A 115,343-nucleotide genomic window follows, 5' to 3' on the forward strand; every position below is an offset into this window, starting at 1 on the left:
GCAACCCGGCGGGCCCAAGCAGGCGGGCCCAAGCAGGCGGGCCGGTCGGGGCCCGCCCAGACGGCTCGGCGGGCCCGCGCGGAGCGGGCCGGGAGGACACCCGCGAACCTGGACCCGACAGAACCGGGACATGACAGAGCCGGCGGACCGTCCACGGTCCGCCGGCAATGGCAGGGTCGGTGCCCGGGGGCTACCGGGTCAGGCGCGGGTGACCTTGCCGGCCTTGATGCAGGAGGTGCAGACCTTGAGCTTCTTGGTCGTGCCGCCACCGGCCGGGGTGCGCACCGACTGGATGTTCGGGTTCCAGCGGCGGTTGGTCCGCCGGTGCGAGTGGGACACGTTGTGGCCGAAGCCCGGTCCCTTGCCACAGACGTCGCACACGCTAGCCACGGGATACTCCTGAGATTGATACGTTCATGAGGTCGTGCTTGATGCTGGTCGTGCCGGATCCAGGTCGTCCCGGATCCAGATCGTGCCGGATCCAGGCCGTACCTGAGGCGGTTCGCCGGCAGGCGTCGCCCGGACAACCTGGCCAGGTTACCCGATCTGCGCCCCGGCCGGCCAACCACCCCTGCCAGCGCGGACACGCCCGGGGCGAATCGGCCGACCCCGGCGGCTGTCGGGGTACCCCAGTAGGCTTCTCGCCGTGCTGGAGACCCTCGACGCCGCCGCGGTGCGACGCTGGTGTGCGGGCGGGTTGGCCGCGCTCCGCCGCCACCAGGGCGAGATCGACGAGCTGAACGTCTACCCGGTCCCGGACGGCGACACCGGCACCAACCTGGTCCTCACCCTCACCTCGGCCCAGCAGGCCCTGGCGATGGACCTGGAGACCCTGCCCGCCGACGCGTCGACCCCGCACGGGCACGCGCTGCGGCTGATGGCGCGGGGCGCGTTGCTCGGGGCCCGGGGCAACTCCGGGGTGATCCTCTCGCAGCTGCTGCGCGGTCTCGCCGACGCGGTCGCCACCGTGCCCGTGGTGCGCGGCCGGGAACTGGCCACGGCGTTGCGTGACGCCAGCGCCGCGGCCCACGCCGCGGTGACCCGCCCGGTGGAGGGCACCCTGCTCAGCGTGGCGGCCGCGGCGGCCGGCGCGGCGCAGGCGGCCGACAGCGACGACCTGCCCACGGTCTGCCGGGCGGCGGCCGGCGCGGCGGTGCGGGCGCTGGCGCGTACCCCGCAGCAGTTGCCGGCCCTGGCCCGCGCCGGCGTGGTCGACGCCGGCGGCCGGGGCCTGTGCCTGCTGCTGGACGCCCTGGTCGAGGTGGTCACCGGGGAACGGCCGGACCGGCCGGCGTCCGCGCCCGGACCGGTCCGCCCGCCGGCCGAACCCGACCGGCCGACCGACTCGACGGAGTACGCCTACGAGGTGCAGTTCCTGCTCGACGCCGAGCCGGCGGCGGTCGCCGGGATGCGGGACACCCTGGCCGCCCTGGGTGACTCCCTCGTGGTGGTCGGCGGTGACCCGACCTGGCACGTCCACGTGCACGTCGACGACGTCGGCGCGGCGGTCGAGGCGGGGGTGGCCGCCGGCCGACCGTACCAGATCTCGGTGACCCGCTTCGCCGACCAGCCGGCGACCGCGGTCGGTCCCGTCGCCGAGCACCGGGCCGCGGTGGTGGTGGCCGCCGGCGCGGGGCTGGCCGAGCTGTTCGCCGCCGAGGGTGTGACGGTGCTGGCGGGCGACCCGTCCACCGGCGAGGTGCTGGCGGCGATCCACCGCACCGGGGCGGCCCGGGTGGTGGTCCTGCCCAACGACCCGGCTGCCCGGGCGGTGGCGGGCGTGGCGGCCCGCGCGGCGCACCGGGCCGGCGTCGAGGTGAGCGTGGTGCCCACCCGGTCCCCGGTGCAGGCGCTGGCCGCGCTGGCCGTGCGTGACCCGGGGCGGCGCTTCGCCGACGACGTGATCGCGATGGCCGAGGCGGCCGGGGCCTGCCGGTACGCCGAAGTCCGCCGGGCCGACCGGGAGGCGTTGACGGTGGCCGGGCCGTGCCGCCCGGGTGACGTCCTGGCGCTGGTCGAGGGGGAGGTGCACCTGATCGGCACCGACCTGGTCGACACCTGCGCGGCCCTGGTCGACCGGATGTTGGGCGGTGGTGGCGAGCTGGTCACCCTGCTCTGGGGCGCGGACGCCCCGACCGGTCTCGCCGACGCGGTGAGCGCGCACGTCGCGCAGCGGTGGCCGTTTGTCGAGGTGCAGGCGTATCCGGGCGGGCAACCGCACTGTCCGCTCATGGTGGGGGTCGAATGACGTCGGAGGCGGCCACGGTGGACACGCCGCTGTCGAAGCTGGTCGGGGCGAAGACCGCGAAGGCCCTCGCCGGCCACCTCGACCTGCACACCGCCGGTGACCTGGTCTACCACTTCCCCCGTCGGTACGACGAGCGGGGCGAGCACACCGACATCCGGGCCCTGGACGTCGGTGAGCAGGTCACCGTGCTGGCCCAGGTGCAGCGCACCGCGGTCCGGCCGATGCGCCAGCGCCGGGGCAACCTGCTGGAGGTGACCGTCGGCGACTCGACCGGCGGCACCCTGACGCTCACCTTCTTCGGCAACCAGGCCTGGCGGGAGCGGGAGCTGCGTCCCGGCCGGTGGGGTCTGTTCGCCGGCAAGGTCACCGAGTTCCGCGGCCGACGCCAGCTCAACGGCCCGGAGTACGTGCTGCTCGGCGAGGCGACCGACGGCGAGGCGGCGGCCAACGAGGAGATCGAGGAGTTCGCCGGGGCGCTGATCCCGGTCTACCCGGCTGCGGCGGCGGTGCCGACCTGGGTGATCGCCCGCTGTGTCCGGGTGGTGCTGGACACCTTCACCCCGCCGGACGACCCGCTGCCGGCGACCGTACGGGCCAGCCGCAGCCTGGTGGGTATCGGCCCCGCGCTGCGCGAGATCCACCGTCCGTCCAGCAAGGAGGAGCTGTACCGGGCCCGCCGCAGGCTCAAGTGGGACGAGGCGTTCGCCGTACAGCTGACCCTGGTGCAGCGCAAGCACCGGGCCGCCGCCTGGCCGGCGCGGGCCCGGCCGCCGCGCGCCGGTGGCCTGCTGGACGCCTTCGACGCCCGGTTGCCGTACGAGCTGACCAGCGGGCAGCGCGACGTCGGCCGGGAGATCGGCGCGGACCTGGCCACCGCCCACCCGATGCACCGGCTGTTGCAGGGTGAGGTGGGTTCCGGCAAGACGGTGGTGGCGTTGCGGGCGATGCTGCAGGTGGTAGACGCCGGCGGTCAGGCCGCCCTGCTCGCCCCCACCGAGGTGCTCGCCGCCCAGCACCACCGGGGCATGCGCGACCTGCTCGGCCCGCTCGGTCGCGCCGGTGAGCTGGACGCCGCCGAGCAGGCCACCCGGGTCGAGCTGGTCACCGGCTCGTTGCCGGCGGCGGCCCGGCGCGCGGCGCTGGCCGAGGTGGCCAGCGGCCGGGCCGGCCTGGTGCTGGGCACCCACGCCCTGCTCTACGAGGGGGTCGACTTCGCCGACCTGGGGCTGGTGGTCGTCGACGAGCAGCACCGGTTCGGGGTGGAGCAGCGCGACGCGTTGCGGGCCAAGGCCGACCAGCCGCCGCACGTGCTGGTGATGACCGCGACGCCGATCCCGCGCACGGTCGCCATGACCGTCTACGGCGACCTGGAGACCTCCACCCTCTCCCAGTTGCCGCGCGGTCGGTCGCCGATCGCCTCGCACGTGGTGCCGGCCGCCGAGAAGCCGGCCTTCCTGGACCGGGCCTGGCGCCGGGTCCGCGAGGAGGTCGCCGCCGGCCACCAGGCGTACGTGGTCTGCCCCCGGATCGGGGACACCCCCGCCGGGTCGTCGACGGGCCCGGCGGCCGAGGAACCGCCGGCCGAGGACGACACCGGGCGCCGGGCCCCGCTGGCGGTGACCGAGGTGGCTCCGCTGCTCGCCGAGGGGCCGCTGCACGGGCTGCGGATCGGGGTGCTGCACGGCCGGCTGCCGGCCGACGAGAAGGACGCGGTGATGCGGTCCTTCGCCGCCGGTGACCTGGACGTGCTGGTGGCCACCACGGTCATCGAGGTCGGCGTGGACGTGCCCAACGCCACCGTGATGATCGTGCTGGACGCCGACCGCTTCGGGGTGTCCCAACTGCACCAGCTCCGGGGCCGGGTCGGACGGGGTTCGGCGGCCGGGCTCTGCCTGCTGGTGACCGAGGCGGCCGAGGGTTCGTCGGCCCGCGAGCGGCTGGACGCGGTCGCGTCCACCACGGACGGTTTCAAGCTCGCCGAGCTGGATCTGGAACAGCGTCGGGAGGGCGACGTGCTGGGCGCGACCCAGTCCGGCCACCGTTCCCACCTGCGCCTGCTCTCGCTGCGCCGGGACGCCGAGCTGATCCGGGACGCCCGGGCCGAGGCCATCGTGCTGGTCGAGGAGGACCCGGAACTGGCCCGGCACCCGGCGTTGGCCGCCTCGGTGGCCGCTCTGGTCGACGCCGAACGCGCCGAGTACCTGGAAAAGGGCTGACCGCGGACGGTCCGGCCGCGTCGGGTCCCCGGTGGAGCCGACGCGGCGAGGGCGCGCCGGGTTAGTGGTGGCGGGCCGACCGCACGCGGCGAGGGCGCGCCGACCGGGTGGTCGACGCGCCCTCGGTGCGTGTCAGCGCCGGTCAGCCGGCGGGTGGCACGCGGGTGTCCGCAGTGGTTCAGGCGGTGAAGCGGAGCTTGCGACGACGGGCCATCACGAACAGGCCCGCACCGGCGCCGAGCAGCAGGACGGCGCCCGTGGCGATGCCACCGGCGGCGGCACCGGTCAGCGGCAGGCCACCACCGGAGCCACCCTCCTCCTCGCAGTCCTTCGGCTGCTCCCAGACCACGACCTCGTCCTTGACGTCGCCGATGCTCGGGGTGACCTTCAGGCCCTCGTAGGCGTCGAACGACACCGAGGTCTTCTTGCCGGGCACCGCGTCGAGCGTCTTGACCTCACCCTTCTCGCTGGTGAGCGTGACGGTGAACTCGACGCCGTCGGCCGGGTTGTCGATGCCGAAGGTGAGCTGGTCGCAGGTCTGCTCCAGCTCGAACGTCGGCTCACCCGGCTCGGGCAGGACCGGCGGCTGGCTGGGGGTGGGGCTGGCCGGCGGGGTGCTCTCGCTCGGCTCGTCGGTAGGCGTGGTCTCCGACGGCGTCGGGGTCGGCTCCTCGGTGGGGGTGGTCTCCGAGGGCGTCGGCGTCGGGGTCGTCGGCTCCTCGGTAGGCGTGGTCTCCGACGGCGTGGGGGTCGGCTCCTCGGTGGGGGTCGAGGTGGGGGTCGGCTCCGGCGTCTGGCACTTGCCGGTCACCCGGACCACGCCCGTGCGGGTGCTGTAGACCTTGGACCGGCCCTTGTCCCACTCCAGCCGGACGCTGAGCTCCAGCTTCTTGTTGCGGGGGACGGTCTGCTGGCCGACCAGTTCGCCCTGACCGGACTTCGGCACGACGGCGCCGGGGACGATGCCGGTCAGCTCGGTGGCCGCCGGGCTCCACGCGCCCACCACCGTGGCGTCCCACTGTCGCTCGCTGTTGCGGACGGTCCAGGTCACCTGGACGCTGCCGTCCTTCAGCTTGCAGCCGGTGCCGTCGATGATCGGGTGGTGGGCACTGGCCGGGGCGGCGGCGATGGCGGCGGCCCCGGCGACACCGAGCAGCGCGCCGGCGGTGACCGCCACGACGCGCCGCAGCGGGGACTTGAGACGGATCAACGTCTGCTCCTGACGAGGGGTGTGATCGAGGTGCGACGGGATGGACGGGAGCCGGCACGACCGGTACGGCATGGGCTCACCTGGCGTCCCCCGACGCCGATGCGTCCGGTGAGGTCGGACGCAGGACGTGACTGTACCGATCGACGGAGAACGCGCCAGATCTTCAGGGTCCGCTAAGGATCATGTGATCAAGTCGAGATCATCCGTCAGCCGAAGGTCACGCCATGATCACCATAAGCCGATCGTGGCCCGTCTGGCCGGTGGTGGGAGGAAGTTCATCGGCGCTGGTCAACGGGTGTGGTCGGGGTCTAATCCTGACTGGACGGTCAGCGCAGTCAGCTCGGTTGGTCGGCGCGGCACGGTTCGGTCGGCTGGTGGTGCGGGGTGGCCCGCGACGCCGAAGGGCGCGTCGACCGGTTGGTCGACGCGCCCTTCGGGTCAGCTGCCGGGCTCGGCAGCCGTCAGGCCGTTCGGTTCCGCCTGGTCGGTGCCGACCCGGGTGGGCCGGCACCGATCAGGCGTTCATTGCCGGATCAGGCGGTGAAGTGCACCCGACGACGCCGCGCGACGACGAAGAGCACCGCGCCCAGGGCGAGCAGGGCCGCCGCGCCGGCGGCGATGCCACCGGCCGCCGCACCGGTCACCGGGAGGCCCTCCTCCTCGGTGTCGCCGCCGCCGGAGCCACCCTCGTCGTCCTTGTCCTTGCACTCCTTCGGCTCGGTCCACTTCAGCGGACCGCCGGAGTCCAGGTCGCCGGTGACGGTGACGGTGAAGCCCTTGCTGGCCGGGAAGGTGACCTTCTCGGTCTTGCCCGGCTCGACCGCGACGGTCTTCGCCTTGCCCTTGCTCGGGGTGAAGGTCGAGTTGACGGTGATCCCGTTCTCCGGGTTCTTGATCTCGAAGATCATCTCGTCGCAGGTGGAGGTGTAGGTGCCGTCCGGGACGCCGACCTCGGGCTGCTTGCAGTCCTCGGGCTTCTCGTAGCCGCCCTTCCAGGTCTCCATGCCCTTGGCCGAGACCTCGATCTCCTTGGCCTGCTCGGCGGTGAGCTCGTGGCTCTTGCGCTCGCCGGCCGCCACGGTGACCTGCTCGGTGTACTCGCCGCTGCCGGTGACCTGGAAGGTCGCCTTGATGTTGCCCCGGTTGACCAGGGTCAGCGTGACCTTGCCGTCGCAGTCGCTGGTGGCCTCCACGGCCGGGGCGGCGACGCAGGTGTCCTTGCCGCCGTTGTACCAGCCCTGCGGGCCCTTGGAGCGCGAACCGATGCCGGAGGGGCTACCGATCTTGCGGTCGCCGTACCGGGCGCTCTTCTCGTCCAGCGGGTCGATGATCTCGCTGCCGAAGACGAAGTCGGTCTGCGTGAAGCAGGCCGGGACCTCGACCTTGAAGTCCAGCTTGGCCTGCTGGAGCTCACCCTCGGCGGCACCGGTGAACTTCTTCACCGACTTGTCGAAGACGTACTGCGGGGTGGCGAAGCGCGCCGACGGCGCGAGGTACGACACCAGGGCCACGTCCTGCTCCTGGCCGGCGCAGAGCGGGCCGTTGACCAGGGTGATCGAAGCCTCACCCTTGGGGCCGTCGAACGTGTGGGTGTACCGGGCGTCCTCGGCGCTGACGCAGACCGGGGCGGGGGGCTGGGCCGGCTCGGTCGACGCGCTGGCCGAAGGCGTCGGCGACGGGGCGGAGGCGCTCGCCGGCGACGAGACCGCGAACGCCGTGAGGCCGAGCAACGAGGCGGCAGCCAGGGCGAGCGGTCGCCGCAGCGACAGCGGGGGACGGATCACACGTACTCCCGGGGTGAAGAGCGTTCAGGGGTACGGCACGGGGCGGCGGTGAGCGGTCGCTGCCGTCGGCTCGGGCGCGTCCCGCAGGGCCAGTGCCTCCCCGACACCGTGGGTCGGCGAACCACCGCCGACACCCGGCAGACCCTAGCGACAACGCCGGATGCGGCACAGCCCTCAGCGGACCCTAATAGTCATGTTATGAATTTGAGATCATTGATATACCTACGGTGACGCCGTCCACTACTGATCGACACCTACCGTGTCCGCGACGGCGCCAGCGTGGTCGCGTAGCGTCGGGGTGGTGAAGACGTCGGACGCGGTGCCCAGGAGGCGTCGGTGACCCGGATCGTGGCCGGCACGCTCGGCGGGCGGCGGATCGCCGCCCCACCCGGCGCCGGGACCCGTCCCACCTCGGACCGGGTCCGCGAGGCGCTGTTCAGTGCGGTGGAGGCCGCGCTCGACCTGACCGGCGCCCGTGTCGCCGACCTGTACGCCGGTTCCGGCGCGGTCGGGCTGGAGGCGCTCTCCCGGGGTGCCGGACACGTCCTGCTTGTCGAGTCCGACCCCCGGGCCGCCCGGGTGATCCGGGAGAACATCGCCGCGCTGCGCGCCGGCCCCGCCGTCCGCCTGGTCACCGCCCGCGTAGCCACCGCGCTGGCCGCCGGCTGCGACGGCGAGCCCTACGACGTGGTCTTCGCCGATCCGCCGTACGCGGTGCCGGCCGAGGAGGTGACCGCGATGCTCACCGCGTTGGTCGAGGGTGGCTGGCTGGCCGACGACGCCCTGGTCGTGATCGAGCGGGCCAGTCGCAGGGGCGAGTTCACCTGGGTGGAAGGCGTCACGTGTCACCGCAGTCGGCGGTACGGCGAGACCACCCTTTGGTACGGTCGCCGATCATGAGACGTGCGGTCTGCCCCGGCTCGTTCGATCCGGTCACCAACGGACACCTCGACATCGTCGGTCGGGCCAGTCGGCTCTTCGACGAGGTGATCGTGGTGGTGCTGATCAACCAGTCGAAGACGTCGCTGTTCACCGTCGAGGAACGCATCGACATGCTCCAGAAGGTGACCAGTTCGTACCCGAACATCCGGGTCGAGTCGTTCCGTGGGCTCCTTGTCGACTTCTGCCGGGCCCAGCAGGCGACGGTCCTGGTCAAGGGCCTGCGGGCGGTCAGCGACTTCGACTACGAGTTGCAGATGGCCCACATGAACATCGGCCTGGCCGGGGTGGAGACGCTCTTCATGCCCACCAACCCGCTCTACTCGTTCCTCTCCTCCAGCCTGGTCAAGGATGTGGCCAAGTGGGGCGGCGACGTCTCCCCGCACGTGCCCGACCTGGTGCGCGAGGCTCTGGCCGCCCGCCTGGACCCCTCCCTCCGCGACTGAGGTGCAAGGAAGGGCCCCTTGTTAACGCCTCCGGTAGAGAAGGGCACCCTTCTCACCGCGACCGCGACCGCGACCGCGACCGCAACCGCAACCGACACCGCGACCGCGACCGCGACCGCAACCGCGACCGCAACCGACACCGCGACCGCAACCGACACCGCGACCGCAACCGACACCGCCGGCGCGACCGCCAGCGCCAGCGCGGGGCCGGCGACCGTCAGCGCGGGGCCGGGGCCGGGGTCCGGGCGTCGGAGTGGGGTCGGCGCGACGCGCCGGGACGGGGTGGCCGGGTGCGGGTGGCCGGTGCGCGACATCATGTGGGGCGGGAACCCGGCCGCAGCCCGCATCATGGAGGTCGGCCGACGAACGACAGGAGTGAGGTACCGGTGGACCCGCTCGATCGCATCGACGAACTGATCGCCATGGTGGAGACGGCACGATCCGTGCCGATGTCCCGCAACAACTGCATGCTCGACCGGGGTGAGGTGATCGCCGCCCTGGACGAGTTGCGCGCCGAACTCCCCGCCGACCTGCGTCGTGCCGCGGCGCTCCTGGAGGAGCGGGACAAGATCATGGATGCCGGTAGGCGGGAGGCCGACCGGATCATCAGCGAGGGTGAGGCGGAACACGCCCGCCTGGTCTCGGTGAACGAGATCACGGTCTCGGCCGAGCACGAGGGGGCCCGGATCGTCGCCGAGTCGCGGGCCGAGGCCCAGCGGCTGCGGGCGGAGGTGGACGACTACGTCGACACGGCGCTTGCCAACTTCGAGCAGTTCCTCACCCGGGCGCTCGCCTCGATCGAACGTGGCCGGGACAAGATGCACGCGCTACGCGAGATCGGCACCTTCGCGGGTGACGAGACCGAGCGCCCGTTAACCTTCTGAGCGGTATCGCCGAACCTTCCGAGCGGTATCGCCGCAGCCGACGACGCTGCTGGGCGTCGCCCCCGGTTCGACGGGGGGTCGCTGTCCCAGGTAACCTCGTGTGTCGGCCTCTCACCGGCCGGAGTCTGACTATGCCCAAACACTCGCCATCGCCACTCAACCCCAGGTCGCCGCTGGTCCTCGACGCGAGGGAACTGCCGCGCCGACCTGGCGCGTTGCGTACGGTCAAGCGGGTCGTGCCGGCACCGGCGGACCTCGGCGTGGAGATGGTCGGCGTGCCGGAGGGCGCGGACCTCGACCTCGATCTGAGGTTGGAGTCGGTGTCCGAGGGGGTGCTCGTCTCCGGGACCGTCAGCGGTCCCGTCCGGGGCGAGTGCGGTCGCTGCCTGCGCGAGATCCACGACTCGGTGGCCGTGACGGTCCAGGAGCTGTACGCGTACGAGAACAGCACCACGGACGCCACGACCGAAGACGACGAGGTGGGTCGGATGCAGGGAGACCTGATCGACCTGGAGCCGGCGGTGCGGGACGCGGTGGTGCTCACCCTGCCGACCAATCCGCTCTGCCGCCAGGACTGCCCAGGGCTGTGCCCCGAGTGTGGGGTGCACTGGGACGAACTGCCGGCCGACCACAGCCACCAGCAGGTCGACCCGCGTTGGGCGGGCCTGTCGCAACTGACCCGTACAGAGGAGTAAGAACCGTGGCCGTCCCCAAGCGCAAGATGTCGCGCAGCAACACCCGGTCCCGCCGGGCGAACTGGAAGGCCGCGGCGGTCGCGACCGTGGCCTGCCCGCAGTGCAAGTCGGCCAAGCTGCCGCACGCTGCCTGCTCCGTCTGCGGCACGTACAACGGCCGCCAGGTTCTCGAGGTCTGACCTGGACGCCGCGTGACGCCCCCGACCCCGGGTCGGGTGGCACGTCCCACCTGGCGATCGCCCGGTGACCCGGACTCCGCCGACGCCGACCGGCCCGCTCCGGCCGGCGTAGCGGTGGAGCCGGGCACCGCGCGGATCGCCGTTGACCTCCTCGGCGGGGACGACGCTCCCGCCGTCGTGGTTGACGGCGCTCTGCGGGCCGTCCGTGCCGACCCCGACCTGCACCTGCTTCTCGTCGGCCCGGCGGAGACCGCCGCCGAGGTGGTCGACGCTCTCGACCTTGCCCAACGGGCCCGGATCGCCGTTCGGCCGGTGCGCGACGTCGTCGCCATGTCCGAGCAGTACCCCACCCGGGCCGCCCGCAGCCACAGCACCGTCCGGGCGGCGGTCGCCGCCGTCCGGACCGGCGCGGCCGACGCCCTGGTCTCCGCCGGTTCCACCGGCGCGACGGTGACCGCCGCCGTGCTCGGCCTCGGCCGTTGGCCCGGGGTACGCCAACCGGCGCTGGTCGCCACCCTGCCGGCGATCGACGGACCGGTCGTCCTGCTCGACGTCGGCGGCTCCCTGGAGGCGCACCCGGCCACCCTCTCCCGGCACGCCGTGCTCGGTGCTGCCTACGCCGCGGTGGCGCACGCCGTCGCCGCGCCCCGGGTCGGCCTGCTCTCGGTGGGTACCGAGGCCGGCAAGGGCGACCGGGCCCGCCGGGCCGCCGATCCGTTGCTCGCCGTCGGGCCGCTGCCCTGCGACGGCCGTTACATCGGCCTGGTCGAGGGGTACGACGTGGCCCTCGGTGCCCGTGCCGACGTCGTCGTCACCGACGGTTTCACCGGTAACGTGCTGCTCAAGGCGATCGAGGGCGCGTACGCGATGGCCGGTGGCGCGCCGGCCAGTGGAGGCGCCCCCCGGGCGGCCGCCCTGCTCGGCGTCTCCGGCACCGTGGTGGTCTGCCACGGCTCCGCGCGGGCCGACGACATCGCCTCCGGCATCACCCTCGCCGCCCGGTTGTGGCGTCGGGCCGCCACCGCCACGGTCGCCGCGCTGATCGCCGGCGAGCCAGTCGACCGAACCGACCGCACCACCGACACCGAGGTAACCGCATAATGACCAACGACAAGCGGCGGCGTGCTCCCGTCGGCCATCTGGAGGCCGCGTTCGGCGTCACGCTCGATCCGGAGCTGCTGGAACGCGCGCTGACCCACCGCTCGTACGCCTACGAGAACGGTGGCCTGCCCACCAACGAGCGGTTGGAGTTCCTGGGCGACTCGGTGCTCGGCGTGGTGATCACCACCGCGCTCTTCCACAACCACCCGGACCTGCCCGAGGGGCAGTTGGCCAAGCTGCGGGCCAGCGTGGTCAACATGCGTGCGTTGGCCGAGGTGGCCCGGGGCCTGGGCCCGGACGGGCTCGGCGCCTACCTGCTGCTCGGCAAGGGGGAGGAGAGCACCGGCGGCCGGGACAAGGCGAGCATCCTCGCCGACACCCTGGAGGCCCTACTCGGGGCGATCTACCTGCAGTACGGGCTGGACACCGCGGCGATCGTGATCCACCGGCTCTTCGACCCGCTGATGGCCGAGTCGGCCGGCCGGGGCGCGGCGCTGGACTGGAAGACCAGCCTGCAGGAATTGACCGCGGCGCTCGGGCTGGGCGTGCCGGAGTACCGGATCGAGGGCACCGGCCCGGACCACCTGAAGACCTTCACCGCCTGGGTGGTGGTGGCCGGCAACCGCTACGGCGGGGCCGAGGGGCGCAGCAAGAAGGAGGCCGAGCAGCGGGCCGCCGAGTCCGCCTGGCGGATCCTGGAGGAGCAGGCCCAGGCGGCCCGGCAGGCCGAGGCGGCGGCCGCTGCCGTGACGGCCGGTCCCGCCGGTGACGGGCACCACGGCGACGGCGGGCACCACGATGTGGGTGGGCACCACGATGTGGGTGGGCACCACGATGTCGGCGGGCACGACGCCGGCCGGCGCGTCGACGCTGGGCCTGCCGACGCTGGGCCTGCCGACGTCGGCAGGCCGCCCGGTGGCCCCGACGCCGACCGGGCCGGGGTGGACGTCGGCGTGGCCGGCGAGCGCCGTGCCTGAGCTACCCGAGGTCGAGACGGTCCGGCAGGGACTGGCCCGCTGGGTCGTCGGCCGCCGGATCTCCACGGTCGAGGTACGCCACCCCCGTGCCGTCCGCCGCCACCTGCCCGGTGACCGGCACTTCGCGGACGTGCTGGCCGGTCGGACGGTGCTGGACGTACGGCGTCGGGGCAAGTACCTCTGGCTGCCCCTGGACAGCACCGACGCGATCGTCGGGCATCTCGGCATGTCCGGTCAGCTGCTGCTGCAACCCCGGGGCGCCGCCGACGAGCTGCACCTGCGGGTCCGGTTCGGCTTCGCCGACGACGGTCCCGAGCTGCGTTTCGTCGACCAACGGACGTTCGGCGGGCTGGCCGTCTCGGCCGGTGGGGCGCAGCTGCCGGCGGAGATCGCGCACATCGCCCGGGACCCGCTGGACCCGGACTTCTCCGCCACCGACTTCGTCGCGGCGCTGCGCCGACGGCGGACCGAGGTGAAGCGGGCACTGCTCGACCAGACCCTGGTCTCCGGCGTGGGCAACATCTACGCCGACGAGGCGCTCTGGCGGGCGAAGCTGCACGGCAGCCGACCGACGGACGTGCTGACCCGCCCGGCCGGGACACGGCTGCTCGACCAGGTCCGGGACGTGCTCACCGAGGCCATCAGGGCCGGCGGCACCAGCTTCGACGCCCTCTACGTCAACGTCAACGGCGAGAGCGGGTACTTCGACCGGTCGCTGAACGTCTACGGCCGCGAGGGTCAGCCCTGTCCACGCTGCGCGGCGCCGATCCGTCGGGAGGCGTTCATGAACCGCTCCTCGTACAGCTGCCCTCGCTGCCAGCCCCGGCCACGTCGCTGACCGCGGGCGACCCCGCCTGGCAAGCGGCGCCGCCTGCAAGCGACCCCGCCTGGCAAGCGGCGCCGCCTGGCCGCCTACCGCGGGGCGGCGAAGTTCTGCGTCCAGTACGGTCCGTTGCTCGTCGCGATCCCCACGCCGATCTCGGTGAAGGCGCAGTTGAGGATGTTGGCCCGGTGCCCGGGGCTGTTCATCCAGGCGTCCATGACGGCAGCCGGCGACTGCTGGTTCCAGGCGACGTTCTCGCCGTAGGTCCGCCACGTGTAGCCGACCCGGTCCAGCCGGGTGCCGACGTCGCTGCCGTCGCTGCCGGTGTGCGACATGTTGCGGGTGTCGGCCTGGTCCTGGCTGTGTCGCTGGGCCGCGGTCATCAACTTGTCGTCGATCTGGACCGCCCCGCAGCCGGCCTTGCTCCGCTCGGCGTTGACCAGGTCGACGACCTGCTGTGCCTGGCCGCTGACGGCACCACTGTCGGCGGCGGCGGTGGTGGCCCTGGTGGTGGCGCCGCTGCCGGTGCCGCCACGCTCGACGTTGCGGCGCGACGGCGCGCTGGTGGTCCGGTCCGGCGTCGGCGCGGCCTTGCTGGTCCTGGCCGGTGACGGCGTCGGGCTGGCGGTCGAGGGCGAGGGGCTGGCCGACGCGCTCGGCGTCGGCGAAGCGGTGACCGGAGGGCTGGTCGGCGTGCCGGCCAGGGTGTCGGGCTGGGCCGGCAGTGCCGGGGCGCTCTGCTCGGCCAGGCCGGTGAAGTCGGGCAGTTCCTCGTCGCCCGGCAGCAGCAGGGCACCCACTCCCAGGCTCACCACGAGGGTGGCCGCGGCGGCGGCACCACCGATCACGACCGGCCGCGTGAACCGGCGGGGCGGGCGGTGCCGTCCCTGGCTCCGGACGGGCGCGCCGGCGTCGGGCTCGGCGGTCTCGTTGCTCGCGACGACGGTCACCGGCAGTAACGCGGTGACCGGCTCCCGGACCGCCTCCGGGCCGGCGTACCGGGCCGGCGGGGCGGGCCGGTCCGTCGGGACGCCGCGCGGGTCCGTCGGGTCACCTGGCCGGTCTGCCGCGACGCCTGGCCGGTCTGCCGCGACGCCGCGCGGGTCCGTCGGGGCACCGGACGGCTCGGGTGACTGGTCGGGTTCGTCCCCGAACAGGTAGCTCGACCGGGGCTCGGGACGGTCGGTCAACCAGGCCGGCTCGTCGGGGTGCGACTCGGTGCGCCGCTGGGTGCGGTCCTGCTCCGTCGGGTCGGTCCAGCCGTACACGCCGTCTGCCTCCAGGGTCCGGTGATGGGCTGTGGTGACGCTACGTGGGGGGTCGAACAGCAGCAACGTGGCTAAGAAAGAGTTAAGACGAAGCCCGCTCGGGCCATGGCCCGAACCTGCGATCCGGGCGTAGAGTGAGGGCGTCCGGACAGAGTGTGTCCGCGCCTGAGGGTGGCCCCGGCAAGTTGACAGGTCGACGTGGAGATGATCTACGGCCTGCGAGAACTTGACGAACGAGGGTGTCTCGGCTCAATATGTAGGTGTCGCCAGTCGCGCCCGGTCGTGCCCGCATATCGCGGGTGATGGCAGTCGCGTACATATTGGGCGCGCGTTGGCCGGCCTTTCCGGCAGCGCATATCAAGGAGTCAGCATGGCGAAGGCCCTCTACGGCCACGTAGGTGCAGCGCCCGACCGGCGTCTGCTCGACGAGGTCACCCGTTTGCGTGCCAGGGTTCAGGCAATGGAGTTCGAGATCACGCGCCTGCGTGCCGAGAACGATCGGCTCGCGGCGGCTGTGTCGGAGGCGGACGACCTCCTCCGGCTGGCCGAGCCGGCGCTGACCTGATCTTCATGGGTTCGCACAACTGAATCGCACCACGCAAAACGCGCGCCGGACACATTCGTGCCGGCGCGCAGCCATGTCCGGGGACCCCCGGTCGACCTTCCGGGGCGGGTCGCGTACCCGAGGGCCCGCAGGGCCGGGTTAGTCTGCGGGTCAACCAGGTCCGCGCAGCCCGCGACGCCTGCGGCGGCCACCGGACGAGGATCGAGAAGGTGCATCTCAAGAGCCTGACGGTGAAGGGGTTCAAGTCCTTCGCCTCCGCCACGACGTTCAAGCTGGAGCCGGGGATCACCTGCGTGGTGGGCCCGAACGGCTCCGGCAAGTCCAACGTCGTCGACGCCATCGCCTGGGTCCTCGGTGAACAGGGCGCCAAGGCCCTGCGGGGCGGCAAGATGGAGGACGTCATCTTCGCCGGCACCGCCGGCCGGGCACCGCTGGGCCGCGCCGAGGTCACCCTCACCATCGACAACACCGACGGCGCGTTGCCGATCGAGTACACCGAGGTCTCCATCACCCGCCGGATGTTCCGCTCCGGTGAGAGCGAGTACGAGATCAACGGCGACTCCTGCCGGTTGCTGGACATCCAGGAGCTGCTCAGTGACTCCGGCATCGGTCGGGAGATGCACATCATCGTCGGCCAGGGGCGGCTCGACGGCATGCTGCACGCCAAGCCGGAGGACCGGCGTTCCTTCATCGAGGAGGCGGCCGGGGTCCTCAAGCACCGCAAGCGCAAGGAGAAGGCGCTGCGCAAGCTCGACGCGATGCAGGTCAACCTCAACCGGTTGACCGACCTCACCGCCGAGTTGCGCCGCCAGCTCAAGCCGCTGGGCCGCCAGGCCGAGGTGGCCCGTCGGGCCGCCGCCATCCAGGCCAACCTGCGCGACGCCCGGCTGCGGCTGCTCGCCGACGACCTGGCCACGCTGCGGGCCACCCTGGACAAGGAGATCGCCGACGAGACCGCGCTGCGGCACCGGCGCGAGCAGGTCGAGGCGGAGCACACCGAGGTGCAGGCCCGCCTCGGTGAGCTGGAGGAGGCGCTCGCCGCCGACGCGCCGCTGCTCGCCGCCGCCCAGGACACCTGGTACAAGCTCTCCGCTCTCGCCGAGCGGTTCCGCTCCATCGAGCAGCTCGCCCGGGAGCGGCTGCGGCACCTCAGCGCCACCGGCGACGACGAACGGCCGGGCCGCGACCCCGACCAGTTGGAGGCCGAGGCCGAGCGGGTCCAGGAGCAGGAGGAGGAGCTGCGTGCGGCGCTCACCGACGACCAGATCCGGCTGGCCGAGGCCGTCGAGTACCGGCAGGAGCTGGAACGGCAGCTCGCCGCGGCCGAACGGGAGCTGGTCGCGGCGGCCAAGGCCATCGCCGACCGGCGGGAGGGGCTGGCCAGACTGACCGGTCAGGTCAACTCGGCCCGGGCCCGGACCACCAGCGCCGGGGAGGAGATCGAGCGGCTCGCCGCCGCCCACGCCGACGCGCTGGCCCGGGCCGAGCAGGCCCAGGCCGAGGTGGACGCGGTCGCCGAGCAGAGCACCGAGGCCGACCGGGACAACGCCGACCTCGACACCCGGCACGCCGAGGCGGTCGCCGCGCAGGAACGGGCCCAGGTGACCGTCCGGTCGTTGACCGACGCCGAACGCGCCGCCGAGAAGGACGCGGCGACCTGGAAGGCCCGCGAGGAGGCCCTCGCCCTCGGCCTGCGACGCAAGGACGGCGCGGGCGCCCTGCTGGCCCGCGCCGACGAGGTTCCCGGTCTGCTCGGCAGCCTCGCCGAGCTGCTCACCGTCGCCCCCGGGCACTCCGCGGCCCTGGCCGCCGCGCTGGGTGGCCTGGCCGACGCGGTCGCGGTCAGCGGCGTGGACGAGGCCGTCGAGGCGATGCGGCTGCTCAAGATCGCCGACGCCGGGCGGGCCGGTCTGCTGGTCGGCAGCCCCGCCGGGCCGGGCATGACCGGCTCCGCCGACGCGCTGCGCCCCCGGCTGCCCGAGCACGCCCGGTGGGCGCCGGACCTCGTCGAGTGCACCGCCGAACTGCGCCCCGCGGTGCACCGGGCGCTGCGCGACGTGGTGCTGGTCGACGACCTGACCGCCGCGTCCGAGCTGGTCGCCGACAATCCGGAGCTGCGGGCGGTCACCGCCGACGGCGACGTCGTCGGGGCGTACGCGGCGGCCGGTGGGTCGGCCAAGGCGCCCAGCTTCATCGAGGTCACCGCCGCCGTCGAGGAGGCCCGGGCCAACCGGCTCGCCGCCGAGCACGGCGCCGCCGAACTCCGGGACCAGCTCGTCGAGGCCCGCGCCGAGCTGGCCGGGGCCAAGGAGGCGGTGCAGCACGCCGCCGCCGCCAAGCGGGAGGCCGAGAGCCACCGCAACGCCGCTGCCCGCCGGCTCGCCGAGCTGGGCGCGGCGGCCCGGTCGGCCAGGGCCGAGACGGACCGGCTGGGCGAGTCCCGGTCCCGCGCCGAGGCGGCCCGGGAACGCGACCTGATCACCCTGGCCGAGCTGGCCGAACGGCTCCGGTTGGCCGAGGAGACCCCGGCCGACGCCGAGCCGTCGACCGAGGACCGTGACCAGCTCGCCGCTACCGTGCCGCAGGCGCGGCAGAACGAGCTGGAGGTCCGGCTCGCGGTGCGTACCGCCGAGGAGCGGGTCTCCTCGATCGCCGGCCGCGCCGACTCGCTGCGCCGGCAGGCCACCGCGGAACGGGCCGCCCGGGAACGCGCGGCGGCCCGGCGGGCGGCGCGTACCCGGGGGGCGGGGATCGCCCGCGCCGTGGCCGGCGGCGCGCGGACGGCGCTGGCCCACCTGACCACCTCGATCGCGCGGGCCGAGGAGCATCGCGACGCCGTGGCGCGCGAACGGGCCACCCGCGAGGCGGAGCTCTCCGAGGTACGCGGTGCGGCGAAACGGCTCGGCGCGGAACTGGAGCGGCTGACCGGTCAGGTGCACCGCGACGAGGTGGCCCGGGCCGAGCAGCGGCTGCGCATCGAGCAGCTGGAGGCCAAGGCGGCCGAGGACTTCGGCCTGGACGTGGCCACCCTGATCGGCGAGTACGGCCCGAGCCAGCCGGTGCCACCGACCCAGGTCGACGTGGCGACCGCCGAGCGGGACGGGCTGCCGGTGCCCGAGCCGGTCGACTACGAGCGTCCGGTGCAGGAGAAGCGGGCCGCCAAGGCCGAACGTGAGCTGGCCCTGCTCGGCAAGGTCAACCCGTTGGCGCTGGAGGAGTTCGCCGCGTTGGAGGAACGCTACAAGTTCCTCTCCGAGCAGTTGGAGGACCTCAAGGCCACCCGCCGCGACCTGCTCACCGTGGTCTCCGACGTGGACGCCCGGATCCTGGAGGTCTTCGCCAGCGCCTTCGCCGACACCGCCCGCGAGTTCGAGCAGGTCTTCACCGTGCTCTTCCCCGGCGGCGAGGGGCGGCTGATGCTCACCGAACCCGACGACCTGCTGACCACCGGGGTCGAGGTGGAGGCCCGGCCGCCGGGCAAGAAGATCAAGCGGCTCTCGCTGCTCTCCGGCGGGGAGCGGTCGCTGACCGCGGTGGCGATGCTGGTGGCGATCTTCCGGGCCCGGCCCAGCCCGTTCTACATCATGGACGAGGTGGAGGCGGCGCTCGACGACGTCAACCTTGGTCGGTTGATCACGTTGCTGGCACAGTTGCGGGAGAAGAGCCAGTTGATCGTGATCACCCACCAGAAGCGGACGATGGAGGTCGCCGACGCGCTCTACGGGGTCACCATGCGCAGCGGGGTGACCCAGGTGATCAGTCAACGGATCAACCGGACCGAGGGGGAGGACTAATCTAGTGGCTCGGGAACGCGCGACAGCGCTCCTGGTGGACCTCGACGGGGTGCTGCGTCGGTTCGACCCGGCCGTGGCGGCCGGGGTGGAGCGGGAGTACGGGCTCTCCGACGGGGTGCTGGGTGAGATCGCCACCCAGTGGGGGCGGCTGCAGCCGGTGCTCACCGGCCGGGTCAGCCACGCCGAGTGGATGAGCAGCGTCGCCGACGCGCTCGCCGACTCGGTGGGTGACCCCGAGCGGGCCCGGACGGCGGTCGCCCAGTGGCAGCGCTACCGGGGCGAGGCGGACCCGGAGGTGCTCGCCTTCCTCCGCGAGGTGCGGGCCACCGGGATCCGGGTCGGGCTGGGCACCAACGCCACCGACGTGCTCGACGCCGACCTGACCGCGCTGGGGCTGGCCGACGAGTTCGACGTGGTGGTCAACTCCTCGGTGGTCGGGTTCAACAAGCCGGCGAAGGAGTACTTCCAGGCAGCCTGCGCCGCGTTGGCGACCGCACCGGCCCGGGTGCTCTTCGTCGACGACGAGGACTGGGCGATCCGGGGCGCGCGGGTGGCCGGGCTGTCGGCGTACCGGTGGAGTGGTCCGGCGGGCCTGCGTTACCTGCGGGCCGCGCTGACGCCGGCCGGCTGAGCCACCGGCTGGCGGTTCGGGCCCGGCAGTGGCCTGTCGGCGCCGACCAGGATCGGGCTGCCGGCGGCCGGTGCCGACGGCTGCCGCGCGACCTCGTCGGCGGGCGGGTCGTCGTGGTGCCGGCGCAGCGGCACCTCCCTGATCAGGCTCACCGCGACCAGGGCGATCAACCCGAACGGGGCGGCGGCCAGGAAGATGTCCCCGGCGCCGTCGCCGTACGCGCTCTCCACCACCGCGCGTACCGGCGCGGGCAGCGCGTTGACGTCGGGCAGGGTGCCGCCGGCGTCGATGGCCGGCACACCGAGCCGGGCCAGGCCGTCGCTGAGGTAGCCGGTGACCCGGGTCGACAGCAACGCGCCGAGGGCCGAGACGCCGACCGCGCCACCGAGGGTACGGAAGAAGGCGACAAGTGAGCTGGCCGCGCCGAGCTCGTGCGGGCCCACGCTGTTCTGCACCACCAGCACCAGGTTCTGCATGGTCAGGCCCAGTCCCACGCCGACCAGGACCAGGTATCCGCTGAGCAGCACCAGGTTGGTGTCGGCGCGCAGCGTGCCCAGCAGCGTGAAGCCGACGGTGAGCAGCGCGGAGCCGGCGACCAGGTACCGCTTCCACCGGCCGGTGCGGCTGATCACCTGGCCGACCACGGTGGAGGCGACCAGCAGGCCGAGGATCATCGGCAGCGTCATCAGACCTGCCACGGTCGGGCTCTGCCCCCGGCTGACCTGGAAGTACTGGCCGAGGAAGACCGAGACGCCGAACATGCCGACGCCGACCGCGACGCTGGCGACGGTGGCCAGGGTGATGGTCCGCGAGCGGAACAGGTGCGGGGGGATGACCGGTTCGGCGGCCCGGGTCTCCACCAGCACCGCGAGCGCGCCGAGGAGTACCGCGCCGGACACCATGGCCAGACTCGGCCAGGAACCCCAGGCGAACCGGTCACCGGCGAGGGTGACCCAGATCAGCAGCGTCGAGACGGCGGCGGTGATCAGCGTGGCACCCGTCCAGTCGATCTTCGCCTTCCGGCGGACCACCGGCAGGTGCAGGGTCCGCTGCAACACCACCAGGGCGGCCAGGGCGAACGGCACCCCGACGTAGAAGCACCAGCGCCAGCCGAGCCACGGGGTGTCGACGATGACGCCACCGATCAGCGGGCCGCCGATGGTCGCCACCGCCATCACCGCCCCGAGGTAGCCGCTGTAGCGGCCCCGCTCCCGGGGCGTGATCATCGTCGCCATGATCACCTGGGCCAGCGCGGTGAGGCCGCCCGCGCCGATGCCCTGCAACACCCGGCAGGCGATCAACTGGCCGGTGCTCTGGGAGAGCCCGGCCAGCACCGACCCGATCAGGTAGATCACCAGGGAGAGCTGGACCAGTGTCTTCTTGTTGGTCAGGTCGGCGAGTTTGCCCCAGATCGGGGTGGTCGCGGTGGTTGCCAGCAGGGCCGAGGTGATCACCCAGGTGTACGCCGACTGGCCGCCGTGCAGTTCGGTGATGATCCGTGGCAGCCCGTTCGTGACGACCGTGGAGGAGAGGATCGCGACGAACATCCCCAGCAACAGCCCGGAGAGTGCCTCCAGGATCTGCCGGTGGCTCATCTGGACCGGGGTCGTACGGATGGTTGCCGCCTGGGTCATCGTGCCGTGCCTCCGCCGGGTGTCGAACTGGGTGCCTGAGGCAACCGTATGACTTTGTTGCCTCAAGCAACAACTTGGGACGTCGCGGATCTGTTCCCGCCACCGGTGGTGTCGGCCCTCGTGGTGACCGCTGTCGGGGGCCTCAGCCCTGGCTGTGGCTGCCCCAGGCGTCGTTGAAGCGGCTCAACAGCCGGGCGAAGTCCGCCACGTCCTGTTCCGGCCAGCCGTGCACGGTGCGCCAGATCTGGCCCAGCCGGGAGTCGCGGGCGGCGTCGAACCGGTGCTGCCCCTGCTCGGTGAGGCTGAGCTGGGCGGCCCGTCGGTCGGTGGGATCCGGATCCCGCCGGACCAGCCCGAGCGCCTCCAGCCCCTGGATCTGCCGGCTCAGCGTGCCCTTGCCGATGCCCAACCGCTCGGCCAGCTCGGTCAGCCGGATCGAGCCGCACCGGCGCAGCCAGAGCAGCAGCCCGTACGCGTTGGGTTCGAGGTTGGGGTGCACCTCCCGGGCGATCTCCCAGGAGATGGCCCGACCCCGGCGCAGCAGGGCGGTCAGCTCGTGCTCCACCGCCCGCAGCGGCTCCGGCAGGTCCTCGTCCACACCGAGAAAGAGTACGGTGGCGGCCCGCCCGGCGGTTCCCCGTCCACTCCCCGTCCGCCGGCGGCAGATGTTTGCAAGGGGCCCCTGCACCACCGAAAGCGATAGGAAGGGGCCCTTCCTTACACCTCAGGTGAGGTGGTGGTGGGCTACCGGGCGTAGCTCGCCGTCGCCGGTGGTGCCCTCGATGGTCACCGCCGCCGACCGGCCCTCGTGCCGCAGGGTGCTCACCGCGTTGCCGAAGTACGGCCCGGCCAGCTTGCGCCACCGCACGGTCGGGCGACGGACCCCGGCGGCGCGGGCCAGGGCGCGGGCGGCCGACGCCGGCCCGGCCGCCCAGCCCAGCTTCATCACCGGGCGCATCCCGGCCGGCACCTGGTTGTGGATCGGCGAGCAGGTGAGCTGGTGCACCGGGGTGCGCATCTCCGGCTCGGCGAACTGCGCCCGGGCCACGTACGAGTGGTGGACGTCGCCGCCGAGCACGCTGATCGACGCCGGTGGGGCGTATGCCGGACCGGCGCCTACCCGGTCGCCGGAGGTGCCCGGCTGCCCGCTGCCGATCCGCACGAAGAGCGCGCCCAGCGCGTCGAAGGAGCGACGGAACGCCGCCCAGTGTTCCAGGTCCAGCGCGCGGCGCAGGCTCTCTCCGAACTTGGCCACCCAGGCCCGGTCGGACTCGGCCAGCCGCTCGTTCCACGACTCCACGTGGTGGATGCCCGGCGGCAGCAGCCAGGGCAGCGAGGAGCCCACCACCAGGTGGTCGTAGACGCCGTGGGCCCGGTCGACGAACCAGGACCACTCGCCGGCGGGCAGCATCGCCCGGTGACCGGGCTCCAGCACCCGGCTGCACCGGTTGTCCAGCATCACCAGCCGGGTGCGGCCCAGGTCCAGCGAGTAGCTCCACTGGTACTGCACGGCCCGCCAGCGGTCGTTGTCGTGGGCCACGTCCGACTCGGTGTCCACCCGGGCGCCGAACTCGCGCAGCACCTCGGTGGCGTCCTCGGCGGCGGTGATCTTGGCGTACAGCGGGTCGGCGGCGATCTCGTCCGGCGACAGGTTGCCCAGGTGCTGGTACACCCAGTACGAGGCCAGTCCGCTGGCGATCCGCTCGGCCCACCACGGCTGCTCCCGCATGTCCGCGCGCCAGGCCGCGGAGGTGTTCCAGTCGTCGATGACCTCGTGGTCGTCGAAGATCATCACGCTCGGCACGGTGGAGAGCAGCCAGCGGATCTCCGGGTCCCGCCACGACTCCAGGTACAGCTTGGTGTACTCGTCGAAGCTGACCACCTGGTCTGCCGGGGCGTCCTTGGGCCGCCGCCGGCGGCGCTTGAGCAGCCGCTGCATCGTCGGTGAGGTCTCGTCTGCGTACACCTGGTCGCCGAGGAGCACCAGCAGGTCGGGCCGGCCGGCCTCACCGGCCGCGGTCATCATCCGCCGGGCGTACGCGTCGAGGGCGTCCGGGGGCAGCTTGCGGGTGGTGGCGTGCTGGGTGGTCTCCCGGCACGAGCCGAAGATCATCCGTACCGGCTGGTCGCGGTCGTCGGCGGCCCGGGTGCGGATGACGCTCGGCGGGAACTCGCTCTCCGGCAGCGGCCAGGCCACCTCGTCGCCGATCGACACCTGGTAGGTCGTGGCGCTGTCCGGGGTGAGCCCCTCCACCACCACCAACGCGTAGTGGTGGTCGTACGCGGAGAAGGTGGGGGCGCTGCCGGTGGCGCCGTCGGCGGTGCGGACGGTGACCACGGCGGGCCCGCTCGTCTCCACCCAGATCGTCGCCCTGGTGTCGACGACCCGTCGCAGCAACGGGCCGATCAGCAGGCGGGACTCAGGCATGCGGGAACTCCTCGGGGTGAGACGATCTCTTATTTGTACCCGCTCGGCCGGCCCGCCACCCCCTGCCAGCGGCAGCGTACCCGCTGGTCGAGCGGTTGCCGGGTGCGGTGCCTGGGACGCCGTCGCCGCCATCTGACAGGATTTCGGCATGGATTACCTCCTCATCGTCCTCGCGCTGCTCGGTGTGCTGATCCTGGGCGGCATCGGACTGGTGGTGCCGCGGCTGCGCCGCCGGCAGGAGCCACCGCCGGCACCGGTCGAGCCGGAGCGGACGGCGCCGGAGGTCCAGGCGCCGGAGGCCGACCTCTCCACCGGGGTCGTGGTGGAGGCTCCACCGGTGGTCGAGGCGCCCGCGCCGACCCTGGAGGTCCCCGAGCCGACCGCCGGCCGGCTGATCCGGCTGCGGTCGCGGCTCTCCCGCTCGCAGAACGCCTTCGGCAAGGGGCTGCTCGGCCTGCTCAGCCGGGACCACCTGGACGAGGACGCCTGGGAGGAGATCGAGGACAGCCTGATCACCGCGGACGTCGGCATCGACGCCACCCGGGAGATCGTCGACCGGCTGCGTGAGCGTACCCGGGTCCTCGGCACCCGCTCGGCCGTCGAACTGCGGGCGCTGCTCGCCGCCGAGCTGGTGAACGCCCTCGACCCGGAGCTGGACCGGTCGCTGAACACCACAGGTAAGCCGGACGCCCCGGCGGTGCTGCTGGTGGTCGGGGTCAACGGGGCCGGCAAGACCACCACCTGCGGCAAGATCGCCCGGGTGCTGGTCGCCGACGGCCGTACCGTGCTGCTCGGCGCCGCCGACACGTTCCGGGCCGCCGCCGCCGACCAGTTGCAGACCTGGGGTGGCCGGGTGGGTGCCGAGACGGTACGCGGGCCGGAGGGTGCCGACCCGGCAAGCGTCGCCTTCGACGCGGTCCGGCGGGGCATCGACACCGGCGTGGACACCGTGCTGATCGACACCGCCGGGCGGCTGCAGAACAAGATCGGCCTGATGGACGAGCTGGGCAAGGTCAAGCGGGTGGTGACCAAGCACGGCCCGATCGACGAGACGCTGCTCATCCTGGACGCCACCACCGGGCAGAACGGTCTGGAGCAGGCCCGGGTCTTCACCGAGGTGGTCAACGTCACCGGGGTGGTGCTGACCAAGCTCGACGGCACCGCCAAGGGCGGCATCGTGATCGCCGTGCAACGCAAGCTCGGCATCCCGGTGAAGCTGGTCGGCCTGGGTGAGGGGCCGGACGATCTGGCGCCCTTCGAGCCGACCCAGTTCGTCGACGCGCTGCTCGGCACCGAGCCGCTCGCCCGGGACGCGTAACCTCGGGTGACCATCGACGATCGCACCTTCACCGGGTGGCGTGATCCGCGCCAGTCGGGGCCGCGCCTCGGGAGACCGTACGTGACTTCGCAGGAGATCCCGCTGCACGGCGGGAACGTCAGCACCGTGGTCCGGGTGGGCGACACCGTCCGGCGTAACGCCGGCCCGTGGACACCGGCCGTGCACGCCCTGTTGCGCCACCTGGAGTACGTCGGCTTCAGCGGTGCGCCCCGCGCGCTGGGCATGGACGAGCGCAACCGGGAGGTGCTGTCGTACCTGGAGGGGGAGTGCGGGGAGTACCCGCTCGCCGGGCACTGGGTGACCGACGAGGCGCTGGTGACGGTCGCCACCATGCTGCGGATGTTCCACGACGCCCAGTACGGTTTCGTGCCCCCGCCCGGGGCGGTCTGGCGCTCGTTCGGCCCGCCGCCGCCGGACACCGAGGTGATCTGCCATCACGACGCCGCCCCGCACAACGTGATCTGGCGACCGGACGGCACCCTCGGGCTGATCGACTTCGACCTCGCCTCGCCCGGCGCGCGGATCTACGACGTCGCCTACGCCGCCTGGACCTGGGTGCCGATCTTCTCCGACCGGGACTCGATAACCCTGGGCTGGAAGCGCCCGGACCGGCCGCGCCGGCTGCGGCTCTTCGCCGACGCGTACGGGCTGATCCCCCGGGACCGGCACCGGCTGATCCGGACCATCCGCAAGCGGATCGTCGACCACGTCGAGGGGATCCGGCGGATGGCCGCCGCCGGCGAGCCGGCTTTCGTCCGGATCGTGCACAAGGGTCACCTTCGTCGCCCCATGCGTGACCTGCGCCTGCTCGACTACGAGCGGCACGCCCTGGAGCACGCGCTGCGCTGACCGGGTCGGGGAGACCCCCTCCACCGACCGGTCCGCCGACCTCGGCCGTTGTGCCGATGGTGCGGTTTTCTTCACACGTTGGAAACAAGCCGTCACGCCTTGGAAATCGACGGGGCACGTTCCGTGAAACAGCCGCCGGAGAGAGTTCCGCGCAACCGGCGTACGGGCGACGCTGCCCCGGAAGCCGCGAAGGAGGGAACCCCACTTTTAGGAGGCCAGCGTGCCTGAAGCACCGACGATCGATACCGGCAACACCGCGTGGTTGCTGATATCGAGCGCGATCGTGTTGCTCATGACGCCGGGTCTGGCGCTGTTCTACGGCGGCCTGAACCGGTCCAAGGGCGTGCTCAACATGATGATGATGAGTTTCTCCGCGATGGGGCTCATCAGTATTCTCTGGCTCTTTTACGGCTTCAGCATCGCCTTCGGCGATGACCAGGGCGGAGTGATCGGCAACGTCGGTCAGTACCTCGGCACCAAGACCTTCATGGCCGAGACCGACCTCTGGGGCGAGACCGGCATCCCGCTCTACGTCTTCATGGCCTTCCAGATGATGTTCGCCGTCATCACCGTCGCGCTGATCAGCGGCGCGATCGCCGACCGGGCCAAGTTCTCCGGCTGGCTGCTCTTCGCCTTCGGCTGGGCCACCCTGGTCTACTTCCCGGTGGCGCACTGGGTGTGGGGCGGTGGCTTCATCGGCGCCGGCCTCGGCGCCCTGGACTTCGCCGGTGGCACCGCGGTGCACATCAACTCCGGTGCCGCGGCCCTGGCCCTGGCGCTGGTGCTCGGCAAGCGGCTCGGCTGGCCCCGCGAGGCCATGAAGCCGCACAACGTGCCGATGGTCGCCCTCGGCGCCGGTCTGCTCTGGTTCGGCTGGTTCGGCTTCAACGCCGGCTCCGAGCTGACCGCCGATTCGACCACCGCGATCGCCTTCCTGAACACCCAGATCTGCGCCGGCGCCGCCGTGCTCGGCTGGCTGATCGTGGAGAAGGTGCGTGACGGCAAGCCGACCCTGGTCGGTGCCTCCTCCGGCGCCGTCGCCGGTCTGGTCGCGATCACCCCGGCCTGTGCCTTCGTCGCCCCCTGGGCGGCGGTCCTGCTCGGCCTGGTCGCCGGTGCGGTCTGCGCCCTGGCGGTCAGCCTGAAGTACAAGCTCGGCTACGACGACGCCCTCGACGTGGTGGGCGTGCACTTCGTCGGTGGCTGGATCGGCTGCCTCTGGATCGGCCTCTTCGGCACCAGCTCGGTCAGTTCGCTGGTGGAGAACGAGGGCCTGTTCTACGGCGGCGGGGTCAGCCTGCTCGGCGTCCAGGCGCTGAGCGCCCTGATCGTCACGGCGTACTCCTTCGTGGTGGCCTTCGCGCTCGGCTTCGTCATCAACAAGACCATCGGGTTCCGGGTCTCCGCCGAGGACGAGGTCAACGGCATCGACCTCAGCGAGCACGCGGAGAGCGGCTACGACCTGAGCCCGGCCGGTGGCAGCTCGGGTGGGGCGTTCGCGATGGCCGGCATCGGCACCCCCGCTGCCGCGTCGAGCACCACGCCGGAGGCGGAGCCCGCCGTTCCGGCCAACGAGAAGGTCGCCGGTTAACGTTCCTGCTATGGAGGGGTTGGACATGAAGCTGGTGACCGCGGTCATCAAGCCGTACCAGCTGGACGCGGTGAAGGAGGCGCTGCACGCCCTCGGCGTGGCCGGCCTGACCGTCAGCGAGGTCCAGGGGTACGGCCGGCAGAAGGGGCACACCGAGGTCTACCGGGGTGCCGAGTACACGGTCGAGTTCCTGCCCAAGATCCGGGTGGAGGTGCTCACTGACGAGATCGACGTCGAGAAGATCGTCGACGCGATCGTGGGCGCCGCCCGGACCGGCAAGATCGGTGACGGCAAGGTGTGGGTGACCGGAGTCGAGGAGGTCGTCCGGGTCCGTACCGGTGAACGCGGCCTCGACGCACTCTGAGTCGGAGCTGCCACCATGGCCTCGTCGATCAGGAAGAACGTGTCTGCATCCGCCCCGGGCGGTGACGCGCGACGCCTGGTCGACGAGGCCGTCGGCGTGCCCGGCGGGGTGGGGGCGTCGGCCCGGGCGGCCCGGGCCGACGCGTACGACCGTTGGTTGGGTTCGCTGCTGCCGGCCCGGCCCGGGGTGGCCCTGGTCGCCGTCGGCGGGCTCGGCCGGCGCCAGTGCGCCCCCTACGGCGATCTCGACCTGGTGCTGTTGCACGCCGGCGTGCCCGGCGTCGACGAGCTGGCCGCGTCGCTGTGGTACCCGATCTGGGACGCCGGGGTCCGGCTGGACCACTCGGTGCGCACCGTCGCCGAGGCGCTGTCGGTGGCCCAGGACGACGTCAAGGTCGCCCTCGGCCTGCTCGACGCCCGGTACGTCGCCGGCGACCGCGAGCTGGCCGACTCGCTGATCCGCACCGCCGCCGACCACTGGCGGCGCACCGCCGTCCGTCAGCTCCCCGGGCTGCGGGAGATCACCCTGGCCCGCTGGCAGGCCCACGGTGAGCTGGCCTTCCTGCTCGAAGGTGACCTCAAGGAGGCCGCCGGAGGGCTGCGCGACGTGGGCATCCTGCGGGCGATCGCCACCGCCGGGGTCACCGACGCGCTCCGCCCGGCGGTGCACGCCGCGCACCGCCGGCTGCTGGACACCCGCGACGCCCTGCACCAGCAGGTCGGCCGCCGGGTGGACCGACTGCTCGCCCAGGAACGCGACGGCGTCGCCGCCCTGCTCGGCCTGCGCGCCCCCGACGTCGCCCCCGATCCGGGCCCCGGCCGGGCCGGCCCCGGTGGGCCGGACGTGGCGGTGCCCGGCGGCGGTGGCCCGGACGCCGGCCTGACCGGCGGCGGTGGGCTGGACGCCGGCCTGACCGGCGGCGGTGGGCTGGACGCCGGCCTGACCGGCGGCGGTGCGCTGACCGGCGACGGTGGTCCGGGTCTGGTCCGCGACGGTGACCTGGTGCTGCGGCGGGTCGCCGGGGACGCCCGGACGGTCGGGCACGCCCTGGACGACGCCTGGCGGGCCGCCGACCGGATGCGCTCCGGGCGACGCCGCGGGATCCCCGGGCCGCCGGTGCGTCGACCCGTGGCCCGGGACGTGGTCGAGCACGACGGCGAGCTGGTGCTGGCCCGTACCGCCATCGGCGCCCGCCCCGACCCCAGCCTGTCGCTGCGGGTGGCCGCGGCGGCGGCCACCACCCGGCTGCCCATCGCCCGGGCCACCTGCGAGTGGCTGGCGGCGTACTGCCCGGCGCTGCCCGCCCCCTGGCCGCCGGAGGCCCGCGCCGCGCTGCTCACCCTGCTCGGCGCGGGGGCCGGCCTGGTGCCGGCCTGGGAGGCCTGCGACCGGTACGGCCTGGTCGACCGCTGGCTGCCGGAGTGGACCCGGCTGCGCAGCCTGCCCCAGCACAACCCGGTGCACCGGTTCACCCTCGACCGGCACCTGGTGCAGACCGCGTACGAGGCGAGCCGGCACACCCGTGACGTCGACCGTCCCGACCTGCTGCTGCTCGGCGCGTTCCTGCACGACATCGGCAAGGGCCTCGGCGGCGACCACAGCCTGGTCGGCGCACCGATCGCCGAGGCGATGGCCGCCCGGACGGGACTGCCGGCGACGGAGGCGGCGCTGATCGGCACCCTGGTCCGGCTGCACCTGCTCCTGCCGGACGTGGCCACCCGCCGGGACCTCTCCGACCCCAAGACCATCGCCGGGGTGGCCGAACGGGTAGGCGACACCACCACCCTGGACCTGCTGCACGCGCTGGTACGCGCCGACGCCGCCGCCACCGGCCCGGCCGCCTGGTCGGACTGGAAGGGACGGCTGGTCGCCGAACTCGTCTCCCGGGTGCGTACCGCCCTGGACACCGGGGTGGTGCCGGCGCCACCGGACCCGGATCCGGCGCTGGTGGCCGGGCCACTGCCGGTCGTACACCTGGCTGCCGACCGGGTGTCGGTGGCCGCGGCGGACCGACGCGGCCTGCTCGCGACGGTGGCCGGTTGCCTGGCCCTGCACCGGCTGGAGGTGCTCGCCGCGGATGCCGCCACGGTCGACGGCCGGGCCCTGGTCCAGTTCCGGGTGCAGCCCCGGTACGGGCTCGCACCCGACCCGATCGCGCTCACCGCCGACCTGCGCCGGGCCGTCAACGGCGACGTCTCGGTCACCCAACGGCTGCGCGGCCGGGCGCTGGCCGCCCGGGGCGAGGGAGCCGCCCCGCGGGTGGTCTGGCACCGGGAGGCGGCCACCGACGCGGTCCTGCTGGAACTGCGCGCGGCCGACGCCGCCGGCCTGCTCTACCGGGTCGCCTGCGCGCTGGACGAGGCCGGCGCCCAGGTCCGGGCGGCCCGGATCGCCACCCTCGGCGCCGACGTGGTGGACACCTTCTACCTGGTCGGCGGCGCCCCCACCGACCCCGAACGGGCCCGCCTGGAGGCCGCCGTCCTCACCGCGGTGTAAGGAAGGGCCCCCTGTTAACGCATTCGGTAGAGAAGGGTTCCCCTCTCACCGTCCACGCCCGGCGGGCCGGCCGACCGTGGGCCGGCGCTCAGCGGGGGATACGCGTGGCGGGATACCCTAACGGTGACCGGACCTGCCCGGTCGCGTTGTGCCCGCCGGAACGACTGACAAACGGGATGTTCGCGTGTTTGACACCTTGAGTGACCGCCTGTCCGGGATCTTCACGAAGCTTCGCGGCAAGGGCCGGCTCACCGACGCCGACATCGACGCCACCGCGCGCGAGATCCGGATGGCGTTGCTGGAGGCCGACGTCGCGCTGCCGGTGGTCAAGGGCTTCATCGCGAACGTCAAGGAGCGGGCCCGCAGCGCGGAGGTCTCCCAGGCGCTCAACCCGGCCCAGCAGATCATCAAGATCGTCAACGAGGAGCTGGTGAACGTCCTCGGCGGCGAGGGCCGGCGGTTGCAGTTCGCCAAGCAGCCACCGACGGTGATCATGCTCGCCGGCCTGCAGGGCTCCGGTAAGACCACCCTCGCCGGCAAGCTGGCCCGCTGGCTCAAGGGCCAGGGCCACCAGCCGCTGCTGGTCGCCGCCGACCTGCAGCGCCCCAACGCCGTCGGGCAGCTCCAGGTGCTCGGTGGCCGGGCCGGGGTCGAGGTGTACGCCCCGGAGCCCGGCAACGGCACCGGTGACCCGGTGCAGGTGGCGCGGGCCTCGATCGAGCACGCCCGGCGGGCCGCCCGGGACATCGTCATCGTCGACACCGCCGGCCGGCTCGGTATCGACGCCGACATGATGCGGCAGGCCGCCGACATCCGGGACGCGGTACAGCCGGACGAGGTCATCTTCGTCATCGACGCGATGGTCGGTCAGGACGCCGTGCGTACCGCCGAGGCGTTCCGCGACGGTGTCGGCATCACCGGTGTGGTGCTCTCCAAGCTCGACGGCGACGCCCGGGGTGGCGCGGCCCTGTCGGTGCGGGAGGTCACCGGGCAGCCGATCCTCTTCGCCTCCACCGGCGAGAAGCTGGAGGACTTCGACGTCTTCCACCCCGACCGGATGGCCAGCCGGATCCTCGGCATGGGCGACGTCCTCACTCTGATCGAGCAGGCCGAGCAGGCCTTCGACACCGATCAGAAGGAGAAGATGACCGCCAAGCTGATGGGCGGTGAGCAGTTCACCCTGGAGGACTTCCTCGACCAGCTGATCGCGGTCCGGCGGATGGGCCCGATCGCCAACGTGCTGGCCATGATGCCCGGCATGGGGCAGATGAAGGACCAGCTCGGTGAGCTGGACGACAAGCACTTCGACCGGGTCACCGCGATCATCCGGTCGATGACCCCGGCCGAGCGGAGCACCCCGAAGATCATCAACGGCTCCCGGCGGGCCCGGATCGCCGCCGGCTCCGGGGTCACCGTGATGGACGTCAACCAGCTGCTCAACCGCTTCGCCGACGCGCAGAAGATGATGAAGCAGATGGGCGGCATGATGGGCCTGCCCGGCGGCGGTCGACGCAAGGCGACCAAGTCGCCGAAGAACAAGCGCAAGGGCACCAAGGGCGGCAACCGGCCGCGCGCCGGGGCGCAGGGTGGGCTGCCTCCGGGCTTCCCGGGCGGCATGCCGCAGCTGCCACCGGGGATGAACCCGGACGACCTGGCCGGCCAGGGGCTGCCGCCGGGCTTCAAGCTTCCGAAGATCGACTTCAACAAGCTCGGCAAGGGGGACAAGGGCCCCCGCTGACGCGTGTCGGTGACGGCGGGCGATCTCGTGGACGCTTAGGGTGAGGTCGCCCCTGGAAGGAGGAGTCATGACCGTGGCACCCATCCTGCCCGAACGCTCGGAGTGGACGGTCGACGACCTCGGCGACCTGCCGAAGGACCTTCCGTACGAACTGATCAACGGAAGGTTGATCGTGCCGTCCCCCACCGCGCTCCATCAGGACCTCTGCGTCCGCCTGCTGCTGGCGCTCGAAGTCAACTGCCCGCCCGACCTCATGGTCAGCATCGACCTGTCCATGCAGGTCGACCGGCGCAACGAACCCCGTCCGGACGTGGTCGCCATCCGGCGGGAGCACGCCGACCGCAGCCCGGTGCCGATCGCCGACGCGCTGCTGGTGGTCGAGGTGATCTCCCCGTCCTCGGTCTTCCGGGACATGTACGACAAGGCCCGGGTCTACGCCCGCGCCGGGGTGCGGACCTACTGGGTGGTCGACCCGTTGCGCGAGCGGATGACGCTCACCGAGTTCGTGCTCGGCCCGAGGGGCGAGTACGAGGCGGCCACCCACACCGAGGACCTCTTCGTCACCGAGCGGCCCTGGAAGGTCTCGGTCGACCTGCCGGCGTTGACCGCCCGCCGGGCCGGTCTGCTGACCCGCGACGGGCAGTGATCCGGTAGGACTGTGCACATGGCTCTGCATGTGCGCGGTGTGCTCCTGCCCGACGACGAGGTCCGGGACATCTGGCTGGTCGGTGACCGGGTCACCTTCGAACCACAGCCCGGCGCGGAGACGATCGTCGACCGGGGGTTCATCCTGCCCGGTCTGGTCGACGCGCACTGCCACCTCGGCATCGCCCGGGGCGGCACCCCGATCACCTCGCTCGACCAGGCCCGCGCGCTGGCCCGGACCGACCGGGACGCCGGGGTGCTGGCGATCCGGGACGCCGGTTCGCCGTACCCGTACCCGGAACTCGACGACGACCCGGAGCTGCCGCGCCTGGTCCGCGCGGGCCGGCACATCGCCCCGCCCCGGCGCTACCTGCGCGACATCGGCATCGAGGTGGACGCGGCGCAGGTCGCCGCGACCGTGGCCGAGCAGGCCCGGGCCGGCAACGGCTGGGTCAAGCTGGTCGGCGACTGGATCGACCGGGGCGTCGGTGACCTCGCTCCGGCCTGGGACGCCGCCACGATGACCGCGGCCGTGGCGGCCGCGCACGCCGCCGGGGTACGCGCCGCGGTGCACACCTTCTCCGAGTCGGCCGTCGAGATCATGGTGCGGGCCGGGGTCGACTCGGTCGAGCACGGCACCGGGCTGAGCCTGGACGTGATCGACGAGATGGCCCGCCGGGGTACCGCGCTGATCCCCACCATGATCAACATCCGGACCTTCGGCGGGATCGCCGACACCGCCCGCCCCAAGTTCCCCGGGTACGCCGACCACATGATCGCCCTGCGGGACCGCTTCCCCGAGGTCGTCCGGGCCGCCCACGAGGCCGGGGTGCCGATCTACGTCGGCACCGACGCCGGCGGTGGCATCGACCACGGGCTGGCCGCCGAGGAGATGCTCCTGCTGCACGAGCAGGCCGGGATGCCGGTACCCGAGGTGTTGGCCGCCGCCTCCTGGCGGGCCCGGCAGTGGCTCGGCCTGCCCGGCCTGGTCGAGGGTGGCCTGGCCGACCTGGTCGTCTACCCGGACGACCCCCGACGGGACCTGCGGGTCGTCCGCGCCCCCTCCCACCTCGTCCTGCGGGGTCGCCCCCGGCGGCCCTGACCGGTCGCCGCGCCGGGTCGCCGCTGACCGGTCGCCCCTGACCGGTCGCCCCTGGCCGGTCGTGGCGGCGGTTTCCCGGAGGTGGCGGGGTCGTGGCGACGGAAGGCCACGACAGCCAGGAAACCGTCGCATCGGGCTCCCGGGCGCGGGTCCGGGGTGGGTCCCGCATAGGATGTGCGGTCATGGCTCGCGTGCTCACTCCCCGTGCGGAGGACTTTCCCCGCTGGTACCAGGATCTGATCGCCAAGGCGAAGCTGGCCGACAACGGCCCGGTGCGCGGAACGATGGTGATCCGACCGGCCGGCTACGCCATCTGGGAGCGGATGCAGGCCGAGATGGACGCCCGGATCAAGGCGGCCGGCGCGGAGAACGCGTACTTCCCGCTGTTCATTCCGGAGAGCTACCTCAAGCGGGAGGCCCAGCACGTCGAGGGCTTCTCGCCGGAGCTGGCCGTGGTCACCCACGGTGGCGGCAAGCAGCTGGCTGAGCCGGTCGTGGTCCGCCCCACCAGCGAGACGGTGATCGGCGAGTTCATGGCCAAGTGGGTCGACTCGTACCGGGATCTGCCGTTGCTGCTCAACCAGTGGGCGAACGTGGTCCGCTGGGAGCTGCGGCCCCGGATCTTCCTGCGTACCAGCGAGTTCCTCTGGCAGGAGGGGCACACCGCGCACGCCACCGAGGCCGACGCCCGCGCCTACGCGCGCAAGATCCTGCATGAGGCGTACGAGGACCTGATGGCGACCGTGCTGGGCATCCCGGTGCTGGTCGGCCTCAAGACCGCCCGGGAGCGGTTCGCCGGTGCCACCGCCACGTACACCTGCGAAGGCATGATGGGCGACGGCAAGGCGTTGCAGCTCGGCACCAGCCACGAGCTGGGGCAGAACTTCGCCAAGGCCTTCGACATCAGCTACTCCTCGGCCGAGGGCGGCCGGGAGCACGCCTGGACCACCTCCTGGGGCACCTCGACCCGGATGCTCGGCGGTCTGATCATGTGCCACGGCGACGACAACGGGCTCCGGGTGCCGCCGAGGCTGGCCCCGATCCAGGCGTACGTGATGGTGGTCAAGGACGGCGAGGGGGTCGGCGAGGCCGCGACCGGGCTGCGCGACGCGCTACGTGACGCGGGGGTCCGGGTCGCGCTCGACGACCGGACCGACACCGCCTTCGGCCGCCGGGCCGTCGACGCCGAACTGCGCGGCTACCCGGTACGCGTCGAGGTCGGCCCCCGCGACCTGGCCGCCGGCAACGCGGTCGTGGTGCGCCGTACCGACGGGTCGAAGTCCCCGACCGCGGTGGCCGACGTGGTCGGCGCGGTGCGCGCGGCGCTGGAAGCCGACCAGCAGGCGCTCTACGACCAGGCGCTGGCCCACCGGGAGTCGCGCACCGTCGAGGTGGCCACCCTCGCCGAGGCGATCGAGGCGGCGGCCACCGGGTGGGCCCGGGTGCCCTGGTCGGCGGTGGGCGTGGCGGGGGAGACCGAGGCCAACGCCCAGGGCGTCACGGTCCGCTGCCTGCTGCGCGCCGACGGCTCCGTCCCCGACTCCGAGGACGAGCCGGACCTGCAGGCCATCCTCGCCCGCGCCTACTAGAGGTGTAAGGAAGGGCCCCCTGTTAACGCTTTCTGTATAGGAAGGGCCCCCTCCTAACGCTCCAGCGCCGGTCCGGCGTGGCCGGCGTGACGACGGGGAGATCCACGCGACACCGGGAGGACCAACGTGCGCTTCGAGCCGGGGCGGCTGATCGTGCACCGGAACGTACGGCAGGGCCGGATCGGCTGGGTGCGGACGGCCCGGGTGGTCAGCGACGACGACCGGGGGCTGCTGATCTTCGTACCCCGGAACGCCCCGGTGGCCAGCGAGGTGACCGCCGACGGACGGGGCATGCGGACGATGCCCTTCGCCGAGTGGATCACGTCGTCCTACCGGCTCAAGCGGGGTCGCTGGCAGGGGCCACCCCTGCTGAAGTTCCTGCCGGTCGGGGCGGCCCACTCGGTGTGGTGGTTCCAGGACGACCAGGGCCAGTTCGCCAACTGGTACGTGAACCTGGAGGAATCGGGCGTCCGGTGGGACGACGGGACCCTGGCCGGCGTGGACATCGTCGACCAGGACCTGGACGTGGTGGTGCATCCCGACCGCAGCTGGCAGTGGAAGGACGAGGAGGAGTTCGCCGAGCGGCTCGCCCTCGCCGAGCACTACTGGGTCCCCGACGAGCAGGCGGTACGCGCCGAGGGGCGACGGGTGGCCGCGATGGCGGAGGCGGGCGAGTTCCCGTTCGACGGCACCTGGTGCGACCTCACCCCACCGACCGACCGGAGTATGCCGGACGAGCTGCCGCCCGGTTGGGACCGCCCTCCGGCACGCTGAGCGTGTTCCTCGTCACCGCCGTCGCCCGGCGAGGGTGGGTCGGGGTGGGTCCGGTGCGCGGGATCGGCGTCGGGTCTGGCAGAATGGGACGCTGGTATCCGACGGGTGTTCGGCGCCCTCTACCCCGGGCACCTGGTCAGTCCACCGAGCAGTCTCCGGCCCAACCCCACTGTGCCGGTCGGCTCTCACCCGTGCACCGCCCGTTCGGGCCGGTGAGAATCGCAACAGGAGCGAAACAACTGTGGCCGTAAAGATCCGGCTCCTGCGGATGGGCAAGATCCGCAACCCGCAGTACCGCATCGTGATCGCCGACTCGCGCACCAAGCGCGACGGCCGGGCGATCGAGTTCGTCGGGATCTACCAGCCGAAGGAAGACCCTTCGGTGATCGAGGTCAAGTCGGACCGGGTCCAGTACTGGCTCTCCGTCGGCGCGCAGCCGAGCGAGGCCGTCCAGCGTCTGCTGGAGCTGACCGGTGACTGGCAGCAGTTCAAGGGCCTGCCGGCTCCGCCGCCGCTGAAGGTCGCCGCCGAGCGCGCCGACCGCAAGGCGGCCTACGAGGCCGAGGCGAAGGCCGCGGCCGGGATCGCCGACACCCCGACCAAGCCGGCGAAGAAGGCCAAGGCCGAGACGCCCAAGGCCGAGACCCCGAAGGCCGAGACCCCGGCCGAGGCGCCGAAGGCCGAGGAGCAGTCCGGTACGACCTCCGGCGAGCAGGGCTGACGTGGCTCTGCGTCCGGCGCTTGAGCACCTGGTCAAGGGCATCGTCGACCATCCCGACGACGTACGGGTCCGGATGGTCGACTCCCGTCGGGGTAAGCGGCTCGAAGTCCGCGTACACCCGGAGGACCTGGGCACGGTGATCGGCCGCTCCGGCCGTACCGCCAAGGCGCTGCGCCAGGTGATCGGTTCCATCGGCGGGCGCGGGGTACGCGTCGACATCGTCGACTCGTACTGATGCAGCTCATCGTCGGCAGGATCGGCAAGCCGCACGGCATTCGCGGTGAGGTCACCGTGGAGGTGCGCACCGACGAACCCGAGGCACGCTTCGCTCCCGGATCGGTGCTGGTCACCGAGCCGGGAGCGGCGCCGCGGTCGGATTCCGCCGCCACGCCGTCGGGTTCCGCCGGGGCGGAGGTCGACTCGGTGCCGCCGGCCGGGCCCGAGCCGTACCGGGTACCCGAGCGGTTGACCGTCACCGCGGCCCGCTGGCACCAGAGCCGACTGCTGGTCTGCTTCGCCGACGTGGCCGACCGCAACGTCGCCGAGGCGCTGCGCGGCACGCTGCTCGCCGTGGACAGCGCCGAGGTCGCCGCGCCGGCGGACCCGGAGGAGTTCCACGACCACCAACTCGTCGGGCTCGCCGTGGTCAGTACGACCGGTGAAAGCATCGGCGAGGTGACCCGGATCGACCACGCGCCCGCCTCCGACCTGCTGGTGGTGCGGCGACCCGAGGGGCGTACCGCGTTGGTCCCCTTCGTCCGCGCGATCGTGCCGGAGGTCGACCTCGCCGGTGGACGCGTCGTGGTCGACCCGCCGGCCGGCCTGCTCGACCTCTGACGGAGCGGGAGCCACCCCCCATGCGTGTCGACATCGTGTCGATCTTTCCGGAGTACTTCACCCCGCTGGACCTCTCGCTGATCGGCAAGGCCCAGGCCAACGGCACGCTACGGCTGGCCGTACACGACCTGCGGACCTGGACCCACGACGTGCACCGCACGGTCGACGACACACCGTACGGCGGCGGCCCCGGCATGGTGATGCGACCGGAGCCGTGGGGTGCGGCGTTCGACTCGCTGGCCCCGGACGAGCTGACGCCGGACGGGGTCACGTTGCCCCGGCTGCTGGTTCCCGCGCCGACGGGTGTCCCGTTCGACCAGGCGCTGGCCCAGGAGCTGGCCGGTGAGTCGCACCTGCTCTTCGCCTGCGGCCGGTACGAGGGCATCGACCAGCGGGTGCTCGACCACGCGGCCACCCGGATGCGGGTCACCGAGGTCTCCCTCGGCGACTACGTGCTCTTCGGCGGCGAGGTGGCGGTGCTGGTGATCCTGGAGGCGGTCACCCGGCTGCTGCCCGGGGTGCTCGGCAACGCCGGTTCCCTGGACGAGGAGTCGCACGCCCACGGCCTGCTGGAGGGCCCGGTCTACACCAAGCCGCCGAGCTGGCGGGGCCTCGACGTGCCGGAGGTGCTCCGCTCGGGCGACCACGGCCGGATCGCCCGCTGGCGGCGGGACGAGGCGCTGCTGCGTACCGCCGGCCGTCGCCCCGACCTGCTGGCCGCCCTGGCGCCGGAGAGCCTGGACCGCCTCGACCGCGCGGCCCTGCGCCGGGGTGGGTTCCCGTCGCCGGACGCGGATGTGGCAGAGTAGAAGGGTTGCCGCAGTCGACCGCGCCGCGGACGGCTGCGAGGATCACCGACCGGGGTCAGCTCCACCGGCCGCGACCCGGGGATCAGAATCACCCATTCGCGCATCGATTGACGATGCGCCGTGAGCCTCACGAGGTTGTGCGATGAACATCCTGGACGCCCTTGACGCCCAGTCGAAGCGGACCGACCTGCCCGAGTTCCGTGCCGGTGACACCGTGAAGGTGCACGCGCGGGTGGTCGAGGGCAACCGGTCCCGGGTCCAGATCTTCCAGGGCGTGGTCATCCGTCGTCAGGGTGACGGCCTGCGCGAGACCTTCTCGGTCCGCAAGGTCAGCTTCGGCGTCGGCGTCGAGCGGACCTACCCGATCAACAGCCCGGCGATCGACCGGATCGAGATCGTCACCCGGGGCGCGGTCCGCCGGGCCAAGCTCTACTACCTGCGCGAGCTGCGCGGCAAGAAGGCCAAGATCAAGGAGCGTCGCGAGAAGCTGCCGAGCTGACCACTACCGGCCGCCACGCCGCCTGAGCTGCGCGTGTGTCGCATCGACCGGAGCGCACTACCCTGGTCGGTACGGGCGCAGGCGGGCAGCGACGTCGCGACGAACGATGTCCACCACCGCCCGTGGGGCCTTGTGAGAGGCTCCCGGGCGGTGGTGACGTTTATGCGGACCGGGGAGTGGCGTGGTGCGGACGCTTGACGAGGGCGACACAGTCGATCCGTGGCGGCGCAGGTCCCGGCGTACCCGGCGGCAGATGCCGCTCTGGCAGGAGCTGCCGCTGCTGCTGATCGTGGCCTTCTGCCTGGCCGTGCTGATCCGGACGTTCCTGCTGCAGGCGTTCTTCATCCCCTCCGGGTCGATGGAGGACACCCTGCTCGTCAACGACCGGGTGCTGGTCAACAAGGTCGTCTACGACACCCGCGACCCGCAGCGCGGCGAGGTGGTGGTGTTCCGGGGCACCGACCGGTGGGTTCCGCAGGTGGAGTCGGGGCCCGCGCCGGGGCTGGCCGAAAGGTTCGGCCGTACCGTCGGCGACCTGATCGGGTACGGCCGCCCCGGTGAGAAGGACTTCATCAAGCGGGTCATCGGCCTTCCCGGTGACCGGGTGCAGTGCTGCGACGAACAGGGTCGGGTCACCGTCAACGGGGTGCCGCTGGACGAGTCGTACGTGCTGCGCGACTCCCCGCTGGACCTCCCGCCGAACCCGCAGGAGTGCCGCTCCCGCCGCTTCGACGAGGTGGTGGTCCCACCGGGGCAGATCTTCGTGCTCGGTGACCACCGGCTGGTCTCGCAGGACGCCCGCTGCCAGGGGCCGGTGCCGATCGACAACGTGGTGGGGCGGGCTTTCATGGTTGTCTGGCCGTCCGACCGGTGGGCCTCGTTGTCGATCCCGGACACCTTCGTCGGGATCTCCAGCCCGGCGGCGGTCTCCGGTGACGTGCCCGCCCCGATCCGAACCACTACCGGTGGAGGTGTCGTGCTGCTCGTCCCGATCGCGACCGTGGCATCCGTTCTTGCGCGTTCCAGAAGGTCGTTGCACGCCCGGCGACGTAGGCTCCTCCCGTGATTGACGAGCAGACCGACAAGCCCCGTAGTTCGTTCTGGAAGGAACTGCCCATCCTGCTGGGGGTGGCGGTTCTGGTCGCGGTGCTGGTACGCGCCTTCGTGCTGCAGACCTTCTTCATCCCCTCTCCGTCGATGGAGAACACTCTCAAGATCGACGACCGGGTGTTGGTGAACAAGCTGGTCTACCACTTCCGCTCGCCGCACCGGGGTGAGGTGATCGTGTTCAAGGCACCCACCGAGTGGAGCGGCAATCCCGACGGCGAGGACTTCATCAAGCGGGTGATCGCCGTCGGCGGTGACCGGTTGGTCTGCTGCGATCCGCAGGAGCGTCTGATCATCAACGGCATGGCGATCGACGAGCCGTACATCTACTCCGCCGACGGCCGGCGGGACCGCCCGGCCGACCAGGAGTTCGACATCACCGTGCCGGCCGGCCGGCTCTGGGTGATGGGTGACCACCGGGAGGCCTCCGGTGACTCGTTGGAGCACTGGCAGCAGTCGGGCCAGGACATCAACGCCGCCACGATCAGCGAGAGCGAGGTGGTGGGTCGGGCGTTCACCGTCTTCTGGCCGGTGGACCGGGCCACCCTGCTGACCGTGCCGGAGCCGTTCGAGGGCGTCCCCAACCCGTGATCCCCCTCGGCTGACCGCCGGGCGGCATGGGCCTCGTCGGTCCCGTCTGGCAGTCTGGGACGGTGACCGTCTTCCCGCTTGTCGACGAGGGCTCACCGGCGCCGGGCGGTGCCCGGTGCTGACCCCGCCCCGCACGGTGGTGCGCCGCGAGGGTGGCCTCTACGCGCTGGAATGGGCCCTGCAACGGCGCGGCTTCCGGCACGTCGCCGGTGCCGACGAGGCCGGTCGCGGTGCCTGCGCCGGTCCGCTGGTCGCCGCCGCCGCGATCCTGCCCGAGGGGCGGCGGGGCGAGATCGACGGGCTGGCCGACTCCAAGCTGCTCACCCCGGCCAGCCGGGAACGCGTCTACCGGCAGGTGGTGGACCGGGCCCTGGCGTACGCGGTGGTGGTGATCCCGGCCGAGGAGGTCGACGCGTTGGGGCTGCACGTGTGCAACCTGGCCGCCATGCGCCGGGCGCTCGCCTCGCTGACCGTCCGCCCCGAGTACGTGCTGAGCGACGGCTTCGGCGTCGACGGACTGGACGTACCCGGGTTGGCGGTCTGGAAGGGTGACCGGGTGGCCGCCTGCGTGGCCGCGGCCAGCGTGCTCGCCAAGGTCACCCGGGACCGGATCATGGTGGAGCTCGATGCCACGTTCCCCGGTTACGGCTTCGCCGAGCACAAGGGCTACAGCACGGCCGAGCACACGGCGGCGCTGCGGGAGCTGGGCCCCTGCCGGGAGCACCGGTTCTCGTACGTCAATGTCGCCGCCGTCTCCGGTCGGGCCACCCGGCCGCCGCGAGCCAGGCGACCGGCAGGGAAAAGCCCGCACGAGCCGATGGAGCGTCCGGAGGCCTCAGGGGGTACCGTCGGCGTGGCGTTGGGCGAGCAGCCTCGACCTCCCGCGCCGGTGGGGGAAGATGTCGTCATGGAAGGCGGAGTGCGATGAGCGCGGAAGATCTCGAGAAGTACGAGACCGAGATGGAGCTGCAGCTCTACCGGGAGTACCGCGACATTGTCCGCCAGTTCTCCTACGTGGTGGAGACCGAACGCCGGTTCTACCTGGCCAACCAGGTCGACCTGCACGTGCGCAACTCCGACGGCGAGGTCTACTTCGAGGTCGAGATGCACGACGCCTGGGTCTGGGACATGTACCGTCCCGCCCGGTTCGTCAAGAACGTACGGGTGATGACGTTCAAGGACGTCAACGTCGAGGAGCTGGAGAAGCCCGACATCTCGCTGCCCGCCGACTCCGGCTTCGGCAGCTGACCCCACGCTGACCACGCCGGCTGATCCTCCGCCCGCCGGCTGGTCCTGCGCCGCCGGCTGATTCGGCGTGCCACCGGCTGGTCCTCCGTCCGCCGGTTGATTCGGCGTGTCGACGTCGGCGGCTGATCCCCGCCCCGCCGAACGGATCGACCGCCGGCAGCGGCCGCGCCCCTGAACCAGGTCGTTGGCAGAGCCACCCTGGTCCACGCTGTCGCGTGGGGTCCTGACCGTCGGTGCGCCACCCCGACCGCCATAGCAGATCGACGGGGATCGCGGGCGGTTGTCCACAGCAGCGGCGTTGTCCACAACCGACGGCCGGCGGGGCTGCGTCGGAGCCGCGAAACCGGCAGGCTGCCCGACATGTCGGCACTCCGTACTGCCGTGTTCGGCCTGGTCGTCCTGCTCACCACGCCGGTACCGGTCCGCCCGTCCGCCGTCGAGCCGGCGGCCCACGACCGGTTCCCGGTGATCCGCTACCGCCACGACGTCGCCCTGCGATCCGATCCGGTCCACGCCGTCGGGACGCCGTCCGGTCCGGCCTCTGCTGTCGGGACGCCGTCCGGTCCGGCCCCCGCTGTCCCTTCGTCGTCGGGTGCGGCGCCGGAGGGCGGCACCGCGGCCGTGTTCCGGTGGCCGCTTCCCGGTCCGCCCCGGCCGGGGCGCGGATTCGAGCCCCCGCCGCGGCGTTGGCTGCCCGGTCACCGCGGTGTCGACCTGGCCGCCGAGCCGGGCACGATCGTGCGGTCAGCCGGTGCCGGTGTGGTGCACTTCGCCGGCACGGTCGCCGGCCGGCCACTGGTAAGCGTCGCGCATCCCGACGGGTTGCGCACCACCTACGAGCCGGTCCGGCCCAGCGTCCGGGCCGGCGACCGGGTCGAGGTCGGCGGCGGGCTCGGTGACCTGCTGGCCGGTCACCCCGGATGTCCGGTCGCCGCCTGCCTGCACTGGGGACTGCGGCGGGACCGGGAGTACCTCGACCCGCTGTCGCTGCTCGGCCTCGGCCCGCTGCGGCTGCTCCCGGTCGCCGGCACGACCCGGCGTCGTACCGCGCGGCTCAGCGCTGGTCGAGCAGCGCCGGCAGGCTGACCGCGAGCCGCTGGTACTCCTCGGCGTGGTTGTAGACCTGACCGCACAACCGCAGCCAGCCCCGGCCGTTCCAGGCCGTCACCGCCACCTCGGTGGCGAGCCGTTCGGCGATCCGCAGGCGCAACGCCCGAGCCGCGTCGAAGGTGCCGGCGACACCGGTGGGTAGCGGCACCACCCGCATGGCCACCGCCGGCCCGCGGTGGTCCGGCAGCGCGGTCGGTGGCACCCCGAGCGCCTCCCCGACCACCCGCTGTCCGTACGCGGCGAGCGCCGCGTTGTGCGCGCGTACCCGGTCGACGCCGAGGCTGCGCAGCGTGAACAGGCCGGCCGGAGCAGCCAGCCAGGGGGTGTAGTCCAGCGTGGCCTGCCACTCCACCCGGGCGGGAAACCCGGACTCCTGCTCCCAGGAGACCACCAGTGGCTCGATCCGTTCCCGCCACCGCTCGGCCACCACCAGCACGGCCGTCCCGCGCGGGGCGTACCCCCACTTGTGCAGGTTGCCCACCCAGAAGTCCGCGCCGACGTCGGCGACCGCGACCGGCAGCATGCCCGGTACGTGGGCCCCGTCCACCAGCACCGGCACACCCTGCCGGTGGGCCGCCTCGACGATGGCCGCAACCGGAAACAGCCGGGCGGTGGCCGACGTGAGGTGGTCGACGACCAGCAGCCGGGTCCGACCAGGACGCAGGCCCGCCCGGACGGTCTCGACGACCTCGGTGTCGGTGGCGGCCAACGGCACCGGAAGCACCCGGGAGTCCGCACCGGTACGGCGGCACTGCCGGGCGATGGACATGGCCACCGCGCCGTACCCGTGGTCGGTGCTGACCACCTCGTCACCGGGGCGCAGCCCCAGCGACGCAAGGACCACCGCCACGCCGGTGGTCGTGTTGCCGACCAGGGCGGTGCCGTCCGGATCGGCACCGAGGAACGTCGCCAGATGCCGGCGGGCGTGCGCGACGCGTTCGGTCAGCCCCTGGCTGAGGAAGCGCAGCGGGTTGGCCTCCATCTCGTCGCGTAGCCGCTGCTGGACCCGCTGCACCCCGATCGGCACCGCGCCGAACGAACCATGGTTGAGGTGACTGACCGCCGGGTCCAGGGAGAAGAGCAACCGGGCACCGGGAATCGGGTCGGGAGGCACGACGGCGGTCACCCGACGAGCGTAACCGCCCGGTCGAGTCCCGCCGCCTGGATCACCGCCACCGGCGGCCCCGGCCGGTCAGGCCCGGGGATGGGCCTGCCGGTACGCCGAGCGCAGTCGTTCCACCGAGACGTGCGTGTAGATCTGGGTGCTGGCCAGCGAGGAGTGCCCGAGCAGTTCCTGGACCGCGCGCAGGTCGGCACCGCCCTCCAACAGGTGGGTGGCGGCCGAGTGCCGCAGCCCGTGCGGGGTGGTCCGGGGCAGACCAGCGGCGTCGGCCCGCCCGCCCACGATCCGCCGGGCCATCGTCGGATGCAGGCGACCACCCCGGCTGCCGAGCAGCAGGGCGTCCCCCGAGCCCGACCGGGCCAGCGTGGGCCGGCCGAGGCGCAGCCACCGGTCGAGGGCCCGCTGCGCCGGCAGTCCATAGGGCACCGACCGTTCCCGGGCACCCTTGCCGAACACCCGGACCACCCGTCGTGCCTGGTCGACGTCGGCGACGTCGAGCCCACACACCTCGCTGATCCGCGCCCCGGTGGCGTAGAGCAGTTCGAGCAGTAACCGGTCGCGCAGCGGCACCGGCCCGTCCGCCGGAGCGGCTCCGTCACCGGTGGGCGGATCCGGCTCGTCGGGCCGGTGCCCTGCCGCGCCGTCGCGTACCCCGTCGAGCAGTGCGGCCGCCTGCTCGGCGCGGAGCACCGTGGGCAGTTCGCGGTGGGCCTTGGGGCTGGCCAGCGCCGCGGCCACGTCGGTGGGGAGCAGGCCCGACCGGTGGGCCCACACGCTGAAGGTGCGCGCTGCCGCGGCCCGCCGGGCCAACGACGTACGGGCCAGGCCCATCGTGCGTTGCTTGGCCAGCCAGCTGCGCAACACGGCCAGGTCGAGCTCGGCGGGGGACCGGCAACCCAGCCGGGTCGCGTGGTCGAGCAGCGCCACCAGATCGGCGACGTAGCCCCGGACGGTGTGCTCGGAGCGGCTGCGCACCTGGGCCAGGTGCACCGCGAACTCGTCCACCGCGTCCCGCATGGCCGCCGGCAACGCCTGGTGCCGGACCCGGGTGCTGCTGCTGTCCCGGCTCATCGCCGACGCGGATCCGTCGGGTGGTGCCGCCCCGGCTGAGCCCGGCCCGGCTGAGCCCGGCCCGGCTGAGCCCGCCGCGGCGTCTGGCAGACCCACTGCGGCTGGTGACTGGCCCTTCCGACGTCCACACCCGGCACGGACCCAGCTTACGGCCGAGGCGCACGACCGGCCCGTCCCGACCGGCTCGGCCGCCCCTGCCGGGTGGCTCATGTGGTGGGTGCGGGGGGCTGACGCTGCGGGGTGAGGGCGTAGCCGCCGTCGCGGTGGACCACCAGGCCGAGCTGCTCCAACAGGGCCAGTTTGCGAAGTGCGGTGCGGACCGCGACGCCGGCCCGGGCCGCGATCGAGTCGAGCCCGGTGACACCGCGCCGGGGCAGTGCCTCCAGCACCATCGTGGCGTCGTCGTCGAGGTGGTCGGTGGGACGCACCGGACCACGGGCCGGCGGTGCCAGGTCACTGCCGATCCGCCCCACCTCCTCCAGTACGTGGGCCAGCCCGGTCACCAGTCGGGCATCCGGGTACTCCCGGAGCAGCTCGTGCGCGCCGACCGACATCGCGGAGGTCACCGGACCGGGTACCACCATCGCCGGCCGTTTGATGGCCAGCGCCCGGCGCATGGTCTGGGTGGCGCCGCTGCGTGCCGACGCCTCCACCAGAACGCTTCCCCGAGTGGCCGCGGCGATGACCCGGTTGCGGATCAGGAAGCGGGGGCGGAAGGGTTCCGAGCCGGGAATCCACTCGCTCACCAGCAGACCCGTCTCGGCGATCCGGTCGAACAGCGCGGTGTTGCCGACCGGGTAGGGCCGGTCGACACCGCAGGCCAGCACGGCGACGGTCACCGCGCCGGCGGTCAACGCACCCCGGTGCGCGGCGGCGTCGATGCCGAACGCCCCGCCCGAGACCACGGTCCAGCCCCGCTCGCCGAGGCCGTACCCCAGCTCGGTGGCCACGTGCAGCCCGTACCCGGTGGCGGCGCGGGCACCGACCACCGCGACCGAGCGGTCCAGAACCTCCGCCAGCGGCCAGCTGCCCCGAACCCACAGGCAGAGCGGCGGAGCGGTGTCCCGGTCCACCTTGCGGTCGGCTCCGTCCAGACTCAGCTGTCGCAGGTGAGCCACCTTGCCCGGCCACTCCGCGTCGTGCGGGGTGACGAGCCGCGCGCCGAGCCGGTCGGCCCGTTCCACCGCCTCGGCGGCAACCGCCCGGGGATCGCCGGCGTTGAGCCGTGCCGCCACGGCGCGGCGCAGCGCGTCACTCGGCGCGCCCCCGTCCAGCAGCGCCGCCAGCGTGACGACCGGGCCGACCCGGTCGACCATCCGGTGCACCGTCCAGGTGCCCGGCTCGGTCAGCCAGGTCAACGCGATCCGGGCCAGCCGGTCCTCCGTGAGGTTCACGAGTCTTCTCCGGTACGTAGTCCGATGGCCTCCAGGACGTCGTCCCGCCCTGGTCGGGCCCGACCGTCCAGATCGGCGATGGTCCAGGCGAGCCGGATCACCCGGTCGAAGCCCCGCGCGGACAGCGATCCGCTGTCCAGCCGGCCACGTAGCTGCGTGGTGTCCGCCGGTGGGAGCCGCCAGGGCGGCTGGCGCAGCAGGTGGCCGGGCATCTCGGCGTTGAGGCGTCGCCCCAGCCCGGCCCACCGTTCGGCGGCTGCGGCCCGGGCCGCGGCGACCCGGGCGGCCACCACGGCTGACGACTCGTTGCCCTCGCCGGTCGCCAGCAACTGTGCCGCCCGGACCGGCAACACCGTGACCTGGACGTCGATCCGGTCCAGCAGCGGACCGGAGAGCCGTCCGAGGTAGCGTCGCCGGGCCAGCGGACTGCACTCGCAGTAGGCGTCCCCGGCGGCGCGCGCGCAGGGACACGGGTTGGCCGCCAGCACCAGCTGCACCTGGGCGGGATACTCCGTGCCGCCCCGGGCCCGCACCAGCCGGACCCGACCGCTCTCCAGCGGCTGCCGTAGCGCCTCCAGGGCACCCCTGCCGAACTCGGCGGCCTCGTCCAGGAAGAGCACGCCCCGGTGGGCCAGGGAGAGCGCACCCGGCCGGGCCAGCCCCGTTCCGCCGCCGACCAGGGCGGCGACCGTGGCGGTGTGGTGCGGGGCCTGGAACGGTGGTCGACGCAGCAGTCGACCGTCCGGTGGCAGCAGCCCGGCTACCGAGTGCAGGGCGGTGACCTCCAGGGCCGCCTCGTCGGTGAGCTCCGGCAGGACCGAGGGGAGTCGTTCGGCGAGCATGGTCTTGCCGGCCCCCGGTGGCCCGAACAGCGCCAGGTGGTGGCCGCCGGCCGCGGCGACCTCCAGGCCCCGTCGGCCCAGCCCCTGACCTGCCACGTCGGCCAGGTCCGGGCCGTCGGGCCCCGGCGGCGGCCCGGCCACCGGAGGATCGAGTAGCGGTGTGCCGTCCCGGACGAAGCTGACCAGCCGGTACAGCGTGTCGACGGCCCGCACCCGGACGCCGGGGATCATCGCCGCCTCGGCGGCGTTCTCGGTCGGGACGATGACGCGGTCCAGGCCGGCGCGGGCGGCGGCGGTGACCATCGGCAGCACCCCGCGCACCGGCCGGACCGTCCCGTCGAGCCCCAGCTCGCCGAGGAGCACCACCCGCTCCAGCGCCGTCAGGGGCAGCTCACCGGCACCGCCGAGCAGCGCCGCCGCGATCGCCAGGTCGAACGCCGAGCCGTACTTGGGCAGGTCGGCGGGGAGCAGGTTGATGGTGATCCGCCGGTTGGGCCAGCGTTGGCCGGAGTTGACCACGGCGGCGCGTACCCGGTCACGGGCCTCGTGCAGGGCGGTGTCGGGCAGCCCGGAGACCACCACCGCGGGCAACCCCGGTGCGAGATCCGCCTCCACCTGCACCACGTGCCCCGTCACCCCGACCAACCCGACGCAGTGCACCCGGGCGTAGCTCATCGGTGCGTACCCATCTCAGAACGCGCCCTTGAGGTGCTCGACCCGGGCGGGGCCGGCGGTGGCCAAATGGACCGAGAGCACGTCGAAGCGCAGCTCGTCCGCGGTGGTGCCGGTGGTGGTCAGCCAGCGCACGGCCAGACCCCGCAGGCGGCGGGCCTTGGCCGGCACGATCGCCTCGGCCGGAGTGCCGAAGTCCGTGCCGCTGCGGGTCTTCACCTCACAGAAGGCGAGCACCTCACCGTCCCAGGCCACGATGTCGATCTCACCGGCGGCGCACCGCCAGTTCCGGTCGATCGGGCGCAGCCCGGTCAGGAGAAGGTGCCGCAGGGCGCAGCGTTCGCCGTACGCGCCGACGGCCCGGTTCCGCTTCGTCATGCCCTGCACGGTGCCGGAATCCGCCGTCGGAGTCGGCGGCCCTGTGGACGACGGGGGCACCTGTGGACAACCGGACGATCATGCCCTCGGTGTGGTACGGCACGGCAGTTCCGTCCGTACGGGGGAGGGGTGTGCCCACCGACCGGCGTCGTCGCTCGGTGGGCCGGTCCGTCGACGCCAGCCGCTCGGTCCGATCACCGGTAGCTACCCAGCGTGAACGACAGGCCGTTACGTCCACCGAATGGCGCGCCGCACCTGGCGTCACATACGGTGCCGGACGTGGACGGACGACGGAGCTTTCCCGAAGATCAGGAGCCGCACTGGTATCCCGCGGAGCGCGGATACGGTGAGCCGGAGTGGCAGGCGACGGAGGAGAGCCGCTACCAGACGGACGGCTTCGTCCTGCCGGACCAGCGGACCGAGCCGGGGCAGCGGCGCTATGACGAGCGGGACGAGCCGACCGTCCGGCGCCCCGGTGACACCGGGCGGTACGGCGCCGACGACCCCCTCGGCGGGGAGGGCGCGGACACGGACAGCTACCTGCCCACCCGGAGCCGGCGGGGCGAGCCGTCGGGCGAGGTGACCGCCGGTGGCCGGGCTGCCGATTCCCAGCGGCGTCGGGCGGCCCACACGTCGATGGAGATCGCCCTGCCGGTGCCCCGCCGACCGGTCGCCGTGCCGGTCTCGACGGACCCGTACGCCCCGCCGGCTTCGGCGGACCCTTACGCCGTGCCGGTCTCGGCGGACCCCTACGCCCCGCCGGTCTCGGCGGACCCCTACGCCCCGCCGGTCTCGGCGGACCCGTACGCCGCCGAGCGGCAGCCGGTCGATCCGGTGCGGTCGTCGCCGCTGGCCGGGTACCCGATCGTCGGGCCGAGCCGGGGAGCGGAACCGGGCCGGACGAATCCGCCCACCGATCCGGCCCGCGGCACGGACCCGGTCGAGCCGCTTGCCGGCCCGGAGCCGGAGCACGCCACCGACCTGGGGCGGGCCATCGACCCGAGCCGGGGTGCTGACCTGGACCGGGGTGCCGATCCGGGGCGGAACACCGGGCCGGCCCGCTTCGTCGACACCGGCGCAGGGGGGCTGAACCGCCCGGCCGACCTGGGCCGGGACGCAGCCCAGGGCGTGGCGACCGACCAGGGTACCGAGTCCGGTCGGAGCACGGAGCACGGTCGGGGCGTGGAGCACGGCCCGGGCGCCGTCCCGGGCCAGGGCGCGCAGGCGGCGTTGGGCACCGGGGGCGGACGGCCGGCCGAGCCGCCGCATCCGCTGGAGCTGCCGACCGGGCCGATGCCGCCGATCGCGCCGCGTCCGGACCTGGCCGGGCCGGGTGCCGACCCCGGCGCGTACGGGCCCGACGGGGGGCGGCTGCCCGGTGCCCCGGTGGGGGACGGGGTGTACCGCACCCGCCGTCCCGCGCTCGCCGTACTGCTCGCGCTTTTGGTCGTCTTCTTCGAGGTGCCGGCGCTGCGGGTGTTCTACAACGGCCTGGTCGGTGACCCGTTGTCGACCGCCAACGTGGTGGTCGGCACCTTCCTGGTCGCCGGGTTGCCGATCTTCGCGATCGGGCTCTACGGGCTGCGTACCGGGGGATTGGCGATCTCCGACGGTCGGGGCTGGCTCCGGCCGCCGACGGCCTACCTGACGGTCGGTCTGGTCCTCTTCCTCGCCGCCGCGCTGGCCGCCGGCTCGTAGCGCGCCGCGCTGGCCGCCGGCTCGTAGGGCGCCGCGCGCCGCCGGCTCGTAGGGCGCCGCGCTGGCCGCCGGCTCGTAGGGCGCCGCGCGCCGCCGGCCCGTTCGGCAGGGCGGACGGCTGCCGCCGGAGTGGGGGCGTACACTGGGCGACTGGCGACCGCCTTGCGCGGTCGACCTCGCGCGCCTTCTCCACATCTCGTCGTGGGGCGGCGGCCTCCCTGGTCCCGATCTTGATCGGGCCCACCATGGCCGACGACCGGGCGCCAGGCGTCCGGCCGCCGGCCGGACGGGACAACCAGGGACAATAGGAGTACCCCACCATGGCCGTCGTGACCATGCGTCAGCTGCTGGAAAGCGGTGTCCACTTCGGGCACCAGACCCGGCGCTGGAACCCGAAGATGAAGCGGTTCATCTTCACCGAGCGCAACGGTATCTACATCATCGACCTGCGCCAGACGCTCGACTACATCGAGAAGGCGTTCGAGTTCGTGCGGGGCACGGTCGCCGAGGGCGGCAGCATCCTCTTCGTCGGCACCAAGAAGCAGGCCCAGGAGGCCATCGCCGAGCAGGCGACCCGGGTCGGCCAGCCGTACGTCAACCACCGCTGGCTCGGTGGCATGCTCACCAACTTCCAGACGGTGTACAAGCGGCTGCAGCGGATGAAGGAGCTGGAGGCCCTCGGTGACCTGAGCGGCACCACCGCCGGCTACACCAAGAAGGAGACCCTGCAGCTCTCCCGCGAGAAGATCAAGCTCACCCGTACCCTGGGTGGTCTGCGGGACATGCAGAAGCTGCCGGCCGCGATCTGGGTGGTCGACACCAAGAAGGAGCACATCGCCGTCGACGAGGCCCGCAAGCTGGGCATCCCGGTGATCGCGGTGCTCGACACCAACTGCGACCCGGACGAGGTCGACTTCCCGATCCCGGGCAACGACGACGCGATCCGCTCGGCCGAGCTGCTGACCCGGGTCGTGGCCGCCGCCGTCGCCGACGGCCTGATCGCCCGTTCGGGCCGCCGTCGCGGTAGCGACGAGAAGCCCGAGCCGGGCCAGGTCGGTGCCGACGAGCCGCTGGCCGAGTGGGAGCGCGAGCTGCTCGAGGAGCCCAAGAAGGCCGACGAGCCCAAGGCCGACGAGCCGAAGGCCGCCGACGAGCCGAAGGCCGACGAGCCGTCGGAGCCGAAGGTCGAGCAGCCGGCGGCCGCCGCCGCGGAGTGACCGCACCGCCGCTGTCCGCCGTCGGTTCCTGACGGCGGACAGCGGCCGGTACGCCGGGCACATCCGCTCCGGTTCCGGGTAAGCACCCCAGACCAACCCACCGCAGTCCCAGATACCGAAGAGAGAGTCATGTCCAACTTCACCGCCGCAGACGTCAAGCGGCTCCGCGACCTGACCGGCGCCGGCATGATGGACTCCAAGAAGGCGCTTACCGACGCCGAGGGCGACTTCGACAAGGCCATCGAGATCCTGCGCGTCAAGGGTGCCAAGGACGTGGGCAAGCGGGCCGGTCGGACCGCCGCCAACGGCCTGATCGCCCACTCCGGCAAGGCCCTGCTGGAGCTCAACTGCGAGACCGACTTCGTCGCCAAGACCGACGCCTTCATCGCCCTGGCCCAGCAGCTGGTCGAGCACGGTGAGCGTAGCGGCGCCCAGAACGCCGAGGAGCTGCTCGCCTCGACGCTGGACGGCAAGACCGTCGCCGACGTGGTGCAGGAGCAGTCGGCCAAGATCGGTGAGAAGCTGGTGCTGAACCGCTTCGCCAAGGTCGACGGCACCTTCGCCGTCTACCTGCACCGCAAGAGCCAGGACCTGCCCCCGGCCGTCGGGGTGCTGGTGGAGTACACCGGCAAGGCCGACGAGGCCGGGGACTCCGACGCCCGGGCCGTGGCCATGCAGATCGCCGCGATGCGGCCGAAGTACCTCACCCGGGACGAGGTGCCCGCCGACCTGGTCGACGCCGAGCGCCGCATCGCCGAGCAGACCGCCCGCGAGGAGAACAAGCCCGAGGCGGCGCTGCCCAAGATTGTCGAGGGTCGGGTGAACGCCTTCTTCAAGGACTACGTCCTGATCGAGCAGGCGTCGGTGGCCGACAACAAGAAGACCGTCAAGCAGGTGCTGGCCGAGGCCGGCATCGAGGTGACCCGCTTCGTCCGGTTCGAGGTCGGCCAGGCCTGAGCCGTACCACGGACACCCGGGGTGTCCGTGGGTGGGAACGTCGACGAGGAGGCCGCCGGTGTACGTGACAGGCACCGCGGCCTCCTCGTCACATAGGGTCGTCAGCGGCAGGTTCGCAGTACGCAAGCGCACCGGGGACGTGCGTGAGGAAGGGCGGGGCGGATGACGCAGGTTGTGAGAGACCGGAGCCTTGCGGCGGAGGATCCGACCGCGCCACCACCGGGCCGGGCCCGTCGGGTGGTGCTGAAACTCTCCGGCGAGGTCTTCGGTGGCGGGGCGATCGGGGTCGATCCGGACGTCGTACAGGCGATCGCCCGGCAGATCGCGACGGTGTCCCGACGCGGCGTGCAGGTCTCGGTGGTGGTCGGCGGAGGCAACTTCTTCCGCGGCGCCGAGCTGCAGAAGCGCGGCATGGACCGGGCCCGGGCCGACTACATGGGCATGCTCGGCACCGTGATGAACTGCCTGGCGTTGCAGGACTTCCTGGAGAAGGAGGGCATCGAGACCCGCGTGCAGAGCGCGATCACGATGGCCCAGGTCGCGGAGCCCTACATCCCGCTGCGCGCCATCCGGCACCTGGAGAAGGGACGGGTGGTCATCTTCGGCGCGGGTGCCGGCATGCCGTACTTCTCCACCGACACCGTCGCCGCCCAGCGGGCGCTGGAGATCCACGCCGACGTGGTGCTGATGAGCAAGAACGGGGTGGACGGCGTCTACAGCGCCGACCCCCGCATCGATCCCACCGCCAGCAAGTTCGACTCGATCACCTTCTCCGAGGTGTTGCGGCGCAACCTGCGGGTTGCCGACGCCGCGGCGTTCAGCCTCTGTATGGAGAACGGCCTGCCCATGCTGGTCTTCGGCGCACAGGGCGACGAAACGATCATCCGAGCCGTGGGTGGCGAGAAGATCGGCACCCTGATCACCGCCTGAGTGACGGCAGCGGTCCTCCGGTACGACAAGCCACGACGAGCACAAGTAAGGAGGCGAGGAGACCGGTGATCGACGACACCCTCCTCGAGGCCGAGGAGAAGATGGAGCGTGCGGTCGAGCACGCCAAGGAGGAGTTCGGCGCCATCCGTACCGGTCGCGCCAACGCCGCCATGTTCTCCAAGGTCATCATCGACTACTACGGCAGTCCGACCCCGCTGCCCCAGATGGCGTCCATCGGGATTCCCGAGCCGCGCATGGTCATCATCAAGCCGTACGACAACTCGCAGATCAATGCCATGGAGAAGGCGATCCGCGACTCCGACCTCGGTGCCAACCCCAACAACGAGGGCAACCAACTGCGCCTGCTGCTCCCGCAGATGACCGAGGAGCGCCGCCGCGAGATGATCAAGGTCGCCCGGCACAAGGGCGAGGAGGCCAAGGTGGCCATCCGCAACATCCGCCGCAAGGGCAAGGAAGAGCTGGACCGCCTGGTCAAGGACGGTGAGGTCGGCGAGGACGAGGGCCGCCGCGCCGAGAAGGACCTGGACGACCTGACCCAGCGGTACGTGGCCACCGTCGACGAGTTGGTCAAGCACAAGGAAACCGAGCTGCTCGAGGTCTGAGCGCCGTACGCCGACCCGGTCGGCTCTGAACGTCCTCGCCGACCCGGTCGGCGGTCGTGGCACCGGAACGCCCGCGCCAACAGCCGGGCGTACCCCGGTGCCACGGTCGTTCGGCACCTGGTCTGGGCCCCGCGCCGAGCGCTGGACGCGGTGATCTGGGCCCCGCGTCGAGCGGCGGGTGCGGTAGCCTCGTCCACCCGGTCCGGCAGGCGGGTGCAGTAGGCTCGGCACGGTTCCCGGCAGACACGGGCGAACCAACGGGGGTCCTCCGTCCGTCGGGACGGACAACATCAACGGAACAGTCGCGCGCCGGTAGGGGATGATTGTGCTCTTGCGTCCTGTGGTGGTACCTGTACCGCGTCCCTTCGGTACGTGATGTCCCACCTCGACCCCTACAGCAGTGCCGAGCCGCGTGGTCGGGAACGACCCGAGGGCCGGTCCACGCTGCCCTGGCCGGACCGGGACATCGAGCCGGCTCCGCTGAACTCCCGGCCGCCGGCGGTCGACCGGTACACCGGGCCACCGGACCGGCTTCGTCTGTCGGCCGGTGCGGAGCCGCCACCGGAGCGGCTCCCCCTGCCGGCTGGTGCGGATCCGCCACCTCGGCCCGACGACCGACCGACCGCCCAGTTCGCCCCGATCCGGGTCGAGCCCGGTCCCGAGGTGGAGTCCGGCCCGCCGGAGCTGCCGAACCGGCCACCGGGACGGCGTGAGCCGGGCCGTCGCCGGGCCAGCGCCGAGCGTCCCGCCACCCAGCAGCTCCCACCGAGCCGGGCCGGACGTAACCTGCCGGCGGCGATCGGTGTCGGGCTGGGGCTCGGCGCGGCCGTCCTCGTCCCGCTCTTCCTCTGGATCCCCGGCTTCATCGCCGTGTTGGCCACCGCGGTGGGCATCGGCATCTGGGAGATGACCCGGGCGGTGGGCCGCACCGACGCCCGCCCGCCACTGGTGCCCCTGCTCGCCGGCGGGGTGCTGACGGTGGGGATGGCCTGGTGGGCCGGGCCGGACGCGCTCGTGCTCGGGCTGCTGGTGACCATGCTGGGCACGACGATCTGGCGGCTCGGCGACGGCCTCGCCAATCTGCGTCGGGATCTCGTGCCGGCCCTGCTGATCGCGGTCTACGTGCCCTTCCTGGCGGGTTTCGCGGCGTTGCTGGCCGGGGCCGAGGGCGACGGGAACTGGCGGGTGCTGGTGACCGTGGTCGCGGTGGTCCTCTCCGACACCGGTGGGTACGCGGCCGGGGTCTCGTTCGGTAGGCGTCCGATGGCCCCGTCGATCAGCCCGAAGAAGTCCTGGGAGGGCTTCGCTGGTTCGGTGGCTGCCGCCGCTGCCGGCAGCGCCCTGCTGATCTGGCTGCTCTTCGACGTGGCACCGTGGTGGGGAGCGCTCTTCGGGGTGGCCGTCTCCGGTGCCGCGGTCCTCGGTGACCTGGCCGAATCCATGATCAAGAGGGATCTCGGGATCAAGGACATGAGCAACCTGCTGCCCGGCCACGGTGGCCTGATGGACCGGCTGGACTCGATTCTCTTCGCGGTGCCGACCGCGTACGTCATCCTGGCGGTCCTCGTGCCGGTGGTGGGCTGAGGGATGAATCACGTTGCCCTGCCGCCGCCGACCGGGCGACCGGGGTGGGTTCGGCACCTCCGGACAGGTGCGTCCGGTCCACGACGTGGGAGACTGGACCTGCTATGACGAGTCTGCCCTTGATCCCCGTCGCCTCCGACGCGCCCGCCCGCCGGGCGGCCATGCCGCCCCGTCACCTCGCCGACCTCGATCTGACCGGCCGGCAGGCCGTCGTCACCGAGTTGGGTGAGCCGGCGTTCCGGGCCCGGCAGGTCTCCACCCACTATTTCGGCCGACTGGTCCGGGACCCGGAGCAGATGACCGACCTGCCGGCGGCCACCCGGGAGCGCCTCGCCGAGCGGCTGCTGCCGCCGCTGCTGCACCCGGTGCGGGAGTTGGCCTGCGACGACGGCGCCACCCGCAAGGCGCTCTGGCGGCTGCACGACGGTTCGCTGGTGGAGAGCGTGCTGATGGGCTACCCCGACCGGGTGACGGTGTGCATCTCCAGCCAGGCCGGTTGCGGGATGGCCTGTCCGTTCTGTGCCACCGGCCAGGCCGGCCTGACCCGCAACCTCTCCACCGCCGAGATCGTCGACCAGGCGGTGTACCTCGCCGGGGTGGCCGCCTCCGGAGCCGTCGCCGGCTCCCCACCACGCCTGTCGCACGTGGTCTTCATGGGCATGGGTGAGCCGTTGGCCAACTACTCCCGGGTGCTGACGGCGATCCGTCGGCTGGTCGCGCCGGCACCGGAGGGGCTCGGGTTGTCGCAGCGGCACATCACCGTCTCCACGGTGGGGCTGGTCCCGGCCATGCGTCGGCTCGCCGACGAAGACCTCTCGGTCACCCTTGCGTTGTCCCTGCACGCCCCCGATGATGAGCTGCGCGACGAACTCGTGCCGGTCAACCAGCGGTGGAAGGTGGCCGAGGTGCTGGACGCCGCGTGGGCCTACGCGGGCCGCACCGGCCGCCGGGTCTCCATCGAGTACGCGATGATCAAAAACGTGAACGACCAGCCGTGGCGGGCCGACCTGCTCGGGCGGCTGCTGGCCGGCAGGTTGGCCCACGTCAACCTCATTCCGCTGAACCCGACGCCGGGCAGCCGGTGGGATGCGAGCCCGAAGCCGGTCGAGCGGGAGTTCGTCCGCCGGCTGCGCGCGGCCGGGGTGTCGACCACCGTGCGTGACACCAGGGGACGTGAGATCGACGGAGCATGTGGGCAGCTCGCCGCCACCGAGGACAGGGACGCCGGGCCGTCGGGGGAGGCAACGGCGTGACCGGTCGTAGCGAACAGGACCAGGAGACATAGTGGCGAGTCAGGGTCAGCGGTTCCGGCGCAAGGCGCTGCGCCGCGGGTACAAGGTCGACGAGGTCGACGCCTTCCTGGACCGGGTCGAAGCGACCCTCGACGGCCGGTCCGTCGGTGCCCCGGTGGCTTCCCAGGAGGTCCACGACGTCGTCTTCCGGGTTCGCTTCAACGGCTACGACGAGTGGCAGGTCGACCTCCATCTGGATCGGGTCGAGCGACAGTTGGCCGAGCTGGAGGAGCGCGGTGGCGCCGCCACCGGCCGCGGTGAGGCGCGGACTCCCGACCGACTCGGCCCGCCGCCGGAGCGGACGGCTCCGGACCGGATGAACCCGGACCGCATGGGACCGCCGGACCGGGGCGGCGAGGACCGGATGGGTTCCCCGGACCGGATGGCCCTCGACCGGATCGGACCCCCCGACCGGATGGCCCTCGACCGGATGGGCCCGCCCGACCGCATGGGTCTGCCGGATCGGATGGGACCCCCTGACCGGATGGGTCCTCCTGATCGGATGGGTCCGCCTGACCGGATGGGACCCCCTGACCGGATGGGTCCGCCGGATCGGATGGGACCCCCTGATCGGATGGGACCCCCTGATCGGATGGGTCCGCCTGACCGGATGGGACCCCCTGATCGGATGGGTCCGCCGGATCGGATGGGACCCCCTGATCGGATGGGTCCGCCGATGCGGGATGACCGGGGCATGCCGCCCGGGCCGCAGCCGATGCCGCCCCGCGCCATGCCGGGGCAGGGCGGGCCGCCGCCGGACCGTTACGGTCGGTACGAGGAGAACACCGGCGGGTTCGCCGCCGGCTACGACGCGCCGCAACGCGGCGGGTACGACGCACCGCGTACGCCGACCGGTCCGGGGCCCGGGATGGGCGGCCCGGGCGCTCCGATGGGGCCGGGTGGTCACGGCGGCCCCGCGCCGCGCGGTCTGCCGGCCGGGCCCAGCGGGTACGGCCCGGAGGAGCCCCGCTTCGACGGCTTCGAGGCCGGTCGACACGGGCGGGCCGACATGACCGCCGAGATCAGGATGCCCGAACACGAGCTGCGTGAGCTGCGCGGGGGCCGGGGTCCGGCTGGTCCGCCACCGGTGCCGTCGCAGGCGCCAGGTGGCCCACCCATGGCCCCGCCACCGCCGATGGGCGGTCCGCCGCCCGCCGGTCCGCCGATGATCGGTCCGCCGATGGCCGGTCCCCCCGGCAGCGACCTGCACCAGGTCGACCAGATCCGCCGCAGTTTCCAGGTACGCCGGTTCGGTAGCGGCTACGACCCGGACCAGGTGGACCACTTCTTCGAGAGTCTGCTCGGCGCGATGGCGGGGCGGGGCCCCATGCCGGTCAACCCGAAGGACCTGGACACTCTCCGCTTCGGCCTGGTGCCCGGCGGGTACTTCGAGGCGGAGGTCGACTCGGCCCTCAAGGACGTCCAGGACATCCTCTTCGGCCGCTGAGCCGGCGACCGGGAGCCATGACACGCACGAGAAGGTAGGGGCCGCACCGATCGGTGCGGCCCCTACCTTCGACAGGTCGTCCGGATCACCGCCCGAGCGGCGGGCGTCGGGTCAGGAACGCAGACCGTTGCGGCGCAGCACCACGTCGCCGATCACAATGCCCAGCAGCAGTACGGCGATGCCGACCAGCCAGAGATCCTCGACCCTGCCCTCGTGGTTGCCGCAGATCATCGCCAGCATCGCCAGCGCGGTGACCACCGCGCCGATCCGGCCGGCCTTCCGGTGTCCAGGCTTGTGCTGATCGGGCGACGTTACCGGCTCACTGCCTGCCACTGTCGGTCCTTCCCTCGCTCTGCGGATCTCCGATCAGTCTGGCACGTCCGGCCGTCGCGGCTGCGCAGGGTCCACCACGGGACCGGTGCCACCCGCCGGCAGGGGCCGTTCGGCACGGGGCGAAGGGCACTACCGGCGTCGCGGGTTGTCGACCACACTGCCTCCGGTAGCGTTCTGACGTACGCCTTGATTGCCTTGTTGAGGGAGACTGCGGTGCGAGTGACCGGTACGGGCCATGCCAGCATGCGGATCGACACGGCCGCGGGCAGCATCCTGTGCGACCCGTGGGTCAATCCGGCCTACTTCGCCTCCTGGTTCCCCTTCCCCGACAACTCCCTGCTGGACTGGGAGACCCTCGGACAGGTCGACTACCTGTACGTCTCCCACCTGCACCGGGACCACTTCGACGCGAAGCACCTGCGGGACTTCGTCAGCAAGGACGCCACCGTCCTGCTCCCCGAGTTCCCCACCTCCGAGATGGAGGACGAGTTTCGCGCGCTGGGCTTCACCAAATTTCTCAAGGCCCCGAACGAGCAGGTCGTCGAGCTCGACGGCGGCCTGAAGATCATGATCCAGGCGTTGACCAGCCCCACCGACGGTCCGATCGGTGACTCCTCGCTCTGGGTGGAGTACGACGGGGTCCGGCTGCTCAACCAGAACGACGCCCGCCCGACCGACCTGGGCCTCTTCACCGAGTTGGGGCACGTGCACGCCCACCTGCTCCAGTTCTCCGGGGCCATCTGGTACCCGATGGTCTACGAACTGCCGCAGTCGGCCAAGACCGCGTTCGGCAAGCAGAAGCGGGACCGTCAGTTCGACCGGACCTGGCGCTACATCGACGACCTGAAGGCCTCGCACGTCTTCCCGATCGCCGGCCCGCCGTGCTTCCTCGACGACGCGTTGTGGCAGTTCAACGACATCCACGGCGACGAGGGGAACATCTTCCCCGACCAGTCGGTCTTCCTGGCCGAGTACGCCAAGGTCGGCGGGACCAACGGCATCGTGCTGCTGCCCGGCAGCGTCGCCGAGGTCACCACCTCCGGCGCGACGACCACCCATCCGCAGCCGGTCGAGGAGTTCTTCGCCAACAAGGTCGCCCACCTGGAAGAGATGCGCGAGCGCAAGCGGCCGGTCATCGAGGCGGAGAAGGCGTCCTGGCGGCACCCGGAGATCGACGTCCTGAAGGAGATGAAGCGGCGGATCGAGCCGCTGCTCGACGAGTCGATCTACCTGGCCAAGGGGGTGGGTGGCCCGGTCCGCTTCGACCTCGTCAGCCCGGACGGCTCGGGTGGGGAGAGCGTCGAGTCGATCGTGGTGGACTTCCCGGGCAAGGAGGTCCGTCCGTACGCCGACGAGAAGGTGCGGTACCGGTTCCGTACCGAGCGGGCACTGATCGAGTACCTGTTGCACATCGGCGAGGTGGACTGGGTCAACTCGCTCTTCCTCTCCTGCCGGTTCTCGGCGGCCCGGATCGGCCAGTACAACGAGTTCGTGTACGCCTTCTTCAAGTGCCTCTCCACCGAGCGCCTCCAGTACGCCGAGGGCTGGTACGACGAGCACGAGCGGGCGGTCGACGCCGAGGACATCACCCTCGGTGATTGGGTCGTGCAGCGTCGCTGCCCGCACCTGAAGGCCGACCTGAGCCGGTTCGGCATCGTCGAGGGCGACCAGCTCACCTGTCAGCTGCACGGCTGGAAGTTCGACCTGCCCAGCGGTCGCTGCCTGACCAGCGTGGGGCACAAGGTCCGGGCGCACCGGGTAGGCGAGGAGGAGGCGACCCCGCAGTCGGCTCCGTAGCTGCTCCGTAGCGGCCCCGGCCATCGAGTTGATCCACTGGCTACGATGCTGGCCATGCAGCAGCCCTCCGTAAGCATCGCGCCCGGATCCGCGCTCGGCACGGCGATCTCCGCCTACCGCACCTGTGAGCTGGCAACGCTTGCCAAGGACGGTACGCCGGTCGCCTGGCCGACCTCCGGGCTGCTCCGGCAGGACGGCACGATCATGATCACCACCTCCCTGGGGTACCCGCAGAAGGCGTTCAACGTACGCCGCGATCCCCGGGTGGCGGTGCTCTTCTCCGACCCCACGGCCAGCGGGCTGACCCAGCCGGAGCAGATCCTGGTACGCGGCACGGCGGACTGCCCCGACGAGGTGCACACCGAGCCGACCGGGGACCTGGGCGCCTTCTGGGCGCAGATGTTCCAGCGCCAGCCGGTCAGCCGTACCTACCTCAACTGGCCGGCGACCATGTTCACCGACTTCTACTTCATGCGGCTGTTGATCACCGTCACCCCGACCGAGGTGACCACCCGTCCGCTGCCGACCACCACCGCCACGGCGGCCGGGGGTGCGGCGTCGACGTCGACCGAGGGCGGCTCACCGGTCGAGGGCCTGGTCGGTGCGCAGGTGCTGGCGGCGTACCCGAGTGTGGTGTTGGCGGCCCTGGACGGAAGCGGGGCGCCGCTGTTAATGCGCACCACCGTGACTGTCGGCGCGGACGGCTACCGGGTGGTGGTGCCGGACGGGGTGGAACCCGTCGAGGGCCCGGCCAGCCTGCTGGTCCACCAGCACGACGCGCAGTTGTGGAACCTGCACAACGCCAACGTGCGCGGTGAGCTGGTCCGCGGTACGGACGGCTGGATGCTGCGCCCGCGGCGACTGATCGAGCCGGCCGCCCGGCACCGGCCCCGCCGGACGGACTCGCTGCGCACGGTGCGTACCACCCGGGCCGCCACCCGCCGCTACCTGGAACGGCGTGGCTGGAAGCGCCCCACGATCCCGTGGGCGGCCTACCGCGCCCTGCGCCCCGACGGCAGCAGTCGGTAGCCGAGCCCTTCCTGTCACCGATGGTGAGAAGGGTTCCCCGCTAGACCGGAAGCGTTAACAGGGGGCCCTTCCTTACCCCTCAGTGGTCGAGGTCGGCGAGGATGCGTCGGGCGGCGTTGTGGCCGGCGGCACCGATCACGCTGCCGGCCGGGTGACAGCCGGCGCTGCCCGCGTACACCCCGTCGACCCCGGTCGCGTACGGCATCCGGTCGGCGAACGAGACGGTGTTGTCGACGTGGTGGATGTGCCCGCCGGTGATGCCGAAGTGCGCCTCGATGCCGGGTGGGGGCAGCGGCACCGCGTCGGCGATCAGGTCGCCGGTGCCGGGCGCGTACCGTTCGCAGATCTGCACCAGCCGCTCGACGTAGCCGGGCAGCGCCGCGTCCCACGTGGTGTCGGCAAGCTCGTACGGCACCGACTGGACGAAGAGCGCCGACGAGTGGTGCCCGGCCGGGTCGGCCAGCGACGGGTCGACGGTGGTGTGCAGGTACCACTCGATGGTGGGCTCGGCGGGCAGCCGGCCGGCCCGTACGTCGTCCCACATGGCGCGCAGCGCGGCCATCGGCGGCGCACCCCCACCACCGGTCAGCGACGCCGACCCGGGCAGCAGGTGGATGGTGGAGCCGAACGGGCTCGGCGCGTCCTGCGGCAGGCAGGAGAACCGGGGCAGGCCGCGCAGGGCCAGGTTGAGCTTGAGCGTGGTGCCGGTACGCCGCACCGCCGCCATCCGCGCGCTGAGCGGTTCCGGTAGCGCACCGTCGGGCAACAACCCCATCAACCGGTACGGGTCGCACGCGCCGAGCACCACCTCGGCGCGGACCGCCCGCCCGTCGGCGAGCACCACCCCGCTGGCCGCCCCACCGTCGAGGGCGACCGCCGTGACGGGTGCGCCGGTGACGATCCGGGCTCCGGCGGCGCGGGCGGCGTCGGCGAAGGTGCCCGACACGGTGCCCATCCCACCTTCGGCGATCATCCAGGTGCCGCCGGAGCCGGGCAGCCGGCACATGTTGTGCACCAGGAAGTTGTGCCCCGTCCCGGGGTCGTCCGGCCCGGCGTTCAGCCCGGACAGCCCGTCGGTGACCGCGTACATGCTGACCAGCAGCTCGGAGCGGAACTCGAAGCGGGCCAGGTAGTCGGCGACCGAGCCGCCGACCAGGTCGGTGAAGACCTGCCGCAGCGCCGGCCGGACGTAGCGCTGCGCGGTCTCGGCGACCGGCAGCGGCTCGGCGAGCCAGGCCGGCGCGAGGTCGTCGCGCAGCGCGGCCAGCTCGGCCTGCATGGCCTCGTCGGCGGCCACGTCGGCGGGGGAGAAGAACTCCGCGAGCTGCGCCCGGGTCGCCGCCTGGTCACTGCCCATCAACAGGTACGGCGAGCCAGGGCCGCCCGGGGTGGGCAGGAAGTAGTGCGGGTCGCGACGCAGCACCGGGATCCGCACGTCGAGGGTGGCCAGCAACTCCGGCGGCATCAAACCCAGCAGGTACGACCCGGTGGAGTGACGTAACCCGGGGACCTTCGGAAACGGCCGTTCGGTGCGGGTGGCGCCCCCGATCACCCCGGCGGCCTCCAGCACCAGCACGTCGAGCCCGGCGCGGGCCAGCAGGATCGCGGAGACCAGCCCGTTGTGCCCGGCCCCGACGATCACCACATCGGCCCGCGCCGGCAGCTGACCCTCCACACCCACGATCCTAGTGCCCACCGCCCGCCCCACCGCGCCCGTCGCCGGTGCGGCCTTGCATGCGTGGTTTCGGACTCGCGTGGGGTGCGGGCCTTGCGTGCGGTACGGCCTCCGTGCGTGATGCGGCCCTTGCGTGTGGTGTGGCCTCCATGCGTGATGCGGCCTACGTGCGTGATGCGGCCTTGCGTGTGGTGTGGCCTTGCGTGTGGTGGGCCTCCCTGCGTGGGCGGGGTGCCGCGCAGGGCGGCTCTCCGCGCGGGCAGGCCTCCGTGCGCGGGCGGCCCTCCGCGCGGGCGGCCCTCCGCGCGGGCGGCTCTCCGCGCGGGCGGCCCTCCGCGCGGGGGAGGGCTCCGCGCGGGGGAGGGCTCCGCGCGTAAGAAGGGGACCCTTCTCTACCGTATGCGTTAAGAAGGGGCCCTTCCTTTCCTGGAGGCGATGGATGTTCGGGTGGTGGGGACGGACGGTGGTGCGCGCCCGCTGGGGTGTGCTGGCCGCCGCGGTGGCGTTGGTGGTGCTCGGCGCGACCTGGGGTACGGGCGTGTTCGGGCAGCTCTCCGGGGGTGGGTTCGACGATCCGGCGAGCGAGTCCAGTCGGGCGGCGGAGCGGATCACCGCCGAGTTGGGGCCGCAGGGCGCCGACCTGATCGTGCTCTGGTCGGCGCGGGACCACAGCGTCGACGACCCGGCCTTCCGGGAGCCGGTCGCGGCCACCGTCGCCGGGATCCGCGAGCATCCCGCCGTCGCCAACGTCACCACCTGGTACGACACCCAGGCCCCGGCGTTGGTCTCCACCGACCGGCGGGCCACCTACGCGCTTGTGCAGTTGGCCGCCGGTGACGAGGACGGCAAGCTCGCCGGGTACGAGCAGGTGCGTCCGCAGCTCGACGCGTCCGGTCTGCGTACCGAGGTCGGTGGGGCGGTGGCGTTCCTGGAGACGGTCAACACGCAGACCACCCGGGACATCTTCCGCGCCGAGTTGATCTCCATGCCGGTGCTGCTGGTGCTGCTCGTGTTGATCTTCGGCGGGTTGGTCGCCGCCGCGATGCCGCTGCTGATCGGCGGGGTGGCCATCCTCGGCGCGTTCGTCGCGGTCCGGGTGGTCAACCTCTTCACCGATGTGTCGATCTTCGCGATCAACGTGATCACGCTGATCGGGCTGGGGATGGCCGTCGACTACTCGCTCTTCGTGGTCAGCCGGTTCCGGGAGGAGGTCGCCAACGGTCGGGGCACGGCCGACGCGATCGCCCGCACCATGGTCACCGCCGGCCGGACCGTACTGGTCTCCGGGTTGACCATCGCCCTGGCCATGGCCAGCCTGCTGATCTTCCCGCAGGCGTTCCTGCGGTCCATCGCCCTGGGCGGGATGGCCGCGGTGCTGGTCGCCATGCTCGGCGCGCTGACCGTGCTGCCGGCCCTGCTGGTGGTGCTCGGGCGGCGGATCGACGCGCTGCGGGTGCCGTTGCCGTGGCGGCGTCGGGGTGCCGGCCGGCCGGCCGAGCCGGGCACCGGCGCGTGGGCCCGGATCGCGCACAGCGTGATGCGCCGGCCGGTGCCGTACCTGCTCGGGGTGACGGTCCTGCTGCTGGCCCTGGCCACCCCGTTCCTGCGGGTCGAGTTCGGTGGGGTCGACGAGCGGGTCCTGCCGGCCGACGCCGCCCCGAGGCAGGTGGCCGAGCGGATCGCTGGCGACTTCCCCGGTGGCAGCATCGCCCCGATCGACGTGCTGGTCTCCGGCGCGTCGGCGCAGACCGTGCAGGCCTTCTCCGACCGGATCGCCGCGCTGCCGGGGGTGACCGGGGTGACCCCTACGGCGAACCGGGGCGACTCGACCCTGCTGGCGGTCAGTTACCCGGGCGAGCCGACCGGCGAGGAGGCCCACGACACGGTCCGGGCGCTGCGGGCCCTGCCCGCGCCGGACGACGCCGAGGTGCTGGTCGGTGGGCGTCCCGCCGCCGACCGGGACCTGCTGGACAGCCTGGTCGACCGGCTGCCCTGGATGGCGGTGCTGATGGCGGTGGCCATCCTGGTCCTGCTCTTCCTGGCCTTCGGCTCGGTGCTGCTGCCGATCAAGGCGGTGTTGATGAACCTGGTGTCGATCGGGGCGTCCTTCGGTGTGGTGGTCTGGATCTTCCAGGACGGGCACCTCTCCGAGCTGCTCGGCTTCACCCCGACCGGCTTCATCGAGCCGACCAACCCGATCCTGATGCTCGCCGTGCTCTTCGGCCTGGCCACCGACTACGAGGTGTTCCTGCTCTCCCGGGTCCGTGAGGAGTGGGACCGTACCGGGGACAACACCGCCGCGGTCGCCGCCGGACTGCAGTACACCGGGCGGATCATCACCGCCGCCGCGTTGCTGCTGATCGTCGTGGTCGCCGGCTTCGCCACCGGCGGCATGACGTACCTGAAGCTGATCGGCATCGGGATGATCGTGGCGATCGTGGTCGACGCCACCCTGGTCCGGATCCTGCTGGTGCCGGCGACCATGCGGCTGATGGGTCGGTGGAACTGGTGGGCACCGGGCCCGTTGGGCCGGGTCTACCGCCGGTGGGGGATCCGGGAGGCCACCGACGAGGAGCTGGCGGCCGACGCCACGTCGACAGCGGAGGGTCACTCGACGTTCACCCGGTAGTGGGGGTGGTCGATGCCCGGCGGCCCTAGGGTCACCTCCGGGCATCGACTCACCGGGAGGCCGGAATGGATCGTCGTACCGTGTTGCGCGCCACCGTCCTGGGCGCGGGGACCGCCACCTTCGCCGGGGCCCTCTGGCAGCAGGCGTTCGCCGCCGTCGCCCAGCCCGGCCCCAGCCCGTACGGGGCGCTGCTGGCCGCCGACGCCAACGGCATCCAGTTGCCGGCCGGTTTCACCAGTCGGGTGGTCGCCCGCTCCGGGCAGCGGGTCGGCGGCACCTCGTACGTCTGGCACCGGGCCCCCGACGGCGGGGCCTGCTTCGCCGCCGGCACCGGCTGGATCTACGTCTCCAACTCGGAGATCCCGCTGACCGGCGGCGCGTCGGCGATCCGGTTCGCCGCCGACGCCTCGATCGTCTCGGCGTACCGGATCCTCGGTGGCACCAACGTCAACTGCGCCGGTGGCGCGACCCCGTGGGGTACCTGGCTCTCCTGCGAGGAGGTGCCGCTCGGGCGGGTCTTCGAGACCTGGCCGGACGGCAGCCGGACGGCCGAGGAGCGGACCCGGATGGGCCGGTTCACCCACGAGGCCGCCGCCTGCGACCCGCACCGTCAGGTGGTGTACCTGACCGAGGACGAGCCCGACGGCTGCTTCTACCGGTTCGTCCCGGACACCTGGGGCGACCTGCGGACCGGTCGGGTGCAGGTGCTCTGCGCGCCGGCCGACCAGGTCGCCGGGCCGGTCACCTGGCGTGACGTGCCGGACCGCGACGGCGTCCCGATCCCCACCCGGCTCCAGGTAGGCGCGGCGAAGCACTTCAACGGCGGTGAGGGCTGCTGGTACGACCGGGGCACCTGCTGGTTCACCACCAAGGGCGACAACCGGGTCTGGGCGTACGACGCGGTCAACCAGCGCATCGACCTGGCGTACGACGACGACCTCGTGCCGGCCGGCACCGCGCCGCTGACCGGGGTGGACAACATCACCGGCACCGGCGGCGGGGACCTCTACGTGGCCGAGGACGGCGGCAACCTGGAGATCAACGTCATCACTCCCGCCGGGGTGGTCGCCCCGATGCTACGGATCGTCGGGCAGGACGGCTCCGAGATCACCGGCCCGGCGTTCTCCCCGGACGGCCGGCGGCTCTACTTCTCGTCCCAGCGCGGCATCTCGGGGGCCAGCAGCGGCAGCGGCGGCATCACCTACGAGGTGACCGGCCCCTTCCGTTCCTGACCTGCGGTTCCGCCGGCCGACGGGCGGGGCGGTTCGGCGGTGGCCTCGTCGCCGGTCGGCCGGCGGGGCGGTTCGCCGGCCGGGGCGACCCGGGCGCGACCGGCCCGCCAGGCCGACAGGGCCAGGGTGGCGGAGTAGCCGGCGAGCACGATCACGTGGAACAGGTACAGCCAGAGCAGCACCGCCACCCCCGCGCCGATCTCGAAGAACCCGCCGAACGGCACGCCCAGGTCCAACGGCAGCGAGCAGAAGAGCACGAAGCCGTGCAGGAAGCCGGAGAGGTTCGCCGCGGTGAACGAGCCGACGCCGAGCGAGGAGAGCCAGTCCGGCGAGGCCGGCCCGACCACCCGGAACACCCAGAGCAGCACCGGGGTCAGCACCAGCCACACCCCCAGGAACGACAGCACGATGCCGCCGAAGGCGACCCAGCCGCCCTGCTCGACCAGCCGGGTGGTGGTGGGCAGGGCGATCAGGATGCTGAGCAGCAGGGCCGGGGCGGGGGCGAGCAGGGGCAGCAGCAACAACCGGCCCCGCCAGCCGACCAGCGACTCGTCGTGGTGCGGCCGGGCCACCGAGACGAACGCCCGGCGCAGCCCCTCGCCGTACAGCGAGGCGGGCAGCAGCGAGGCCAGCGCCAGCAGCGGGGTCAACTCCACCCCGGCATTGACCAGCGCGTCCACCGCCCGGGGCGCGCCGATCGCGTCCGGCAGGGTCTGCACCGCGTACGAGGTGAGCCGGCGGACCCGGTCCGCCCCGGCGACCAGCCCGGTCAACCAGATCGCCAGCAGTGCCACCGGCACCACCGCGATCGCCCCGTAGAAGGTGATCGCCGCCGCGTGCAGCGACAGATCCCGACCCCGTACCGGCCGGAACGCGGCACTGGTGATCCGCTTCGTCCGCTGCCATGCGCTGCCCATCGCGCGGTAATTCCCCCTCGGCTGCCACGCCACTCATTAAGATCGCCCGCCATGAGCGTTGTCACCACCGAGCGACTCGTCGTGCGGGACTGGACCGACTCCCCGACGGACCTGGACCGGATCTACGACATCTACTCCCGGGCCGAGGTCAACCGGTGGCTGGAGGCACCGGGCCTGCCGTTGACCGACCCGGCCCAGGCCCTCGACCGGCTGCACAGGTGGCGGACCCGGCACCTGCCGCACGCCGGACGGTACGGCACCTGGGCGGTCGAGGTACGCGACACGGCGGTGGTGGTCGGCACGGTGCTGGTCAAGCCGCTGCCCGACCGCGACGAGTCCCGGCTGACCGACGACATCGAGGTGGGCTGGCACCTGCACCCCGACTCCTGGGGCCACGGCTTCGCCACCGAGGCCGCGCGGGCGGTGGTCGACCGCGAGTTCGCCTATGGCACCGCGCTGATCCACGCGGTGGTGGCACCGGGCAACGGGGCCTCGATGGCGGTGGCCCGTCGGCTCGGCATGACCCACGTCGGCCGGCGCACCGACTGGTACGGCGGCGCGGAGCTGGAGACCTTCGTTCGGCAGAACCCGGACGGGGCGTAGCCGGTCCGTCGACCGGAACCCGGCGCCGGTCTCGGTCACCGGGTTCCGTGCCGACGGTGGTGCTCAGCCGGCCCGGTCGATCACCGTGTCGTACCCGGTCATCTGGCCCGGTGCAGGACGTTGCGGTCGTGGTCCTGCTGCTGCTCGTGGTGTTCGTGGTGGTCCTGGTGGTCGAACGGCCGGCTGGGCTCGCTCCTGGGGATGTCGTGGCGTTCCCGCCACTCCTGCCACTCCCGCTCCTCCTGGTGGCGGTAGCTGGCGATCGCCGACAGGCGCAGCGCCGCGACCTGCCCGGCCGTCAACGGCCGCAGGGTACGCGCCAACGCCAGGGCCCGGCACGCCTCCCGGTACAGCGGCGAGGACTGCAGCCCGTGGTCGGTGAGGATGCCGACGACCTGGTTGATGGCCTGGATCTCGCGGACACGATCCAGTCCGGCGGGCGTCGTCCGGTCGGTGAGGTCCGGCCGGGTCGGCGCATCCAGGAGCGCGTTCGCGCCGGTGCGTTCTCGGTGCTGCATGCTGTGGTACACGGTCATGTCGGGGCCCCTCCCGGACGTTGGTCGACGTTGCTCCCCACCTACGTTCCGCGTTCAACGCCGGTTCGACGGAAACCCGTACGAAATCTGTGGCCCACCTCATCGCCACGAAACGCCGGTGACGGTGGACAAATGTTCGCGCGGTCTTTATCAGTGCTGTCGGTACGGGTGTCTTGGGTCACTCCGTCGCGCGGGTCGAATGGGCATCATGGCCCCTGTCGAGCTGAGTCGGTTACCACATCAGGCCGTTGTCGTCGGTGCCCGAGAATATAAGCACCACTTATGTTCGTCGCGAAGCCGCAGCTCAGGCGGCATCTACCGGGTCGACAATGGTGGCTCTGCCGCCACCTTCTACCCCCTTCCGCGGCACCCCGGCCACGGAGTTCAGCGGGCCGCCTGCCGGGCGCGACCCGGGCGGGTGCCCTCCTATGGTTGATCGGTGGAAGGGCGGCCCGTCGAACCGAGTGAGAGAGTTTCGTGTCCCGGCTCACTGTATCGACCGGGATGCGTAGCATTCTCGCGTTCCCACGTGGTTCAGGGCTCGCTTTTCCGCCCGGTTACCGAAACGCCTGACCAGGCCGAGGAATCAACGGCAAGGGGGCATGTGAGCAGATGACCGCTCCGGTCAGCGGCGCGCGGTTGGCCGAGATCCGCCGGCACCTCGGCATCACCCAGACCCAACTGGCCGGGGCCGCCGGGCTCTCCCAGGCCCGGATCAGCCAGATCGAAAGCGGCGCGGTGACGAACCTGGCCACACTGCTCGCCTACGTCACCGGCCTCGGCGGCCACCTCGACGTGGTGGTCCGGATCGGCGACCTTCATCTCGACGTCGCCGGAGAACGGGCGCGCGGGTGCCCAGTGGCAGACCCGGGGCAGGCAACCGCACCGGGTCCGGCTCTGCCGCCGCCAACATCCTGAGTCGTCCCCGGCATCCTGGGTCGTCCCCCGACATCCTGGGTCATCCCCGACATGAGCTCGACAGCGCCGGCCGGTGCCGCGCCGGAGCACGTTCCGGCGGGCAGGCAGTCGGTGGCGAGCAACGGCTGGTCTACCCGGTCTGCTGGTCGCTCAGTTGGGCGGACCTCGTCGGCCTTGAATCGCGGGCAGGAAGCTGACCCAGGCGTCGCCCGGGGGCCGCTCCGGTCCTTGTTCGTCCGGTACGCCCGACCGGGCCGCCGCCGAAGCGCGCCTCACCGCAGTTGGCGTTGTCGGGGCTGCGGTTCGGTATGGACCAGCCACGGTCGGCGGGGTGGACGGCTGCGGCGGTGGCGACGTCACGTCCGGTGCAAGCCCCCAGAGCCGCCGGCAGGTCGTCTGTTGTGACGCCTTGTAGCGCTGCGGGGAGCGCCTGCCCGCACGCACGCGCCCGCGCGACGACCAAGGCGGCCGGGCGGTCACTGGACCAGCACCATATGGAGCGCTCCGCCGATGCTCCACAACTCCTGACCTCCATCGACATCATCGACCAGTCGGTACGGGTCACCGACTACGTGGTCACCTTCGCCGAGACCCGGGAACTGGCGCTAGGCTCAGGCGAATCGATCGACCTGATCCGCCGGATCGCCAAGGAGATGACGTGACCCTGCCGTCCACCCCCCTCGACCAGGGCTGGTTCAAGTCGACCCGCAGCTCCAGCAACGCCAACTGCGTCGAGGTGCGCTTCACCGGTGACACGGTCGGCGTCCGGGACTCCAAGGACCGCAACGGCCCCACCCTCGCCTTCGACGACACCACCTGGACCACCTTCGTCCATACCCTCAAGACCAACTGGACGCCGCCCGCCTGAACCGGTTTCGTTCGTCGTCAGGCGGCCACATCACCAAGCGACAGAAGGCCACCGGTCAGGTGAGCAGCCACGTGTGGCACCGCTGCCGTACCCGCGACAGCAATCGTCCGTTGCCCCCACTCGGCGTTTGACCGGAATCGCTCAGTGATTATCCACGAGCAATGATTCGACCAATCTCGGCGCCTACTGCACCCATGACCATAGAATCGTCGTCCCGAAACGCAGCCCAGGCCACTGCGCCCATAATCTCGACCGGTTCGGTTAGATCACAAAGGACCCGTTGGATCAGATGCGGATCGAGTTCGTTCAGCATGCGGCGGGCAAGCTTCCCGTCACCGGAAATCGCCTCGGCTGGCCAGGTTGCACTTCCAAGCCAAGCCAGCAACTGCCGAACGCGTTCATCCTCCCCACCTCCCGCGAGCAGCAGCCTTGAGTTCATTCTCCGGATGAGATCCTGATCCAGCTCGGCCGCCTCTTCGCCAGAACAGCCCTCCAGCATCTCAAAAAGCACTATAGGGACTTTCCGCGCCGACATTGCCGCCGTGTCACCAGCCGGACGAAACTGAACCTCACCTTCACGCAAGTTCAACAACGAGATCAGTTGTTCCAGCACGGCCCTCGATGCGCCAACGAGACCGAATTGGGAAAACATTAGACGCGCATACACAAGGCCAGGCGCAACCAGGTCACTGTGGAACCGACCCCGCTCCCAAGAGATCCGGTTACCTGGGTGCAGACTTGCCGCACCGATTACGACACCCGCATCATCAAGGAGTGCAATAGTCAGATCCCCCGGGCAGCGGCATGCGTCGCCGGTAAAATCGCCCTGGGTCGCCCAACACCGAATCTTGCTTATTGAATCTTTATCTTCAATGAGAACAAGTTGCTCCCTCTCGGCGACCGGAGTCAAGCCCTCGCCGCCCGACAGAATCGCCAATCGCTGAACACCGCCCCACACCCCACTTAGCCATTCCTGGAGCACGCTCGTCCCGCCCATCAACAGCTCACTATTCCGCCTCAGTCATATGCTCCAATGCGCCACGAAAGCTTGAGTGTTCCACAACCACGTCGCTCCATGCTCCACTCTCGGCAACGATTTCTTTTGCCTCCGACATCGAGAGGCCTTGTCGACGTGCATAGACAATAGTTGACTGAACTATCGAGAGCCCTCGACCCTTTAGAAACCCCAGGATGTCATTAGTCCCAGCATCGCCAGGAATCGCCTCACTCAACAGGTCAAGATACTTATCAGAATCGAAGCTCGCCGCCATTATTTAGCCCTTTGGGCAGGCCCAGCTCGGCGGCGGACCAGTTCAGCGCGGCGGTGATCCCGAGGCCGCGGGCGCAGCTGGTGTCGTGCGGGTGCCCGGGCATCGCCGTCGAGGTCCAGATCGGCAATCCGTCCGGGCGCATGACGGCTTGGATGTTCGCGCCGAAGTCCCGGTGCTTTCCGGAGTACCAGGCGTCGATGACCTCGCCCTTGACCGACAGGGTCGTCTCGGTGAGCCGGTCACAGTCGAACAGCTTGCCGTCGAGGATCACATGCGACCAGCCGTCGGCGACGGCCCGACGCAGCGCGGTGTGCAGATCGGTGGCCTGCCCGGCGAGCACCGTGACGCCCTCGTCGCGGTAGCGGTAGGCGGTCGCCCTCGAGATGCCGAACCCGGCGGCCAGGAGGGTCATGTCCTCACCCTTACGGAACCAGACCAGCACCATCAACGCCTGGTAGAAGCAGGTCAACGCCCGCGTGCCCCGACGGGTACCGCAGGCCCGGCGCTGGGCGTACAGCAGCCGGGCAAGGTGCTGCACGAGTTCCCTCGGGACGTCGACCATGGCACGATAGGCAATCACGTGGAGCCCTCTCGAAGACGTGGATCTGCAAGGACATGTCTATCGATGGCTCCACGCCTGTTTCCACCACTGCCCAAATCGCCGGCTTCGCCCGTGTCACACCAATCAACCCTTATGCGTTGCTGAGATCACCTCAATAGACCTGGTAGCCCTGATGCATTGCGAATACGGCAGACTCGTTTTGAATAAGATCTCCAACACTGTTCTCCGCCAGAAGATCTGACCACGCAAACAACTGCCGGAGATCATCCGCAAAGAGATGGGAAAAGGTCTCGATCCTCCCAGTCTTCACTAAGGGATTCGTCGATCAACTCCAGCGCCCTGGCACCTCTCAGATCACTGCTTCGCGCTTCAATCAGCAAAGTGGCCACTGCCCGTCGCAGTGAGGGCCAGGCGAAAACGTGAGCAACATACTGAATAATTTCTACTGGCACCGTCAATCCTTGGACACTCTCCACCTGCCTTAGGATCTCGCCTTCCAGCAAGGCTTCACACTTCGACGACCGAACCACATCGCTAAAACTCTTTAGGGCTTCATCAATTTTTAATGTAGAGTTTGTTTCGGTCAAACGCTCTCCTATTCGAATGAGTTCGCGAGAGATCTCTGCCGCATTTAGCACTATGCTCCCACCTCGAACAATATTACTACCATCGCTCCTTATAGGATTTCGGCCCTACGTCGAATCCAGCACTTCGAAACGCCATTTCCGCAGCTTGCCGCGGCTCCAGACCGCTGGGCTTATAGTGCCCAGACCGGTTGTCCATCTCTTTCAGGCGACCACTGTACAGCTTAAACTCACCCGCTGCCACGACGTCCGCCCCTCGCGCAAGGTCGATGTGGCCATGCCGCTCCGAGAGGCGTGTTGTCCTCAGCTCACCATCGGGCATAACCACATAGATGAACCTCCCGGTGGCATCTTCTAGACCATCTGCCGGAATCGGATTAACTGGGCGGATCTCGTCCCCCGGTTCAAGGTTTCGCCACGTCCTACAAGACGGCGTCGTGTTATGAGTCAGAAGGGGTATTGCGCCTGCTACAGCATAGTAAGTGTGAACATTGCCTACGGTAAGATTGTGGACGGCAGCCCATTGAGTCGACCAACGGGTGATAGCAGCAATCTGGACTCGAGTGCCCACACTTGTCTGAAGCCATTGCCCAACGTGGAGATCCGAAGCATTGACCCATTCGTCAAGCTCGGGCACCCAGAACGGGTGACCGTCAGTAGCGATAATCTCGGCGCCTTGCTCTTCGTGACCATTTTCAACATCGACGGCGACCTTAACCAGATGTTTTGAACCTTCCCCACGAATCGCAGCTGTTACAGTTTCCGTGGTGGTCTCATGAGTCTCAGGATCGGTGGCGATCACCTTCTCGCCAGGCCTGATTTTCTCGATCGCCTTAGCGGAGCCATCCGCCATCAGCACAAGCGTTCCAGGCACAAAGCTGTTGCAGTCTCCGTTGGCTTTGCCGTTTCCTCCGTTGCCGCTGGTGCCGCCGTTGGAGCGGCTGCCTCCGCCGGAGGTTCCGCCTGGCTTGGAGGTTTCCTTGCCGCCTGCGCCGTTGGAGCTCTTCCCGCCGCCTCCGGATTTCGCGCCGCCGTTGGAGGTGGCGGATGAGGATTTGGGGTTGGATGTGGCTTGGGCTTGTTTCTGGACGGGGTTGCCGGTCTTCTTTGACTGGTTGACGGCGCGGTTGCTGGTGGTGTTGAGCTTCTCGGCGGCTTTCTTCTTCGCGGCCTGGGCGGCTTTCTTGGCGCGTTCGATGGCTGCTTTTTTGGCGGCGAGGGCGGCTGCTTCGGCGGCCTTCGCGGCGCGGAGGATGTTTTCGGCGCGGCGTTTGGCCTCGTGGAGGGCCTGGACGGCGTTGTAGGTGCGACGAACTGCGGCAATGATCTTGCCGAGGTGAATCAGCCTTTTCGGCGGGATGAGGTTGGTGACCAGGTCGACGCAGGACCAGACGCTGCCGCCGAAGCAGCCGAGGGCGGCGTTGATGCCGAGGAAGTCCTTCAGGACGTCCCATGCCACGGAGAGGATGATGGAGGTGACGCTTTTGCCCATGGTGGCCTGTTCTTGGGCGACCTGGGCTGCGGAGAGGCCTATGCCGGCGAGGGCGGCGGCGGTTTCCGATGGGGTGAGGGAGACGGACAGGCCCGTCGGGTCGGAGTGGGTGACGGGGTTGTTGTGGGCGTAGGTGTAGCCGTTGGACTGTAGGGGGTCGGCGAGGTCGAGGATGGGGTCGGCGGAGAGGAATCGGCCGACCACCGGGTCGTAGAGGCGGGCGCCGAGTGGGGTGTAGCCGGAGGCGTCGTCGCGGACGGCGCCGAGGAACCCGGTGTTGGTTTCGGTGTTGGTGGCCAGGTAGGCGGTGCCGCGGGGGTTACCGAAGGGATCCTGTTTCCGAATCCTCGGGGTCATGCCTCCGTTGAGGACGACTTCGGCGTAGGGGCTGCCCTGGTGGTCGCCGGCGATGGCGGCCAGGGCGGAGGGGTTGGTGCCGTGGGCGTAGCGCAGGACGCTGCCGCCGGGGGCCGAGTAGGAGCGCTGGGCGGCCGACCCGCCCACGCAGGCCGTCAGGACGGTCGGGGTGCCGTCGGCGGTGGCCGTGCCCTGCACCGCCAGGCACAAGCCGGACGCCACGTGCGTCAGTTGGCCGGTGGAGGAACGTTCCCACCGCTGCCCGGCTCCGCCGGCACACTTCTGCAGTTGCACCGCGGATCCGGCGGTACCACCAGCGGGTTACCCGTCCGCCGTGGGAGCAGTATGCGGTATGCATACCGATCCATTCCCCACGGAGGTTGAATGGTTACCCTCGATGAGGCGACCTGAGCGGAGTCGGCGGTAGATGGCGAGGTTCCCCGTGACCCACCCGAACTGTCCCCGCTGCGGCAGCCTGTCAGCAGGGCAACCTCGACGAGGCTGCACACACCGCGAATGAGCCTGCTGCCCGACCTCGACCAGGTCAGCTCAGGGCGAGTGAGTCGGCACCTTGCGTAACTCCGGTCCACGCTGGCCCAGCCGCGGCGCTCGGCGGCCCCGACCAGGGACTTCATCGAGGCCTACGATCAGACGATGGGCGGCTGAACGCCCAACCGGATGTCCCGTGTCCGGGAACCCGGACGCACACCCCGACGCGACGGGCCCGAGCAGGAATCTGCTCGGGCCCGTTCGTTCGCCGATGGGTACGGTCAGCCGAAGGACTTCATGCCGCTCCAGTCCGAGCCCAGCACGACCTTCACCGCGGCACCCGTGCTGGTACGGGAGGGGTAGTAGAGCCGGATCTGGCCGTCGGTACCGGAGCGGGTCCAGAAGTCGGGCACTCCGTCCCCGCTGACGTCCGGGATGGTGATCAGTGCGCTGATGTTCGCCTCCGACCATCCGGTGCCGTAGGAGACGTCGCCGTCGCGGGAGGCGGCGGCCTGCTTGAGGGAGTTGAGGTCAACGCTGCCGGGGACCGGGCCCGGCCGGCCGTGGCGGACGTACATGTTGCCGTTGTCCAGGTTGCGCCAGAGGAGGTCCGGGGTGCCGTCCTGGTCGATGTCGGCGACGTTTGCGGCGTCCCGGCGGGCCCAGGCGGTGCCCTCCATCAGGGTGGCCTCCTGGAAGCTGGCGCCGGTGTAGCCGGAGAGGGCCCACAGGGCGGTGCCGGCCCGGACGAACAGGTCCGGCAGGGTGTCGCCGGTGACGTCACCGACTGCCTTGAGCTGGGTCCAGGTCGCCGGGTCCGGTGCGTTGGCAGGCAGCAGGACCCGTAGCCGGCGGTTGACGTCGAAGCTGCCGTAGCCGTCGCCGGGGTAGAGCCAGAACCGGCCGTCGGGGGTACGGGCGAACAGGTCGGTGGCGCCGTCGCCCGGGTACGCGTCGTCGTACTTGGTGATCAGGGCGGCCTTGCCGCTGGCCGGGTCGAACCAGTGGCCGGACGGGTTCAGGGTGTTGCCCTTGGTGTACGAGGCGGCGAGCCAGGAGTAGATTTCGCCGCCCTCGTCGCCGACGTAGTTTCGCAGGTTTCCGTCGGTGTCCACGAGGAGCAGGTCGGGAAGCTGGTCGCCGGTGGTGTCGCCGGGTTTGTCGGCGGTGTCCCTCGGCGGTACGTAGAAGGTGTAGTCGGTGCGCACACTGCGGTTGCCGGCGGCGTCGTAGGCGTACACGTGCAGGGTGTTGGGGCCGGTGTGGCGGGGGCGGAGGCCGGTGACGGTGGCCTCGCCGCCCGCGGCGGGGACCGGTTCACTGCCGATGCTCTCGAAGGAGTACGTGAAGCTGGTCGCGCCGGTGGCGGTGAAACGGACCGTGCCGGTTCCGCCGAACTTCACCGTCGACCAGGTGGCCCCGTCGGGGGTTGCTTCCAGGAACTGCTCGCTGAAGACGTCCGGGGCCGGGGGTGCGGAGGCGTCGATGGTGAACCGGCAGGGTTCGGTGCCGGGTGGGTAGTACGACGAGTTGGCGTTCGAGTGGTCCTCGGCGCGGACGTCCCAGGAGTAGGTGGCCTGGTCCACCAGGGAACTGGCCTGGATCGTCAGGGACGCCTTGCCGGTGCTGCTCGTGGTGACGAGGGTGCCGGCGGGCACCGTGGTGCCGGTGCGCCAAAACCGGAACCGCAGTCCCTTGAGGTTGCCGTCCTTGTCGGAGGCGGTCGCCGACAGGGTGATGGCGGTGCGGGCGATGGTGGCTCCGGCACCGGGGCCGGGTACGCAGGCACCACCGGGCGAGGTCCGGCCGTCCTTCGGCTCGGTCGGCGGGGTGTTGTAGACGACCTCCAGCTCGGCGCTGTTGGCCCGGAACTTGCGCCAGGTGAGGGTGTCGGACTCGCTGGTGGCACGCATGCCCAGGGTGATGCTGCCCCACCCCTTGCTGGCGGCGGCCCTGGCAGCGTCGAGGACGGTGAAGCTGGCGTAGTCCTTGTCGCAGTTCGAGGCGTAGCCGTGGGCGAAGGACCTGCGCTGTTGGAGGGTCTGCCACTCGGGTTGTTTGTTCCAGGTGGTGCTGGAGGAGATGGCCCCGGTCAGCCAGAGCTGCATCTCCCGGGCGGTGCAGGACCAGGAGTGGGTGTTCTCGACCCGGAAGGTGGCCTCGCTGACCGTGGCACCCTTGATTCGGCTGTCGAAGTTCATCCGCCAGAAGGAACGAGTCAACAGCGGGGTGTCGCTCTCGTAGCCGACCCGGGCGACCGAGGTGCCGGAGTTGAAGTTGGTGCTGTAGAAGGTGTTCGTGTTGGGGTGCTGTTTCAGGATGGTGGCCCAGGACTGCAGCCCGCTCTTGAGGGTCGGGTCCAGGAAGACGGGGAAGGTCGTCTCGGCGTCGGTGAGCAGTCCGGTGGCGGCGGCGTCGAGGTGCAGGCGGGCCTCGCCGGTGCCGTCGCCGTCGAGGCGGGTGGTCATCGGTGCCTGGCGGGCACCGGGCTCGGCCCCGGTGAGCCCGGAGAGCTGTAGCACGTCGGCGGGGGTGGCCACGGAGGTTCGCGGCGGCACCTCGGGGGAGGAGGGTTCCCGGCCGGCGGAGTCCCAGGCGTAGGGGCTGGGGATCGAGCTGATCTCCTTGCCGCTGTCCGGGTCGAGGACCATGACCCCGTGGGTGGCCTGGTCACGCTGGAACACCGCGCTGGTGGAGCGCAGTCCGTAGGTCAGCGAGGCGACCGCGCCGGTGGTGGCGGGAGTGTTGTTCTTGACGATCAGCAGTTGTCCGAAGCCGCCCTCCTCGCGGGCGACGACGAGCAGGTCCACCCCGGGGTGTACCTCGGGGTAGAGGGCCCGGGGGCCGTCGAGCACCGGCGCCGGCAGGGGACCGGGCCACAGGTAGCTGACGGTGTGCTCGCCGATCTGCACCTCGGCCAGGACCGTGTCGGCGGGCTCGGCGGCGGCCTCGGGCTCGGCTTCGGTGTGGGCGACCGGGAGCAGCCGCAGGGACTGGGTGGTGCCGCCGGGCTTTTTCCGGTTCCCGCCCGGTGCGGGGGTGCCGCCGGAGAAGCGGACCGGGGTGGGCGCGTTGACCGGGCGGATGTCGAGGCCGTCGGCGGTCTGCCCGGAGCGGGTCAGGGTGGTGTCGACCGCTGCCCACCCGCCGGTGTCGGTCTTCAGCCGCCGGGGCAACGCGGAGATGGTGGTCCGCAGCTGTCCACTGGGCAGCGCCCAGGTCTGGGAGGTCTCCGTGGTCTCGGTCTCCACCACCACCTCCTGCCCGGTACGGCGGGCCTCGGCCATCGCGCTCGCATGGTCACGTTCGGCGACAGCCGGAGCTGCCGCGGTGGCCCGGTCCCGCCCGACCCGGGGGTCCTCGGGTCGCAGCCAGAACGGCAGCGCGGCGGCGAGCAGGGCGGCCAGCAGGAAGCCCATGGTGCACAGCAGCCGGGTGCGCGTACGCACGAAGGGTTCGATCAGGCGTGGCGCGGTCACGGCGGTCTACTCCCGTGGGGGCCGGCGGACAGGGATGGCAACGACGGACAGCCCATCCGGCGGGGGCCGTGGGGGCAGGACGCGGGGCACACGATCGCACGCCACCGATCGATCGCGTTAGCGTCGCCAGGTTTACCTTTTCGTGATCATCACGCAGTGGTGATCGACGGTTACGCCCGCGAGATCGAGCTTTTGCGCCATTTGTCGCAGGTCAGCTAAGGGAAGAATCTCCACAAGTCCACTGTGGGAGAAAGTTCCGGCACGCGAGGTTGAGCCGTGATTTGCCGGTGACAGAGGTCACTGCCGCGAGGTCGACATCACTGAAGGTGACCTTGAGTTGCTGCCCGTGTTGGTCGACAGTGCTCAGACGCATGCCGTGCCCGGCGTGTGCTCTCGCGGCCCTGCCGCGGGTCTCCTTTCGTCTGCACGCCTGGGTGGGAGTCGACGTATGCCTGGAACCGGTTTGCTGCTCCGACGGCGGCCCGGCCGACCCGACCCGGCGACCACGAGCCGGCTGCCCTGGTCCCGCACCCGCACGGCCATCGCCCTGGCGCTCTCGACCACCCTGCTGGTCACGCTGGTGCCGGCCGAGGCGTGGGCGGTGCCCGGCCCCGGGATGAGCCGCACCGGGATGCCTGTCGAGTTGCCGGAGATCCCGACCATGGTGCACGTCGACCGGGACGAGGAGGCCGACAGCGGGTTGGCCACCGCGGCCGAGGTGCCGGTGGTGCCGTACGAGCCGGAGGCCGTCGAACCCTGGCAGGCCGACAGCGGCGCGGTCGACCTGACCGGGGCCGCTCCCGGCGTACCCCTGCCGGTGGAGGACCTGCCGGTCGCCCTGGGGGTGCCGGCGGGCGGTGACCCGGCCGACCTCGTCGGCACCTGGACGGTCGACCTGGCCGCACCGGAGGCCTCCCAGGCCGCCGGGGTGTCCGGTCTGATCATGAAGCTGACCCCGCCGGCCACCGCCGACCCGGCCGCCGAGGTGGCGCTCACCGTCGACTACACGCCCTTCGCCGACCTGTACGGCCCGCAGGCCGCCGACCGGTTCGGCCTGATGCTGCTGCCCGACTGCGTCTTCGACGACCCCGACGGCGGTGACTGCGCCGCCGACCCGGGTGGGGCGGCCCCGCTGCGGGTGTCTCCCTTCCAGGTACCCGGCCAGGACACCGAGCCGGCCATCTCCAGCGAGGTGGAGCTGGTCCCCGCCGACGAGGCACCCACCACCGCCGGGGACGACGAGCCGACCCGGCGGATCGTCAACGGCCGCGTCTCGGTCGCCTCCCTGCTCACCGGTGCGGGTGGCCCCGCCGCCCGCGCCGCCAACCCCACCGGTTCGGGAGTGGTCGGGGTGCTGGACACCGGGGCCTCGGCCGCCGGTGACTTCACCGCCACCCCGATGCTCTCCTCCGGCTCCTGGGCCGCCGGTGCCTCCTCCGGCGCCTTCACCTACGGGTACCAGGTGCAGGTGCCCGAGGCGGCCGGCGGTCTCCAGCCGAAGATCAACCTGGGGTACTCCTCCCAGTCGGTCGACGGGCGTACCTCGGCCACCAACAACCAGGCCTCCTGGATCGGCGACGGTTGGGACTACAGCGCGGGGGCGATCACCCGCAGCTACGCCAACTGCACCCAGGACTCCAAGAAGGCCGGGGCGAACAACGCCACCCACCGCACCGGCGACTTCTGCTGGGGCTCGAACAACGCCACCCTCTCCCTCGGCGGTGCCACCACCGAGCTGGTCTGGGACGCCGACGAGGAGACCTGGCTCACCGCCAACGGTGACGGCTCCAAGGTGGAGCTGGTCAAGGACACCGGCAAGGCCAACGGGGACGCCGACGGCGAGTACTGGGTGGTCACCACCCGCGACGGCACGCGGCACCACTTCGGCCTGCACCGGCTGCCCGGCTGGACCTCCGGTGACCCGGTCACCGACTCGGTGCTCACCGTCCCGGTGTACGGCAACCACGCCGGTGAGCCCTGCTACCAGGCGGGCAACTGGAAGGACTCCGGCTGCACCCAGGCCTGGCGGTGGTCGCTGGACTACGTCGAGGACATCCACGGCAACGCCATGAGCCTGTGGTGGACCAAGGAGACCAACCACTACGCCCGCAACTTCAACTTCAAGGACCCCGTCCGGTACGACCGCGGCGGCTACCTCAACCGCATCGACTACGGCCAGCGGCGCAGCACCCTCTTCTCCGCCGCACCGCTGTCCCAGGTCACCTTCTCCGTCGACGAGCGCTGCTACGCCGAAGGGTCCCTCACCTGCACCGAGGCCAACTTCACCAGCACCCAACCCGCCAAGTACCGCATCTGGTACGACACCCCGGCCGACCTGCGCTGCGCCGCCGGCCAGAAGTGCTGGAACGCCTCGCCGTCCTTCTTCACCCGCAAGCGCCTCGACCGGATCACCACCTGGACGCAGCGGCAGCCCGGCAACACCGCCCGACAGGTCGTCGACGAGTACCAGCTCAAGCAGGCCTTCCCGATCCTGCGCACCGGCCCCAACACCGCCCTCTGGCTGGAGTCGATCACCCGTACCGGCTACGGACGCGACGGCGGCACCGACAGGATCAGCCTCAACCCGGTTCGGTTCGAGTCCAACACCGAGGACATGCCGAACCGGGTCAGGAAGGACAACCGGCCCGGCTTCTCCCGGCTGCGCATCGCCCGCGTCATCAACGAGTACGGCGGCGAGACCGTCGTCACCTATCGGCAGCCCACCGGCGGCTGCGCCACCGGCACCGGTCTGCCCGGCAAGTCCGACACGGCCGCCCTCAAGTCCAACAACCGGCTCTGCTACCCGGCATTCTGGCACCCCGACCCCTCCGCCGAAGAGATCGACTGGTTCCACAAGTACGTCGTGGAGAGCGTCGAGGAACTGCCCGTGATCGAAGGCCCGGCGGCCAACACCATCACCCGGTACGCCTACGACGACCCGGGGTGGAAACTCGCCGAACAGGAGTTCACCAAGAAGTCCACCCGCACCTACTCCCAGTTCGCCGGCTTCGCCCAGGTCACCGTCCTGACCGGGGAGGACGACGAGCGTGACGGCAGCCGGCGGACCAAGGCGGTGGCCCGCTACTTCCGGGGCATGGGCGACACCGTCTCCGTGCCGGACGTGACCGGCGCCGAGATCGCCAAGGACCGCGAGGCCTTCGCCGGCCGGATCGCCGAGGAGCTGACCTACCGCGAGGCCACCGACGCCGACACCGACTGGCTCACCCGCAGCGTCACCTACCCGGAGGCGCGGGAACTCGGCAGCCGCAACCGCGACGACGGGCTCAGCCCGCTGCGGGCCTGGCGGGTCACCGAACCCCGTACCCGGTCGTTCACCAGGTCCTCCGGTACCGGCGACGACACCCGCACGCTGCGGACCGTCGAGTCGAAGACGACCTACGAGACCACCTACGGCCTGCCCACCCTGATCGAGTCCCTGGGTGACACCGGCCGCACCGGTGACGAGTCCTGCACGTCGGTGCAGTACCTGCACCGCACCGACAAGCACCTGATCGGGCTGACCCAGCAACTGCGTACCAGCCCCACCACCTGCGCCGCCGCCGACTTCGACACCCTGAGCACCCTCGCCTCGGCCAGCCGGACCGGCTACGACGGCGCCGCGTACGGGACCGCCCTGGCCGCGAACACCCGGGGACTGGTCACCCAGACCTGGTCACTCAAGGGCGACGGGACCGGCTACCAGTCCGACGGCACCGTCGCCTTCGACGCCCTCGCCCGGGTCACCGGACGTACCGACCCCGACGGCAGGACCTCCACCACCACGTACACCCCCGCCACCGGGCAGGCCTTCCAGGTCGAGGAACGCAACTCCCTCAACCACCGCCAGCTCCAGGAGATCGACCCGGGACGGGAGGTGGTGCTGCGCAGCACCGACCTCAACGACCTGGTGAGCGAGGCCCGCTTCGACGCCCTCGGCCGCCTCGTCAAGGCCTGGGGACCCGGCCGGAGCACCACCGCCACCCCGGACTTCGAAGCCGGGTACGTCGTCGAGACCGGCAAGCCCTCGTACGTCGTCACCAAGAGCCGGGGACACGAGAACCGGATCGACACCTCGGTCACCATCTACGACGGACTCGGCCGGGAACGACAGACCCAGGAGGCAGCCATCGGCGGCGGCCGGCTGATCACCGACACCTGGCACAACAGCTCGGGCGAGGTGTGGCGTACCCGCAACGCCTTCTACGCCGACGGCGCACCGAGCGGCACCCTGTTCACCCCGGCCGCCGACACGGCAGTGCCCAACGCCACCCAGTACGCCTACGACGGCCTCGGCCGGGTCGTCGAGGAGATGCCGATCCACAACGGCGACGAGGTGCCGCTGCGGGCCACCCGGTACAGCTACGGCGCCGACCACTCCACGGTGATCAACCCGTCCGGGGCGGCCTCGTACCGGCTGTTCACCGACGCCCTGGGCCGCACCACCCGGGTGGACACCTTCACCAACTCCGCCCGTACCGAGTTCACCTCGATGCGCTACGAACACGACTCCCGGGGCCAGTTGGCCAAGGCCACCCACTCGGCCGACCCCACCCGCCCCTGGACCTGGAGCTACGACCACCGAGGCCGGCTGGCCAGCGCCACCGACCCGGACAGCGGCACCACCACCGTCGGCTACGACCACCGGGACCGGCAGACCACCTCCACCAACGCCCGGGGCGTCACCGTCTGGAACGGCTACGACGAACTGTCCCGCCCCACCCAGCAGCGCCTCGGCGGCAGCACCGGCACCCTGCTCGGCCAGTACACCTACGACACCGCCAGCCGCGGCAAGGGCCTACCGGCCACGGCGACCCGGTACACCGACGGCCTGCCGTACACCCAGTCCGTCGGCGGCTACACCGAGGACTACCAGCCGACCTCGACCACCCTGACCCTGCCCGCGTCGATCGCCTCCACCTGGGGCCTGGCCACCTCCTACCGGTACGACCACACCTACACCGACACCGGGCAGCCCGAATCGGTCACCCTTCCGCCGGTCGGGGCCCTGCCCAGCGAGAAGATCCTGGTCCGCTACACCGCCGACGGGTTGCCGCTGTCGGTCTCCGGCAAGGACTGGTACGGCGCGGAGACCGTCTACTCCCCGTACGGGCAGGTGCTGCGCTCCACCCTCGGCGCCCAGCCGCACCGGGTCTGGACGATGGCCTCGTACGACGACGCCAGCGGCGCGCTCACCGACCAGCAGGTCTACCGGGAGAAGACGGGCGACACCAGCCGGGTCGCCGGGAACCTCGTCTCGCACCGCTCCTACGGGTACGACAACGCCGGGAACGTCACCGCGATCCGGGAACGGGCCACCGGAATCCACGAGCGGCAGTGCTTCACCTACGACGCGCTCGGCCAGGTGAAGAAGGCGTGGACCTCGGCCGACCAGGTCTCCTGCGCCGCCGGCCCGGCCGGCTCGGGTGGTACCCCCAACGTGGCCGCCGGCCCGGACGGCGCCGGTTACTGGCACGAGTACTCCTACGACCTGCTCGGCAACCGGACCACGCTGGTGGAGAAGGACCTCACCGGCGACACCACCAAGGACGCCACCTCCACCTACGCGTACGGTCGTACCGACGGCAGCCAGCCACGCACCCTGACCCGGGTCACCAAGGAGTACGTGACCCCGGCCGGTGCGGAGATCACCGCCGCCGCGCAGCGCCTGTACGAGCTGACCGGCGAGACGAAGTCGGTCACCTCGGTCGACAACGGCGACGAGCAGACCCTGACCTGGACGCATGACGGGCAGGTCGAGCGGATCACCGGCCAGGGCAGCAAGGGCAGGTCCCCGTACGTGGGTGTCGCCGGGAAGTGCCTGGACCTGACCGGCGGGCAGGCGGTCGCCGGGCAGCCGGTCCAGCTGTGGTCCTGCAACAACACCGCCGCGCAGAAGTGGACCTTCACTCCCGCCCCCGGTCAGCCGGACTCCGACGTCGGGGCCCTGACCATCTACGACGACTGGTGCCTGCAACCCGCCGGCAGCACCGCCGGATCGGTGGTGCAGTTGCAGAAGTGTGTCGGCGGAGTCGGGCAGCGGTGGGAACGTTCCTCCACCGGCCAACTGACGCACGTGGCGTCCGGCTTGTGCCTGGCGGTGCAGGGCACGGCCACCGCCGACGGCACCCCGACCGTCCTGACGGCCTGCGTGGGCGGGTCGGCCGCCCAGCGCTGGGAGGCGCAGCTCGACACCCGGCACATCTACGGCCCCGACGGCAGTCGGCTACTGACCATCAAGGGCCGGCAGGCCACCCTCGACCTCGGCGAAGCCCAGGTCACCACCCAGACCGGCGGGACGCTGGTCACCACCCACCGCTCCTACTCGGCCCCCGGCGGCAGCGTCCTGCGCTACGCCCACGGCACCAACCCCTCCGCCCTGGCCGCCATCGCCGGCGACCACCAGGGCAGCCCCTACGCCGAAGTCGTCCTCAACGGAGGCATGACCCCGAGGATTCGGAAACAGGATCCCTTCGGTAACCCCCGCGGCACCGCCTACCTGGCCACCAACACCGAAACCAACACCGGGTTCCTCGGCGCCGTCCGCGACGACGCCTCCGGCTACACCCCACTCGGCGCCCGCCTCTACGACCCGGTGGTCGGCCGATTCCTCTCCGCCGACCCCATCCTCGACCTCGCCGACCCCCTACAGTCCAACGGCTACACCTACGCCCACAACAACCCCGTCACCCACTCCGACCCGACGGGCCTGTCCGTCTCCCTCACCCCATCGGAAACCGCCGCCGCCCTCGCCGGCATAGGCCTCTCCGCAGCCCAGGTCGCCCAAGAACAGGCCACCATGGGCAAAAGCGTCACCTCCATCATCCTCTCCGTGGCATGGGACGTCCTGAAGGACTTCCTCGGCATCAACGCCGCCCTCGGCTGCTTCGGCGGCAGCGCCTTGTCCTGCGTCGACCTCATCTCCAGTTTCAACCTGGGGTGGAAAGCCGCCAGAAGTGGGATGAAGATCCTCTTGGCGGTACGACGCACCTACAACGCCATCCAAGCCCTACACGAAGCCAAACGCCGCGCCGAGAATATCCTCCGCATCGCAAAATCCGCTGAAGCGGCAGCACTCGCCGCCAAGAAAGCAGCCATCGAACGCGCCAAGAAAGCAGCCCAGGCAGCAAAGAAGAAAGCCGCCGAAAAACTCAACACCACCAGCAACCGCGCCGTCAACCAAGCCAAAAAAACCGGCAACCCCGTACACAAACGAGCCCAAGCAAACTCCAACCCCAAAGCCTCGTCGGCCGCCTCAAACAACGGTGGCGGGACAACCGGAGGTGGCGGGAAAAGCGCCGGCGGCGCAGGTGGCAAAGCAACCTCCAAGCCAGGAGGGACCTCCGGCGGAGGCAGCCGCTCCAACGGCGGCACCAGCGGCGGCGGTGGGAACGGCAAAGCCACCGGAGGATCCTGCAAGGACCCCAGCAACAGCTTCACCCCCGGCACTCAGGTCCTCATGGCCGACGGCACCACCAAGGCCATCGAAGATGTTCAACCAGGTGACCAAGTAGCCGCCACCGACCCCGACACCGGCAACATCGAGACCGAAACCGTCACCGCCGCCATCACCGGCGAAGGAACAAAGAACCTCGTCGCCATCACCGTCGACACCGACACCGACCACGGCTCGGTCACCGCTGACATCACCGCCACCGGCGGCCATCCCTTCTGGGTGCCGGAACTTAGCCGGTGGATCGACGCCACCGACCTCACAGCCGGACAGTGGCTCCAGACCAGCGCCGGCACCCACGTCCAGATCACCGCCATCGCCCGCTACGCCACCACCTGGGCCACCGTCCACAACCTCACCACCACTAACACCCACACGTACCATGTACTCGCCGGCACCACGCCGGTCCTCGTACACAACTGCGGGGGCCGGGAAAGCCTTAGCGACAACAGCTACGAATGGGACCATGACGAGACTGGTAGTCTTCTTTATGGTGATGTTGATGCCGACGGTGGATTAACTCTACTGGCCGACATGAAGAACAGCCCGGTGAGAGGGCAAGTGATCTTTAGGCGGATGATGGATTCGCTAGGCAGCAAGGTGCAAACAATCAACGGAAACCTTGTGGATGAGAACAAGGCGTCGTTCGCCGCAGCACTTGCGGGCGGAAACACGCCGGAGCAGGCTGCATGGATGACCTGGACCGGAAAAATGGCTCAAAGGCATGGCTTCACGAAGCTGTTGCATGTAGACCAAGGAGTCTCTGGAGGGTCCCCTGTTCGGCTGAAGTTCGGTAGGCCGTGATGCCTGGCGCGGGAGAGTGGCGTCATATGTTTCGTGCGTCGATTGATTCTGGTGGTGGACTAGTTGATATTGCTCGGATGATCAGGATTCATGGACGGTCTGGTCAATATATTCAGGCAGCAGCGGCATTGCGGCAAGAATTTGGGTTCAAGATTGTTGAAGCCTTGACTGTTGTGGGTTGGGCTGAAGGGAGTGACGACAGCGAAGCATCTCTGTTGGAAATGTGCCGCAAGATACAAACGGAAGTTAAATAGTGCTTCATCTCGGGGCTGTTCAATCGTGCGATCCGTTGATTCCGAGGATTTGTCGGGCAGGGCAAGGGCGTGGCGCTACTAGCTGAGGGTGCGGACGCGCTTGACGTGCAAGGTTGTGAGATATTTGAGGTTGTCAAAATATGTGGCGATGATGGTTTACTTGAAGCTGTCCAGCTGGTTTTTCTCGATGACCGGTCCTTACCGCTTACGGTTTGGACCGACTGGAGTCTCGCAGTGGAACTCAGGTCTGACGTCGTTGTGCCGCAATATCTCTGGCCGCCCGAAGAGGGGGTTAGGGTTGTGATTCCCGGACTTTCTGACCTGAGCTTTGAAGTTGGTGAGGTGGTCCCCCGATTTAATGACGCTGCGGAGCTTTTTGAAGTCCAGTTCGTGCTGGGTGGCCGGCAATTGCTAGTTGGTTCTACTGGTGGGAATTTGATCATAGAGATCGAGTGATTCGATACAGTGAGCGCTCAACCATGATCGCGAGCCACCGATCATTGAGAGTGGGCGATGGGTTTCGGGGTGCGCAGCGGTCCGATCGGTTGCCGTCACGCCTCATCTGTAGTCGACGATCGTCGATGACTTGCCGGTGGGGTGCGACAGCTTCAGGCGTCAGGCGATAGGTCATCGCGTGGGGAATGACGGTGGCGGCGTTGGTGCGGAGCCGCTCGTGCAACACGGTTGGTGAAAGGTCTCCTCGGCCTCGACCGGATCATCCTCTGCACTGCTGGGCAGTGGGCTGCGGCGATCCTGGCACGCGCGGGGCCGTAGGCCGTAGCGCGTGCGCGCGGCCCGGCTTCGTCCCGAACAGTGGACCGCTGGATCTGACTGGGCGCATCGTCCGCTCTGGGAGGAATCAGGAATGAGGTACGTCAAGGTTCTGTGGGAGCATGAATTCCCCGATGATCCTGTGCTCTACCTCAGCGAACTCGGCGAGGATGGCTACGAGGTTCGTAAGGTTAAGCTCTATCGCGACGGAAGGTCCGAGTGGGCCGACGGGCATCATGAGACGGCGACGGCTGGCCTCTCGGAGATTCCCTTTCCGTCGGTTGAGGAAATTTCGAGCCAGTCCGCCTGTCGAGCTGAGCTGATAACCTCAGAGGAGTTCGAGCGTGCTTGGAGTGACGCGCGAGCCAAGGCCTAGCCTCTAGGTTTAGCATGACCGAGGAGGCCAATTATTAACGCGCGCTGGATTTTAGGCCAGCTTGCTCAGTTTTCGTTACGGCGTAAGTGTGAAGCGGGCATCGGAAAATACCGGTGCCCGCTTTGTTCTGCCCCTGCCTGTGGCTTGGCCTGCCATTTCTGCCCGGTGATTCGATTGTCAGAAACGTAATCAAGGTGCTTTGGAGTGCGCCTGGGGGCGTGGCTGTCCGGCTTGGTTGCGACGCTCCGCGCAGCGGTACGGCGTCGATCCCCGGAACCGCCCGCCTGGTTCGCTACGTGAGGGGATCGTTTCGGCTCCGGCTGGCGTTTGGGCTGTTGGTCGGTCAGCTCGGTGTTGCCGGCGTACGCGCGGGGCCGAAGGCTGTAGCGCGTGCGCGCGGCCCGGCTGCGGCCGGGCCGCTCTTGATCTTGTAGTGCAGTTTTGAGTCAGTCCGATCTTGGTCGAGGGCCTTGGTCCGGCTGGCTAACTACTGCTTCGGCGCGCGGTCACGGCTGCTGCGGGACGCTTGGCGGGCGGCGAGGGCTGGTCGCCTTGGTCTGTATTTTGAGCGTGAAGTATGTCCTAGCTGCTCATCGGTGCTTGATCAGTTCCGAGGGGGGTTCCCTGGGATTCAAGTAAATGTGAGTTGGGGGTAGCGATGGGGTCGATTGCGGAAGACCTGGGCGTGGCCCTTGACGGCTGCCTTGGGCTGTCTGACGACGATATTCAGCGTGTAGCAGAGGACCAATCTGTCGGCCGACTGCCTGGTCGATATGTCGAATTCCTGCAAGTGATGGGCCGAAAGGCAGGAAGGCTGCTGGCGGGAACCGACGCGTTCTATCTGGATATCCTTGGCCTGAAGCAAGAAGCGTCAGATGTTCTGGCGGAGAACAGTGTTGGGGATCTTATTCAAGACGGGTCTGTTGTATTCGCAATGCATCAGGGCTGCCAGGTCTATTGGCTTCCTGGTTCCGCACTCGATGACCCTCCGGTTTTCATGTACCAAGAAGGCGACCGGGGTGTTTCTAAAGTGTGGGGTTCCTTCACGGAGTTCTTGCGCTATGAGCGTGCGCGGCTTTCGTGAAAGGGTGTACTCGATTCGTCGGTCCGAATTGGGCGCGGGTCAGTGAAGTGATCTCAGCGTGGCCGCCCCGTCGGTCAGGGGCGTGGGGCTTCGGTCTTGAGGGTGTGGACGAAGGTGGTCCAGGTGGTGTCGTCGAAGGCGAGGGTGGGGCCGTTGCGGTCCTTGGAGTCCCGGACGCCGACCGTGTCACCGGTGAAGCGCACCTCGACGCAGTTGGCGTTGTCGGAGCTGCGGGTCGACTTGAACCAGCCCTGGTCGAGGGGGGTGGGCGGCAGGGTCACGTCATCTCCTTGGCGATCCGGCGGATCAGGTCGATCGATTCGCCTGAGCCTAGCGCCAGTTCCCGGGTCTCGGCGAAGGTGACCACGTAGTCGGTGACCCGTACCGACTGGTCGATGATGTCGATGGAGGTCAGGATCTCCTGCCAGACCAGGTCGGGCAGCCGGGGCGACGGAAACGACAGCACCTGGAACGGGCCGCCGAAGGCGGGATGGGCGCCGACGCTGAACGGCAGCACCCGGATCTCGAACTGCTCGGGGCGTTCCGTGGCGAGCTGGGCCAGGTGGTCGAGCTGGGCGCGCATCACCGCCGGGCCGCCGACCTGCTGGCGGAGGGCACCCTCGCTGAGGATGGCGTTGACCCGCAGGGGATGTTCACCGTCGAGGCGGGTCTGTCGGGCCATCCGGACGGCGACCCGCCGGTCCACTTCGGTGAGCCGGATGGTGGTGGTGCCGCCCCGGATCACCGCGCGGGCGTACTCCTCGGTTTGTAGGAGGCCGTGGATGGCCTCGGGGTGGAAGCTGCGGATCTGGTCGGCACCGGCCTCGTAGCCCAGGAAGCGCAGGAACTCGGCGGGGAAGAGCTGCGCGTACTCGTGCCACCAGCCCCGTCGGGCGGCACCGGCGCGTAGCTGCTCCAGCTCGGCGGCCTCCTCCGGCTCCACCTCGTACGCCTCGACGATCTGGGCCAGTCGGCGGGCCGGGAGTTTGACGCGGCCGGCTTCCACGCCGGAGACGTACGCCTGGATGATGCCGATCTCGCGACCGGCCGCCGCCGCGGTGAAGCCGACCTCCTCGCGGCGCTGGCGCAGCCGTAGGCCCAGCTCCCAGGCCTGCACGACGGGGGACGACTCCAGGTGGGACAGCGCGTGGCGGGGGCTGGTCATGGTTCCTCCGGGGTTCGACATCATGCGACGACGTCGAGTATTCAGCCCGACACGCTTGATATCAAGCAGGCGAGGATGCATTCTCAGGAAATCAATAAGCGTGTCGAGGAGGTAGTGATGGAGACCGTGGGCCGGTGGGTGTACCAGCAGGAGGAGGTTGCGCACGCGTTCTCGCTGTGCCGGGTGCGCGACGCCGGCACCTTCGAGGAGTCGTTCGACCTGCTCGGCGTCGTCCAGGTCACCGTGGACCGGCGGTACCCGGAGAGGTTGCCCGCCGCCCTGCGGCCGTGGGCGTTGGCCACCCTCGCCGGCGGCGGGTACGGCTTCGGCCGCTTCTACGCCTCGTACGGCACCCTCGACTCCGACGGCGAGCCGGACCGGTCCTTCGCCGACGAGTACATCGACTGGTCCGGCACCCAGGTCCTCAGCGCCACGCCGAAGTACGAACGACCCGTGGCGGTGCTGGTCGGCATCGACGAGTGGGAGGAGATCGAAGCGTTTCGGGATCGCCGGGACGCCGCCGTCATTGCCCGGTCCCGTGCCCAGGGCCAGTTCGTGCCACTCTCGGCGGCCCTGGAGTCGCTTGGAGTCGATCCTCGCGAGGCCGGAGCGCTACAGAGCGACCGGGCCCAGACCGGTTAAGCGGGAATCCGGCACTGGGAGACACCGGTCGACGCCCGCGAAACGCCGACCGGTGCCGCTCGGTGGGTCACCTGCGCCGACGTCGGCGCAGTTCCTCCTCCTCCTGGTAGTTGACCGCCGGAGGCTGGGGGCTGCTCGCCGCCGGTGCCCGGGTGTAGTCCGGGCCGTCGGGCTGGCGGATCTCGTCGTAGGTCCGGGCGCGCAGGTGGGCGGCGTTGGGCGGGGTGAGGGTGCCGGGGACCTGTCGGTACCGGAGCGCCTCGGCGTACTCCGGCGAGTCGGTGTCCCCGTGCTCCTCCAGCATCCGCTGGATCGACACCGCTGTGTGCTCGGCGGCGATCTCGGCGGCGATCTCCTCCCGCTCCCGGGCCTCTTCGATCTCCTGCTCGACCCGCTCCTCCTCCAGCCGGACCCGCTCGTCCTCCAGCCGGATTCTCTCCGCCTCCTGCGCCGGGTCGGGGTGTGCTTCCGGATAGGTCACTGTCGCGCTCCCTGGTGCTCGTCGTGGTGCTGGTGCCCGCACTACGGCGCATGACCCGGATCGGTTCGACGCGTCGGGGGACAACCGTCGGACCGGGTGTGCGACGACGTACGTCGGAGGGCTGCGGTGGCTAGGGTGGGTCGAGCAGGATGTCTTGCTGAGGGGGTGAGGGTGGATGGCCCAGGCGGCGTATGCGCCCGAGCCGGTGCCGCACGGTGCCGACGCCCGGCCCGGCAGCCTGTCCTTCGACGCGCTCCGGTGGCACGACGAGCCGTGGACGGCCCGGCTCGCCCTCGACCTGTTGCCCGAGACCAACGGCCCCAAGGTCGAGGTCCTCAGCCCAAGCGTGATCGTGACACCCCACGCCGGATACGACCACCAGGATGCCGAGCTTGACCTCGCGTACCTGTTGAAGCAGGCGGCCCGTCGGGCCAGGCTGTGGCTCTACGCGGAGGCCAACGTGGTTTCCGGCGATGATCTCTTCATTCCGGACATCGTCGTGCTCCGGGTCCCCGGTGGTGGCCGGACGGCCATGGACATCAGGCATGCCGTCCTGCTCGGCGAGGTGGTCTCGCCCGGCAACCGGCGGAAGGACATCATCGACCGACCCCGTGAGTACGCCGCAGCCGGCGTGCCCTTCTTCCTCCGGGTGGACCTGCGCAACCGGGCCCCGACCATCGTCCTGTTCGAGCTGGTCGACGGGGAGTACCGGCCGCAGTCCGCGGCGGCTGCCGGGATGAGTTTCGTGATGCGGGAGCCCTTCGAGTTCACGATCGATCCCGGTGCGCTGCTCGGCGAGGAGGCACCAGTGGGCGACGAGGACTGACGAAGGGCTCCCGACGGGGCAGCGGTGGCGGTGGGACAGAATGGGGCGGTGACCTCCCCCCGCGATCTCGTTCTGCTCGGCTCCACCGGATCGATCGGTACCCAGGCCATCGACATCGTGCGGCGCAACCCGGACCGGTTCCGGGTGGTCGGGCTCGGTGCCGGTGGCGGCAACGTCGGGCTGCTCGCCGCGCAGGCGCTGGAGCTGGGCGTGGACGTGGTCGGGGTGGCGAAGGCGTCGGCCGCGCAGGATCTCCAGCTCGCGTTCTACGCCGAGGCGAGCCGCCGGGGCTGGGCCACCGGTGACTTCCGGCTGCCCCGGATCGTGGCCGGGCCGGACGCGATGACCGAGTTGGCCGGGTGGCCGGCTGACGTCGTACTCAACGGGATGGTCGGGTCGTTGGGGCTCGCGCCGACGTTGGCGGCGCTGCGTGCCGGGCGTACCGTCGCGCTCGCCAACAAGGAGTCGCTGGTGGCCGGGGGCCCGCTGGTGAGGGCCGCGGTGACGCGGCCGGGGCAGATCGTGCCGGTGGACTCCGAGCACTCGGCGCTGGCCCAGTGTCTGCGGTCGGGCACCCGCCCGGAGGTACGGCGGCTGATCGTGACCGCCAGCGGCGGGCCGTTCCGGGGGCGGCGGCGCGACGAGCTGACCGGGGTGACCCCGGAGCAGGCGCTGGCCCACCCGACCTGGACCATGGGTCCGGTCGTCACGATCAACTCCGCGACCATGGTCAACAAGGCGCTGGAGGTGATCGAGGCGCACGAGCTGTTCGACGTGCCGTACGCCGACATCACCGTGACGGTGCACCCCCAGTCGGTGATCCACTCGATGGTCGAGTTCGTCGACGGCTCGACGATCGCCCAGGCCAGCCCGCCGGACATGCGGCTGCCCATCGCGCTCGGCCTGGGCTGGCCGGACCGGGTGCCCGAGGCGGCCGGCGCGGTCGACTGGAGCACCGCGCACACCTGGGAGTTCACCCCGCTTGACGACGCGGCGTTCCCGGCCGTGGCGCTGGCCAAGGCGGCCGGGGAGGCGGGGCGCTGCCGGCCGGCGATCTACAACGCGGCCAACGAGGAGTGCGTGGCCGCCTTCGTCGCCGGACGGCTACCGTTTCTCGGCATCGTCGACACCCTCCAACGGGTGCTGGACGAGGCCCCCGATTTCGCCGAACCGGGTACCGTCGAGGACGTGCTCGACGCGGAGTCGTGGGCCCGTGCGCACGCGCAGGAGATCATCGTGGCATCTGTGGAAGGAGCTTGATGGCGTACCTGCTCGGGGTGGTGCTCTTCGCCCTGGCCATTCTCGTCTCGGTCAGCCTGCACGAGGCGGGCCACATGGTCACCGCCAAGGCCTTCGGGATGAAGGTGACCCGCTACTTCGTAGGGTTCGGCCCCACCATCTGGTCCTTCCGCCGGGGTGAGACCGAGTACGGCCTCAAGGGTGTCCCGCTCGGCGGCTTCTGCAAGATCGTCGGCATGACACCGCAGGACGACGACGTCGAGCCCGGTGACGAGAAACGGGTGATGTGGCGCTACCCGGTCTGGAAGCGGACGATCGTGATGTCCGCCGGCTCGGCCACCCACTTCGCGCTCGCCCTGGTCGGCATCTGGATCATGGCGATCTCCGCCGGCCTGCCCAACCCGCAGTTCCCCAGCACCGAGGAGCAGATCCGGGCCGAGCCCGCCGTGGTGGCGCTCGCCGACTGCGTGGTGCCGGAGTTCGCCAACCGGGCCTGCGTCGCCGGTGACCCGGCCAGCCCGGCCGCCGCCGCCCAGCTGCGCGACGGCGACCGGATCACCTCCCTCAACGGTGCCCCGGTAAACGACTACGGCGACCTGCTCGCCGCGATCCGCACCGTCGCCCCGGGCAGCACCGCGCAGATCGGGTACGTCCGCGACGGGCAGGACGCCACCACCAGCACCGTGCTCGCGCAGACCCAGCGCCCGCCGCTGGACGACCCGGACGGCACCGTCGGCCCGGTCGCCGCGCTCGGCGTCGGCCTGATCCCCAGCACCCCGGCCCGGGTCGAGTACGGCCCGGTCGGTGCCTTCGGCGCCACCGCGAACTTCACAGGTGACCTGGCCGTCGGCACGTACGAGGCGATGAAGCGGCTGCCGGAGAAGGTCCCGGCGCTCTGGACGGCGATCACCGGCGGCGAACGCGACATCGACACCCCGGTCAGCGTGGTCGGCGCCAGCCGGCTCGGCGGCGAGGCGGTGGCGAACAACGCCTGGATCGTCTTCTTCATGCTCTTCATCTCGCTGAACTTCTTCATCGGGGTGTTCAACCTGCTGCCGCTGCTGCCCCTGGACGGCGGGCACATCGCCATCGCCTGGTTCGAGCGGGCCCGGTCCTGGGTCTACGCCCGGCTGGGCAGGCCCGACCCGGGTCGGGTGGACTACCTCAAACTGATGCCCCTGACGTACGGGGTGATCCTGATCGGTGGCGCGTTCACGCTGCTGACCATCACCGCCGACGTCGTCAACCCGATCACGCTCTTCTCAAGGTGAGTGCCTGAAGTGACCGCAGTCAGTCTCGGTATGCCCGCCGTACCGCCCCCGCCGCTCGCCCCCCGCCGGGTCAGCCGCCAGATCATGGTCGGCAACGTCCCGGTGGGTGGCGGCGCGCCGGTCTCGGTGCAGTCGATGACCACCACCCTCACCTCCGACGTCAACGCCACCCTCCAGCAGATCGCCGAGCTGACCGCCTCCGGCTGCCAGATCGTCCGGGTCGCGGTGCCGTCGCAGGACGACGTGGAGGCGCTGCCGGCGATCGCCCGCAAGTCGCAGATCCCGGTGATCGCCGACATCCACTTCCAGCCGCGCTACGTCTTCGCCGCGATCGACGCCGGCTGCGCGGCGGTCCGGGTCAACCCGGGCAACATCCGCCAGTTCGACGACAAGGTCAAGGAGATCGCCGCGGCGGCCTCGGCAGCCGGTACGCCGATCCGGATCGGCGTCAACGCCGGCTCACTGGACAAGCGGCTGCTTGCCAAGTACGGCAAGGCCACCGCCGAGGCGCTTGTCGAGTCGGCGCTCTGGGAGTGCTCGCTCTTCGAGGAGCACGGCTTCCGGGACATCAAGATCTCGGTCAAGCACAACGACCCGGTGGTGATGATCCGGGCGTACCGGCAGCTCGCCGAGCAGTGCGACTACCCGCTGCACCTGGGCGTCACCGAGGCCGGTCCGGCGTTCCAGGGCACCATCAAGTCGGCGGTCGCCTTCGGCGCGCTGCTGGCCGAGGGGATCGGCGACACCATCCGGGTCTCGCTGTCCGCCCCGCCGGTCGAGGAGATCAAGGTCGGCGCGGCGATCCTGGAGTCCCTCGGGCTGCGTGAGCGCGGCCTGGAGATCGTCTCCTGCCCGTCCTGCGGGCGGGCCCAGGTCGACGTCTACAAGCTCGCCGAGGAGGTCACCGCCGGTCTGGAGGGGCTGCCGGTGCCGCTGCGGGTGGCCGTGATGGGCTGCGTCGTCAACGGCCCGGGTGAGGCCCGCGAGGCCGACCTCGGGGTGGCCTCCGGCAACGGCAAGGGCCAGATCTTCGTCAAGGGCAAGGTGGTCAAGACCGTTCCCGAGGCGCAGATCGTGGAGACGCTGATCGCCGAGGCGCTGCGGATCGCCGACGAGATGGGCGCCGAGCTTCCCGAGGAGCTGCGCGAGCTGGTCCCCGGCCCGACGGTCACCGTGCACTGACCCCCGGGTGAGGTCCGCCGAGCCGGTCGGCTGCGGGCCGCCGCCTGCGTCGGGGCCGAGCCGGCTCGGCACTCGGCCGGCGCGGCCCCGGGTCCATCTGGCACGCTGATAAGCGTGCTGACGATGCCGGTGCGACAACTCGGGGAGTCGGAGCGTCGTGCCGTCGAACGGCTGCTCGACCTCGACCCGTTCGCCGGGGCACAGGTGGCCGAGCGGGTCGCCGCCCGCGGGCTCGCCTGGTGGCGGGCCGAGGGGCGGATCCTGGGGTACGGTGCCCGCCGCAACCTGGAGGCGATCTGCTGGCTCGGCGGCAACCTCACCCCCGTGCTCGCCTCGGGTCCGGCCGTCGCCGCCTTCGCCGACCTGCTCGCCGGTGAGGAGCGGATCTGTTCGTCGATCGTCGGGCGGGCCGACGCCGTACTCGGGCTCTGGGAGCGCCTCGACGGTGCGTGGGGGCCGGCCCGGGCGGTACGCGCCAACCAGCCGTTGCTGGTCACCGACGGCCTACCCCCGGTGCCGCCCGACCCACAGGTACGGCGGGTCGGCAGCGGCGAGGTCGACCGGCTCTTCCCGGCGGCGGTGGCGATGTACACCGAGGAGGTCGGGGTGTCACCGCTTGCCGACGACGGTGGCCGCAGCTACCGGCGGCGGGTCAACGAGCTGGTCCGCGCCGGCCGGGCGTACGCCCGGTTCGTCAACGACCGGGTGATTTTCAAGGCCGAGCTGGCGGTGGTGACCCGGCGGACCGCCCAGGTCCAGGGGGTGTGGGTGGCCCCGGAGTGGCGCGGACGGGGGATCGCCGCCGCCGCCATGGCGGCCGTGGTGCGCGACGCGCTGCTGCGGGTGGCCCCGACGGTCAGCCTCTACGTCAACGACTTCAACGTGCCGGCCCGCCGGGTGTACGAACGCTGCGGCTTCCGCCCGGTCGGCACCCTCGCCACCGTGCTCTTCTGACCCGCGCCCTGCACCAGTCGGCCGGGAATGCCCCGGGTGGGCGAAAAATACGTTGAGCGACCTCCTCGCGACAGGAAGGCTGAAGTCTCCGCCACCTGCTGTCCGGAGGAACGTCGATGCGCCTGCTCCGTGATCTGTGGGTCACCTCGCCCCGCCGGATGATCGTCGTCGCCGTCCTGCTGATCCTCGGCGCCGGCGGCCAGGCCGCCGCCGCGGCCCTGGCCGGCCCGGTGCTGGTGCACCGCTCGGGCACCTTCTTCGCCCTGCTGGTGGTGGCGCTGGCCGCCGCGGTCCTCACCGACCTGGTGGTGGCGCTGATCATGGCGGGGCTGACCGCCGACTGGTCCGCCGACGTGCGGCGGCGACTGTGCCGGGTGGCCCTGGGGCAGGACCTGCCGACGCTGGAGAACACCCCGGTCGGCGAGCTGCTCGACCGGATCGACGGCGACGTCTACCAGGTCGCCGGCGAGGTACGCAACGTAGGCGTCCGGCTGACCCAGGCGCTGGCCACCGGCGTGCTGTCCGCCCTGGTGGCGTTCGCTGTCTGGTGGCCGGCCGGGGTCGGCATGCTGGTGCTCACCGCGCTGCTCGTGGTGCTGATCCGCCGACCGACCGCACGGATCGCCCCGGCCCGGATGGCCGAGGAGGAGGCCTGGTCGGACCTGGCCGCCGTGCTGGAGGAGGCGGTGCACGGCCAGGACGACGTCCGCACCAGCCTGGCCCGCCCGTACGTGCTGCGGCTGTACGCCCGCCGGGCCGCCCGGGTGCTGGACCGGGGCATCCGGGTGTTCCGGCTGACCGGCGTGGTCACCACCATCGCCGGGGCGGTGACCCGGGGCGGTATCGCCGTGGTGGTACTCGCCGGTGGCTGGGCGCTGGTCACCGACCGGATCGACGCGGCCCGGCTGACCGCCGTCTGGCTGCTGGTGCTCGGCTACGGTGCGGTCGTCGAGCATGCCAGTCGGATGGTGCCCCAGCTGCAACAGGCCCTCGGCGCGTGGGCCCGGGTGCAGTTGCTCGCCGACGCCCGGCAGGAACCGGTCGGCGGGGCCGCCCCGGGCCAGGGCGACCTGGTCATCCAGGACCTGACCTTCCGGTACCCGGGCACCGGGGCCGGCCGGGACCCGGTCCTGCGCCAGGTGTGCCTCACCTTCCGGCGCGGCCGCTCGTACGCGCTCGTCGGGCGGACCGGTTCCGGCAAGTCGACCCTGACCAAGGTGCTCTCCCGCGCCGTCGACGTGCCCGCCGGCACGGTCTTCCTGGCCGGCGTGGACCTGCTCGACCTCGACCTCGAACACCTGCGCCGGTACGTCGCCGTGGTGCCCCAGCGCACCGAGATCCTCGCCGGCACGCTCGCCGAGAACGTCGCGCTCTTCGACCCCGACCTGCTCGACGACGCCACCCGGGCCCTGCACGAGCTGGGCCTGGCCGGTTGGATCGCCGAACTGCCCGACGGCGTCCGGACCCGCCTCGGCGAGGGCGGGTACGTGCTGTCGGCCGGGCAGGAGCAGCTGGTGGCGTTCGCCCGGATCCTGGTCCGCGACCCGCACGTGGTGATCCTCGACGAGGCGACGGCACGACTCGACCCGGTCACCGAGGCCCGGGTGCAGCGGGCCACCGAACGTTTGCTCGCCGACCGGATCGGCATCGTCATCGCACACCGGCTCTCCTCGGTCCGCACCTGCGACGAGGTGGTGCTGATGGCCGACGGGGTGGTCGTCGAGGCCGGGCCGCTGCACTCCGCACGCCGCTTCGCCGACCTGCTGGCCACCAGCACCGCCGCGTACGCGCACTCCGGCGTCGTACCCGGCGGGGTGGACCTGCTGACCGGCCCACCCACCGCCGGGCCTCCGGGTGGCACCGCCTCGGCCCGGTCCTCGGGTGGTGCCGCCTCGGGTGGTGCTGCCTCGGGTCGGTCCTCGGGTGCTGCCGTGGGCGGTGCTGCCTCGGGCCGGTCCTCGGAGGGTGGCGGGCCGGGCCGGTCCGCCGGGGGCGAGGCCGGGGCGGTGCGGGAGGCCGGGGCGGTGCGGGAGGCCGGTGGCCAGGTGGCGTCCGCCGGTGGCGGGAGCGGGCCGGCGGACGGCACCCGGCCGCCCGCCCTGGGTCCGCGGCCCCCGGCGCCGCCCGCCCCGCCCACCCGGACCCTGCGGGAGATCTTCCGGCTCAGCCGCAACGATCCCCGGTACGGCCTGGCCTCGATCGGCGTCTTCGCCGTGCTCAGCCTGCTCGGGCTGGACGGCGTGCTGGTGCCCTGGCTCTGGGCGGAGCTGGTCGACGACACCGGTGACCCCTGGCTGCCGGCGGCGGGGATCATCGCCGCGCTGCTGGTCACCATCCCGCTGCCGTACTGGACGAACCTGTGGTTCCCGCAGTGGTGGGTACGGCAGGTGCTGCGGATCAACGCGCGGCTGGTGCACGGGCAGACCGGGCCGCGCCGGGTCAGCAGCCACACCCCGGCCGAGGTGGTGGCCCAGGGCGGTGACACCGACCGGGTGGTGCAGCTGACCGACAACGTGCTCGACCAGTACGTCGCCCTGGTGCTGATGGCGGGCATGACCCTGGTCTCCGGCAGCGTCGTACCGGCGTTGTTCTTCCTCGGCACGATGCTGGCCTCGGCGGCGGCGGCGACGGTCTTCGGACCGATGCTGGAGCGCTCCGCCCAGGCCACCGTCGCCGCGCGGGCCGCCTTCGCCACCGCGCTGGTCTCCGCGCTCTCCGCCGCCCGGACGGTGAAGCTCGCCGGGGCCACCCGGCCGGTGCTGCGCCACCTCGCCGACCTGGACGCCCTCCGTAGCCAGCGGCAACGTCGGGAGATCTCCATCCAGGTGTGGTCCCGGTCGACCCCGGCGTTGATCAGCGGGCTGCTGCCGATCGGCGCCTGGGCGCTCTACCTGGCCGGTGGGCTGTCCGCCGGGGCGACCCTGGTCGCGGTCGCCACCCTCGGCGCGGCCCGGTGGTTCGCCTGGACGACCGCGTCCCTGGTGGCGCACTTCCCGTCGGCACGGGTCTGGACCCGGCGGACGGTGGCGATGACCGGCACCGACGCGTACTCGGCGCAGCTGCCCGGGGTGGACCTGGCCGCCGGGACCGCACCGGCACCGGTCGCACCACCCCGGCACCCGTTGCGCCAGCTACGGTTGACCGGCTTCGGGGCGGTGCACACCGACGGACTGCACGCCGTACGCGACGTGGACCTGACCGTGTCCCGGGGGCAACTGGTCCTGGTCGTCGGCCCGGTCGGGGCGGGCAAGTCCTCGCTGCTGCGGGCCCTGGCCGGGATCGTGCACCACACCGGCACGCTCAGCTGGAACGGGGAACCGGTGACCGAACCGGAGCTGTTCCTGCGCCCCAACCAGGTCGGCTACGTCGGGCAACTGCCCCGGGTGCTCTCCGGCACCGTCGCCGAGAACATCGCGCTCGGCCACGAGGTCGACGCCACCGGCGCGGTCACCACCGCCCAACTGGACCACGACCTGGCCGCGGCCGGCGGCGGGCTCGGCCTGGTCATCGGGCACAAGGGCACCCGGCTCTCCGGTGGCCAGCTCCAGCGGCTGGCGCTGGCCCGGGCGTTGGCCCCCCGTACCGAACTGCTGGTCGCCGACGACGTCTCCTCGGCCCTGGACGTCACCACCGAACTGGACCTCTGGGACGCCCTACGGCGCCACGGGGTGACGGTGATCGGATCGACGTCCAAACGGGCGGCGCTGGTCCGCGCCGACCACGTGGTGGTGCTCCAGGAAGGGCGGGCCGTGGCCCAGGGCACCTGGTCCGAGCTGGAGGGCGACTGGGGTCACCTGGCCGGCTGACCCCACCGAACCGTCGGCGTGGCCGCGGCTCCTTGCCCTCTCCGTACCCGAGCGGGGTGTAGCTCTTGGACACTTACCGTTCTATTTGGACGGTAGGTGTCCAAGATTCACCTCGGGCTCCGCTTCGGCGGTGAGAGGGGTGGGTGGGTCGGGTCAGGCCGGGACCGGGGCGGGGTCGAGGTCGGTACGGCCGGTGCCGGGCTCGACCGGTTCGAGGAGGTCGCGCCGTCCGGCGGCCTCGTAGGCGGCCCGGTCCAGGGTGCCCTCGCGGGCGGCGACCACGGTCGGCACCAGCGCCTGACCGGCCACGTTGGTGGCGGTCCGGATCATGTCGATGATCGGGTCGATGGCGAGCAGCAGACCGGCCCCGGCCAGCGGCAGACCGAGCGTGCTGAGGGTCAGCGTGAGCATCACGATGGCCCCGGTCAGTCCGGCGGTGGCTGCCGAGCCGACCACCGAGACGAAGGCGATGAGCAGGTAGTCCAGCGGACCGAGGGTCACCCCGAAGACCTGGGCCACGAAGATCGCCGCCAGCGCCGGGTAGACCGCCGCGCAGCCGTCCATCTTGGTGGTGGCACCGAACGGTACGGCGAACGAGGCGTACTCGCGGGGCACTCCGAGCCGCTCGACCGAGCGCTGGGTCACCGGCATGGTGCCCACCGAGGAGCGGGAGACGAAGCCGAGCTGGATGGCCGGCCAGGCGCCGGCGAAGAAGCGCAGCGGGTTGAGCCGGCCGGCGGCCAGCAGCACCAGCGGGTAGACCACGAAGAGCACGATCGCGCAGCCCACGTAGACGGCGGTGGTGAAGGTGGCCAGCGGGGCCAGCAGGTCCCAGCCGTACGCGGCGACGGCGTGGCCGATCAACCCGAGGGTGCCGATCGGGGCGAGCCGGATCACCCACCACAGCGCCTTCTGGACGATCTCCAGCAGCGCCCGGTTGAGGGCGACGAACGGCTCGGCGGCCTCGCCTACCAGCAGTGCGGCGATACCGACGACCACGGCGAGGAAGACGATCTGCAGGACGTTGCCGTCGACGAACGCCCCGACCGGGTTGGTCGGCACGATGCCGGTGAGGAAGTCGGTCCACGACCCGCTGGTCTGCGGCGCGGTCGCTCCGGCGGTGTCCAGGGTCACCCCGCGGCCGGGGTTGGTGAGCAGGCCGAGGCCGATACCGACGCTCACCGCGATGAGCGCGGTCACCCCGAACCAGAGCAGCGTCTTCACCGCCAGCCGGGCGGCGTTGGCCACCCCGCGCAGGCTGACCACGCTGACCACGATGGCGGTGAAGACCAGCGGTGGGACGGCCAGCTTGAGCAGCTGGACGAAGAGCCCGCCGACGGTGTCGAGGGTGCTGGCCAGCCAGCTCAGGTCGTTGGCCCGGGCCAGGAAGCCCAACGCCACGCCGAGGACGAGGGCGAGCAGGATCTGCAGGGAAAAGGGAAATCTGCGCAGGGTGGTAGCCATCAGGTGATTCCAGGTGTCTGGTCGGGACCGGGGCGTTGTCGGGCGGGCGGCGTCAGAGGAGCGGCCGCGCCGGACAGATGCCGCTGGCCTGCCGTCGGAGATCGACGTACAGGCGCACGGTCAGGTGCCAGACATTGTTCATCGCCAGCCGACGATACGCCCGTCGCCGCGAACCCGGCAAGGACCGGTCCGGTGAGCTGGCTTACCAGAAGCTCGGCCGGTGCTACGCGCCCAGGCGGGAGGTCGGGCGGCGTAGCGCGACGGCGGTGGCGGTGGCCAGTGCCCAGCCGGCGGCCACGCCGAGCAGCACCCGCTCCAGGACGCCGACCACGGCACCCCGGCCGAGGGTGATCATCGCCAGGCCGACCGCGCCGGCCAGCGGCAGCGCCAGCACGACCGCCGCGGTGGCCAGCCGGCGCAGCGTGACCTCGGCCCGGGCGAACCAGACGACGGCTGCCATCGCGAACACCACGCAGGCGGTGGCCACCACGGCCGCCACACCGTGCACCAGGTCGGCCACGGTGGCCCGTTCGAACGGCGGCAGCGGGCAGCCCTCGCTGCAGGTCACCGCCCCGGAGAGCAGCGTGCACACGCTGCCGGCGACGAGCAGCCCGGCCGCCGGCCGCAGCCGCCGGGGCAGTGCCACCGCGAGCAGCAGCAGCGCGGCGGCCAGGGCGAAGATCCCGATCCGGAACGTCGGGGCGTACCCGCTGCCGGCGATGCCGGCCTCGCTGACGTACCCGGTGAGTCCCGGACCGGGGCCGGCGACCACGGCGACGGTCACCGCGACCACGCCGGCCACGGTGCAGCCGGCGGCGGCCGAGGCGGCGACCCGGGCCGTCAGGTCCTGCGCCGGCCGGGCCCGTGGGGCGGTCGACACCATGGCTGCCAACCTAGCCTGGCTATCCTGTCGCTCGGGCGGTGACCGGGAACCGGTCGGCCACCCACCACCCCTTCCCACCCCCGAAGGACTCGCGATGACCGTGGCATACCTGGTGGCCGGTGTCCGCACCCCGATCGGCCGGTACGCCGGCGCCCTGTCCGGGGTCCGCCCCGACGACCTGGCCGCGCACGTCATCCGGGAACTGGTCGCCCGGCACCCGACGGTGGACTGGGCCCGGGTCGACGACGTGGTCCTGGGCTGCGCCAACCAGGCCGGCGAGGACAACCGCAACGTGGCCCGGATGGCGGCCCTGCTGGCCGGGCTCTCCGGTGAGGTGCCCGGCAGCACCGTCAACCGGCTCTGCGGCTCCGGCCTGGACGCGCTGGCCGGCGCGGCCCGGCAGATCGTCGCCGGTGAGGCGGAGCTGGTGGTGGCCGGTGGGGTGGAGAGCATGAGCCGGGCCCCGTTCGTGCTGCCCAAGGCCACCTCGGCGTTCGCCAGGTCGGCCGAGATGTACGACACCACGATCGGCTGGCGGCTGGTCAACCCGCTGATGGAACGCGGCTGGGGGGTCGACTCGATGCCGGAGACCGCGGAGAACGTCGCCGCCGAGTACGGCGTGGGCCGGGCCGAGCAGGACGCCTTCGCGTACCGGTCGCAGCAGCGGGCCGCCCGGGCGCAGGCCGACGGGCGGTTCGCCGAGGAGATCGTGCCGGTGACCGTGCCGGCGGGGCGGCGGGAGACCCGGCTGGTTGACGTCGACGAGCACCCCCGCCAGACCTCGCCGGAGAAGCTCGCCGCGCTGCCCACCCCGTTCCGCGACGGCGGGACGGTGACCGCCGGCAACTCCTCCGGGGTCAACGACGGCGCGGTGGCCCTGCTGGTGGCGGGCGAGGCGGCGGTGGCCCGGTACGGCCTGACCCCGCTGGCCCGGATCAGCGGCGCCGCGGCGGCCGGGGTGCCGCCCCGGATCATGGGGGTCGGCCCGGTGCCGGCCACCCGCAAGCTGCTGGACCGGCTCGGCCTCGGCCTGGCCGACCTCGACGTGGTCGAGCTGAACGAGGCCTTCGCCGCCCAGGCGGTGGCGGTGCTGCGGGAGCTCGGCCTGCCCGAGGACGCCGAGCACGTCAACCCCAACGGCGGGGCGATCGCGCTCGGGCATCCGTTGGGTGCCAGTGGGGCCCGGTTGGCCCTGACCGCCGCGCTGGAGCTGCGCCGCCGGGACGCCCGGCGGGCGTTGGCCACCATGTGTGTCGGCGTCGGCCAGGGCATCTCGCTGGTCCTGGAGTCCGCCGGCTGAACCGGCCGACCGCAGCGGCCCCGACGCCCGACGGAACCGGCCGGGCGGGTCCGGGGCGTCTCGCTAAGCCGCCGATCAGCAGCTTAGAGTGGTCCCCACCACACCGGCCGCGAGCCGCCGGTGGCCGTTTGGCGTGCCACCGTGGCGGCGGCGGGTGGCACAGAACTGGGGGGCTGAGCATGCGGGTTCCGGATGGACTGCCGACCGAGATCGACCTGGCCAGGCCGAGCGCCGCGCGGGTCTACGACTACTTCCTCGGTGGGGCGCACAACTTCGAGATCGACCGGCAGCTCGCCGAACAGATCGCCGCGATGACCCCGAACCTCGCCGCCACCATGCGGGCCGGTCGGGAGTTCCTGCGCCGGGCGGTTCGGGTGCTGCTCGACGCCGGGATCGACCAGTTCCTCGACATCGGCTCGGGAATTCCCACCGTGGGCAACGTCCACGAGGTGGCCCAGCGGGTGAACCCGCAGGCCCGGATCGTCTACGCCGACATCGACCCGGTCGCCGTGTCGCACAGCCGGGAGCTGCTGGCCGGCAACGACCTGACCGCGGTGCTCCACGCCGACCTGCGCGACGCCGAGCGGATCATCGCCGAGGCGCGGGCCACCGGCCTGATCGACTTCGACCGGCCGGTGGGCATCCTGCTCGCCGGGGTGGTGCACTTCGTCCCGGCCGCCGACCGGCCCGGTGAACTGCTGGGCACCCTGCGGGCCGCCGCCGCCCCGGGCAGCTTCCTGGTGATCTCCCACTCCACCTTCGAGGACCAGCCGCAGGAGATGCTCGACGCGCAGCGGCTCTCCGCCCGTACCGACACCGAGATCACCCTGCGGTCGCGGGCCGAGATCACCGGTTTCTTCGGTGACTGGACGCTGCTGGCGCCCGGTGTGGTGCACATGCCGCGGTGGCGGCCGGACGCCCCCGGTGACGTCGACGACCACCCGGAGCGGTTCGGCGCGTTCGGCGGGGTCGCCACACACGCCCGGTCCGCCGGCTGACCCCGGTGGCCGCCGTGCCGGCCACCGGCGGGGACGAGATCGACCCGGCCGGAGCCCAGGAGTACGCCGCCGGCTGGGCGCGGGCGGTACGTCGGCTCGGTTTCGTGCCGCTGAGCGCGGTGGAGACCGAGCGGCTGCTGCTGGAGCACACGGTACGACTGGCCCGGGCGCTGCTGGCCGAGCAGTTCTCCGCCGAGCCCGGCCAGGAGGTGGCCCGGGCGCTGGTGGAGGCGCACCTGACCGAGCCGGGGATGCTCGACTGGTCGGTCCGGGCACTCGTCGAGCGGCTGCCCGCCCAGGTGCTGCCGCGCCGGGCCGACCAGCCCGAGACGGCGCGGCGGGCGGTGGAACTGCAGGGCGCGTTCGCCGCCGGCTTCGCCCGTGCCCTGCGCGACCGTACCTTCACCCAGCAGGAACGCATCGCCCGCTCCGCCTGGCAGGCCCGCGACCAGGTGGAGCAGGCGTTACGCGACAGCGAGGCCCGGTTCCGGGCGGTCTTCACCGGGGCGGCCATCGGCATCGGCATCGCCGGTGTCGACGGCGAGATCATCGACGTCAACCAGTCCTTCGCGGAGATGCTCGGTTACACCATCGCCGAACTGCGGCAGATCAACGTGGCCACGCTGGCCCACCCCGACGACGCCGCCGGGATGTGGGAGCTGTACCAGGACCTGATCGACGGCAAGCAGGACGCCGCCCGGGTGGAGAAGCGGTACTACCGCAAGGACGGCAGCGTGGTCTGGACCGACCTGGCCGTGTCGTTGATCCGGCACGACGACGGTCGGCCCCGCTTCACCGTGGCGATGATCGAGGACATCACCGAACGGTACGAGCTGCAGCAGCGACTGCGGTTCCAGGCCCTGCACGATCCGCTCACCGGGCTGCCCAACCGGACGTTGTTCTTCGAACGGCTGGGTGCCCTCTTCGACCGGGCCGCCCCCGACGAGCGGATCGGGATCTGCTTCCTGGACCTCGACGGGTTCAAGGCGGTCAACGACAGCCTCGGCCACGACCACGGCGACCGGCTGCTGATCGTGATCGCCCGTCGGCTCGCCGACTGTGTCGCCGGGCTGGGTCACCTGGTGGCCCGGATGGGCGGCGACGAGTTCGTCATCCTGGTCGACGGCGGCGCCGGCATCGACGACGTGGTGGCGGTCGCCGAGAAGGCCCTGGCCGCGGTGGCCGTCCCGGCCGACGTCGGCGACCAGCAGCTCGCCGTCACGGCCAGCATCGGCATCGTGGACTGCCCGGCGGGGGAGACCAGCGTCTCGGAGCTGATGAAGGCCGCCGACACCACCCTCTACTGGGCCAAGGGGGAGGGGCGCGGCCGGTGGGCGGTGTACGACCCGGAGCGCAGCGCCCGCGACCACGCCCGGTCGGCGTTGACCGCCGGGTTGCCGGCGGCCCTGGACCGGGGCGAGTTCGTCGTGCACTACCAGCCGATCGTGTCGCTTGTCGACGGCGGCATGCTGGCCGTCGAGGCGCTGGTCCGCTGGGCGCACCCCGAGCAGGGGCTGATCGGCCCGGACCACTTCATCGGCTTGGCCGAGGAGACCGGCCTGATCGTCCGGCTCGGCGAGTGGGTCCTGCGCCGGGCCTGCCGGGACGCCGAGGCGTGGCGGCGGCAGTTCCCCGACGCCGAGCTGGTGGTCAGCGTCAACCTGGCCGCCCGGCAGGCCGACGACCCGGCGATCGTGGACACCGTCGCCGCCGTGCTCGGCCGGACCGGCCTGCCCCCCGAGCTGTTGCAGCTGGAGCTGACCGAGAGCGCGGTGATGGGCACCGCCGGCGAGCCGTTGCGGTCGTTGCACCGGCTGGCCGCGCTCGGCGTACGGCTGGCCATCGACGACTTCGGTACCGGGTACTCGAACCTGGCGTACCTGCGGCGGTTGCCGATCCACTCGCTCAAGCTGGCCGGGCCGTTCGTGGAGGGGATAAGGTCCGACGGCTCGGCGGCCGGGCACCGCGACGAGCGGATCGTGGACGCGCTGGTCCGGCTGGCGCACGCCCTGGAACTCTCGGTCACCGCCGAGGCGGTGGAGACCGGGGACCAGGCGGAACGGCTCCGGGCACTGCGCTGCGACACCGGGCAGGGACGCTGGTTCGGCCCGCCGGTACCGGCCGAGGAGATCACCGCCCGACTACGCGACGAGGAGACCCGATGAGTCTGACCGACACCGAGACGGTGGTCGTGCTGGTGACGGCCCTGGCCATCGTCGCCGGCCTGGCCGGTGTGGTGGTGCCGGGCCTGCCCGCGCTGCCGTTGTGCTGGGGTGGGGTGCTGTTCTGGGCGATCTTCGGCGGCGCCGGGCCGGGGCGCTGGGCGGTGCTGGCCGCGGCCACCGTGATCGCGCTGGTCGGTACCGTGGTGAAGTTCGCCTGGCCGGGCCGCAACCTGCAACGCACCGGCGTACCCACCTCGACCCTGCTGGCCGGCGCGGTGCTCGGCATCGTCGGTTTCTTCGTCATCCCGGTGATCGGGCTGGTCATCGGCTTCGTCGGCGGGGTCTTCGCGGCGGAGCGGCTGCGGCTTGGTGACTCCCGACTGGCCTGGCCGGCGACGAAGCACGCGGTGGCCGCGACCGGGTTGGCGATCATGATCGAGTTCACCGCCGGGGTGCTGATCGGCGTCGTCTGGGTCTTCGGCCTGCTCACCCTCTGAACCGGAGGCCGGCCTGTGCGGTGCGGTCGGGGTGCGGGGCGGCCCGTCGGGGTGCGGTGTGCGGCGGGCGTCCCTAGAGTTTGACGTGATCCGGTCTGGTCCGGGTCGACCGTCGCTGATGGAGGCCTGCGGATGAGCACCGTGCCGTTGACGCTGGAGGAGCTACGGGTCGCTGTCGCCAGCGGCGAGATCGACACGGTGGTGCTGGCCCTGGTCGACATGCAGGGGCGGTTGCAGGGCAAGCGGTTCCACGCCCCGTTCTTCCTCGACCAGGTGGTCGCCAACGGCAGCGAGGGCTGCAACTACCTGCTGGCCGTGGACGTCGACATGAACACCGTCGACGGGTACGCCATGTCGAGCTGGGAGCGCGGGTACGGCGACTTCGCGATGGTGCCCGACCTGACCACGTTGCGCCGTACCCCCTGGCAGCCGGGCAGCGCCCTGCTCCTGGCCGACCTGCGGTGGCTGGACGACACCGGTCCGGTGGTCGCCTCGCCCCGCCAGATCCTGCGCCGGCAGCTCGACCGGCTGGCCGGGCACGGGCTCACCGCGTACGCCGGCACCGAGCTGGAGTTCGTGCTCTTCCGTGACTCGTACGAGGACGCCTGGCGGCGGGGTTACCGGGAGCTGACCCCGGCCAACCAGTACAACGTGGACTACTCGCTGCTCGGCACCGCCCGGGTGGAGCCGTTGCTGCGCCGCATCCGTACCGAGATGGCCGCCGCCGGCCTGACCCCGGAGAGCGCCAAGGGCGAGTGCAACCTCGGCCAGCACGAGATCGCCTTCCGGTACGACGAGGCGGTGCGCTGCGCCGACCACCACGTGATCTACAAGAACGGGGCCAAGGAGATCGCCGCCCAGGAGGGCATGTCGATCACCTTCATGGCCAAGCCGAACGCCCGCGAGGGCAACTCCTGCCACATCCACTTCTCGCTGCGCGACTCCGACGGGCGGTCGGCGATGCTCGGTGACGGGCCGGCGCACCTGAGTGTGACCGGCCAACGGGTGCTCGCCGGCCTGCTCGACACGATGCGCGAGCTGAGCCTCTTCTTCGCCCCGAACATCAACTCGTACAAGCGGTACCAGCCGGACTCGTTCGCGCCGACCGCGCTGCGCTGGGGCACCGACAACCGCACCTGCGCGCTGCGGCTGGTCGGGCACGGCCAGGGCATGCGGGTGGAGAACCGGGTGCCGGGCGCGGACGTCAACCCGTACCTGGCCATCGCGGCCCTGGTCGCCGGGGCGCTGCACGGCATCGAGCGGGAGCTGGAGCTGCCGGCGGAGTGCACCGGCAACGCGTACGACGATCCGGACGCCGAACGGGTGCCCGGCACGCTGCGCGACGCGTTGGGCCTCTGGAAGTCCTCCGAGGTGGCCCGGGCGGCCTTCGGCGACGAGGTGGTCGCCCACTACGCCAACCAGGCCGCCGTCGAGCTGGCCGCCTTCGACGCCGCCGTGACCGACTGGGAGCTGATCCGTGGCTTCGAACGACTCTGAGTCCACCTGCACCGAGGTGGTGAATCCGGCGACCGGGGTGGTCGTGGCGGAGGTGGCGGCGGCGTCGGTCGAGGAGGTCGACGCGGCGATCGGGCGGGCGCAGGCGGCGTACCCGTCGTGGCGGGCGGTCAGCCCGGCCGACCGGGCCCGGCTGCTGCGCCGGTTCGCCGCGCTTGTCGACACCCACCTGGCGGAGCTGGCCGAGTTGGAGGTACGCAACAGCGGGCACACCGTCGGCAACGCCCGGGGGGAGGCGGCCAACGTCCGGGACGTGCTCGACTACTACGCGGGCGCGCCGGAGCGGCTGACCGGCCGGCAGATCCCGGTCGCCGGCGGGCTGGACGTCACCTTCCACGAGCCGCTCGGCGTGGTCGGGGTGATCGTGCCGTGGAACTTCCCGATGCCGATCGCCGCCTGGGGGTTCGCCCCGGCGCTGGCCGCCGGGAACACGGTGGTGCTGAAGCCGGCCGAGTTGACCCCGCTGACCGCCCTGCGCCTGGCCGAGCTGGGCCGGGAGGCGGGCCTGCCGGACGGCGTGTTCACCGTGGTCACCGGGCGGGGTGACGTGGTCGGGCAGCGGTTCGTCAGCCACCCGGCGGTGCGCAAGGTCTGCTTCACCGGCTCCACCGAGGTCGGCACCCGGATCATGGCCGGCTGCGCCGAGCAGGTGAAACGGGTCACCCTGGAGCTGGGTGGCAAGAGCGCCAACCTGATCTTCGCCGACGCCGACCTGGCGCGGGCGGCGGCCACCGCGCCGTACGCGGTCTTCGACAACGCCGGTCAGGACTGCTGCGCGCGGTCCCGGATCCTGGTCCAGCGCTCGGTGTACGACCGCTTCCTGGAGCTGCTCGAACCGGCGGTGCGCGCGGTGCGGGTGGCGGATCCGGCGCTGGAGAGCGCCGAGATGGGTCCGCTGATCTCCGCCGGGCACCGGGCCCGGGTCGCCGGGTACGTCGCCGACGCGCGGGTGGCGTTCACCGGCTCCTGCCCCGAGGGCCCCGGCTTCTGGTACGCCCCGACGGTGCTGCTCGCCGACTCGCCGGCCGACCGGCACTGGCGGGAGGAGATCTTCGGTCCGGTGGTCTCGGTGCTGGCCTTCGACGACGAGGCCGACGCGGTCCGGTTGGCCAACGACACCGAGTACGGGCTCTCCGGCTCGATCTGGACCCGGGACGTGGGCCGGGCGATCCGGGTGGCACGCGGGGTCGAGGCGGGCAACCTCAGCGTCAACTCACACTCGTCGGTGCGGTACGCGACCCCGTTCGGCGGCATGAAGCGTTCCGGGTTGGGGCGGGAACTGGGCCCGGACGCGTTGCACGCCTTCACCGACGTGAAGAACGTCTTCATCGCAAGCGACGGGTGAGAGATCCGGGAGGACGAGTGCGGGATCGGTTGCGGGACCGGGTGACCGTGGTCACCGGGGCGGGTAGCGGCATCGGGCTGGCCACCGTGCGGCGGTTCGCCGCCGAGGGGGCCCGGGTGGTCTGCGTGGACATCGACGCCGAGGCGGGCCGGCGGGCCGCGGCGGAGGTCGACGGGGACTTCGTGGCGGCCGATGTCGCCGACGACACGGCGGTGCGGGAGCTCTTCGACACCGTCGTCGAGCGGCACGGCCGGGTGGACGTGTCGTTCCACAACGCGGGCATCTCCCCGCCGGAGGACGACTCGATCCTGACCACCGGGCTGGACGCCTGGGAACGGGTGCTGCGGGTCAACACCACGAGCGTCTACCTCTGCTGCAAGCACGTCATACCGCACATGCGCCGGCAGGGGCGGGGTTCGATCATCAACACCGCCTCGTTCGTCGCCCTGATGGGGGCGGCGACCTCGCAGATCGCGTACACCGCGAGCAAGGGCGGGGTGCTGGCGATGACCAGGGAACTGGGCGTGCAGTTCGCCCGGGAGGGGATCCGGGTCAACGCGCTCTGCCCCGGCCCGGTCGCCACCCCGCTGCTCACCGAACTCTTCGCCGCCGACCCCGAGCGGGCCGCCCGCCGGCTGGTGCACGTGCCGATGGGCCGGTTCGGCGAGCCGGCCGAGATCGCCGCCGCGGTGGCCTTCCTGGCCAGCGACGACTCCTCGTTCATGACCGCCGCCCAGTTCGTGGTCGACGGTGGGATCACCGGGGCGTACGTCACGCCAGTGTGAGTCGGCCGGGGGTCGGGCCGCCCGGTCGGTCGACGGGTGGTCAGCGTCCGACCGACCGAATGCGTTACGTTGCTGATCCGACGGGGTACAAGGCCCGGCACGGCCGATGGAACAGGTCGCGTCGTCGTGGGTGATCGGCCGGAGCGGGGAGGGTGCATGGGCTCGGCCCTGGAGGGCGCGGACAGTCTGCCCGGTACCCCCGGGCAGGTGTCGCCGCTGCTCGCCGCCGCCTTCACCGGCGGGGGCGAGATGGGTCGCCGGCTGGGCGGGTACGACTGGACCACCAGCGGGGTCGGTGCCCCCGGCCAGTGGCCGTCGGCGCTGCGCCACACGATCGGCATGCTGCTCTCCTCGGGCGCCCAGATAGTGCTGTTCTGGGGGCCGGAGCATCTCGCCTTCTACAACGACGCCTACCTGCCCACCATCGGTGACAAGCACCCCGGGGCGATCGGGCAGCCGGCCCGCGTCTGGTGGACGGAGACCTGGGAGGTGCTCGGGTCGTTGCTCGACGGGGTCCGTCGCAGCGGCCGGTCCTACCAGGCCCGGGACCATCCCTTCCTGCTGGACCGGTACGGCTTCCTGGAGGACGTCTACTTCGACGTCTCGTACGACCCGATCCTCAGCGACGACGGCACTGTCGACGGGGTGCTCTGTCTGGTCAACGAGACCACCGGTCGGGTGCTGGGGGAGCGTCGACTGCGGGCGCTTGCCGAGTTGGGCGCCGCGCTGGCCGAGGGCGGTAGCGGCGCGGAGCTGGGCCGGGCCACCGCCGACGTGCTCGACCGGCACCGGGCGGACGTACCCTTCGGATTTGTCTGTCTGCGTGCCGAGTACGGCGCGGTGACCCTGGACGGGGTCAGTGGCCTGGACGCGGCCCACCCGGTCCGCTTCGACCCGGCCGACCTGGTGCGCCGGGTCGAATCCGGTGGTGCCACCACCGTCGCGGTGGCCGACCTGCTCGACGTGGTCCCCGCCGACGCCGCCGAGCAGGCCATGGTGCTGCCGATCACGGCCACCAACGAGCTGGTCGGCGTGCTGGTGGTGGGGGTGGCCCGCCGGTTGCCGCTCGGCGACGACTACCGGAACTTCTTCGACCTGGTGGCCGCGCAGGTCTCCGGGGCCGCCGGCCGGCAGCGGGTGTACGAGCAGGAGCGGGCCCGGGCCGCCGAGCTGGCCGCGCTGGACCGTGCCAAGACCAACTTCTTCGCCAACGTCAGCCACGAGTTCCGCACCCCGCTGACCCTGGTGCTGGGGCCGCTGGAGGAGCTGCTCGCCGACACCCACCTCGACGCGGCGCACACCGAGCGGCTCACCATGATGCACCGCAACGCGCTGCGGCTGCTCAAGCTGGTCAACACGGTGCTCGACTTCTCCCGCCTGGAGTCCGGCCGGTTGACCGCCCGCTACCAGCCCACCGACCTGGCCGACTACACCGCCCGACTGGCCAGCACGTTCCGTTCGGCGACCGACCGGGCCGGCCTGCGGCTGGTGGTGGACTGCCCACCGCTGCCCGCGCCGGTCTTCGTCGACCGGGACATGTGGGAGAAGGTCGTCCTCAACCTGGTCTCCAACGCGGTGAAGTTCACCTTCGACGGCGAGATCCGGGTCCGGATGCGGGCGGTGGACGGCACCGCCCGGCTGGAGGTCGTCGACACCGGCGTGGGGATCGCCGAGAGCGAGCTGCCGCAGGTCTTCGAGCGTTTCCACCGGGTGCCGGGGGTCCGGTCCCGGACCCACGAGGGCACCGGCATCGGGCTCGCCCTGGTGCGGGAGCTGGTCGAGATGCACGGTGGTGAGGTCGCCGTGCACAGCCGGGTCGAGCAGGGCAGCACCTTCACCGTCAGCCTTCCGTTCGGCGCCGGTCACCTGCCCGCCGAGCAGGTGGCGGCGACGACCGCGCTGCCCACCGGCGAGCCGGAGCAGGCCCGGCTCTGGGCCGCCGAGACCCTGCTCTGGACCAGCGCGGACCGGTCGGCGTCGGCGACCTCCGCCAGCGGCCCGACCGGGATGGCCGACGGATCGACCGGAGCCGGTGCCGGCGCGCCGGCCGGCCGGATCCTGGTCGTCGACGACAACGTGGACCTGCGCGAGCACGTCACCCGGCTGCTGCGACCGGACTGGGAGGTGGTGGCCGCGGCCGACGGCGTCGAGGCGCTCGCCCAGGCCACCCGTATCCCGTTCGACCTGGTGCTCACCGACGTGATGATGCCCCGCCTGGACGGCTTCGGGCTGGTCACCGCGCTGCGGGCCGATCCGCGTACCCGGCACGTGCCGATCGTGCTGCTCTCCGCCCGGGCCGGGTCGGCCGAGGCGGTCGCCGGCCTCTCCGTCGGTGCCGACGACTACCTGACCAAGCCCTTCTCCGGGCAGGAGCTGATCGCCCGGGTCCGGGCCAACGTCGAGCTGGGGCAGCTGCGTGGGCAGATCATCCGGCGGCTGCGCGCGCTGGCCGACGCGGCGGTCGCGGTCAACACCGCCCGGTCCACCGCGGACGTGCTGCGGATCGCCGCCCGGCACGCGCTCGGTTTCGCCGAGGCGGCCCGGGTCGTCGTCGCCACCCCCGAGGCCCGGTTCGAGGCCGACGGCGGTGGCCGGGCGGCCGAGCCGCCCACCGTGCTGCCGCTGACCGGCACCACCGACGAGCAGCTCGGCGAGCTGCGGGTCTGGCACCGCGACAGCGCCGGCACCGACACCGACCAGGCGGCCCTGGCCGAGCTGGCCCGGCTGGTCGGGGTACGCCTGGAGAACGCCCAGCTCTACGAGGCCGAGCACCGGATCGCCACCACGTTGCAGCACAGCCTGCTGCCCCGGTCGCTGCCGCAACTGCCCGGCGCGGTGATCGCCAGCCGCTACCTG

General features: G+C 71.5%; 92 protein-coding genes and 5 pseudogenes (1 of these 97 only partly in view). 71 read left to right on the forward strand and 26 right to left on the reverse strand.

Features of this window, described 5'->3' with window-relative positions; genetic code table 11:
* Nucleotides 1–198: 198 nt before the first annotated feature.
* Nucleotides 199–390: a 50S ribosomal protein L28 gene (gene rpmB, locus ACN28G_RS03955; RefSeq protein ID WP_007075181.1), complete on the reverse strand. Its 192-nt coding sequence runs from the start codon at nucleotides 388–390 to the stop codon at nucleotides 199–201.
* Between the two features lie 256 nt (nucleotides 391–646).
* Here rpmB and ACN28G_RS03960 point away from each other — a divergent pair, with 256 nt between their 5' ends.
* Together ACN28G_RS03960 and recG are read left to right on the forward strand one after the other, a co-directional pair.
* Nucleotides 647–2,248: a DAK2 domain-containing protein gene (locus ACN28G_RS03960; protein WP_091435475.1), complete on the forward strand. Its 1,602-nt coding sequence runs from the start codon at nucleotides 647–649 to the stop codon at nucleotides 2,246–2,248.
* On the forward strand, nucleotides 2,245–4,464 hold the full coding sequence (gene recG, locus ACN28G_RS03965) for an ATP-dependent DNA helicase RecG (protein WP_421478433.1): 2,220 nt from the start codon (nucleotides 2,245–2,247) through the stop codon (nucleotides 4,462–4,464). Before ACN28G_RS03960 ends, recG begins: the two co-directional genes overlap by 4 nt.
* Before the next feature lie 178 nt (nucleotides 4,465–4,642).
* On the opposite strand, the gene ACN28G_RS03970 is transcribed toward recG, so the two are convergent.
* Nucleotides 4,643–5,674: a cell wall anchor protein gene (locus tag ACN28G_RS03970; RefSeq protein ID WP_139135623.1), complete on the reverse strand. Its 1,032-nt coding sequence runs from the start codon at nucleotides 5,672–5,674 to the stop codon at nucleotides 4,643–4,645.
* Between the two features lie 533 nt (nucleotides 5,675–6,207).
* Nucleotides 6,208–7,458 carry a hypothetical protein gene (locus tag ACN28G_RS03975; protein WP_091435479.1) on the reverse strand — a complete coding sequence of 417 codons (1,251 nt, stop codon included), beginning with the start codon at nucleotides 7,456–7,458 and terminating at the stop codon, nucleotides 6,208–6,210.
* 336 nt (nucleotides 7,459–7,794) lie between these two features.
* Here ACN28G_RS03975 and rsmD point away from each other — a divergent pair, with 336 nt between their 5' ends.
* From rsmD to mutM, 8 genes and pseudogenes are all read left to right on the forward strand, one after another.
* Complete coding sequence (rsmD, locus tag ACN28G_RS03980; protein ID WP_091435480.1) at nucleotides 7,795–8,358, forward strand: 16S rRNA (guanine(966)-N(2))-methyltransferase RsmD; 564 nt, start codon at nucleotides 7,795–7,797, stop codon at nucleotides 8,356–8,358.
* Nucleotides 8,355–8,843, forward strand: coding sequence for a pantetheine-phosphate adenylyltransferase (gene coaD, locus ACN28G_RS03985; RefSeq protein ID WP_091435481.1), 489 nt, complete (start codon nucleotides 8,355–8,357; stop codon nucleotides 8,841–8,843). The genes rsmD and coaD overlap by 4 nt, the downstream gene beginning before the upstream one ends.
* 386 nt (nucleotides 8,844–9,229) lie before the next feature.
* Nucleotides 9,230–9,727 (forward strand): hypothetical protein, encoded by a 498-nt coding sequence (locus ACN28G_RS03990; protein WP_091435483.1) that lies wholly within the window; start codon nucleotides 9,230–9,232, stop codon nucleotides 9,725–9,727.
* Nucleotides 9,728–9,858: 131 nt separating this feature from the next.
* Nucleotides 9,859–10,422 (forward strand): YceD family protein, encoded by a 564-nt coding sequence (locus ACN28G_RS03995; protein ID WP_091435484.1) that lies wholly within the window; start codon nucleotides 9,859–9,861, stop codon nucleotides 10,420–10,422.
* Between the two features lie 5 nt (nucleotides 10,423–10,427).
* A complete protein-coding gene (gene rpmF / locus ACN28G_RS04000) occupies nucleotides 10,428–10,601 on the forward strand; it encodes a 50S ribosomal protein L32 (RefSeq protein ID WP_091435485.1) in 174 nt (57 codons plus the stop codon).
* 114 nt (nucleotides 10,602–10,715) lie between these two features.
* Nucleotides 10,716–11,702 carry a phosphate acyltransferase PlsX gene (locus ACN28G_RS04005; protein ID WP_091446112.1) on the forward strand — a complete coding sequence of 329 codons (987 nt, stop codon included), beginning with the start codon at nucleotides 10,716–10,718 and terminating at the stop codon, nucleotides 11,700–11,702.
* Nucleotides 11,702–12,466: pseudogene (rnc, locus tag ACN28G_RS04010) on the forward strand (ribonuclease III); the annotation flags it as partial. The gene ACN28G_RS04005 and the pseudogene rnc, both read left to right, overlap by 1 nt.
* Nucleotides 12,467–12,671: 205 nt before the next feature.
* Nucleotides 12,672–13,517 (forward strand): bifunctional DNA-formamidopyrimidine glycosylase/DNA-(apurinic or apyrimidinic site) lyase, encoded by an 846-nt coding sequence (gene mutM, locus ACN28G_RS04015; protein WP_091446114.1) that lies wholly within the window; start codon nucleotides 12,672–12,674, stop codon nucleotides 13,515–13,517.
* Between the two features lie 74 nt (nucleotides 13,518–13,591).
* Here mutM and ACN28G_RS04020 read toward each other — a convergent pair whose 3' ends face one another.
* Nucleotides 13,592–14,770 carry a CAP domain-containing protein gene (locus ACN28G_RS04020; RefSeq protein WP_091435486.1) on the reverse strand — a complete coding sequence of 393 codons (1,179 nt, stop codon included), beginning with the start codon at nucleotides 14,768–14,770 and terminating at the stop codon, nucleotides 13,592–13,594.
* Between the two features lie 370 nt (nucleotides 14,771–15,140).
* Here ACN28G_RS04020 and ACN28G_RS04025 point away from each other — a divergent pair, with 370 nt between their 5' ends.
* From ACN28G_RS04025 to ACN28G_RS04035, 3 genes are all read left to right on the forward strand, one after another.
* On the forward strand, nucleotides 15,141–15,335 hold the full coding sequence (locus ACN28G_RS04025) for a hypothetical protein (RefSeq protein ID WP_067360080.1): 195 nt from the start codon (nucleotides 15,141–15,143) through the stop codon (nucleotides 15,333–15,335).
* A 209-nt stretch (nucleotides 15,336–15,544) separates the two neighbouring features.
* Complete coding sequence (smc, locus tag ACN28G_RS04030; protein WP_421478434.1) at nucleotides 15,545–19,129, forward strand: chromosome segregation protein SMC; 3,585 nt, start codon at nucleotides 15,545–15,547, stop codon at nucleotides 19,127–19,129.
* Between the two features lie 4 nt (nucleotides 19,130–19,133).
* Entirely contained in the window at nucleotides 19,134–19,760 is a 627-nt protein-coding gene (locus ACN28G_RS04035; protein ID WP_421478435.1) for an HAD family hydrolase, read from the forward strand.
* Here the strand turns inward: ACN28G_RS04035 and ACN28G_RS04040 are convergent.
* The 3 genes from ACN28G_RS04040 to ACN28G_RS04050 form a co-directional block, all read right to left on the reverse strand.
* A complete protein-coding gene (locus ACN28G_RS04040) occupies nucleotides 19,727–21,394 on the reverse strand; it encodes an MDR family MFS transporter (RefSeq protein ID WP_421478436.1) in 1,668 nt (555 codons plus the stop codon). The genes ACN28G_RS04035 and ACN28G_RS04040 overlap by 34 nt on opposite strands.
* A gap of 142 nt (nucleotides 21,395–21,536) precedes the next feature.
* On the reverse strand, nucleotides 21,537–21,992 hold the full coding sequence (locus tag ACN28G_RS04045) for a MarR family winged helix-turn-helix transcriptional regulator (RefSeq protein ID WP_229688089.1): 456 nt from the start codon (nucleotides 21,990–21,992) through the stop codon (nucleotides 21,537–21,539).
* A 126-nt stretch (nucleotides 21,993–22,118) separates the two neighbouring features.
* Complete coding sequence (locus ACN28G_RS04050; protein WP_421478437.1) at nucleotides 22,119–23,822, reverse strand: alkaline phosphatase D family protein; 1,704 nt, start codon at nucleotides 23,820–23,822, stop codon at nucleotides 22,119–22,121.
* Nucleotides 23,823–23,970: 148 nt separating this feature from the next.
* Between ACN28G_RS04050 and ftsY the strand changes: the two genes are divergently transcribed.
* The 21 genes and pseudogenes from ftsY to ACN28G_RS04155 all read left to right on the forward strand — a co-directional run bounded on the left by ftsY (nucleotide 23,971) and on the right by ACN28G_RS04155 (nucleotide 43,207).
* Complete coding sequence (gene ftsY, locus ACN28G_RS04055; RefSeq protein ID WP_421478438.1) at nucleotides 23,971–25,140, forward strand: signal recognition particle-docking protein FtsY; 1,170 nt, start codon at nucleotides 23,971–23,973, stop codon at nucleotides 25,138–25,140.
* Between the two features lie 6 nt (nucleotides 25,141–25,146).
* Nucleotides 25,147–26,010 (forward strand): aminoglycoside phosphotransferase family protein, encoded by an 864-nt coding sequence (locus tag ACN28G_RS04060; RefSeq protein ID WP_175440472.1) that lies wholly within the window; start codon nucleotides 25,147–25,149, stop codon nucleotides 26,008–26,010.
* Nucleotides 26,011–26,230: 220 nt separating this feature from the next.
* Complete coding sequence (locus ACN28G_RS04065) at nucleotides 26,231–27,601, forward strand: ammonium transporter (RefSeq protein WP_091435492.1); 1,371 nt, start codon at nucleotides 26,231–26,233, stop codon at nucleotides 27,599–27,601.
* A 25-nt stretch (nucleotides 27,602–27,626) separates the two neighbouring features.
* Nucleotides 27,627–27,965, forward strand: coding sequence for a P-II family nitrogen regulator (locus ACN28G_RS04070; RefSeq protein WP_007456507.1), 339 nt, complete (start codon nucleotides 27,627–27,629; stop codon nucleotides 27,963–27,965).
* Nucleotides 27,966–27,980: 15 nt separating this feature from the next.
* Nucleotides 27,981–28,781: pseudogene (locus tag ACN28G_RS04075) on the forward strand ([protein-PII] uridylyltransferase); the annotation flags it as partial.
* A 168-nt stretch (nucleotides 28,782–28,949) separates the two neighbouring features.
* Nucleotides 28,950–30,461, forward strand: a pseudogene (locus tag ACN28G_RS04080) ([protein-PII] uridylyltransferase); the annotation flags it as partial.
* A 184-nt stretch (nucleotides 30,462–30,645) separates the two neighbouring features.
* Entirely contained in the window at nucleotides 30,646–32,199 is a 1,554-nt protein-coding gene (gene ffh, locus ACN28G_RS04085) for a signal recognition particle protein (protein WP_091435494.1), read from the forward strand.
* Between the two features lie 67 nt (nucleotides 32,200–32,266).
* A complete protein-coding gene (locus ACN28G_RS04090; protein ID WP_421478439.1) occupies nucleotides 32,267–32,845 on the forward strand; it encodes a Uma2 family endonuclease in 579 nt (192 codons plus the stop codon).
* Between the two features lie 18 nt (nucleotides 32,846–32,863).
* Nucleotides 32,864–33,946 carry an amidohydrolase family protein gene (locus tag ACN28G_RS04095; protein ID WP_421478440.1) on the forward strand — a complete coding sequence of 361 codons (1,083 nt, stop codon included), beginning with the start codon at nucleotides 32,864–32,866 and terminating at the stop codon, nucleotides 33,944–33,946.
* A gap of 182 nt (nucleotides 33,947–34,128) precedes the next feature.
* Nucleotides 34,129–35,535, forward strand: coding sequence for a proline--tRNA ligase (gene proS, locus ACN28G_RS04100; protein WP_091435497.1), 1,407 nt, complete (start codon nucleotides 34,129–34,131; stop codon nucleotides 35,533–35,535).
* A 126-nt stretch (nucleotides 35,536–35,661) separates the two neighbouring features.
* The gene (locus tag ACN28G_RS04105; protein WP_421478441.1) at nucleotides 35,662–36,309 is read left to right on the forward strand and encodes a DUF402 domain-containing protein; all 648 of its coding nucleotides are present in this window, start codon (nucleotides 35,662–35,664) and stop codon (nucleotides 36,307–36,309) included.
* 241 nt (nucleotides 36,310–36,550) lie between these two features.
* Nucleotides 36,551–37,030 carry a 30S ribosomal protein S16 gene (gene rpsP, locus ACN28G_RS04110; RefSeq protein ID WP_091435499.1) on the forward strand — a complete coding sequence of 160 codons (480 nt, stop codon included), beginning with the start codon at nucleotides 36,551–36,553 and terminating at the stop codon, nucleotides 37,028–37,030.
* Nucleotide 37,031: 1 nt separating this feature from the next.
* Nucleotides 37,032–37,265, forward strand: coding sequence for an RNA-binding protein (locus tag ACN28G_RS04115; RefSeq protein WP_013732101.1), 234 nt, complete (start codon nucleotides 37,032–37,034; stop codon nucleotides 37,263–37,265).
* A complete protein-coding gene (gene rimM / locus ACN28G_RS04120) occupies nucleotides 37,265–37,867 on the forward strand; it encodes a ribosome maturation factor RimM (RefSeq protein WP_421478442.1) in 603 nt (200 codons plus the stop codon). Before ACN28G_RS04115 ends, rimM begins: the two co-directional genes overlap by 1 nt.
* Nucleotides 37,868–37,887: 20 nt before the next feature.
* The gene (gene trmD, locus ACN28G_RS04125) at nucleotides 37,888–38,676 is read left to right on the forward strand and encodes a tRNA (guanosine(37)-N1)-methyltransferase TrmD (protein WP_091435501.1); all 789 of its coding nucleotides are present in this window, start codon (nucleotides 37,888–37,890) and stop codon (nucleotides 38,674–38,676) included.
* A gap of 142 nt (nucleotides 38,677–38,818) precedes the next feature.
* Nucleotides 38,819–39,175 (forward strand): 50S ribosomal protein L19, encoded by a 357-nt coding sequence (gene rplS / locus ACN28G_RS04130; protein WP_091435502.1) that lies wholly within the window; start codon nucleotides 38,819–38,821, stop codon nucleotides 39,173–39,175.
* Between the two features lie 181 nt (nucleotides 39,176–39,356).
* Nucleotides 39,357–40,241 (forward strand): signal peptidase I, encoded by an 885-nt coding sequence (lepB, locus tag ACN28G_RS04135; RefSeq protein ID WP_091435503.1) that lies wholly within the window; start codon nucleotides 39,357–39,359, stop codon nucleotides 40,239–40,241.
* Nucleotides 40,238–40,873, forward strand: coding sequence for a signal peptidase I (lepB, locus tag ACN28G_RS04140; protein WP_091435504.1), 636 nt, complete (start codon nucleotides 40,238–40,240; stop codon nucleotides 40,871–40,873). The genes lepB (ACN28G_RS04135) and lepB (ACN28G_RS04140) overlap by 4 nt, the downstream gene beginning before the upstream one ends.
* A 115-nt stretch (nucleotides 40,874–40,988) precedes the next feature.
* Entirely contained in the window at nucleotides 40,989–41,801 is an 813-nt protein-coding gene (locus ACN28G_RS04145; protein WP_091435505.1) for a ribonuclease HII, read from the forward strand.
* Nucleotides 41,798–42,121, forward strand: coding sequence for a DUF2469 domain-containing protein (locus ACN28G_RS04150; protein WP_011905215.1), 324 nt, complete (start codon nucleotides 41,798–41,800; stop codon nucleotides 42,119–42,121). Before ACN28G_RS04145 ends, ACN28G_RS04150 begins: the two co-directional genes overlap by 4 nt.
* 360 nt (nucleotides 42,122–42,481) lie before the next feature.
* Nucleotides 42,482–43,207, forward strand: coding sequence for a M23 family metallopeptidase (locus ACN28G_RS04155; protein ID WP_091435506.1), 726 nt, complete (start codon nucleotides 42,482–42,484; stop codon nucleotides 43,205–43,207).
* On the opposite strand, the gene ACN28G_RS04160 is transcribed toward ACN28G_RS04155, so the two are convergent.
* From ACN28G_RS04160 to ACN28G_RS04180, 5 genes are all read right to left on the reverse strand, one after another.
* The gene (locus tag ACN28G_RS04160) at nucleotides 43,176–44,357 is read right to left on the reverse strand and encodes an aminotransferase class V-fold PLP-dependent enzyme (RefSeq protein WP_091435507.1); all 1,182 of its coding nucleotides are present in this window, start codon (nucleotides 44,355–44,357) and stop codon (nucleotides 43,176–43,178) included. The genes ACN28G_RS04155 and ACN28G_RS04160 overlap by 32 nt on opposite strands.
* Nucleotides 44,358–44,423: 66 nt before the next feature.
* On the reverse strand, nucleotides 44,424–45,425 hold the full coding sequence (locus tag ACN28G_RS04165) for a tyrosine recombinase XerC (RefSeq protein WP_421478443.1): 1,002 nt from the start codon (nucleotides 45,423–45,425) through the stop codon (nucleotides 44,424–44,426).
* Between the two features lie 206 nt (nucleotides 45,426–45,631).
* A complete protein-coding gene (locus ACN28G_RS04170) occupies nucleotides 45,632–46,819 on the reverse strand; it encodes a DNA-processing protein DprA (protein WP_421478444.1) in 1,188 nt (395 codons plus the stop codon).
* On the reverse strand, nucleotides 46,816–48,336 hold the full coding sequence (locus ACN28G_RS04175; RefSeq protein ID WP_091435509.1) for a YifB family Mg chelatase-like AAA ATPase: 1,521 nt from the start codon (nucleotides 48,334–48,336) through the stop codon (nucleotides 46,816–46,818). Before ACN28G_RS04175 ends, ACN28G_RS04170 begins: the two co-directional genes overlap by 4 nt.
* Before the next feature lie 15 nt (nucleotides 48,337–48,351).
* Nucleotides 48,352–48,711: a YraN family protein gene (locus ACN28G_RS04180; protein WP_091435510.1), complete on the reverse strand. Its 360-nt coding sequence runs from the start codon at nucleotides 48,709–48,711 to the stop codon at nucleotides 48,352–48,354.
* A 1,071-nt stretch (nucleotides 48,712–49,782) separates the two neighbouring features.
* On the opposite strand from ACN28G_RS04180, the pseudogene ACN28G_RS04185 reads away from it, so the two are divergent.
* The 8 genes and pseudogenes from ACN28G_RS04185 to ACN28G_RS04220 all read left to right on the forward strand — a co-directional run.
* Nucleotides 49,783–50,409: pseudogene (locus tag ACN28G_RS04185) on the forward strand (hypothetical protein); the annotation flags it as partial.
* Nucleotides 50,410–50,729: 320 nt separating this feature from the next.
* A complete protein-coding gene (gene rpsB / locus ACN28G_RS04190) occupies nucleotides 50,730–51,626 on the forward strand; it encodes a 30S ribosomal protein S2 (RefSeq protein ID WP_091435511.1) in 897 nt (298 codons plus the stop codon).
* 129 nt (nucleotides 51,627–51,755) lie between these two features.
* The gene (gene tsf, locus ACN28G_RS04195) at nucleotides 51,756–52,583 is read left to right on the forward strand and encodes a translation elongation factor Ts (protein WP_091435512.1); all 828 of its coding nucleotides are present in this window, start codon (nucleotides 51,756–51,758) and stop codon (nucleotides 52,581–52,583) included.
* A 162-nt stretch (nucleotides 52,584–52,745) separates the two neighbouring features.
* A complete protein-coding gene (gene pyrH / locus ACN28G_RS04200) occupies nucleotides 52,746–53,513 on the forward strand; it encodes a UMP kinase (RefSeq protein ID WP_091435513.1) in 768 nt (255 codons plus the stop codon).
* A gap of 65 nt (nucleotides 53,514–53,578) precedes the next feature.
* Nucleotides 53,579–54,136 (forward strand): ribosome recycling factor, encoded by a 558-nt coding sequence (frr, locus tag ACN28G_RS04205; RefSeq protein ID WP_091435514.1) that lies wholly within the window; start codon nucleotides 53,579–53,581, stop codon nucleotides 54,134–54,136.
* Nucleotides 54,137–54,511: 375 nt separating this feature from the next.
* On the forward strand, nucleotides 54,512–55,720 hold the full coding sequence (locus ACN28G_RS04210; protein ID WP_091435515.1) for a phosphatidate cytidylyltransferase: 1,209 nt from the start codon (nucleotides 54,512–54,514) through the stop codon (nucleotides 55,718–55,720).
* A 104-nt stretch (nucleotides 55,721–55,824) separates the two neighbouring features.
* The gene (gene rlmN, locus ACN28G_RS04215; protein ID WP_091435516.1) at nucleotides 55,825–56,973 is read left to right on the forward strand and encodes a 23S rRNA (adenine(2503)-C(2))-methyltransferase RlmN; all 1,149 of its coding nucleotides are present in this window, start codon (nucleotides 55,825–55,827) and stop codon (nucleotides 56,971–56,973) included.
* A 31-nt stretch (nucleotides 56,974–57,004) separates the two neighbouring features.
* A complete protein-coding gene (locus tag ACN28G_RS04220; protein WP_421478445.1) occupies nucleotides 57,005–58,459 on the forward strand; it encodes a DivIVA domain-containing protein in 1,455 nt (484 codons plus the stop codon).
* Nucleotides 58,460–58,570: 111 nt separating this feature from the next.
* Here ACN28G_RS04220 and ACN28G_RS04225 read toward each other — a convergent pair whose 3' ends face one another.
* Nucleotides 58,571–58,792 carry a DUF2631 domain-containing protein gene (locus ACN28G_RS04225; RefSeq protein WP_091435518.1) on the reverse strand — a complete coding sequence of 74 codons (222 nt, stop codon included), beginning with the start codon at nucleotides 58,790–58,792 and terminating at the stop codon, nucleotides 58,571–58,573.
* A 213-nt stretch (nucleotides 58,793–59,005) separates the two neighbouring features.
* On the opposite strand from ACN28G_RS04225, the gene ACN28G_RS04230 reads away from it, so the two are divergent.
* Together ACN28G_RS04230 and ACN28G_RS04235 are read left to right on the forward strand one after the other, a co-directional pair.
* Nucleotides 59,006–60,589, forward strand: a complete 1,584-nt coding sequence (locus ACN28G_RS04230; RefSeq protein ID WP_421478446.1) for a Rieske 2Fe-2S domain-containing protein — start codon at nucleotides 59,006–59,008, stop codon at nucleotides 60,587–60,589.
* Nucleotides 60,590–60,643: 54 nt separating this feature from the next.
* Nucleotides 60,644–61,618 carry a pyridoxamine 5'-phosphate oxidase family protein gene (locus ACN28G_RS04235; protein WP_421478447.1) on the forward strand — a complete coding sequence of 325 codons (975 nt, stop codon included), beginning with the start codon at nucleotides 60,644–60,646 and terminating at the stop codon, nucleotides 61,616–61,618.
* Between the two features lie 79 nt (nucleotides 61,619–61,697).
* Here the strand turns inward: ACN28G_RS04235 and ACN28G_RS04240 are convergent, their stop codons facing one another.
* Nucleotides 61,698–63,293 (reverse strand): phytoene desaturase family protein, encoded by a 1,596-nt coding sequence (locus ACN28G_RS04240; protein WP_421478449.1) that lies wholly within the window; start codon nucleotides 63,291–63,293, stop codon nucleotides 61,698–61,700.
* A 439-nt stretch (nucleotides 63,294–63,732) separates the two neighbouring features.
* On the opposite strand from ACN28G_RS04240, the gene ACN28G_RS04245 reads away from it, so the two are divergent.
* Both ACN28G_RS04245 and ACN28G_RS04250 read left to right on the forward strand, forming a co-directional pair.
* Entirely contained in the window at nucleotides 63,733–65,922 is a 2,190-nt protein-coding gene (locus tag ACN28G_RS04245; protein WP_421478450.1) for an MMPL family transporter, read from the forward strand.
* Between the two features lie 65 nt (nucleotides 65,923–65,987).
* Nucleotides 65,988–67,154 (forward strand): alkaline phosphatase PhoX, encoded by a 1,167-nt coding sequence (locus tag ACN28G_RS04250; protein WP_421478451.1) that lies wholly within the window; start codon nucleotides 65,988–65,990, stop codon nucleotides 67,152–67,154.
* Here ACN28G_RS04250 and ACN28G_RS04255 read toward each other — a convergent pair.
* A complete protein-coding gene (locus ACN28G_RS04255; protein ID WP_421478453.1) occupies nucleotides 67,124–68,071 on the reverse strand; it encodes a YhjD/YihY/BrkB family envelope integrity protein in 948 nt (315 codons plus the stop codon). The two genes, ACN28G_RS04250 and ACN28G_RS04255, sit on opposite strands and share 31 nt — an antisense overlap.
* Before the next feature lie 51 nt (nucleotides 68,072–68,122).
* Here ACN28G_RS04255 and ACN28G_RS04260 point away from each other — a divergent pair, with 51 nt between their 5' ends.
* Nucleotides 68,123–68,674 carry a GNAT family N-acetyltransferase gene (locus ACN28G_RS04260; protein WP_421478454.1) on the forward strand — a complete coding sequence of 184 codons (552 nt, stop codon included), beginning with the start codon at nucleotides 68,123–68,125 and terminating at the stop codon, nucleotides 68,672–68,674.
* A gap of 98 nt (nucleotides 68,675–68,772) precedes the next feature.
* Here the strand turns inward: ACN28G_RS04260 and ACN28G_RS04265 are convergent, their stop codons facing one another.
* Nucleotides 68,773–69,210 carry a hypothetical protein gene (locus tag ACN28G_RS04265; RefSeq protein ID WP_091435524.1) on the reverse strand — a complete coding sequence of 146 codons (438 nt, stop codon included), beginning with the start codon at nucleotides 69,208–69,210 and terminating at the stop codon, nucleotides 68,773–68,775.
* Between the two features lie 612 nt (nucleotides 69,211–69,822).
* On the opposite strand from ACN28G_RS04265, the gene ACN28G_RS04270 reads away from it, so the two are divergent.
* From ACN28G_RS04270 to ACN28G_RS04280, 3 genes are all read left to right on the forward strand, one after another.
* A complete protein-coding gene (locus ACN28G_RS04270) occupies nucleotides 69,823–70,128 on the forward strand; it encodes a helix-turn-helix domain-containing protein (protein ID WP_421478455.1) in 306 nt (101 codons plus the stop codon).
* 494 nt (nucleotides 70,129–70,622) lie between these two features.
* Nucleotides 70,623–70,790: a hypothetical protein gene (locus ACN28G_RS04275; RefSeq protein ID WP_421478456.1), complete on the forward strand. Its 168-nt coding sequence runs from the start codon at nucleotides 70,623–70,625 to the stop codon at nucleotides 70,788–70,790.
* The gene (locus ACN28G_RS04280; RefSeq protein ID WP_421478458.1) at nucleotides 70,787–70,996 is read left to right on the forward strand and encodes a DUF397 domain-containing protein; all 210 of its coding nucleotides are present in this window, start codon (nucleotides 70,787–70,789) and stop codon (nucleotides 70,994–70,996) included. Before ACN28G_RS04275 ends, ACN28G_RS04280 begins: the two co-directional genes overlap by 4 nt.
* Before the next feature lie 148 nt (nucleotides 70,997–71,144).
* Here the strand turns inward: ACN28G_RS04280 and ACN28G_RS04285 are convergent, their stop codons facing one another.
* The 5 genes and pseudogenes from ACN28G_RS04285 to ACN28G_RS04305 form a co-directional block, all read right to left on the reverse strand.
* Nucleotides 71,145–71,993 (reverse strand): hypothetical protein, encoded by an 849-nt coding sequence (locus ACN28G_RS04285; RefSeq protein ID WP_421478459.1) that lies wholly within the window; start codon nucleotides 71,991–71,993, stop codon nucleotides 71,145–71,147.
* A gap of 251 nt (nucleotides 71,994–72,244) precedes the next feature.
* The gene (locus tag ACN28G_RS04290) at nucleotides 72,245–72,829 is read right to left on the reverse strand and encodes a transposase family protein (RefSeq protein WP_421478460.1); all 585 of its coding nucleotides are present in this window, start codon (nucleotides 72,827–72,829) and stop codon (nucleotides 72,245–72,247) included.
* Nucleotides 72,830–73,092: 263 nt separating this feature from the next.
* Entirely contained in the window at nucleotides 73,093–73,467 is a 375-nt protein-coding gene (locus tag ACN28G_RS04295) for a hypothetical protein (protein ID WP_421478461.1), read from the reverse strand.
* A gap of 385 nt (nucleotides 73,468–73,852) precedes the next feature.
* Nucleotides 73,853–75,583: pseudogene (locus ACN28G_RS04300) on the reverse strand (RHS repeat-associated core domain-containing protein); the annotation flags it as partial.
* Nucleotides 75,584–76,032: 449 nt separating this feature from the next.
* Nucleotides 76,033–79,230: a DNRLRE domain-containing protein gene (locus ACN28G_RS04305; protein ID WP_421478462.1), complete on the reverse strand. Its 3,198-nt coding sequence runs from the start codon at nucleotides 79,228–79,230 to the stop codon at nucleotides 76,033–76,035.
* 448 nt (nucleotides 79,231–79,678) lie between these two features.
* Between ACN28G_RS04305 and ACN28G_RS04310 the strand changes: the two genes are divergently transcribed.
* The 6 genes from ACN28G_RS04310 to ACN28G_RS04335 all read left to right on the forward strand — a co-directional run bounded on the left by ACN28G_RS04310 (nucleotide 79,679) and on the right by ACN28G_RS04335 (nucleotide 89,969).
* Nucleotides 79,679–87,484 (forward strand): ricin-type beta-trefoil lectin domain protein, encoded by a 7,806-nt coding sequence (locus ACN28G_RS04310; protein ID WP_421478463.1) that lies wholly within the window; start codon nucleotides 79,679–79,681, stop codon nucleotides 87,482–87,484.
* Nucleotides 87,485–87,510: 26 nt separating this feature from the next.
* Complete coding sequence (locus ACN28G_RS04315) at nucleotides 87,511–87,738, forward strand: hypothetical protein (protein WP_421478465.1); 228 nt, start codon at nucleotides 87,511–87,513, stop codon at nucleotides 87,736–87,738.
* A gap of 69 nt (nucleotides 87,739–87,807) precedes the next feature.
* Entirely contained in the window at nucleotides 87,808–88,194 is a 387-nt protein-coding gene (locus ACN28G_RS04320; RefSeq protein ID WP_421478466.1) for a hypothetical protein, read from the forward strand.
* A gap of 409 nt (nucleotides 88,195–88,603) precedes the next feature.
* Nucleotides 88,604–88,885 (forward strand): DUF6881 domain-containing protein, encoded by a 282-nt coding sequence (locus tag ACN28G_RS04325; RefSeq protein WP_421478467.1) that lies wholly within the window; start codon nucleotides 88,604–88,606, stop codon nucleotides 88,883–88,885.
* Nucleotides 88,886–89,355: 470 nt separating this feature from the next.
* Nucleotides 89,356–89,541 (forward strand): deaminase domain-containing protein, encoded by a 186-nt coding sequence (locus ACN28G_RS04330; protein ID WP_139135626.1) that lies wholly within the window; start codon nucleotides 89,356–89,358, stop codon nucleotides 89,539–89,541.
* 2 nt (nucleotides 89,542–89,543) lie between these two features.
* Complete coding sequence (locus ACN28G_RS04335) at nucleotides 89,544–89,969, forward strand: SMI1/KNR4 family protein (protein ID WP_091435531.1); 426 nt, start codon at nucleotides 89,544–89,546, stop codon at nucleotides 89,967–89,969.
* A 74-nt stretch (nucleotides 89,970–90,043) separates the two neighbouring features.
* Here the strand turns inward: ACN28G_RS04335 and ACN28G_RS04340 are convergent, their stop codons facing one another.
* A complete protein-coding gene (locus tag ACN28G_RS04340) occupies nucleotides 90,044–90,250 on the reverse strand; it encodes a DUF397 domain-containing protein (RefSeq protein ID WP_217628779.1) in 207 nt (68 codons plus the stop codon).
* The gene (locus tag ACN28G_RS04345) at nucleotides 90,247–91,134 is read right to left on the reverse strand and encodes a helix-turn-helix domain-containing protein (protein ID WP_175440474.1); all 888 of its coding nucleotides are present in this window, start codon (nucleotides 91,132–91,134) and stop codon (nucleotides 90,247–90,249) included. Before ACN28G_RS04345 ends, ACN28G_RS04340 begins: the two co-directional genes overlap by 4 nt.
* 399 nt (nucleotides 91,135–91,533) lie before the next feature.
* Here ACN28G_RS04345 and ACN28G_RS04350 point away from each other — a divergent pair, with 399 nt between their 5' ends.
* Nucleotides 91,534–91,776: a prevent-host-death family protein gene (locus ACN28G_RS04350; protein WP_091446132.1), complete on the forward strand. Its 243-nt coding sequence runs from the start codon at nucleotides 91,534–91,536 to the stop codon at nucleotides 91,774–91,776.
* Nucleotides 91,777–91,843: 67 nt separating this feature from the next.
* On the opposite strand, the gene ACN28G_RS04355 is transcribed toward ACN28G_RS04350, so the two are convergent.
* Nucleotides 91,844–92,257, reverse strand: a complete 414-nt coding sequence (locus ACN28G_RS04355) for a hypothetical protein (RefSeq protein ID WP_091435533.1) — start codon at nucleotides 92,255–92,257, stop codon at nucleotides 91,844–91,846.
* A gap of 175 nt (nucleotides 92,258–92,432) precedes the next feature.
* Between ACN28G_RS04355 and ACN28G_RS04360 the strand changes: the two genes are divergently transcribed.
* From ACN28G_RS04360 to ACN28G_RS04385, 6 genes are all read left to right on the forward strand, one after another.
* Entirely contained in the window at nucleotides 92,433–93,083 is a 651-nt protein-coding gene (locus tag ACN28G_RS04360) for a Uma2 family endonuclease (RefSeq protein ID WP_421478469.1), read from the forward strand.
* A 48-nt stretch (nucleotides 93,084–93,131) separates the two neighbouring features.
* On the forward strand, nucleotides 93,132–94,343 hold the full coding sequence (dxr, locus tag ACN28G_RS04365) for a 1-deoxy-D-xylulose-5-phosphate reductoisomerase (RefSeq protein WP_421478470.1): 1,212 nt from the start codon (nucleotides 93,132–93,134) through the stop codon (nucleotides 94,341–94,343).
* A complete protein-coding gene (locus ACN28G_RS04370; RefSeq protein WP_421478471.1) occupies nucleotides 94,343–95,593 on the forward strand; it encodes a M50 family metallopeptidase in 1,251 nt (416 codons plus the stop codon). Before dxr ends, ACN28G_RS04370 begins: the two co-directional genes overlap by 1 nt.
* Nucleotides 95,594–95,602: 9 nt before the next feature.
* On the forward strand, nucleotides 95,603–96,775 hold the full coding sequence (ispG, locus tag ACN28G_RS04375) for a flavodoxin-dependent (E)-4-hydroxy-3-methylbut-2-enyl-diphosphate synthase (RefSeq protein ID WP_091435537.1): 1,173 nt from the start codon (nucleotides 95,603–95,605) through the stop codon (nucleotides 96,773–96,775).
* A 114-nt stretch (nucleotides 96,776–96,889) separates the two neighbouring features.
* Nucleotides 96,890–97,729 carry a DUF4081 domain-containing GNAT family N-acetyltransferase gene (locus ACN28G_RS04380; RefSeq protein ID WP_091435538.1) on the forward strand — a complete coding sequence of 280 codons (840 nt, stop codon included), beginning with the start codon at nucleotides 96,890–96,892 and terminating at the stop codon, nucleotides 97,727–97,729.
* Between the two features lie 116 nt (nucleotides 97,730–97,845).
* Nucleotides 97,846–101,535 (forward strand): ATP-binding cassette domain-containing protein, encoded by a 3,690-nt coding sequence (locus ACN28G_RS04385; protein ID WP_421478472.1) that lies wholly within the window; start codon nucleotides 97,846–97,848, stop codon nucleotides 101,533–101,535.
* 153 nt (nucleotides 101,536–101,688) lie between these two features.
* Here ACN28G_RS04385 and ACN28G_RS04390 read toward each other — a convergent pair whose 3' ends face one another.
* Together ACN28G_RS04390 and ACN28G_RS04395 are read right to left on the reverse strand one after the other, a co-directional pair.
* Nucleotides 101,689–102,987, reverse strand: a complete 1,299-nt coding sequence (locus ACN28G_RS04390) for a dicarboxylate/amino acid:cation symporter (protein WP_175440748.1) — start codon at nucleotides 102,985–102,987, stop codon at nucleotides 101,689–101,691.
* Nucleotides 102,988–103,222: 235 nt separating this feature from the next.
* The gene (locus tag ACN28G_RS04395; protein WP_091435541.1) at nucleotides 103,223–103,882 is read right to left on the reverse strand and encodes a DUF998 domain-containing protein; all 660 of its coding nucleotides are present in this window, start codon (nucleotides 103,880–103,882) and stop codon (nucleotides 103,223–103,225) included.
* 94 nt (nucleotides 103,883–103,976) lie between these two features.
* Between ACN28G_RS04395 and pcaF the strand changes: the two genes are divergently transcribed.
* The 8 genes from pcaF to ACN28G_RS04435 all read left to right on the forward strand — a co-directional run.
* The gene (gene pcaF, locus ACN28G_RS04400; RefSeq protein ID WP_421478473.1) at nucleotides 103,977–105,182 is read left to right on the forward strand and encodes a 3-oxoadipyl-CoA thiolase; all 1,206 of its coding nucleotides are present in this window, start codon (nucleotides 103,977–103,979) and stop codon (nucleotides 105,180–105,182) included.
* 179 nt (nucleotides 105,183–105,361) lie between these two features.
* Nucleotides 105,362–106,180, forward strand: a complete 819-nt coding sequence (locus tag ACN28G_RS04405; protein WP_421478474.1) for an SAM-dependent methyltransferase — start codon at nucleotides 105,362–105,364, stop codon at nucleotides 106,178–106,180.
* A gap of 5 nt (nucleotides 106,181–106,185) precedes the next feature.
* The gene (locus ACN28G_RS04410) at nucleotides 106,186–108,345 is read left to right on the forward strand and encodes a putative bifunctional diguanylate cyclase/phosphodiesterase (RefSeq protein WP_421478475.1); all 2,160 of its coding nucleotides are present in this window, start codon (nucleotides 106,186–106,188) and stop codon (nucleotides 108,343–108,345) included.
* On the forward strand, nucleotides 108,342–108,842 hold the full coding sequence (locus tag ACN28G_RS04415; RefSeq protein ID WP_091435545.1) for a DUF456 domain-containing protein: 501 nt from the start codon (nucleotides 108,342–108,344) through the stop codon (nucleotides 108,840–108,842). The genes ACN28G_RS04410 and ACN28G_RS04415 overlap by 4 nt, the downstream gene beginning before the upstream one ends.
* Before the next feature lie 132 nt (nucleotides 108,843–108,974).
* Nucleotides 108,975–110,339 carry a glutamine synthetase family protein gene (locus ACN28G_RS04420; RefSeq protein WP_421478476.1) on the forward strand — a complete coding sequence of 455 codons (1,365 nt, stop codon included), beginning with the start codon at nucleotides 108,975–108,977 and terminating at the stop codon, nucleotides 110,337–110,339.
* Nucleotides 110,320–111,702, forward strand: coding sequence for an aldehyde dehydrogenase family protein (locus ACN28G_RS04425; protein ID WP_421478477.1), 1,383 nt, complete (start codon nucleotides 110,320–110,322; stop codon nucleotides 111,700–111,702). The genes ACN28G_RS04420 and ACN28G_RS04425 overlap by 20 nt, the downstream gene beginning before the upstream one ends.
* Before the next feature lie 17 nt (nucleotides 111,703–111,719).
* Nucleotides 111,720–112,487: a 3-oxoacyl-ACP reductase gene (locus ACN28G_RS04430; protein ID WP_091435548.1), complete on the forward strand. Its 768-nt coding sequence runs from the start codon at nucleotides 111,720–111,722 to the stop codon at nucleotides 112,485–112,487.
* A 156-nt stretch (nucleotides 112,488–112,643) separates the two neighbouring features.
* A protein-coding gene (locus ACN28G_RS04435) for a SpoIIE family protein phosphatase (protein WP_421478478.1) crosses the window boundary here: on the forward strand, nucleotides 112,644–115,343 show its 5' portion. 990 nt of this gene lie beyond the right edge of the window; the window shows 2,700 of its 3,690 coding nt (coding positions 1–2,700); it begins with the start codon at nucleotides 112,644–112,646; the stop codon falls past the right edge of the window.

The organism is Micromonospora sp. WMMA1923 (assembly GCF_049179195.1).
GTDB lineage: Bacteria > Actinomycetota > Actinomycetes > Mycobacteriales > Micromonosporaceae > Micromonospora > Micromonospora yangpuensis.

Bases quoted from the DNA above. Each gene is read 5' to 3' on its own strand.
- recG (WP_421478433.1), top strand. From the start codon at position 2,245: ATGACGTCGGAGGCGGCCACGGTGGACACGCCGCTGTCGAAGCTGGTC.
- coaD (WP_091435481.1), top strand. From the start codon at position 8,355: ATGAGACGTGCGGTCTGCCCCGGCTCGTTCGATCCGGTCACCAACGGA.
- ACN28G_RS03995 (WP_091435484.1), top strand. From the start codon at position 9,859: ATGCCCAAACACTCGCCATCGCCACTCAACCCCAGGTCGCCGCTGGTC.
- ACN28G_RS04025 (WP_067360080.1), top strand. From the start codon at position 15,141: ATGGCGAAGGCCCTCTACGGCCACGTAGGTGCAGCGCCCGACCGGCGT.
- ACN28G_RS04040 (WP_421478436.1), bottom strand. From the start codon at position 21,394: ATGACCCAGGCGGCAACCATCCGTACGACCCCGGTCCAGATGAGCCAC.
- ACN28G_RS04050 (WP_421478437.1), bottom strand. From the start codon at position 23,822: ATGCCTGAGTCCCGCCTGCTGATCGGCCCGTTGCTGCGACGGGTCGTC.
- ftsY (WP_421478438.1), top strand. From the start codon at position 23,971: ATGGATTACCTCCTCATCGTCCTCGCGCTGCTCGGTGTGCTGATCCTG.
- ACN28G_RS04070 (WP_007456507.1), top strand. From the start codon at position 27,627: ATGAAGCTGGTGACCGCGGTCATCAAGCCGTACCAGCTGGACGCGGTG.
- ACN28G_RS04090 (WP_421478439.1), top strand. From the start codon at position 32,267: ATGACCGTGGCACCCATCCTGCCCGAACGCTCGGAGTGGACGGTCGAC.
- ACN28G_RS04095 (WP_421478440.1), top strand. From the start codon at position 32,864: ATGGCTCTGCATGTGCGCGGTGTGCTCCTGCCCGACGACGAGGTCCGG.
- proS (WP_091435497.1), top strand. From the start codon at position 34,129: ATGGCTCGCGTGCTCACTCCCCGTGCGGAGGACTTTCCCCGCTGGTAC.
- rimM (WP_421478442.1), top strand. From the start codon at position 37,265: ATGCAGCTCATCGTCGGCAGGATCGGCAAGCCGCACGGCATTCGCGGT.
- trmD (WP_091435501.1), top strand. From the start codon at position 37,888: ATGCGTGTCGACATCGTGTCGATCTTTCCGGAGTACTTCACCCCGCTG.
- rplS (WP_091435502.1), top strand. From the start codon at position 38,819: ATGAACATCCTGGACGCCCTTGACGCCCAGTCGAAGCGGACCGACCTG.
- ACN28G_RS04150 (WP_011905215.1), top strand. From the start codon at position 41,798: ATGAGCGCGGAAGATCTCGAGAAGTACGAGACCGAGATGGAGCTGCAG.
- ACN28G_RS04155 (WP_091435506.1), top strand. From the start codon at position 42,482: ATGTCGGCACTCCGTACTGCCGTGTTCGGCCTGGTCGTCCTGCTCACC.
- ACN28G_RS04165 (WP_421478443.1), bottom strand. From the start codon at position 45,425: ATGAGCCGGGACAGCAGCAGCACCCGGGTCCGGCACCAGGCGTTGCCG.
- ACN28G_RS04175 (WP_091435509.1), bottom strand. From the start codon at position 48,336: ATGAGCTACGCCCGGGTGCACTGCGTCGGGTTGGTCGGGGTGACGGGG.
- ACN28G_RS04180 (WP_091435510.1), bottom strand. From the start codon at position 48,711: ATGACGAAGCGGAACCGGGCCGTCGGCGCGTACGGCGAACGCTGCGCC.
- rpsB (WP_091435511.1), top strand. From the start codon at position 50,730: ATGGCCGTCGTGACCATGCGTCAGCTGCTGGAAAGCGGTGTCCACTTC.
- tsf (WP_091435512.1), top strand. From the start codon at position 51,756: ATGTCCAACTTCACCGCCGCAGACGTCAAGCGGCTCCGCGACCTGACC.
- pyrH (WP_091435513.1), top strand. From the start codon at position 52,746: ATGACGCAGGTTGTGAGAGACCGGAGCCTTGCGGCGGAGGATCCGACC.
- ACN28G_RS04210 (WP_091435515.1), top strand. From the start codon at position 54,512: ATGTCCCACCTCGACCCCTACAGCAGTGCCGAGCCGCGTGGTCGGGAA.
- rlmN (WP_091435516.1), top strand. From the start codon at position 55,825: ATGACGAGTCTGCCCTTGATCCCCGTCGCCTCCGACGCGCCCGCCCGC.
- ACN28G_RS04235 (WP_421478447.1), top strand. From the start codon at position 60,644: ATGCAGCAGCCCTCCGTAAGCATCGCGCCCGGATCCGCGCTCGGCACG.
- ACN28G_RS04245 (WP_421478450.1), top strand. From the start codon at position 63,733: ATGTTCGGGTGGTGGGGACGGACGGTGGTGCGCGCCCGCTGGGGTGTG.
- ACN28G_RS04250 (WP_421478451.1), top strand. From the start codon at position 65,988: ATGGATCGTCGTACCGTGTTGCGCGCCACCGTCCTGGGCGCGGGGACC.
- ACN28G_RS04255 (WP_421478453.1), bottom strand. From the start codon at position 68,071: ATGGGCAGCGCATGGCAGCGGACGAAGCGGATCACCAGTGCCGCGTTC.
- ACN28G_RS04260 (WP_421478454.1), top strand. From the start codon at position 68,123: ATGAGCGTTGTCACCACCGAGCGACTCGTCGTGCGGGACTGGACCGAC.
- ACN28G_RS04265 (WP_091435524.1), bottom strand. From the start codon at position 69,210: ATGACCGTGTACCACAGCATGCAGCACCGAGAACGCACCGGCGCGAAC.
- ACN28G_RS04270 (WP_421478455.1), top strand. From the start codon at position 69,823: ATGACCGCTCCGGTCAGCGGCGCGCGGTTGGCCGAGATCCGCCGGCAC.
- ACN28G_RS04275 (WP_421478456.1), top strand. From the start codon at position 70,623: ATGGAGCGCTCCGCCGATGCTCCACAACTCCTGACCTCCATCGACATC.
- ACN28G_RS04285 (WP_421478459.1), bottom strand. From the start codon at position 71,993: ATGGGCGGGACGAGCGTGCTCCAGGAATGGCTAAGTGGGGTGTGGGGC.
- ACN28G_RS04290 (WP_421478460.1), bottom strand. From the start codon at position 72,829: ATGGTCGACGTCCCGAGGGAACTCGTGCAGCACCTTGCCCGGCTGCTG.
- ACN28G_RS04310 (WP_421478463.1), top strand. From the start codon at position 79,679: ATGCCTGGAACCGGTTTGCTGCTCCGACGGCGGCCCGGCCGACCCGAC.
- ACN28G_RS04315 (WP_421478465.1), top strand. From the start codon at position 87,511: ATGTTTCGTGCGTCGATTGATTCTGGTGGTGGACTAGTTGATATTGCT.
- ACN28G_RS04325 (WP_421478467.1), top strand. From the start codon at position 88,604: ATGAGGTACGTCAAGGTTCTGTGGGAGCATGAATTCCCCGATGATCCT.
- ACN28G_RS04335 (WP_091435531.1), top strand. From the start codon at position 89,544: ATGGGGTCGATTGCGGAAGACCTGGGCGTGGCCCTTGACGGCTGCCTT.
- ACN28G_RS04345 (WP_175440474.1), bottom strand. From the start codon at position 91,134: ATGACCAGCCCCCGCCACGCGCTGTCCCACCTGGAGTCGTCCCCCGTC.
- ACN28G_RS04360 (WP_421478469.1), top strand. From the start codon at position 92,433: ATGGCCCAGGCGGCGTATGCGCCCGAGCCGGTGCCGCACGGTGCCGAC.
- ACN28G_RS04370 (WP_421478471.1), top strand. From the start codon at position 94,343: ATGGCGTACCTGCTCGGGGTGGTGCTCTTCGCCCTGGCCATTCTCGTC.
- ACN28G_RS04385 (WP_421478472.1), top strand. From the start codon at position 97,846: ATGCGCCTGCTCCGTGATCTGTGGGTCACCTCGCCCCGCCGGATGATC.
- ACN28G_RS04395 (WP_091435541.1), bottom strand. From the start codon at position 103,882: ATGGTGTCGACCGCCCCACGGGCCCGGCCGGCGCAGGACCTGACGGCC.
- pcaF (WP_421478473.1), top strand. From the start codon at position 103,977: ATGACCGTGGCATACCTGGTGGCCGGTGTCCGCACCCCGATCGGCCGG.
- ACN28G_RS04405 (WP_421478474.1), top strand. From the start codon at position 105,362: ATGCGGGTTCCGGATGGACTGCCGACCGAGATCGACCTGGCCAGGCCG.
- ACN28G_RS04415 (WP_091435545.1), top strand. From the start codon at position 108,342: ATGAGTCTGACCGACACCGAGACGGTGGTCGTGCTGGTGACGGCCCTG.
- ACN28G_RS04420 (WP_421478476.1), top strand. From the start codon at position 108,975: ATGAGCACCGTGCCGTTGACGCTGGAGGAGCTACGGGTCGCTGTCGCC.